The sequence below is a fragment of the Massilia terrae genome (assembly GCF_024753145.1).
GTDB lineage: Bacteria > Pseudomonadota > Gammaproteobacteria > Burkholderiales > Burkholderiaceae_D > Telluria > Telluria terrae.
Window position 1 is genome coordinate 1 of sequence record NZ_JANUGU010000011.1, and the last position, 113,936, is coordinate 113,936.

The following is a 113,936-nucleotide window of genomic DNA, read 5'->3' on the forward strand; positions in this document are numbered from 1 at the left end:
TCTCTCCAGCCCACACGCTAATCGTCAGCCGACTCCTACGACGAAATGGCGGGGAGTCTGATACTGCCTCACCGCTACCACGGCCATGATCCCCTCTGGGGCGCCGATCGGCGCCAGGTCATGGGAGGACGACATGGGTTCGAAACTGAAAGGCCGGGCAGCCGGCTTCGGGAAAGAAAAAATTGTGCCGGTCGCGGAGGGTAGCCTGCAGTCGCGCGCGCCAGGGAGCGGCCCGGGACAGAATCAACAGCGCCAGACCGGGTGGCTTGGCAATCGCCAGGTGGCCAATATGGGACAGAATGGTAGCCAGTATGCTGGCAATGGCTCGGTGCAATCAGGTTGGAGCGCCCGCCAGCAGGCGCAGCGCATGCAGGCGCGCGCCGAGAATGACCGCCAGGGCCTGAATCGCCAGTCAGGTTACGGCGGCCTGGAGCAGAGGCACAAGATGGGGAATCGCTAGCCCTGCCATTGCGCAGGGATACTTCTCGACCGAAATTTTCTAGTTTCGGCATCTTTCCCACGCACGCGGGGAACCCATTTTGTTTGTGCAGCCGAGCACGCGAAACGGGGCCCCGCCTCTCCGCGGGGGCGACGGAAACTTAATGTTCATGTAGCCAGATGATTGCGCGGTGAGTTGTTGAGCTGGAATCTTGCTTGTTTGGACGACCTGACCCCAGCAAAAAGAAGCGGATTTGGCGCGGTAACTTGAATAGAAAGGTCAACGAGCGCGTCGCCGGCAAGCTCACTGCGCTGCCGACGTCGACTCTTCCTCCACGCGCGGCCCCGGCCCTTTGCTGATGCTCTCGCCATCATTACGCCGCAGGCCCCAGAACATGGCCGACGACAGGATCGTCATCACCGACAGCGCCAGGAAAGCGTGGTGCAGCGCGCTCGTCACCAGCGGTTGGTTTGATTGCGGCACATTGCCCAGGAACCAGGCCGTGATCAGCGAGCCCGCCGCCAGGCCAAAGCTCATCGACAACTGCTGCAGCGAGCTCGAGATCGTGCTGGCCATGCTCGTGTCCTTGCCCTCGACATCCGCATACGCCAAGGTATTCATGCTCGAAAACTGCAGCGAATTGAAGAAACCCTGCAGCAGGCCGATGCCGATGATCACATAGCTTGGCGTGCTAGGCCCCACCAGCGAAAACAGGCCGATGGTCAGCCCAATGCACACGGTGTTCACCACCAGCACTTGCCGGTAACCCAGCTTGCTCAACACGCGCGGCGCGATCAGCTTCATGCCCATCGCCGCCGCCGCGGTCGGCATCATCAGCAGGCCCGAATGCCAGGCCGGCAAGCCCAGGCCGACCTGGTACAGCAAGGGCAGCAGGAAGGGCATGCCGCCGACGCCGAGCCGCGTCAGGAAGCCGCCCAGCACTGAGATGCGGAAGGTGCGAACCTTGAACAGCGCCAGCCGCAGCAAGGGATACTTGCGATTCGCGGCATGCCAGGCATAACCGCCCAGCAGCGCCACCGACATCGCCAGCATCAGGATCTCGGTGACCGGCTCGACCGTGTGCTCGCCGAAGATTTCGAGCAGCCACGACAGGATCGCAGTGCCCGTGCTGAACAGGATCATACCGACCACATCCAGTGGCCGCTTGTCCTGTCCGTGATAGTCCGGCATGAAACGGTGCACCAGGTACAGCGCGACCAGCCCCACCGGCACATTGATGAAGAAGATCACGCGCCAGCTGACGAGGTGGACGATGACGCCGCCCACCGTCGGCCCCAGCAAGGGCCCGATCAGCGCCGGGATGATGACGAAGTTCATCGCCCCCAGCAGCTCGGACTTGGGGAAGGTGCGCACGATAGCGAGGCGTCCGACCGGCATCATCAGCGCGCCGCCGATGCCCTGCAACAGGCGCGCGACCACCATCATCGGCGCGTTCAGCGACAAGCCGCACAGCACGGAAGCGAAGGTGAAAATGGCGATCGCGCTGCCGAACACGCGGCGCGTGCCGAAGCGGTCCGCGATCCAGCCGCTGACCGGGATGCCCACGGCCAGGCTGAGGATGTAGCTGGTGACAACGGACTTCAGGCTCAGCGGCGTGACATGCAGGCTGGCCGCGATGCTGGGAACGGCGGTATTGACGATCGTTGCGTCCAGCTGCTCCATGAACAGGGCAGTGGCGACGATCCACGGGAGATACTTCTTGACTGTGCTGCTATCCAAACTATCCCCTTCGCATGAAGGGCGCACGGGTGGCGCGCCCTCCACGATTTTCACACAAAGGCGAAGAAGACGATGTCAAGACGCCTCTATCAGAACGGACGCGCGACGCGCAGGACCGCCCAGTTCACGCCGCTGTTCGGATGCTTGATGCCACCGTTCGAATAGTGCTGGATGCGGACGCTGACGTCCCATTTGTTTTGCAGCACATAACCGACGCCGATGTGGTCCGCGAATTCGTACGCGGTCGACAGGCGGTTGCTCGCGTTGTCATACAGCTGGGAGAACACGCTGGCGCCGATGCCGGCCTCGCCATACAAGCCCAGCTTGTCGTCGGCCTGGTAGCGGAACACCGGCGTGATGCCGACCACCCACAGGTTCTGGTGATGGTCGTGCATCGACTTGTAATCGGTGCCGTGCCAGAACGCCAGGTTGGCGTCCCAGTAGCCGCCCAGGTGGTAGCCATTGGACGGCAGCCAGCGCACATTCCAGTCCTTCTGCACGGCGGCGCGCACCATGTAGACCTGGTCACCAAACCCGCCTTCGACCGAGGCCGAATCCAGCCAATTCTGGGCCATGCCGGCCTGCGACACCATCAGTGCGGCCACCGCAGCCGCGAATTTTGCGATTTGAGTTTTGGAGATCATGGTTCTTTCTTTTTGGATTGCGCCGACGGCGTCGGCTTGCGCGGCTTATTGTACTGTTCATGGCCGATCCGCGCTGCGGGCGCCTGGTTGTTAGAATCGTACAGGTGAACAAAGGAGACCACGATGACGCTGCCAACCCTCGCATTCCTCGGCATTGGTTTGATGGGCAGGCCCATGGCGGCGCGGCTCGCGCATGCCGGATTTCCCCTGCGCGCCTGGAACCGCAGCGCGGACAAGGCCGATGGGCTGCGCGCGCTTGGCGCCCAACCCTGTGCGGACCTGCATGAGGCCGTTTCAGGCGCGGCGATCGTCATTTCGATGCTACAGGCCGGTCCCGCCGTCGCGGAAGTGATCGAGCATGCCTTGCCGGCCCTGCAGCCGGGCGCGTTGTGGATCGACATGAGCTCCACGCGGCAGGACGAGGCCGTCGCTTTCCAGCAGCGCCTGGCTGAACGGCAGGTGCGCTTCATCGACGCACCCGTGTCGGGCGGCGTCGGCGGCGCGGAATCGGGCAAGCTCGCGATCATGGCAGGCTCGGCCGAGGCGGATTTCCAGCAGGCCGAGCCGGTGCTGCTGGCGATGGGCAATCCGGTGCGCGTGGGGCCGGTCGGCAGCGGCCAGGTGTCGAAGCTGTGCAACCAGCTGATCGTCGGCGCGACCATCAATGTCGTGGCCGAAGCCTTGCTGCTCGCCGAGGCTGCGGGTGCCGACCCGGCGGCGGTGCGCGAAGCCATCGGTGGCGGATTCGCCGGCAGCAAAATTCTTGAGGTCCATGGCGCGCGGATGCTGGCGCGCGATTTCATGCCGGGAGCGCAGGTGACGATCCAGCTGAAGGACCTGCACAACATCCTGGCCGCAGCGAGGGGCGCACATTTGACGCTGCCGTTTGCGGAGCTGGCGGAGAAGCGCTATGAGTCGCTGGCCAAGGATCTGGGCATGGCAGACCACAGCGCCGCGCTGATTGCGCTGGAGCGCGATAACCCGGGCAAGCGGCTGGGGGACCTGCCGGACAGGCTGCCCTGACTCCAACGTCGTCCCGGCGTAGGCCGGGACCCATGCTGAGTATGCAGGCCTGCGGCGTTCTACTGCGGCCGTGCACGCGGTCTATGGGGCCCGGCCTGCGCCGGGACGACGGTTTGAAATTAACTAAGCGGCAGGCAAACTCATCTCCGCCAGCTTCACCCAATAACTCGCGCCGATCGGCAGCAGCTGGTCGTTGAAGTCATAGCTGGCATTGTGCAGCTGGCACGGCCCGAGGCCATGCCCGGCCATCCGATGATCGCCCTCGCCGTTGCCGAGGAAAACATAGCACCCCGGCTTATCCTGCAGCATGAACGCAAAGTCCTCCGCCCCCATCGAAGGCTCGACGTTTGCATCCACATTCGCCGCTCCCACCACCGCCTTCATCGCTTCCACCGCGAACGCCGTTTCCTTCGCGTGATTGACCAGCGGCGGATAATTGCGCTCGAAGCGGAAGTCGACGCTGGCATTGAACGCCGCCGCCACACCTTCGGCCAGTCCCTTCATGCGATCCTCGATCAGGTCCAGCACCTTGGTCGTGAAGGTGCGCACCGTGCCGATCATCACCGCCTCGTCCGGAATCACATTGGTCGCGCTGCCCGAATGGATCTGCGTGATCGACAGCACCGCCGTATCCAGCGGATTCTTTTCGCGTGAGATGATGGTCTGCCAGGCCTGCGCGATCTGCACCGCCACCATGATCGGATCGACGCCACGGTTCGGCTGCGCCGCATGCGCGCCCTTGCCTTTGACGACCACGCGGAACTCGTTCGACGACGCCATCATCGGCCCCGCCACCACGCCGAACTGGCCCACCGGCAGGCCCGGCCAGTTGTGCATGCCGTACACCGCCTCCATCGGATACTTCTCGAACAGGCCATCTTCCATCATGCGCCGCGCGCCGCCGCCGCCTTCCTCGGCCGGCTGGAAGATCACGTACACCGTGCCGTCGAAGTTGCGATGCCGCGACAGGTAATGCGCCGCGCCCAGCAGCATGGCGGTGTGGCCATCGTGGCCACACGCATGCATCTTGCCCGTGTGGCGCGATGCGTGCTCGAAAGTGTTCAGCTCCTGCATCGGCAGCGCGTCCATGTCGGCGCGCAGGCCGATCGCACGCGGCGAGCTGCCGTTCTTGATGATGCCGACCACGCCCGTCACGCCCAGCCCGCGCACGACCGGGATACCCCATTCGGTCAGGCGGGCGGCGACCACGTCGGCGGTACGTTGTTCTTCATAGCACAGTTCGGGATGCGCGTGGATGTCGCGCCGGATCTGCTGCAGCTCGCTTTGAAACGCGACGATAGGTTCGACCAGGTTCATGTACGTCTCCAATTCATTACGGCTCTGTCATGCCATTTGAAAAACTATTGTAAGCCCTCTCATCCGGTCTGATCCAGCGGACTCACAATCGCGTCCGGAATCGTATAAAGTATTGGTTTCTCGAAGCTTTTTCCCTTGGAACTGCTCCCATGTCCATCACACAAGTCCGGGCCGCCTGCCCACACGATTGTCCCGATACCTGCGCCCTCCTGGTGACTGTCGAGGACGGCGTGGCGACGGAGGTGAAGGGCGACCCGGAGCATCCCACCACGCAGGGCGTGCTGTGCACCAAGGTGTCGCGTTACATCGAGCGCACCTACCATCCGGACCGCATCCTGCATCCGCTGCGCCGGGTCGGCAAAAAAGGCGAGGGCAAGTTCGAACGCATCAGCTGGGACGAGGCGCTGAACGAGATCGCGGCGCGCCTGCACAACATCGCGGCGCGCGACCCGCAAGGTATCTTGCCTTACAGCTATTGCGGCACGATGGGCCTGGTGCAGGGCGAGACCATGTCTTCCCGTTTCTTCAACAAACTGGGCGCGTCCTTGCTGGAACGTACCATTTGCGCGACAGCCGGCGCGACGGGTTACAAGTACACCGTTGGCGGCTCGATGGGCACCGACCTCGAGCATTTCCAGGATGCCAAGCTGATCCTGATCTGGGGCGGCAACCCGATCGCATCCAACTTGCATTTCTGGACTCGAGCGCAGGAAGCCAAGCGCCGGGGCGCCAAGCTGGTCGCGATCGATCCCTACCGTTCACTGACCGCAGAAAAGTGCCACCAGCACATCGCCCTGCTACCCGGCACGGATGCCGCGCTGGCGCTGGGCATGATGCACGTGCTGATCGCCGAAGACCTGCTCGACCACGACTACATCGCCCGCCACACGCTCGGCTTCGAGCAGCTCAAGGAGCGCGCGGCCGAGTGGACGCCCGAGCGCACCGCCGCCACCTGCGGCATCACGGTCGACGAAGTGCTCAACCTGGCGCGCGAATACGGCGAGACGGCGCGCCGCCATGAACCGGTGGCGATCCGCATGAACTACGGCTTGCAGCGCGTGCGCGGCGGCGGTATGGCGGTGCGCAGTATCGCCTGCCTGCCGGCACTGATCGGCGCCTGGCGCCACGCGGCCGGCGGCGTGCAGCTGTCCACCTCCGGTTCCTTCCCGTCCAACAAGGTCAAGCTCTACCGCGCCGACCTGCTGGCCGGCCGCACGCCGCGCACCATCAATATGGTCACCATCGGCGACGACCTGCTGCGCGAGGCCGCGCCCGATTTCGGCCCGAAGGTCGAAGCCGTCATCGTCTACAACTCGAACCCGGTCGCGGTCGCGCCGGATTCGTCGAAAGTGCAGCAGGGCTTTGCGCGCGAGGACCTGTTCACCGTGGTGCTGGAGCACTTTGCGACCGACACCGTCGACTACGCCGACATCGTGCTGCCCGCCACCACCCAGCTGGAACACGTGGACGCGCACTGGGCCTACGGCCACCTGTACATGATGGCCAATAACGCCGCCATCGCGCCGATGGGCGAAGCCAAGTCCAACGCCGAGATTTTCCGCCTGCTCGCGCAGCGCATGGGCTACGACGATCCGTGCTTCCACGAAAGCGACGAAGAGCTGGCCGCACAAGCCTTCGACAAGACCCACCCGCGCGCGGTTCATTTTGATTGGGAATCGCTGAAGCGCCGCGGCTGGCAAAAACTGAACATGCCGGACGCGCCCTTCGCCGAGGGCGGTTTCCCGACCCCGTCCGGCAAGTGCGAGTTCTATTCGAGCCAGATGGCGGCCGACGGCCTCGATCCGCTGCCAACCTGGATTCCGCCTTATGAATCGGCCGCGTCCAATCCCGCGCTGGCCGAAAAATACCCGCTGGCGATGATTTCGCCACCGGCCCGCAATTTCCTCAACTCGACCTTCGTCAACGTGCAGAGCCTGCGCGCCACCGAAGGCGAACCGCACCTGGATATTCATCCCGGTGATGCTGCTGCTCGCGGAATTGACCACGGTGATATGGTCCGGATCTTCAACGATCGCGGCTCCTTCACCGCCAAGGCCCGCGTGACGGACAAGGCGCGTGCCGGCCTCGTGGTCGGCCTGTCGATCTGGTGGAAGAAGCTCGCCAGCGACGGCAAGAACGCCAACGAAGTGACCAGCCAGCGCCTGACCGACATGGGCCGCGCGCCAACCTTCTATGACTTACTGGTGCAGGTCGAAAAAGCCTCACCCTGACGCAACATGAAACGCTCCAGCTTTACCCGGACGATCCGCAGCCTGCTGGCTGCGGGCGTGGCCGCAGGCATGCTCGCCGGCTGCTCCACCCTCGGCTACTACAGCCAGGCCGCGCAGGGCCAGTTCGAACTCCTGACCGACGCCAAGCCGATCGACGACTGGCTGGCCGATCCCAACACCAATCCCAAGCTGCGCCACCGGCTCGAAGTGGCGCGCCAGATCCGCACCTATGCCGTCAAGGAGATGGCGCTGCCGGACAACAAGAGCTACAAGAACTACGCTGCCCTGCATCGGCCCTTCGTGCTGTGGAACGTGGTCGCCACGCCCGAGCTGTCGCTCAAGCCGCTCGAGTGGTGCTTCCCGATCGCCGGCTGCGTCAACTACCGCGGCTACTACAACAAGGACGCCGCCGAGGACTATGCGAAGCAGCTGCGCGCCCAGGGTGACGACGTCGAGGTCGGCGGTGTGCCGGCCTATTCGACGCTGGGCTGGTTCAGCGACCCGCTGGTGTCCACCTTCATCAACTACCCGGACGGCGAACTGGCGCGCCTGATCTTCCACGAGCTGGCGCACCAGATCGTGTACGTGCCGGGCGATTCGCAGTTCAACGAATCCTTCGCCAGCACGGTCGAACAGGCCGGCGTGGAGCGCTGGCTGGCCGCCTTCGGCAACCCGGCCATGCGCGAGGCTTACGCCAAGTACAGCGAACGCAAGAAGGACTTCCTCGCGCTGCTGCTCAAGTATCGCCAGGAGCTAGACGAGACCTACAAGTCGTCGATCCCGGACGAGGCCAAGCGCCAAGCCAAGGCCGCGCTGTTCGCGCGCCTGAAGGACGACTACCAGGGCCTGAAGGCGAGCTGGGGCGGCTATGCCGGCTACGACCGCTTCTTCGCCTCGCCGCTGTCGAACGCCCACTTGGCCTCGATCGCGACCTACAACGACTTCGTGCCGGCCTTCCGGACCCTGCTGGCGCGCGAACAGGGCTTCCCGGCCTTCTACCGCGCGGTCAAGCGCATTGCCGCCCTCGACCGCGACGAGCGCCACCGCGTCCTCAAGAAGCTTGGCGCCGCCGACCTGCCGGCCCTCCCCGCGCTGCAGCGCACCATCGACGCCTCCCGGTAGAGGATCCTCTCCAAACCCGGCAAAAGCGCTTGCGCGGGCGCGCCCGGCCCGATAGCATCACAGCAGACATAGCAAAGCTGCAAAGGCATCCGCACGTCGTGCCGGTGCCTTTTTTGCCGGGCCCTGCGCTTGCGGCCCGCGACGATAACTACATTCGAGACAGAGGCGCCCGATGGACAAACTGTGGCTCAAGTCGTACCCGCCCGGAGTACCCGCCGAGATCAATCCCGACCAGTACGGATCGCTGGTGCAGCTGCTGGACGAAGCGTTCCAGAAGCACGCCGGCCGCGATGCCTTCGTCTGCATGGACAAGCGCATGAGCTTCGCCGAGCTCGATGCGCATTCGAAGCGCATGGCCGCCTGGCTGCAAAGCCGCGGCATGGCCAAGGGCGCGCGCGTGGCGGTGATGATGCCGAACGTGCTGCAGTACCCGATCGCGATCGCGGCCATCCTGCGCGCCGGCTACGTGGTGGTCAATGTCAATCCGCTGTACACCGCGCGCGAACTCGAACACCAGATCAAGGACTCTGGCGCCGAAGCCATCATCGTGCTGGAGAACTTCGCGCACACCGTGCAGCAGGTGCTCGGCAAGACGCCGCTGCGCCACGTGGTGGTGGCCAGCATGGGCGAGATGCTGGGCGGCCTGAAAGGCATGCTGGTCGACTTCGTGGTGCGCAACGTGAAGAAGCTGGTGCCCGATTTCGCGATCCCGAACATGGTGCGCTTCAAGGACGCGCTCAGCCAGGCCGGCAAGATGCCGTTCACCGCGCCGCAGATCGCCTCCGGCGACATCGCCTTCCTGCAGTACACCGGCGGCACCACCGGCGTCTCGAAAGGCGCCACGCTCACCCACCGCAACGTGGTCGCCAACGTGCTGCAGATGGAGGCCTGGGCCGCGCCCTCGATGACGCGCGAGCCGGTGCTGGAGCAGCCGGTCATCGTGTGCGCGCTGCCGCTGTACCACATCTTTGCGCTGACGGTTTGCGCGCTGTGGGGCATGCGTTCCGGCTCGCTCAACCTGCTGATTCCGAATCCGCGCGACATCCCCGGTTTCGTCAAGGAGCTGCGCAAATACCAGGTCAACCTGTTCCCGGCCGTGAACACACTGTACAACGCGCTGCTCGGCCATCCTGATTTCCAGCAGGTCGATTTCTCGGGCCTGCGCATGTGCATGGGCGGCGGCATGGCGGTGCAGCGCGCCGTCAACGACAAGTGGCAGCAAGTCACCGGCACCCACATCACCGAAGGCTACGGCCTGTCCGAGACCGCGCCGGTGGCCACTGCCAACCGCTGCGACCTGCCGGTCTTCACCGGCACCATCGGCCTGCCGGTGTCGTCGACCGACATCGCGATCCTCGACGACGATGACAAGGAAGTCGCGCTCGGCCAGCCGGGCGAGATCGCGATCCGCGGCCCGCAGGTCATGGCCGGCTACTGGAACCGGCCGGACGAAACCGCGAAGGTGATGACCGCGGACGGCTACTTCAAATCCGGCGACGTCGGCGTGATGGACGAGAACGGGTACGTCAAGATCGTCGACCGCAAGAAGGACATGATCCTGGTCTCCGGCTTCAACGTGTACCCGAACGAGCTGGAAGGCGTGATCGCCGCGCACCCGGGCGTGCTCGAATGCGCCGTGGTCGGCGTGCCGGACCAGCACTCGGGCGAAGCGGTCAAGGTGTTCGTGGTGCGGCGCGATCCGCACCTGACGGCGGAGCAGCTGATGGAGTACTGCAAGCAGCAGCTCACCGGCTACAAGAAGCCCAAGTACATCGAGTTTCGCGACGAGCTGCCGAAGACCAACGTCGGCAAAATCCTGCGCCGCGCGCTGCGCGAAGAGGCCCAGCCGGCCTGATTTGGAAGACTGACGAGAAGGGACGAGGATGGAAAAGATTTGGCTGAAGGGCTACCAGGAGGGCGTGCCGGCGGAGATCGACTGGACGCAGTACCGGTCCCTGACCCACCTGCTGGAGGAATCCTTCCGCAAGTATGCCGACCGTCCGGCCTACGCCTGCATGGGCAAGACCATCACCTATGCGGACCTGGACCGCATGTCGCAGCAGATGGCGGCCTGGCTGCAAAGCCGCGGCCTGTCGCAGGGCGCGCGCGTGGCGCTGATGATGCCGAACGTGCTGCAGTATCCGGTCGCGATGGCTGCGGTGCTGCGCGCCGGCTGCACCATCGTCAACGTCAATCCGCTGTACACCCCGCGCGAACTGCTGCACCAGTTGGTGGACTCCGGCGCCGAAGCCATCGTCGTGCTGGAGAACTTCGCGCACACGCTGGAAGAGGTGATCGCGCAGACGCCCACCGTCCAGCACGTGGTGGTGGCCACGATGGGCGACCTGCTCGGCACGCTCAAGGGGCCGGTCGTCAACTTCGTGGTGCGCAATGTGAAGAAGCTGGTGCCGCGCTTCGAGCTGCCGGGCGCGGTCAGCTTCAACAAGGTGCTGGCCGACGGCGCGCGCATGAAGCACACGGCCGTCAAGCTGGGGCACGACGACATCGCCTTCCTGCAGTACACCGGCGGCACCACCGGCGTCTCGAAGGGCGCCGTGCTGCTGCACCGGAACGTGATCGCCAACGTGCTGCAGAACGAGGCCTGGCTCAAGCCGACCATGGAGAAGGCCGGCGGCCAGCTGCAGTTCGTGTGCGCGCTGCCGCTGTACCACATCTACGCGCTCACCATCTGCGCGCTGATGGGGCCGCGCACCGGCGGCATGAACCTCCTGATCCCGAACCCGCGCGACATCCCGGGTTTCGTCAAGGAGCTGTCGAAGTACCGCATCAACATCTTCCCGGCCGTGAACACGCTGTACAACGGGCTGCTCAACAACGCCGAATTCGCGAAGCTCGACTTCTCCAGCTTCCTGGTCTGTAACGGCGGCGGCATGGCGGTGCAGAAGGCGGTGGCGGACAAGTGGCTGGCGCTGACCGGCACGCCGATCGTCGAAGGCTACGGCCTGTCGGAGACCTCGCCGGTGGTGACGGCGAACCGCTGCGACATCAAGGAATTCACCGGCACCATCGGCCTGCCGCTGCCGTCGACCGAGGTGGAGATCATCGACGACAACGGCAACGTGGTCCCGTTCGGCCAGCCGGGCGAGATCGCCGTGCGCGGCCCGCAGGTGATGGCGGGCTACTGGAAGCGCGATGACGAGACCGCGAAGGCGATGACGGCCGACGGCTTCTTCAAGACCGGCGACATCGGCATCATGGACGAGCGGGGCTACACCCGCATCGTCGACCGCAAGAAGGACATGATCATCGTGTCGGGCTTTAACGTGTATCCGAACGAGGTGGAAGAAGTGGTGGCGGCGCATCCGGGTGTGTTCGAGGTGGCTTGCGTGGGCGTGCCGGACGAGCACTCGGGGGAGGCGGTGAAGCTGTTCGTGGTGCGCAAGGACCCGAACCTGACGGCGGAGGCGCTGATGGCGTGGTGCCGCACGGAGCTGACCGGATACAAGCGCCCCAAGTTCATCGAGTTCAGGGATTCGCTGCCGAAGACGAATGTGGGCAAGATCCTGCGGCGCGAGCTGCGGGACGAGAAGCCCGCGGCGCCTGCGCCCGCCCACTAGCCGCTAAACCGTCGTCCCCGCCTGCGCGAGGACGACGTGTTACGCGGGCTATAAAAGGCCAGGACGACCGTCGGCGACGTGGAAGGACGTCAAGGCCGCGATCTTTGACTGCGGATCGCGCACATCATCCAGCCCCATGAACCGCGTCTCGGCCGCCCCCGGAGTCAGCTCCACCAGCATATACCCCCGCTTGTCGCTGCGGCCATATTTGATGTGCGGATTACGCTGCAAGTACTCCAGCGTCCTCGCCTGCGGCCGCGAGCCCGATGTGACCGAAGTACCGCAAAACTCCGTCGCCAGCACCGGGTTCTGCGCCGACACCGGCTTGTAGAAATCCGCCCTCAGCTCGGTCGCGAAGAACGAGTGCACGTCCCCGCCCAGCACCAGCGGATTGGCCGCGCCGCTCGATGCCAGCGCATCCATCAGCCGCCGCCGCGCCACCGGATAGCCATCCCAGCCATCGGTCCAGAACCGCCCGTCTTCGGGGGTGACGATCGGCGCATAGGTGTTCTGCGCCATCAGCGTCTGCTGCGTCAGGATGTTCCAGCGCGCCCGCGAGGTATTGAGGCCCTGCGCCAGCCAGTCTTCCTGCTCCTGCCCGAGCATCGAACGCGACGGATCGCGCAGCTCCGCGCAGGAGCGCAGGTTGACCACGTTCGATCCGCCATGCCCCGGCTTCGGGCAGGCCTCGGTCGCGCGGTACTGGCGGTCGTCCAGCACGTGAAAGCGCGCCAGCCTGCCCCAGTCGTAGCGCTGGTACAGCCGCACGTCGAAGAACTGGCGCACGTCGGCCAGCCGCACCGGCATGTGTTCGTAGAAGGCCTGGTAGGCCGCGGCGCGGCGCGCGGCGAAGGTCGGCGACAGCGTCCAGTCGCGCAGGCCGGCGTAGTCGTTGCTGACCTCATGGTCGTCCCAGGTCACGATCCACGGCGCCGCCAGGTGCGCGGCCTGCAAGTCGGGGTCGCTCTTGTACTGCGCATAGCGGGCGCGGTAGTCGGCCAGCGTTAAACACTCGTTGACGCGCTGCGCCTTGTCCGGATGGCGCAGCTGGTACGGACCCCATTCGTAGATGTAGTCGCCGACGAAGGCCACCAGGTCCGGCGCCTCGGCCACGATGTGGCGGTGCGCCGCGTACGCGCCGAATTCCCAGTGCTGGCACGATGCGACCGCGAGCCTGAGCGTGTCCGGCATCGTGTCGGGCGCCGGCGCGGTGCGGGTGCGCCCGACCGGGCTCACCGCGTCGCCCAGCATGAAGCGATACCAGTACCAGCGGTTCGGCTGCAGTCCGCGCGCATCCACGTGCACGCTGTGCGCCAGCTCCGGGGTGGCGACGGCCGTGCCCTTGGCGGCGATGCGGCGGAACGCTTCGTCCTCCGCCACTTCCCAGCGCACGGTGAGGGCGACCGGCGGCACCGAGGTGGCGTCGAGCGGATTGACGAGCAGGCGAGTCCACAGGATCACCGCATCGGGCAGCGGCGAACCGGAGGCGACGCCGAGGCTGAACGGATAATCCTTGCCCGCCGCTGCTGGCGCCGCTCGTCCGGCCAGCGGCACGGCCAGCGCGGCCGACAGCCGTGCGGCCTGCAGGAGGAAGAGCCGGCGCTGCGCCTGCATCGTGTCAGTGCGAGATCAGCGATTCGAGCGGCGGCAGCTGGCGTGGCTTGCGGTCCGGCCCGGTGGCGACGTAGGTGAGGGTGGCCTCGGTGACCTTGACCACATTGGTCTGCAGGCGATTGCGCTCGGCGTACACTTCCACATAGACGGTGACCGAGGTGTTGCCCACCTTGACGATGTCGGCGTAGAAAGACAGCAGGTCGCCCACGAACACCGGGTTTTTGAACAGGAAGGAATTGACCGCGATGGTGGCGACGCGGCCGTTGGCGCGGCGGGTGGCCGGCAGCGAGCCGGCGATGTCGACCTGGGCCATGATCCAGCCGCCGAACACGTCGCCGTAGACGTTCGCGTCGGACGGCGCCGGCATCACGCGCAGGACCGGCATTTTGCCTTCAGGCAGCGCGTTGACGGGGGATTGGGTATTTTCTGGCGTGGTCATCGTGAATTTCTCTGAAAAGCTACAATCGTCCCGAATTGAACCATAAATCACCGACCCCTGCCATGCGACGCCAATCCGCCAGTACCGCCCCCCTCCCTCCGCCGCCCGGCGGCCCCCGCAACGACTGGGCCACGCTGCGCACCCTGTTCCCCTATCTGTGGGTGTACAAGTGGCGCGTGCTGGCCGCGCTCAGCTGCCTGGTCGGCGCCAAGCTGGCCAACCTGGGCGTGCCGCTGGTGCTCAAGAAGCTGATCGACTCGCTGACCATCTCGCCCACGCATCCGCAGGCGCTGCTGGTGCTGCCGGTGGCCGCGCTGGTGGCCTACGGCGCGCTGCGCTTTGCGACCACCTTGTTCACCGAGCTGCGCGAATTTTTGTTCGCGCGCGTCACGCAGCGGGCCGTGCGCACCATCGCGCTGCAGGTGTTCCGGCACCTGCACTCGCTGTCGCTGCGCTTCCACTTGAACCGACAGACCGGCGGCATGTCGCGCGATATCGAACGCGGCACGCGCGGCGTCAATTCGCTGGTCTCGTATTCGCTGTTCTCGATCCTGCCGACGCTGGTCGAAATCGCGCTGGTGCTGGGCTACCTGGCGCTGCACTACGATCCCGCCTTCGCCCTCATCACCGGCGGCGCGCTGGTCATCTATATCGCGTTCACGATCATCGTCACGGAGTGGCGCACCCACTTCCGGCGCACGATGAACGAGCTCGATTCCAAGGCCAACACGCGCGCCATCGACTCGTTGCTCAACTACGAGACCGTCAAATACTTCGGCAACGAGAACTACGAGGCCGAGCGTTACGACCACGGCCTGCAGAAATACGAGAGCGCGGCGGTGCGCTCGCAGACGTCGCTCTCGCTGCTCAACAGCGGGCAGTCGCTCATCATCGCGATTGCGGTGACGCTGATCCTGTGGCGCTCGACCCAGGGCGTGATCGACCACAAAATGACGCTGGGCGACCTGGTGCTGGTGAACTCCTTCATGCTGCAGCTGTACATCCCGCTCAATTTCCTGGGCGTGATCTACCGCGAGATCAAGCAGAGCCTGGCCGACATGGAGCGCCTGTTCTCGCTGCTCGACCAGCACCGCGAAGTGGCGGATTCGCCGGATGCGCAGCCGCTGGTCACGCACGGCGGGCGCGTCGCGTTCTCGCATGTCGATTTCAGCTACGAGAGCAAGCGCCAGATCCTGTTCGACGTCGACTTCACCATCCCGGCCGGAACCACGACGGCGGTGGTGGGCCACAGCGGTTCAGGCAAGTCGACGCTGTCGCGGCTGCTGTTCCGCTTCTATGACGTGAACGCCGGCGCGATCAGCATCGACGGCCAGGACATCCGCAGCATCACGCAGGAGTCGTTGCGCGCCCACATCGGCATCGTGCCGCAGGATACGGTGCTGTTCAACGACACCATCGAATACAACATCGCCTACGGCCGGCCGGGCGCGCGCCGCGAGGACATCGTGGCGGCTGCGCGCGCGGCGTCGATCCACGACTTCATCGAAACCCTGCCGGATGGATATGCGACAATGGTGGGCGAACGCGGCCTGAAGCTGTCCGGCGGCGAGAAGCAGCGGGTGGCGATCGCGCGCACGCTGCTGAAGAATCCGGCGATCCTGATCTTCGACGAAGCCACCTCGGCGCTCGATTCGAAGGCCGAGCAGGCGATCCAGGCGCAGCTGAAGGAAATCGCGAAGAACCGCACCACGCTGGTGATCGCGCACCGCCTGTCGACCATCGCGGACGCGCAGCAGATCCTGGTGCTGGACCACGGGCGCATCGTCGAACGCGGCACGCACCAGTCGCTGCTGGCCGCGGACGGCCTGTACAAGCAGATGTGGGAGCGCCAGCAGGCGCGCAAGGACGAAGAGCTGGCCTCGCCGCCGGTCGAGGTCGAACAAGAATAAGCAGGCAATCCGCTCATGGAAAATCAGATCGTAGAAGTGAACGAAGTCCCGCGCGAGGGCGACCGCACGCTGGTCACGGCGCTCGAGGCGGGCAAGGTGCTGTACTTCCCGGCGCTGCCGTTCGAGCCGACCGCGCAGGAGCTGCAGCAGCTGTTCAAGCCGGAGATCCGTGACCCCAAGAGCCGCAACATCAGCCTCGACGCCAATGGCCGGCTGAAGGGCGCGGCGGGGGACGAGGCGACGCAGCAGATGCTGTCGGCGATGATGCTGCGCTTTCGCGCGCAGGCCGAGAACCTGCTGTCGGCGATGGCGCCGCGCTACATGGAGCACGTGCGGCGCGGGCCGGTGAGCTTCCGGCCGTCGGTGGTGGAGACGCGCGAGCAGTCGTGGCGCGCGGACGACCGCAGGCTCCACGTCGACGCGTTTCCGTCGCGGCCGAATCGTGGCGAGCGCCTGCTGCGCGTGTTCGCCAATGTGAATCCGGAAGGCGTGCCGCGCGTGTGGCGTGTCGGCGAACCCTTCGAGACCGTGGCGCGGCACTTCCTGCCGCGGGTGAAGCCGTATTCGCGCTGGCAGGCGAAGGCGCTCGAGGCGCTGAAGGTCACCAAGTCGCTGCGCAGCGAGTACGACCACCTGATGCTGCAGCTGCATGACGCGATGAAGTCGGACCTGGAGTACCAGAAGAATGCGCCGCAGGTGACCATGCCGTTCCCGGCCGGGTCGACCTGGGTGGTGTTTTCGGACCAGGCGTCGCATGCGGCGATGTCGGGGCAGTACATGATGGAGCTGACCGCGCAGCTACCGCCGGATGAACAGTACGATCCTGAGGCGAGCCCGCTGGCGATCCTGACACGCTTGCAGGGCCACGCACTGGTTTAATACCACCAAATGAAAACCGTCGTTCCCGGCACTGCCGGAAACGACTCCCCGCGCAGGCGGGGACCCATGCTGAGTGTGAGTAGAGTTGGCACCGCCTCTGCTCACACGTTCTATGGGTCCCCGCCTGCGCGGGAACGACGGTTTGCTGCTAACTAATCAATCGTTCAGTAGGTGTAGAACATCCGCTGAATCTCTTTGGTGTCATGCGTCCTGGTCAGCGCCAGCATCAACAGGATGCGCGCCTTCTGCGGGCTCAAGGTATCGGACACCACGAAATCCAGCTCGTCGTCATTCGCCTCGCCATTGCGCGCCACGATGCCCTGTCCCACGCGGCTGGAACGCACGATGATGACGCCCTTCTTGCGCGCCGCGACCAGCGCCGGCTTGGTGCGGGCCGGCAGGCTGCCGTCGCCGGTGCCGGCGTGGACGATGCCCACGTCGCCCTGCGCCACGAAGGCATCCACCGCCGCCGTCCCGACGTTCGCGTACGAGTAAGCGACATCCACCGCCGGCAGCGCATTCAGGCCGCTCACGTCGAATTCGGTTTCGGCGGTGTGCTTGCGCAGCGAGGCGCGGTAGAAACGCGGCTTACCATCCAGCATATAGCCGAGGAAGCCCAGCTCCGTGGTCTTGAAGGTGTCGGTGCTCACGGTGTTGGTCTTGGTGACTTCGCGCGCTGCGTTGATCTGGTCGTTCAGCGCGACCAGCACGCCCTTGCCGACCGCTTCCTTGCTGCCGGCCAGCGCGACCGCGTTGTACAGGTTGATCGGACCGTCGGCCGAGATCGCGGTCGACGGGCGCATCGAGCCAACCAGCACTACCGGCTTGTTGCTCTTCACGACCAGGTCGAGGAAGTACGCGGTCTCTTCCAGTGTGTCGGTGCCATGGGTGATGACGATGCCGTCCACGTCGGCCTGCGCCAGCAGCGTGTTGACGCGCTTGGCCAGCGCCAGCCAGTGCTCGTTGGTCATGCTCTCGCTGGCGATCTGGAATACCTGCTCGCCGGTGACATTGGCCACGTTCGACAGCTCCGGCACGGCTTTGATCAGCGATTCGACGCCGACCTTGGCGGCGGTGTAGCCGACCGTCGTGGTGCTGGTGGCGCCGGTGCCGGCGATGGTGCCGCCGGTCGCGAGGATCACGACGTGCGGCAGCTTGGCGTCCTGCGCCTGCGCGCTGAGCGTGATCAGGAACAGGCAGGCGAACAGCGCCCACAAGGAGCGCACGGATTTCTGGTACAGCATTGGTTTTTCTCCTTCGATTTGATGGCTGGCCTTGTGGGCTGGCCCGTTACTGCTGCTTCTGGTTCTACAAATCCGTCGTTCCCGCGAAAGCGGGTACCCCATTTCGCTCCGTAGCCGTTCACGCAAAAAATGGGATTCCCGCTTTCGCGGGAATGACGGCTCTCGGCTAAGGGCTAAAAAAATGGCCTTCCACAGCGGAAGGCCATCCTTATTTTTCGCGCCCCTTTTATGCCAGCGGCGCGGTGGCGACTTCCTTGTTGACGTTCCCCTCGGTCAGCTCGCCCTCCCACTTCGCGACCACGGCGGTGGCGATGCCGTTGCCGATAACGTTGGTGGCCGAACGTGCCATGTCGAGGAAGTGGTCGATGCCGATCAGGAGCAGCAGGCCTGCCTCGGGAATGTGGAACTGGCCTAGGGTCGCGGCGATTACCACCAGCGAGGCGCGCGGCACGCCGGCCATGCCTTTCGAGGTCAGCATCAGCACCAGCATCATCATCAGCTGGGTCGCGATCGGGATCTGGATACCGTAGGCCTGTGCGATGAACACGGTCGCGAAGGTGCAGTACATCATCGAGCCGTCCAGGTTGAACGAGTAGCCGATCGGGAGCACGAAGGCGGCCAGGCGGTTGCGCACGCCGAAGCGCTCCAGGCCTTCCAGCGTCTTCGGATACGCCGCTTCAGACGATGCGCAGGAGAACGCGATCAGGGCCGGTTCCTTCAGGATGCCGAGCAGCTTGAGGATGCGCGGGCCGACGAAGATGATGCCGGCCACGGTCAGGATCACCCACAGCAGCGCGATGCCGAGGTAGAACTCGCCCATGAACACGCCGTAGGTCGAGATGACGCCGACGCCACTTTTGGCGATGGTGCCCGCGACCGCCGCGAACACCGCGACCGGCGCGAAGTTCATCACGTAGCCGGTCACTTTCAGCATCACGTGGGCGACGCCGTCGATGGCTTCGATCATCGCGTTGGCCTTGGCGCCGATGGCGGCGGCCGCGGTGCCGAAGAAGATCGAGAAGATCACGATCTGCAGGATTTCGTTCTTGGCCATGCCGTCCACGATCGAGCTCGGGACCAGGTGGGTCACGAACTCGTTCAGCGTCAGGCCCTTGGCCGTGATGTCCGAGGTGGCGGTCGCCGCCGGCACCGCGTGCGACAGCGCCAGCGCGTCGCCCGGACGGAAGATGTTCACCAGGACCAGGCCGAGCGTGAGCGACATGATCGAGGCGATGATGAACCAGCCCAGCGCCTTGACGCCGATGCGGCCCACTTCCTTGGCGTCGCCCATCTTGGCGATGCCGACCACCAGCGTCGCGAACACCAGCGGCGAGATGATCATCTTGATCAGGCGGAGGAACAGCGTCGTCAGCAGCCCCATCTTGTCAGCGAAACCGCTGGCGCCGGCGGCGTCGGTGTTGGTGTTGACCAGGTAGCCAACGGCGATGCCCAGCACCAGGCCCACGAGGATGTAGGTAGTCAGGCGGCTTCGGTTATTCATAGACTGCTCTCTCCAGTGACCGGCGTGGTGTCTCCACCGCCGAGATTTCGTCCTGTGCCGCACGGGTTTCGGGCACAATAGCGACTCTTTTTTATGAGCGAACTGCCAGGGTTCGTATTGGCGTTATTGGCAAGTTCCGCAGTATCCTTGGCACTGATGGTGCTGTCAAGCATGCCCGCCGGGCGCGCCACACGGCCTCACTCGGGGCTTCCGAAAGACGATGAAACATGATCGAAATTGACGGTGTCAGCAAGTGGTATGGCCAGTTCCAGGTGCTCAGCGACTGCAGCACCCGGGTCGCGCGCGGCGACGTGGTGGTGGTGTGCGGGCCGTCCGGCTCGGGCAAGTCGACCCTGATCAAGACCGTCAACGGGCTGGAGCCGTTCCAGCGCGGCGCGGTGCGCGTCGATGGCGTCGAGGTGGGCGATCCGAAGACCGACCTGCCGAAGCTGCGCTCGAAGATCGGCATGGTGTTCCAGAATTTCGAGCTGTTCCCGCACCTGACGGTACGCGACAACCTGACCTTGGCGCAGGTGAAGGTGCTGGGGCGCAGCCTGGAGGAGGCGACGGCGAATGGCCTGAAGTACCTGGACCGGGTCGGCCTGCTGGCGCACCAGGACAAGTACCCGAGCCGTCTTTCGGGCGGCCAGCAGCAGCGCGTGGCGATCGCGCGGGCGCTGGCCATGGATCCGATCGCGATGCTGTTCGACGAGCCGACGTCGGCGCTGGATCCGGAGATGATCAACGAGGTGCTGGATGTGATGGTCGGGCTGGCGCAGGAAGGCATGACCATGATGGTGGTGACCCACGAGATGGGCTTCGCGCGCAAGGTCGCGGACCGGATCGTGTTCATGGATCACGGCAGGATTGTGGAGGATACGTCGAAGGACGAATTCTTCAGTGCGCCGAAGTCGGAGCGGGCGCGGGACTTTTTGGCGCGGATCATCCACTAAAGCGGGATATATACAGAACGTCGTTCCCGCTTCCGCGGGAACGACGGTAACTCTTGGCTCCGTACTATCAGTTGGCGGACGTTAAACCGTCTCGTCGCCGCTGAAGTACTCGTGATCCGTGGTCACCACCCACGAGTGCCGCAGTTCGACCACTTCGTCGCGGAAGGAGAAAGCGCGGCGCACGATGTGCAGCACCGGCGTGCCCGGCGCGATCGCCAGCAGTTCGGCCACTTCGGCGCTGGCGCCTTCGGCATCGAGCCGTTCCTCGGTGCGCAGCACGGCCACGCCGAAGCTGTCCTGGTACAGCTGGTAGAGCGTGGTGCGGCGCTCGCGCACCTGCTGTTCGGTCAGGCCCGGGAAGAAGCGGTCCGGCAGCAGGATGTGGTCGACGATCACCGCGCGCCCGGACAGGCTGAGGCGGTTGACGATGCGGTGCAGCTTGCTGCCCTTGCCGACGCCCAGCCGGCGCGCGCTGTCGAGGTCGGCCTTGTCCTTGTCCAGGCTGATGAACTCGACTTTCGGGTATTCCTTCTGGCCGGTCTTCGGGCAGATGTGGAAGAAGCCGAACATATAGCGGTCCTGGCTGTGCGAGGCGACGAAGGTGCCGCGGCCCTGGTGGCGGATCAGGATGTTCTCGGCGGTGAGCTCGTCGACGGCCTTGCGCAGGGTGCCGACCGAGACGCCGTAGCGCTCGCACAGGCGTTTTTCGGCCGGGATCATGTCGCCGGCTTTCCATTCGCCGTCGCGCAGCGATTCCATCAGCTTGTGCTTGACCTCGCGGTAGAGCGGTAGGCCGAGGGCGACGTCGGAGCGGAAGACTTGTTGCATGGGCGGCCTGCGCGGATAGTGACTATTGATCGCATGATAGCAAATACAAGGGCGCTTGGGTGGGGATTCATGCAGATCACCTAGTTGAATTTTCAAGCGCCGTCGTTCCCGCGCAGGCGGGAACCCATAGACCGCGTAACAGGATGCTCAGCATGGGGTGAACAATCCCGGGGGGATTGTTCACCCTGCGCGGGAACGACTGCAACTTTGCTATTTTATTTACGCTGCTTGGCAGAACGCCAGCAGGCTCTCCAGCCCTTCCGTCCTGTGCTTCTGCTTGTGCAGCAGGATATGAAACGACCGCGTCAGCTTGAGGAAAGGTGTATCGAGCATCACCAGGTTGCCGCGCTCGATGGCGCCGGCCAGGGCTATCCTGGGCAGGCAGGAGATGCCGATCCCGCTTTCCACCGCGCGCTTGATCGCCTCGGTGCCGCCCAGCTCCATCGCCAGCCGGATGTCGCCCAGCTGGCTGGTGAGCAGCTGTTCCACCACCTCGCGCGTGCCCGAGCCGCGCTCGCGCAGGATCCACTCGGCCTCCCGCAGCGCCTCCACCGTCGCCGCGCCCGGCTGGGCCAGCGGGCTGTCCGGCCGGACGCAGATCGCCAGCTCGTCGGTGCGCCAGAACAGGGCGTCGATGTCGGCGTCCATGCACGGCCCTTCGACGAAGCCGACGTCCACTTCGAAATGCAGCACGCGCTGCATCACCAGCCGCGTGTTTCCTACCTCCAGCTCGAAACGGCTGCCGGGCCGCTGCTGCCGAAAGCGCCCGATCAGCTGCGGCAGCAGGTAGTTGCCGATGGTGGAGCTGGCCGCCAGCCGCAGGTCGACCGGGCGCCCGGCCTTGCTGAACACGCCCTCCAGGTCGTGCGCGCGGCCGATCATCTCGACCGCCTGCGGGTACATCGTGCGGCCATCCTCGTTCAGCACCAGGCGCTTGCCGATGCGGTCGAACAGGCGGGTGCCGAGCTGGTTCTCGAACTCTGCCAAGGCCATGCTGGCGGCCGACTGGGTCATGCCGAGCGCGTTGGCGGCCTGGGTCACGTTGCCTTTCTGGGCGGTCGCGACGAAGACTTCGATCTGGCGGAGCGTGGTTCGCAGCATCGGTATATCAATTCTATTGATTAGTTATATCAATATAACTCGTTTTTCTTATAAGCGCGCGGGGCGTACTGTGGCGGCAAAGAATCAATGGAGCCGCACACATGAACAATTCGTCCAAGCGCAGCAGCCTCGCCGCCGGACTGGCACTGGCCGGCGCGATCGCCGCCGCCGGCATCTGGGGCGCAGACCTGGCGCCGGTCAAGCACCTGGGCATCAGCGCGCTGACGCTGGCCATCGTGCTCGGCATCGCGCTGGGCAATACGGTGTTCCCGCGCATCGCGCCGTTTTCGGGCGAAGGGGTGGAATTCGCCAAGGCCAAGCTGCTGCGGCTGGGCATCATCCTGTTCGGTTTCCGTATCACCTTCCAGGACATTTTCCAGATCGGCTGGGCCGGCATCCTGATCGACGTGCTGGTGATCGCCGCCACCTTCACGCTGGCGGTGCAATTGGGCACCCGCGTGTTCGGCCTCGACCGCCAGACCGCGATGCTGATCGGCGCCGGCAGCTCGATCTGCGGCGCGGCCGCCGTGCTGGCTACCGAGCCGGTGGTGCGCGGCCAAGCCCACAAGGTGTCGGTGGCGGTGGCCACTGTCGTCATCTTCGGTACGCTGGGCATGTTCATCTACCCGCTGCTGTATCCGCACCTGGGCCTGTCCGAGACCGCCTACGGCCTGTACGCCGGCTCCACCATTCATGAGGTGGCCCAGGTGGTGGTGGCGGGTCGTTCGGTGAGCGAGCACGCTGCCGCGTCCGCGGTGATCGAGAAGATGCTGCGCGTGATGATGCTGGCGCCTTTCCTCGTGATCCTGTCGAGCCGCGTGGGCGACGAGGCTGGCGCCGGCAAGAAGGGCAAGATCACCATCCCCTGGTTCGCGCTGCTGTTCATCGTCGCCGCTGGCGTCAACTCGCTGCACCTGCTGCCGGCCGGCGTAGTCGACGCCATCCTGGCGGTGGACACCGTGCTGCTGGCGATGGCGATGGCGGCGCTGGGCCTGCGCACCCACGCCGGCGCGATCCAGCAAGCCGGCGCCAAGCCGATCCTGCTGGCGAGCATCCTGTTCCTGTTCCTGATGACCGGCGGCTACCTCATCAACCGCGTCGTCACCGCCTTCGTGTGAGGCCGGAACAGTTTGCGAAGTGATTTAGATGATATGTTTGACTTGGGCGCGTTCGCCCGATAGCATGAAGTCGACAGAACAGATGGAGGCAAGGATTATCGATTAGAAGTGCGGCCAGGCGCCCGACGACGCAAACAAGCATTCAGCATCAGAGTTCACGTGCCCGCCGCAGAGCGGATCAGCAGATGGCCCAAGCCGCGCGGAACCCATTCCATTCTGGAGCGGTAGGAGGAGTAAATGAGGAGCTCGCTTTTTCGCAGTTTGTATTTCCAAGTGGTGGTGGCGCTCATCGCGGGTATCGCGACGGGTTATTTTTATCCGAAGATTGCCACCGACATGAAGCCGCTGGGGGATGCCTTCATCAACGGCATCAAGATGGTCATCACCCCGGTCGTGTTCTGTACCATCGTGTCCGGCATCGCCGGCATGGAAAGCCTGAAGAAGGTCGGCCGCGTGGGCGGCAAGGCCGTGCTGTATTTCGAAATCGTGACCACGCTGGCGCTGGTGATCGGCATGGTGGTGGCCAATGTGGTGCAGCCGGGCCATGGCATCAATGCCGACCTGGCCTCGCTCGACAAGGGCGCGGTGGCGGCGATTGCCGACAAGGCCCATCCGGAAACCGTGCTCGGCTACGTGACCTCGATCATCCCCACCTCCATCGTCGATGCCTTCGCCAAGGGCAACCTGCTGCAGGTGCTGCTGTTCTCGGTGCTGTTCGGCGTGTCGCTGTCGATCATGGGCGAGCGCAGCCGCAAGGCGCGCGAAATCGTCGATGAATTCGGCAAGGCCCTGCTGGGCGTGGTCGGGCTGGTGATGAAGCTGGCGCCGATCGGCGCCTTCGGGGCGATGGCTTTCACCGTCGGCAAATTCGGCATCGGCACCCTGCAGCAGCTGGCCACGCTGATCGGCGCCTACTACCTGACTACCGCGCTGTTCGTGATGGTGGTGCTGGGCTCGGTGGCGAAGATCGGCGGCGTGTCGCTGTGGAAGCTGCTCAAATACATCAAGGAAGAGCTGTTCATCGTGCTGGGCACGGCGACCACCGAGTCGGTGCTGCCGCAGCTGATGCAGAAGCTGGAGAACCTGGGCATCAAGCGTTCGGTGGTGGGCATGGTGGTGCCGACCGGCTATTCCTTCAACCTGGACGGCGCGGCGATCTACCTGACCATGACCTCGCTGTTCATTGCGCAGGCGCTCAATATCGACCTGTCGCTGTGGCAGCAGGTGGGCTTGCTGGCGATCCTGCTGCTCACGTCCAAGGGCGGCGCTGGCGTGGCCGGCGCGGCGCTGGTGGCGCTGGCGGCCACGCTCGGCTCGACCCATATCCTGCCGGTGGCGGGGATCGCGCTGGTGATCGGCATCGACCGGCTGATGAACGAGATCCGCGCGCTGACCAACCTGGTGGGCAATGCGGTGGCGACCATCGTGGTGGCGCGCTGGGAAGGCGAGATCGACCTGGTGCGGGCGCGGGCCGTGCTCAATGGCGAGGTGGTGCCGGTGCTGGAGGTGGATGCCGAGCCGCAGCTGGACCAGGACCTGCAGCCGGCGCCGGTGCCCGTCAGGGCGGCGAAGCCGGCGATGGCTTGAGCATTGACCGTCGTTCCCGCGCAGGCGGGAACCCATAGACCGCTTGACCGGATGCTCAGTATGGGTTCCCGCCTCCGCGGGAACGACGGTGGTCTATTTTTGAGCTAGTTCATGCACGTCGTCCCGGCGCAGGGACCCATGCCGAGCAGGCAGGCCTGCTGCGCCCCGCTCAATGCCGCACCGGCGGCCGCGGCGGCGCCGGCTCCATCGACAGCAGCACATCCAGCTCCGTGTGATTGACCGGCTTGGTCAGATGGAAATCGAAGCCGGCATCGCGCGTCAGCTTGCGGTCGCTCTCCTGCCCCCAGCCGGTCACCGCGATGATGCGCGGCCGCCGCAGCCCCACCCGGCGGCGCAGCTCGCGCGCCACGTCCAGCCCCGACATTTCCGGCATCCCGATGTCGAGCAGGATCACCTCCGGCTCGAACTCGAAGGCGGCGCGCAGCGCCTCCCTTCCGTCATGCGCCTCGCGCACTTCGTGCCCGGCCTCGTGCAGCAGCGCCACCATGCTCGCCGCCGCGTCGAGATTGTCGTCCACCACCAGCACGCGGCGCGGATGCAGGCGCGCTTCCTGCGAGACCAGCGGCACGTCCGGCTCCTCCTGCACGCGCGCCTCGCACAGCGGCAGGTCCACCGTGAAGGTGCTGCCCTGGCCCAAACCCCGGCTCGACGCGCTGACGCTGCCCTCGTGCAGTTCGACGAAGCCCTTCACCAGCGCCAGGCCGATCCCGAGCCCGCCGTGGCTGCGTTCCAGCGCCGGCGTGACCTGGGCGAACAGGCCGAAGATGTCCTTGATGTGTTCCGGCGCGATGCCCACCCCGCTGTCCGTGATCGAGACCTGAGCCCGCCCGCGCGAACGGCCCGCGTACACCTCGATGGTGCCGGCGTGCGGCGTGAACTTGATCGCATTGTTCAGCAGGTTGACGAAGCACTGCACGATGCGCGTGGCGTCGGCGTCGGCATACAGCGGGTCGTCGCCGAGGTGGACCGAGACCTCGTGCCCGGCCTGCTTGAGCGCGGCCTCCACCGCGTGCAGCGCATCGGTCAGGCAGTCGACCAGCGACACCCGCTTCTTCGACAGCCGCACCTTGCCCTGGGTGATGCGCGACACCTCCAGCAGGTCGTCGACCAGGCGCGCCAGGTGGCGTGACTGGCGGTCGATGATGGTCAGCGCGCGCTCGACATTGTGCGGCAGGCCGGACAGGCGCGACAGCAGCTCACTGGCGTTGCGGATCGGCGCCAGCGGGTTGCGCAGCTCGTGCGCCAGCGTCGCGAGGAATTCGTCCTTGCGCTGGTCGGCCTTCTTCAGCGCCTGCTCGGCCTCGCTCTGGGCCGTGATGTCGGTGTTGCTGCCGAACCAGTGGATGATGTTGCCGTCGGCATTGCGCAGCGGCACCGCGCGGCACAGGAACTGGCGGTACTTGCCGTCCGCGCCCTTGATCGGCAGCACCAGCTCGAACGGGGCGCCGGTGGCGATCGAGAAGCGCCACCGTTCCAGCGCCAGCGGCCGCAGGGCCGGGTCGTACGCGCTTTGCCAGCTCCAGCCCTCGGATTCTTCCGGCGCGAGCCCGGTGTATTCGTACCAGCGGCGGTTGAACCACGCCACCCAGCCGTCCGGCCGCGCCATCCAGGCGATCTGCGGGATCTCGTTGGCCAGCGTGTGGAAGCGTTCCTCCAGTTCGGCGGTGGCATCCTCGCCCAGCTTCTTGTCGGTGATGTCGGCGATGACGCCGAACACCTGGTGCGGCTTGCCTTGTTCGTCATATTGGGCGACCCCGCGCGCCGATGCCCACAGCAAATCGCCGCGCGCATTGCGCATTCGAAAGTCGACGCTGCATTCGACGCCGTTGCGGAAGCAATCGTCGATCTTCTCGCGCAGGGCGTCGCGGTCTTCCGGCAGGACATAGTTCAGCAGCGCATCGGGTTCGGGTGCGAGCGTGCCGGGCGCCATGCCGACCATGTGTTCCAGTTCCGGGCTCCACCATGCGCGCCGTTCCCGCAGATCCCAGCTGAACACGCCCATGCGTCCCGCTTGCAGGGCCAGTCGCAATACTTCGCGCGATTCGCGCAAGCCTGCCGCCGTCCGCGCGCCGGCCTGCGCGGAGGCGAGGTCGCGGTACATCCGGTTGTGCTCGTTCAACAGCATGATCAGCACGAAGCTCGATGCCAGCAGGCTGTAGAAGCGGCCGGCGTAGAAGCCGACATCCCAGCGGCCCGCATTGAAAATGGCCACCAGCCCGATTTCGAAGAACCAGGCGGACAGCACCACGGCCAGCCACAGGTCGAGTGCCGAGGTCGAGCGGCGGGTCAGCAGGACGGCCAGCGCGACGCCGGTCACGAACCACTGGCCGTAGCGGCCGATATTGAAGGCGGACGAGTACTTGTTATCCCTGAGCATTTGCGGCAGCAGGTCGGTGGCGTACACCGCCAGCAAGCTCAGCAGCGCGGCGCAGCCCAGCGTCACCAGCAAGGCCCAGGCCATCGGAGGACCGCGGCGGATCACGCGGCGGTGCTTATCCTTCAGGAAGGAATAGGCAATGATTGCGATGGGAAAGCCGAGGTGCCAGAAGACGTGCAGGTAGCCGGTCGTCTGCGATCCCGCGCCGAGCAGGCCGGCGGCCGCGAACACGCCTGGAAAGCTCAGCAGGTGGACGGTCGCCATCACGGCCGAATACAGGTAGCCGCAACCCAGCACGAGGATTTCGGAGCGGCGTGTCAGGCGAAAGTAGCCGAACAGAAGCGTCATCGTGATGAGGTCGTTCATCACGATGACGGGCTCGTAGAGCGGGATGAACCAGTTGGCCGGCGGCAGCGCCTGGCGCGCAAAGGGGACGAGCGCCAGGAACATGCCGAGCGACAGCGCGACCATGACCAGCGCCAGCCTCAGCGACGCCGGGCTCGCTTCATAATCGGACAGTGTGCGTTCGACATTGCTTTCGGAGAACACCGGAGTCTTCCCGGCATCGCCTGGCGCTCGGAACTCGTAGTTCATGGGGCATCATAGATTTGATGCGGAAAAGAGGGAGCACCGTACACGACAGGAAAGCTTGCGCGCGGCGGTATGGTGTGGGCGACGTTTCGCCAGGGTGCTGGCACCAATGGATCTCATTTTGCTATCTCATTGCGTCTCTTTTCGACCTCATCGGACCTCGGCTGCGCAAGCGCGATCAAATGAAGATCAAATGAGACCTTTCGAGACGAAGAAAAGGAGCGCATGGTGACAGGACCTTGGAAAACACAAGCGCGGAGGGAGCTTCTCGACATCGACAGCCGTCACCAGCAGGGCTACCATCGCAGGCAATGTGAGCCAATATTGCCATTATGAATCCTGTTCAAGTTGAAACGGAGCCGCGCGCCCAGCTCGATGCAGGCGATTTCCTGCTGCGGCGCTTCGTCGAATCCGATGCGCCCGCCTTCGCCGCCGCCGCGCGCGAATCGGCGGCCAGCCTCGTCCGATGGATGCCCTGGGCCGATGCCGACTTCAGCGAAAGCCAGGCGCTCGACTGGTTTGCGATCTGCAACGACGGCTGGGCCAGCGGGACGTCTTACCAGTTCGGCATCTTCCTGGCTGATGCCGTGAGCTTCATCGGCGGCGCCGGCCTGAACCAGTTCAACCAGGTCAACGGCTTCTGCAATCTCGGCTACTGGGTGCGCGACTCCGCCAGGCGCCAGGGCGCGGCGAGTGCGGCCACGAAAGCGCTGGCGAAATTCGCGTTCGAGACGCTGCAGTTGTCGCGCGTCGAAATCGTCATCGCCGAGGGCAACGAGGCCAGCCTCGGTGCGGCCCGCAAGGCAGGCGCGAGCTACGAATGCCTGGCGCGAAACCGGCTCAGGCTGCACGGCCAGGCCGTCGCCGCGCACATGCTGGTGCTGCTGCCGGAGCGCTAGGTCTACAGGTTGCGGGCGACGAGGCTGACGCCGCCGGCGATCAGGATCACCCAGATCGCCTGCACCACGCGCTGCGCCGGCAGCCGGCTGTGCAGGCGGTTGCCGAGGTAGAGGCCGAGCAGCGAGCAGGGCAGCAGCATGGCAGCAAGTGAGAACAGGGAGTTCTGCTGCAGCAGCCCGACCGAGGAGAAGAACACCAGCCGCGAAATGCTGGTCGTGAAAATCAGCGCGCTGATGGTGGCGCGCAGCACGGCCTTGTCGTCGAGGCGGCGCGTGAGGTAAATCGTATAAATCGGTCCGCCGGTGCCGAACAGCGCGGTGAACATCCCGCCCGCCATGCCGAGCGGCGCCGACCAGCCGGAGGCCAGCGGCTGCGGCTCGCGCTTGAGCAGCAGGCTCCATGCCGAGTAGGCCAGGATGAAGGTGCCGAGGATCAGCAGCAGCCAGCGCTCCGGCACTTTGACCAGCGCGAACACGCCAATCGCCATCCCGACCAGCATGTAGGGAATCAGCCGCAGCAACTCCTTGCGGTCGATCACGCGGCGGTTGCGCATGCCCATCAGGAGGCCGGAGCACAGGTCGAACATCAGCATCAGCGGCACCGCCAGCTTCAGCGGGATCACCTGCACCAGCAGCGGCATCGCCGTGATCGACGAGCCGAAGCCGGTGAGGCCGAATACCGTGTACGCCATCAGGACGATGAGGGCGAGGAGAACAATCGTTTCGGTGCCGAAGGCCATTGGTGGTGGCTTTGCTGATTCATTGAATTCACCGTCGCTCCCGCGAAAGCGGGAATGACGAAGCTAATTGTTGAGCGAGGATGAAGCACTACGCCTGCGCCAGCTCCTCAAGCTGTTTGATGAGCGCATCGGGCACCTCGATCCCTTCCGCCTCCGCCTTGCGCGCCAGCGCTTCCCTGCGCTGCCCCGGCAGCCGCACATCTGGATCCACCAGCATCGCCGCAACCAGCGTCTCCACGCGCTCGCTGAACACATCCGTCCCCGCCAGCGCCGCCGGATCGATCACCATGAACGCCTGCCCGATGCGTGGCCGGTTGCCCTGCTCGACAAAGAATGAATCCGCCTCGAACCCGAACGCCGCACCGGTCAGCGCGCAGCACAACAGCTCGACGACCAGCGCAAGCATCGCACCCTTCACGCCGCCGGCCGGCACCATCATGCCTTCCAGCCCTGCCTTGGGATCGGTGGTCGGATTGCCGTCCTTGTCCAGTGCCCAGCCCAGCGGAATCGACTCGCCCTTCTTGGCGGCGACCATCAGCTTGCCGCGCGCGACCTCCGACAGCGACAGGTCGATCACCAGCGGCGGCGCGCCGCGCCTTGGGAACACGGCGGCAATCGGATTGGTGCCGAACAGCGCGCGCTTGCCGCCCCATGCCGGCATGCCGCCCGGCGAATTGCCGAACGCAAGGCCAACCATGCCGGCGCGAGCGACCGGCTCGAGGTGATAAGCAGCCGCGCCGAAGTGATGGCTGCGCGTGACGCAGGCGAACGCAGCGCCGCATTCGCGTGCCGAGCGGATCGCTTCGCGCACCGCGACCGCGCAGGCGGGGAAGGCCAGCCCTTCCTCCGCATCGACCAGCAGCGCCGCCGGCTTGGTCTGCTGGACCTGCGGCACGGCGTGCCCGTTGACGCGCCCATTGCGCAGATGCCCCGCGTACTGCGGGATGCGCGACAGGCCGTGCGAGGCCAGCCCCTGCGCCTCCGCCGCGACCAGGGCGGCAGCGGTGGCCGCGGCCATCTCGTCGCTCGCGCCCGCGCGCCGCAGCGCATTGGTGGCAAGGGTGGTCAGGTCGGTAATGCTAGGTGTTGGCATGAATGCTCCGTGGTGGTGGTACCGAGCAGCCGCCCGGCGACCAGCTCGGCGATCATCGCGCTGACGCGCTCATTCGATTCTCGCGTGACGCCCGCGATATGCGGCGTCAGGATCAGGTTGGGTACGTCGGCCAACACCGACCCCGCCGCCAGCGGCTCGTGCTCGAACACGTCGAGCGCAGCGCCGCCCAGCCGGCCCTCGCGCAGCGCCTCGGCCAATGCCGCTTCGTCGACGATGCCGCCGCGCGCCGTATTGATCAGCACCGCGCCCGGCTTCATCATGCCGATGCGTGCCGCGTCCAGCAGCTTGTGGGTGGCATCCGTCAGCGGCACATGCAGCGTCACCACGTCCGCTTCGCGCAGCAGGCCATCCAGGCTGCAGCAGGTGGCGCCGCTCTCGCGCCACGCCGGCGCATCGGCATCGAGCATCGGATCATAGCCGATCACGCGCATGCCCAGCGAGCGCGCCAGCTTCGCCGCCAGCCGCCCGATGCCGCCGAAGCCGACGATGCCCAGCGTCTTGCCCGCGCTCTCGCGTCCTTCCGACAGCAGCGCGCGCGGCCACTTGCCGGCGCCGACCGCGCCGCTCGACAGGTAGGCGCCGCGCAGCAGCACCATGGCGGTGCTGATGACGTATTCGGCCACCGCCAGCGCATTGGCGCCGGTGGCCGGGATCACGGCGACGCCGCGCGCCTCGCAGGCCGCGACGTCGATGTTGTCCAGCCCGACGCCGAGCCGTCCGACTACCTTCAGCTGCGGCCCTGCCGCCAGCAGTTCGCCGCGTACCTGGGTGCGGTTGCGCACGATCAGCGCCATCGCATCGGCCAGCTCGCGCATCAGTTCCTGCGGCTTGTCCACCAGCTGCGGGTCGTACACCACATCGAAGCGGCGTTGCAGGTCCTTCACGGACGCTTCGTCCATGAATTCGCAAATCACGATTTTCATGAAGTTCTCCGGTCAGGCCTGCATGCCCCACTTGCGCACGGTATGGGTCTCGATGGTGCGGAACACCAGGTTCTCGACGATCAGGCCGATCAGGATCACGGTGAGCAGGCCGGCGAACACGCTCGGGATCTCCAGCTGGTTCTTGTTCTCGTAGATGAACCAGCCAAGGCCGCCGGAACCGGAGCTCACGCCGAACACCAGCTCGGACGCGATCAGGGTCCGCCAGGCGAACGCCCAGCCGATCTTCAGGCCGGTCAGGATGCTGGGGAAGGCCGCCGGGATCAGGATCTTGGTCACATAGCTGAGGCCACCGAGCCCGTAATTGCGGCCCACCATGCGCAGCGTGTTCGACACCGCCAGGAAGCCCGAGTGCGTGTTGAGCGCGACCGCCCACACCACCGAATGCACCAGCACGAAGATCAGGCTGCCATTGCCGAGGCCGAACCAGATCAGCGCGATCGGCAGCAGCGCAATCGCCGGCAGCGGATTGAACATCGAGGTCAGCGTCTCCAGGAAGTCGGTGCCGATGCGCGACGAGATGCCGAACGCGGTCAGCAGCGCCGCCAGCGCGATGCCGATCCCGTACCCCATCAGCAGCACCTTGAGCGAGGCCCAGATCTTGACCAGCAGGTCGCCCTCGACCAGGTGCGTGGCCAGCGACTGCACGGTGGCGCTGAAGGTCGGGAACAGCAGCTCGTTGTTCAGCATGCGTGCGCCGCCTTCCCACGCCACCATCAGCACGATCAGGATGAAGGCCTTGCGCAGCGCGCTGACGTTGTACAGCTTCTCGAAAGTGGACAGCGGCTTCTGCACGACGCCGAACTGCGAGGAATCGAGCGGCTCGCGGTGGATCGGCGGCCGCGACCACAGGATGGCGTCCTTAGACATGCTGCACCTCCTTCTCTTCGATATCGTCGGCGAACAGCATCTTGTGGATCTCGTGTTCGAGCTCCTTGGCTATCCGCGGGTCCTCGCAGTCGCGCGGCGCGCTGGCCAGCTCCGCCTTCACCTGGCCCGGGTGCGGCGACAGCAGCAGGATGCGGCTGCCGCACTTGATCGCTTCAGGGATCGAGTGCGTCACGAACAGCACCGTGAAGTGGGTGTCGTCCCACAGGTGCAGCAGCTCGTCCTGCATCTTGCGCCGCGTGAGCGCGTCCAGCGCCGCGTAGGGCTCGTCCATCAGCAGCACGTCCGGCTCCATCGCCATGCCGCGCGCGATCGCCACCCGCTGCTTCATGCCGCCCGAAAGCATGTGCGGATGGTGGTTCGCGAACTTGGCCAGGTTGACCTTCTCGATGTACTGCATCGCCTTCTCTTCCGCCGACTTCGCGGTGTGCTTGCCGGAGGCGCACAGCGGGAACATCACGTTCTCCTTCACTGTCTTCCAGGGCAGCAGCTGGTCGAACTCCTGGAACACCATCATGCGGTCCGGTCCCGGCCGCGTGACCAGCTTGTCCTTGAGGCGGATCTCTCCTTCGGTCGGCGTCAGGTAGCCGCCGACCGCCTTCAGCAGCGTCGACTTGCCGCAGCCGGAAGGCCCCAGCAGCACGTAGCGGTCCGATTTGAACACCTGGAAGTTGACGCGGTAGGTCGCGGTCACCAGGTGGGCCTTGGTCTTGTATTGCAGCGTGACGTCACGCACGTCCAAAAGCGGGCTGGGCCCTTGCTGCGGGGTGCTCATGTCCATGACTCTCCATCCTTTTGCTTGTCTGCGGTGGGCCGATGTCCTGTGTCGGCTCAGCTGCCCGGCAGCTTGTGCACGTTATCGAAGAACATGTCCTTCCAGGATGCCGGCTTGACCTTGATGGAGCCGATCTTGTGCATGAAGTCCACGTACTTCATGACGTTCTGCGGGGTGGTCGTGAATTTGATCTGCGGGTCGTCCAGCATCTTCATGATGTCCTCGACGCTGCTCTTGTCCTTCGACATGCGCAGGTAGATCTCGGCCGCTGCCCGCTTGTCCTTGTTGATCATCTCGATCGCGTCCTCGAGCGCCATCACGAAGGAGGCATAGACGCGCGGGTTCTCCTTGCGGAACTTGGTGGTGGTCCAGATCAGGTTGAAGGTGGCGGGGCCGCCCAGCACCTGGTAGGAATTGAGCACCGTGTGGATGCCCGGCTTTTCAAGCTGCTGGTACTGGAACGGCGGCGAGCTGAATTGGGCGTCCACCTCGCTGGTGCCCGACAGCAGGGCGGCCTGGCCGTCCGGGTGGCTCATCGACACGGTCAGGCGATCGAGCTTGTTCTGCTGGCCGGGGCCGAAGGCCTGCTCGGCCGCCATCTGCAGCGTCACGGCCTGGATCGAGACCTTCACGGCCGGCAGCGCGATCTTGTCCTTGTCGGTGAAGTCCTTGATGGTCTTGACGGCGGGATTGCGGGTGTTCAGGTACAGCGGCATCGAGTTCAGCGCCGCCACGGCCTTGACGTCGTAGTTGCCGCGGGTCTTGGCCCACAGCGTGACCAGGGGCGCCACGCCGCCCGCCGCGATGTGCAGGCTGTCCGACAGCAGCGCGTCGTTCATCACGTTCCCGCCCGCGAACTTGGCCCAGGTGACCTTCAGCCCGCCGGCGCCGGCTTCCTTCGAATACTTCTCGACCAGGTGCTGGTCTTCCATGATCATCAGGGGAAGGTAGCTGATGCCGTACTGCTCGGCGATTTTCAGGTCGGTGATCTCGGCGCCCGCGGCGAACGAGGTGGAGAACAGGGCGGCGGCCCCGGCGCACAACAGAATGGATCTGACTTGCATTGGATGTCTCCTCCAATATCGGTTGGTGTAAGGGGTGGCGCTTGTGCGCCTGTTGTGTGGTCTCTCCCCCTGTCCGGATGATGCTAGATCGATCGCTGACTACTTTTCACTGCACGACCACCTGATAGTAGACCAGTGTCGCAATAAATTCAACTAGATGACTTAAATGAGTTCACCTTTTATTTTGCAGGGGCCGCTTCCGGCTCCAGGATTGTGTGCCCCGGACGCACGCGTTCGAAGCGCACCGCTTCCCGGCCGAGCTCCAGCTTGGACGCGCCCATGCGCGCCACCGTGAAGCTCGACGTTTCAAGATCGCCGCTCTGCGGAAAGTCCTCGCGGTAGTGGGCGCCGCGCGAATCCTCGCGCAGCAGCGCGGCGGCGGCGATCACCCGGCTCACTGCGATCAGGCTGCGCAGATTCATCCAGTCGTGCCATGACAGGTTGTAGGCCCGGTCGCCGTCCGGGATGCCGGTGCGCGCCAGCTGCGCGTCCAGCTCTTCCAGCCGGCGCTGGGCGCGGCGGATGCCGTCGGCGGTGCGCAGGATGCCCACGTCCAGCCACATGCACTCGAACAGGGCCTCGCGGATCGCTTCGAGGTCGCCGGGCTCCTGCGTGAACGGCAGCGTATGTTCCATCATGCTGCGCGTGATCGCCGCCTCGTCCGGCGCGCGCAAGCCCGGGTTGCGCCCGACCCACGCGGCCATCGATTCGCCCGAGATCCCGCCGAACACCGTGGAGTTGGCCACGCCGTTGCCGCCGAGCCGGTTGGCGCCGTGCACGCCGCCGGTGTCCTCGCCGGCCGCGAACAGTCCGGTCAGTTCGGTGGTGGTGTCAGGCTTGAACACCACGCCGCCCATCATGTAGTGCGCCGTCGGCACCACTTCCACGCGGCCGCCGGCGAGGTCGAAGCCGCAGTCGCCGCAGCGTTCGACCATGCCCTTGAACTGCTGGCGCACCTTGTCCGGCCCGAGGTGCGACATCTGGATGTAGACCCCGCCGTTGGGCGTGCTGCGCCCGGCGCGGATCTCGGCGTAGATGCCGCGCGAGACGATGTCGCGGGTGGCGCGCTCGCCGCGCGGGTCGTAGTTGCTCATGAAGCGCTCGCCCTCGCCGTTGAGCAGGTAGCCGCCGGCGCCGCGCAGTCCTTCCTCCAGCACCGTCCCGGTCATGCGCGTGTGCGTGCCCGCCAGCAGGCCGGTGGGGTGGAACTGCACCATCTCCATGTCGCGCAGCGGCAGGCCGGCGCGCAGCGCCATCGCCAGGCCGTCGCAGCTCTTGTCGCCGGACGGTGTGTGAAACTTGTACATGGTCGGCCCGCCGCCGGTCGCCAGCAGCACGGCCTTGGCTTGCACGAACACGAATTCGCCGGTGCGCATATCGATCATCAGCACGCCGGACAGCGCCTTGCCGTCCTCGGTCTTGATCAGCTCGACCGCGCGGTGCTCTTCCAGCCGGTGGATACCGCGTGCCCAGACCTGCTCGGACAGCCGGTTGATGATCTCGATGCCGGTCAGGTCGCCCTTGTGCACGGTGCGATCAAAAGTCTGGCCCGCGAACGCCTTCTGGTGCACGGTGCCGTCCGGGTTGCGGTCGAAGAAGCAGCCCAGTTCATTTTCCAGCTCGTGGATGCGCTCGACCGCCTTGGTCACCAGCGTCCACGCCAGCTCCTGGTTGGCCAGCCACTTGCTGCCCTCGATCGTGTCCATGAAATGGCGCTCGACCGAGTCGCCCTCGGCCAGCGCGACGTTGTAGCCGCCCTGCACCATGCGCGTGCAGCCGCATTTGCCGAGCAGTCCCTTCACCGCCACCGTGATCGACAGCGATGGGTCGGCCTGGTGCGCGTGGAGCGCCGCGAACAGGCCGGCGCCGCCGGAGCCGAGGATCAGAATGTCGGTCTGCACGCGCTTGATCGGCTTCATTTCGTCACTCCCAGGCTGGCCAGCACCTTGGCGCGGCGCGCTTCGACGTCGGCTTTCACATCGGTGTACAGGCTGCCGCCGTGGCTGTCCATCGCCACCAGCAGCGGGCCGAAATCGCGGATCCTGAACTTCCACAGCGATTCCGGATTCAGGTCGTCGAGGTCGACGTCCTCGATCTGCTCGATCCAGGTGGTTTCCAGCGCCGCGGTGCCGCCGACAATCGCGAGATAGGCGCCGCCCAGGTCGCGGAAGGCATCCTGCGAACCCTGGCGCAGTCCGCCCTTGCCGACAATGAAGCGCACGCCGTATTGCGCCATCAGCGGCCGCGTGAAGCGCTCCATGCGGTCGGAGGTGGTGGTGCCGATGCAGACCTGCTGGTAGCCGGTCGGGTAGTCGGCGCTCTTTTCCACCCTGCGCACATTGGGCGCGGTGTGGATGACGGCCTGGCCGTTGAGGTCGAAGCGGGTCTTGCGGCCGCGGTCGAACATGTGGATCTGGGTGGCGTCGCGAATCCCGAACAGGGTCCGCTGCAGCGTAACCGTATCGTTGACGCGCAGCTTGCGCACCTGTTCCTCGGTCACGGGCATGGTGAGGTCGTAGTGGGCCATGATCAGAATCCGTAGGTGAGACCGTCTGGCGTGAAGGTCGCGGAAGCGCGGCGCGCCGAATGGCACTGCATGTTGACGGCAATCGGGTTCATCGTGATGTGGGTGGCGGCCAGCTCGATGTGCACCGCGAACGCGGTCGAGTCGCCGCCCAGCCCCTGCGGGCCGACGCCGAGCTGGTTCACGGCCTCGGTCAGCTCGACTTCAAGCTTCGCGCCCTCGGGATCTGCGCAGTGGCTGCCCAGCGCGCGCGTGGCGGCGCGCTTGGCCAGCGCCACGCACAGGTCCGAGGTGCCGCCCAGCCCGACCCCGACGATGGTGGGCGGGCAGGTTTTTCCGCCGGCATTGACCACGCAGTCGATCACGAACTCCTTGATCGCTCCAATGCCTTCGGCGGGAATCGCCATCTTCAGGAAGGAGTTGTTCTCGGAGCCGCTGCCTTTCGGGATCATCTGGATCGTCAGCGTGTCCGGCTGGTCGCTGAAGTCGATGTGCAGCACCGGGACCTCGATGCCGCACGAGGTGTGCTCGTTCTGGCGCGTCAGTGGATGCACCACCGACGAGCGCAGCGGATGCTCGCGCGTGGCGCGTTCGCAGCCCTTGCGGATCGCCTGCTTGAGCGCATGGCCGTCGACTTCCACGCCGCGCCCGATCGTCACGTTATAGATCGGCACCCCGGTGTCCTGGCACAGCAGGTTGTTGTTGTCTTCGGCCACGCGGATATTCTTCACCATGGTCGCGAGGATGTCCTGCGCGCGCGGCGCGGTCTCGGTTTCCGTCAAGCGCGCGAAGCCGCCCTTGATATCGGGCGGCAGCACCTTCAGCGCGCGGATGTACAGTTCTTTCGCGGCTTCTTCCACCGCCGCCAAGTCGACTTTCATTGTTCGTCTCCTTTAAAACACTAGCGCCAGGGCGAAGGCCATGCCGGTCATTGCGGCAAAGCCGGCGGTCAGCGCGATCAGGTTTTTGCGCAGGCCGTTCCAGCGGCCGAATTCGATCAGCAGCAGGCGGATGCCGCCAGCCATGTGCGCCGCCAGCAGCATCACCAGTCCCCATTCGCCGAACTTGAACAGCGGTTGGTTGGTGACCGCGATGAAGCTGTTCAGCGATGCCTCACCGGTGATCGCATGGCCCAACGCCCAGAAGTGCACCGGCAGGAACAGCGCCAGGCCCAGGCCCGAGAAGCGGTGCACGAGGAAGGCCCAGTAGGCCGGGTGGTTGCGCGCGCGGAAATCGTTCAGTCGCTTCATGCCAGCACCACTCCATAAACGGCGCGCAGGCCCATCACGAGCAGCAGCAGCGCGAACAGCATCGAGACCAGCCCGGCGGCGCGTTCTCCCATGACGCTCTCGCGCAGGATGCGCGCGAGGCCGTACGGCACGTGCACCGCGCAGGCCAGCACGAACAGGCCGTAGAACACGCCGAAGGCCAGGTTGCCGTGGGTCCGCCCGAGGATCTGTGTGCCGGTCAGCCCGCCGTGCACCGCGTAGACGATGATCGCAAGGTGCACCAGCACGAAGAACGACAGCGCCATCGCGCTGATGCGGCTCCAGTACCAGAGCCGGACTTCGGTGACGATATCGCTCATGCTTTCCTCCGCAGCGCTTTGACGGTGACGTGCTTCAGGCCCGCGATCGACGCGGTCGGCTCCAGGTGTTTGGGGCAGCGTTCGGTGCACGAGCCCTGCGTGTGGCAGGAATGGCAGCCGGCGTCGCCCGCCACCGCCAGAAGGCGCTCGGCATTGCCGATGTCGCGGACGTCGTTCACCAGCGTCCATGCGCGGTTCAGCGCGGCCGGGCCGAGGTAATCCGGGCGCCAGCTGACCACGTCGCACGAGGCGTAGCACACGCCGCAGCCGATGCATTCGATGCCGGCGTTGGCCGCCATCCGCATTTCGGATTTCGGCTCGACCAGCGCGAATTCGTCGTGCCGGGTCTGGTCGCCCTTGAAGCTGCCCTTGGCGCGCGCCCACTTGTCGAAGAACTCGGTCATGTCGGTGACCAGGTCCTTGATCACGGGGAGATTGGACAGCGGCGCCAGTTCCAGCTTGCCGTCCTGGGCGACGTTGGCCACGTGGGTGCGGCAGGTCCAGCGCGCCTTGCCGTTGACCGTCATCGCGCACGAGCCGCACATGCCGACCCGGCAGGCGTAGCGATAGGATAGTCCCGGGTCGATGCGGCGCTGGATGTGGGTCACCACGTCCAGCACGGTCTGGCTTTCCAGGCGCGGGACTTCGTAAGTGACGAAGCCGCCTTCTTCCTTGCCGCGCCAAACCTTCACTTGCAGATTGTTCGTCATGTCGAACCTGTTTTGTAGTGAGCTGCCAAGTCCATTGTCATGCAATGCATTTGCCAAAGAAAGCTAATCTTTATTTGTACGAGATAAAGAAATTCTTTATCATCATCCCATGGCATCCATTCGCATGTTCAAGACCTTCCTCGCCGTCGCGAAGTACGGCACCTTCGCCGCGGCCGGCAAGGAAATCGGGCTGACGCCGGCCGCGGTCGGGCTGCAGATTCGCGCGCTGGAGGAAGAACTCAACCAGGCGCTGTTCGACCGCGGACCGCGTTCGGTCGTGCTCAACACGGCAGGGCGCAAGGCGGTGCCGCAGGTGGAGGAGCTGCTGGTGCGCTTCGAGGCGCTGGCGAACGCGGACGACAGCGGCGAGCTGTCGGGCAGGGTGATGATGGGCGCGCTGGTGTCGACCCTGATGGGCTCATTCGCCGACGCGCTGTGGTCGCTCAAGCGCGAGCATCCGCGGCTCAAGGTGCAACTGTTCGTCGGACTGTCGAGCGACTTCGCGTACAAGGTCGAGCATGGCGAGCTGGATGCGGCGATCGTCACCAAGCCGCCAAGGCCGCTGGCCTCGAACCTGTTGTGGACGCCGCTCTACCACGAGCCGATGGTGATGATCGTGCCGCGCCGCCCGCACTTCGAGCTGCCGGCCGAGCCGCTGGACGCGCTGCGCGAGGCGCCCTTCATCCGCTTCGACCGCGACACGTGGACGGGGATGCTGGTGAAGGAGGTGCTGGCGCAGGCGGGCGTGACGGCGACGCATGATGAGCTGGAGCTCAACTCGGTGGAAGCGATGATCGAGATCGTGCGGCAGGGCTTCGGGGTGTCGATCGTGCCGCAGCTGGCGAACGTCCAGTGGGACAAGGACGGGGCGCTAAGGGTGATTCATGTGCCGGGAGTGACCACGGCGCGTAATGTCGGTCTGCTGGAGCGCACCAGCCACAGCCGCATGGCGTTCACCGAGGCGCTGAAGAAGTACTTCTCGATAACCGTATAAATAGTTACCTCAGACGCAGCGGTAACCTCAAGAAAAATAGTTACCCCCAAAACCGTCGTCCCGGCGGAGGCCGGGACCCATGCTGAGCGAGCAGGCTCGCGGCTACAGTGCCACCTGCACGCGTTCTATGGGTCCCGGCCTTCGCCGGGACGACGGTTTTTTTGAGGTTGCGGTGCTTTATGCGGACTCGTACAGGCGGGTCAGCACAAACTCACGGTGGCCCAGCGCTTCCGCAGCAGTCAGGCGGCCATTCGCGGTGCGCAGCATGCACTCCAGCAGCTTGTCGCCGGCGCCATCCATATTCAGCTCACGCTGCAGCAGTCCCGAGGTATCCACGTCCACGTGCTCGGCCATCGTCTTCACGGTCTTGGGATTCGCGCAAATCTTGATCACCGGGAGGATCGGGTTGCCGATCACATTGCCCTGGCCGGTCGGGAAGAAGTGCACCGCATAGCCGGCTGCCGCGCACAGGGTCACCATCTCGGCCGCGGCCGACGACGAATCCATGAACCACAGGCCCGGACCGGTCGGCGTCTCGGCCTTGTCCAGCACCCCGTCCACCTTGCACTTCTTGCCGATCTTCTGGATGTTACCCAGCGCCTTCTCCTCGATCGTGGTCAGGCCGCCTGCGATATTGCCCTTGGTCGGCTGCGAGTCGGACAGGTCGGAGGTCTTGTGGCGGTTGACGACTTCCTGATAACGGTCGAAGAAGGCCATGAACTTCTCCTTCACCTCCGGCGTCGCGCAGCGCGCAGCCACCAGGTGCTCGCCGCCGGTCAGCTCGGTGGTCTCGCCGAACACCAGGGTCGAACCGACTTCGTACAGCTTGTCGAAGGCATTGCCCACCGTCGGGTTGGCGCCGCAGCCGGAAGTGGTGTCCGATTCGCCGCACTTGGTCGACACCCACAGCTCGCTGATATTGCACACCTCGCGCTGCTTCTCCGACGCGTTCTGCACCATCTCGCGCGCAGCCTTGGAAGCGCGGTAGATGGTGTCGTGGTCGCCGTGGTGCTCGATCGCGAAGCCCTGCACCGGCTTGCCGGTCTTGGCGATGCCGTCTACGATCAGCTGGGTCCACTGCGGCTCGATGCCGATCACGATCACCGCGGCCACGTTCGGGTTCGAGCCGGTGCCGATCAGGGTGCGGAAATGCAGCTCCAGGTCGGCGCCGAACTGCAGGCGGCCGTACGGGTGCGGCAGCGCCATGGTGCCCTTGATGTTGTTGGCGACCGCCTCGGCGGCGGCGTTCGAGATGTCGTCCACCGGCAGGACGATGACGTGGTTGCGTACGCCGACGCGGCCGTTTTCGCGGCGGTAGCCGAGGAAGGTGGTGTCCTTGTTAATCATTTCTAATCTCCGATTCCTGAATTCGATTCGCTTGTCTTGGGCCCGCGCGGCGGCTTACCAGCGCTTGGTCTTGACGTTGTGGACGTGCAGGTGCTGGCCCGCCTTGATCGGCTGGACCACCTTGCCGATGTCGACGCCGTACTTGATCACGGTGTCGCCCACGTTCAGGTCCTTCAGCGCGATCTTGTGGCCGACCGGGATGTCGCTGCCGGAACGCGTCTCGATCAGGTGGTCCTGCTCCATCACCCAGCCCGTCAGCGCATCGCCGGTCTTGACGCCGTCGACCACCACCACCGTACCCACCGAATCACCATCTTCGTGCACCACAAAATGAATCATTTCTGTCTCCTTGTCCGGGTGGTTCTCGTTGAACCGTGAAGCCATCCTACTCCCGGGATTCATGCGTGTCAACTGGATCATCTAGATGAATATTAAAATTTTGTGGATGAGTCGCCGGGCCGCCGCAAGCGGTCGCGGAGCGCCCCGGCCGCCGCTGCGGGTAAAATAACGGGCACTCCGCTCTTCCAGAACCTGCCATGCCTGCCATCGATACCCAGCAAACCATCACCCTCATCCGTCCCGACGACTGGCACCTGCACCTGCGCGACGGCGCCCACCTGTCCAGCGTCGTGGCCCACAGCGCGCACCAGTTCGCACGCGCCATCGTGATGCCGAACCTTAAGCCGCCGGTCACCACCGTGGCCGCCGCCGCCGCCTACCGCGAGCGCATCCTGGCCGCGCTGCCGGCCGGTGTGAAGTTCGAGCCGCTGATGACGCTGTACCTGACCGATAACACGGATCCGGACGAGATCCGCCGCGCCCGCGACACCGACTTCGTCCACGCCGTGAAGCTGTACCCGGCTGGCGCCACCACCAATTCGGATGCCGGCGTGACTGACCTGAAGAAGTGCTACAAGACGCTGGAAGTGATGCAGGAAGTCGGCATGCCGCTGTGCGTGCACGGCGAAGTGACCAACCACGAGATCGACCTGTTCGACCGCGAAGCCGTGTTCATCGAGCGCGTGATGCGCCCGCTGCGCCGCGACATGCCCGAACTGCCGATCGTGTTCGAGCACATCACCACCAAGGACGCGGCCGAATACGTGGCCGAAGCCGAGGGCCCGATCGGCGCCACCATCACCGCGCACCATCTGCTGTACAACCGCAACGAGATCTTCCGCGGCGGGATCCGGCCGCACTACTACTGCCTGCCCGTGCTCAAGCGCGAGGAGCACCGGCTGGCGCTGGTCACCGCCGCCACCAGTGGCGACGAGCGCTTCTTCCTCGGCACCGACTCGGCCCCGCATGCGGTCGGCGCGAAGGAAGCCTCGTGCGGCTGCGCCGGCTGCTACACCGCCCTGCACGCGATGGAGCTGTACGCCACCGCCTTCGAACAGGCCGGTGCGCTCGACAAGCTGGAAGCCTTCGCGAGCCTGAATGGCCCGGCCTTCTACGGCCTGCCGGTCAACGAAGGCAGCATCACGCTCAAGCGCGAACCGTGGACGCTGCCGGCCACCGTGCCCTTCGGCGAAACGGCGCTGGTGCCGCTCAACGCCGGCGAACAGATCAACTGGAAGATGCTGTAAGCCGCATGCTGGCGCAGATCGACTGGTCGCGGCCGTGGCTCGATTCGGTGCGGCCTGCGTTCCAGCGCCTGCAGGGCGGCAGCGTCATCGACGCCTTCAACGCCAGCGCGGCCACGCTGGGCATCAGCAACCATCGCGGGCTGCCGCTGCGCTTCGTGCCGCAGGCCGCGCTGCCGGAAGGGACGGCCTACGAGGAATTCATCGGCGCCACCGGCTGCGTGCCTACGCGCGACAACCTGCACGACTTCTTCAACGGCCTGGTGTGGCAGACCTTCCCGCTCATCAAGCGCGAACTGAATGCGCTGCAGGCTGCGCAGATCGCGCAGGCCGGCGTCGGCAAGTCGCGTGGGCCGGCGCGCGATGCCGCCACCATCTTCGACGAGAACGCCGCGCTGCTGGTGGTGCGCGATGATGCCGAGGGCAGCGGTCTGGTCGAGGCCTTGCGCGGCCACCGCTGGCGCGAAGCGCTGTACGAACGGCGCGCCATGTTCGGCCGCGATGCCGCGCTCTGGCTGTTCGGCCACGCACTGATGGAAAAGCTGGTTGCCCCGCGCAAGGCGATCACGGCGCACGTGCGCGTGGTGCAGGCGCCGGCCGCATTCTTTGCGCTGGCGTGGGACGAGCAGCGCGCCTGGCTCGACCAGTATGTCGCCTCGCAGCTGCGCGAGCAGGGCCTGGCCGGCGGCGGTTTCACGCCGCTGCCGGTGCTCGGCGTGCCCGGCTGGTGGCCCGGCCAGGACGAAGCTTTCTATTCCGACGACAGCGTCTTCCGTCCCAAGCGGACGCAATGATCAGGAGATATCCATGACAACAACGGTTCGGTGGGGAATCCTCAGCACCGGCAGGATCGCGCGCGCTTTCGCCAACGCGCTGAAAGACACGCCGGGCGCCGTGCTGCACGCCGTCGCCTCGCGCGACCTCGCCAGCGCGCAGGCGTTTGCGCAGGAGTTCGGCGCGGCGAAAGCCTACGGCTCGTACCAGGAACTGGCCGATGATACGGATGTGGAGCTGGTCTACATCGGCACGCCGCACACGCTGCATGCGCGCGACGCGCTAATGGCGCTTAAGGCCGGCAAGGGTGTGCTGTGCGAGAAGGCGTTCACCGTCAACCGCCGCGAGGCCGAGGAAGTGGTCGCGCTGGCGCGCTCGAAAAAGCTGTTCCTGATGGAGGCGATGTGGAGCCGCTTCCTGCCGGCCCTGGCCGAAGTCCGCCGCATCATCGACTCCGGTGAGATCGGCCCGGCGCGCACCATCACCGCCGATTTCGGCTTTTACTCGGAAGCCGGTCCGGAGCACCGCCTGTTCAACCCGGCGCTGGGCGGCGGCGCGCTGCTCGACCTTGGCATTTATCCGCTGTCGTTGTCGGCCGCCTTGCTTGGGCCGGTCGAATCGGTGCGCGCACAGGCGGAGCTGGGACCGACCGGCGTCGACCTGCAGACCGCCTTCACGCTCAAGCACCGCGGAGGCGGCATCTCGGCCTGCAGCTGCTCGGTTGCCGCGCGCACGCCGTGCGAACTGACGGTGTCTGGCACGCGCGGCCAGGTGCGCATGAACACGCGCTTCCACCAGGCCACCTCGATCACGGTCACTCTCGATGACGGCAGTTCGCGCACCATCCCCACACCCTTCACCGGCAATGGCTATTCGTACGAAGCGATCGAAGCGCAGCGCTGCTATCTCGCGGGCCTGCTCGAAAGCCCGCACATGACGCACGGCGAGACGCTGGAGCAGATGGGCGTGATGGACGAAGTGCGGCGCCAGGTCGGCGTGTCGTACAGTGCCGACGCCGCGTAATGACGAGTTGTAAGCAATTGTCTGGTTCGTAAGCGATTGTAAAGGACGTCAACAGACACATGGGGTGGTCCGTTTTTGGCTCAGTAGCACACGATATGTGCTCTACCTGATAAACCACTAAGGATCATCATCATGAAAAAAGTCATCGCTACCCTGATCGCCGGCCTGTTCGCAACCGCTGCATTCGCGCAGACCCCTGCGGCCACCACCCCGGCCGCACCGGCTGCGAAGACCGAGCAGGCTGCTCCGGCCGCCGACGCCAAGGCAACGACCGACACCAAGGTCGCCAAGGCTGCGACCAAGCACAAGAAAGCCAAGGCTCACAAGAAGGCCGCCAAGAAAGCCGAAGCAACCGCGGCCGACACCAAGGGCGAGCAAACCGCCGAAGCCAAGTAATACCTGGCGCTTCAACGAAAACAGCCCGCACATGCGGGCTTTTTCGTATGCGGATCGCATCGCGCCGGACGCCCATCCGCGAGTTGACATTGGGTCGTGTCAGGCACGATACTCGGCGTAAATATCTTACCTTTTGCTTTCCCCAATTCACAAGGAGTGCCCATGATGCGTCGTGCATTACTGCTGGCCATAGGCCTTCTTCTGTCGCAGCCGAGCTTCGCCGATCCGGTGCCGGTGCCGGATTCGAAATCCTCTTACGTGGGCGAATGGAAGGGCGAAGGATTCCTGCTGACGATCCAGCAGAACGGCAAGATCCACTACAAGCGCAATCGCCGCGACTTCAACGCGGACGTCAACATCGAGCTGCAAAGCTTCAACGGCGATAACTTCGAGGCCGGGGTGCCTTACGTACACACTACCTTCGTGGTCAGCAAGCCTCCGCACCTGGACAAGGGCAAGTGGAAGATGACGGTGGACGGCGTGGAGCTGACCAAAGAAAAGCAGTAATTCCGCTTTCGGCCAAAAGCGGCCTTCGCGTAATGACGCGATTGGCCGCCCTTCTGGGCAGGTTGATAGTCAGATCACATTGAACCATCCTGGGGTTGCATCGATGACGGCCCATAGCTTGTGGGGGATCCTGGCCGGTACGACATCGCCAGCGGAAACGGACAGGTGAATATCACCCTCGCGACCTGAGCGCGCGTCCGCGAGCCAGTTCGGATTGACGACGAGACCCTGACCCACGACCACTAGTGACAGTCCCATGTCTATCGCGCTTTCAGCCTGGCTTGGCGTCCTAATGCGGCCCGCAGCCAACAGCGGCACGCGGCCATCGATGTGGTCGCGCAGGATGCTGACGATGGTGGCATCCGACCTCTCGGTGGTAGGTTTCTGGTCCAGTGCGCTGCCGAGCGATGCGTGGATGTAGCTCGCACCAGCAGCGATCAGTCGCGTGATCAGCTTAAGTGAATCGCTCATCTCCAAACCGCCATCGATGTTTTCCTCGACCGAAATGCGATAGCCGAGTGCGAATGGCCGGTTGGCGTGCTCTGCAATCGTGCGCTTGACGGCCGCTACCACCGCGAGAGGAAAGCGCATGCGGTTTTCCAATGAGCCGCCCCATTGGTCGCTGCGGCGGTTGGAATGTGGGGAAAAGAAGTTTTGGAGCAGGAAGCCATGGGCGCCATGGAGTTCGACGCCATCAAAGCCGGCAGCAATGGCGCGTCGCGTCGCATGCGCAAATGCGCTGACGACATCCAGGATCTCTTCTTCGTCCAGTGCCCGAGGCAGGATGGCTGACGCAAACGGCCCGCCATCGCCGACGACTGCGCTTGCGGCCACCACGTCGGAAACCAGCTCTGGCAGAGTTTTCACACCTGCATGAAAGATTTGCAGGATCGCGGGCGCGCCGCCGCTTTTGGCCGCCAAAGCCAGTTTGCGCAGGCTCGGAATAAAGCGGTCATCGTGCGCGGCGAATTCGCCCGTAAAACCAATGCCGTTGGCCTGCACGTGCGTGCAGCCGGTAATGACCAGGCCGACGTCCTTCGCCCGTCGGCGATAGTACGCATCTTCCTCATCGGAAACGGTGCCATCGTCGTTGCTGGCCCAAGTGGTCATCGGCGCCATCACGACGCGATTGCGCAAGAGCAGGCCAGGCACAAGCTCCATTGGCGCGAATAATTTTCTGTGTTTCAAGGGACTTCACCTTCAAGATAGCGTTTGAATCAAGCCGGGATCAGACTGTGTAGTCGATCTGGCTCATGTGTGCTTCGCCCATGCGGTCGCCGAAAACCGGATATTTGCCGAGCATGGTGTCGATCTCTAAAACATCAGCGGTCGTCAATTGCAGGCGCTGGGCACCGATGTTTTCGAGCAGGTGCGCCTCGGTTCGCGTGCCCGGGATCGGTACGATGTTGGGTCCCTTCGCCAGCAACCACGCCAGCGATACCTGCGCCGGTGTCGCCCCCTTCTTCGCGGCATATGCCTTAAGCCATTCGACGATCGGCATATTCAGCGCGAGAAATTCTTTCGTGAACCTCGGAAATCCGGCGCGGAAATCAGTCTTTGCATCGAACTTCGTGCTCGTATCGATCACGCCCGTCAGGAAGCCAGCGCCGACCGGCGACCATGGCACGAAGCCAATGCCCAGTTCATTGCAGGTCGCGAGAACGCCATTCAATTCAACATTGCGGGTCCATAGCGAGTACTCCGACTGCACCGCGGAAACTGGTTGCACGGCATGCGCTCGACGAATCGTTTTGGCGCTTGCTTCAGATAGGCCCCAATGCAGTACTTTGCCCTGTTTGATCAGGTCCTTGAGCGTGCCGGCAACTTCTTCGATTGGCACTGCCGGGTCGACGCGATGCTGGTAACACAGGTCGATGCGGTCGGTCCGCAGGCGTTTAAGCGATTCCTCAACCACTTTACGGATATGTTCCGGACGGCTGTTCAGTGCGATCGTGCCGTCGATCGCGAAACCGAACTTCGTCGCGATCCGTACCTTGTCCCGAACCGGTGCGAGAGCTTCACCGACGAACTCTTCACTGATGTAAGGGCCGTAGACCTCGGCGGTATCGAAGAAGGTCACGCCATTCTCGACGGCCGTGCGGATCGTCCCGATTGCCTGTTCCTTCTGGACAGGCACATTGTAATTTCCGGCGAACGTCATGCAGCCCAAGCCGATTTCCGACACCTTCATGGTTCCTAATATGCGTTGTTTCATCGTTTTCCCTTGTGTGCGTTGAATGGCTTTTCTCCCCTGCGCGTGCGCTGCACCGACTATCGGTCCGACTGCTGCGACCGTACCGAGCAGGACCGAGTGCTTCATAAATGTGCGCCGCCCCCGGTTTCCGAACGCTGGGTGATCGGGTGATGGCGGCGCCAGTCCAGCGTGTTTGTCATCCGTTGCCATGGTGCTGCCCTTGCTGAGTGTTAAAAGTGAATGTCGAAGTCGCTGCGGCGCAGTGCATGCATCGAATGTAACAGCGCTCGTTGCATATGATTAGGTGCCATAATCATCTTGTGCTTATAGGCAGAGGTTATGAATGGTAAAAGAGAGCATGGATGATCTGGTCGCGTTCACCACGGTCGCGACGCAGCAGAGCTTTACGCGCGCGGCAGCGCAGCTCGGAATTTCGCAACCCGCGCTGAGTGCGAAGATCACGGCGCTCGAAGCAAGACTCGGTGTGCGCCTGTTGACGCGCTCGACACGCAGCGTTTCCACCACCGAGGCAGGTGAAAGGCTGTTCAAGTCCATCGGGCCGCACTTTGACGGCATCGCGTCCGGACTGGCTGAGTTAAGCGAGCTGCGGGACAAGCCGGCGGGAAGCCTGCGCATTACCTCGGTTGAACATGCCTCGCAGACGATCCTGCTGCCGGCACTGGCCGCGCTGCTTCCTGACTATCCCGATATTACGGTCGAAATCATCAATGACTACGGTCTCGCCGACATCGTGGCGGACCGGTTCGATGCGGGGGTGCGCCTTGGTGAACAGGTCGCGCAGGACATGATTGCCCTGCGCATCGGGCCGGACTTCAAGCAATACGTGGTCAGTGCGCCGGCTTATTTCAAGAGGTACGGAAAGCCCAAGACGCCGCATGACTTGAACGCGCATCGTTGCATCGGATTGCGTCTTCCGACTTCTGGAGGGGTATGGTCATGGCCATTTCAAAAAGACGGGCGCGAATTGAAGGTACGGCCCGGCGCCCAACTGGCGTTCAACACGATGACTCTGCAACTCGACAGCGCCCTGGCCGGACTCGGACTCGGTTACCTCCCTGAGGATGTCGTAAAGGAACACCTGGCAGCCGGACGGCTGGTCCGCGTGTTGGCAGACTGGTCGGCACCAATGTCCGGCTACCACCTTTACTATCCAAGCAGGCGTCAGCCGACACCTGCATTTTCCTTACTGGTCAAGGCCCTGAGTCTTCAACGAGGCGAATTCCGAAGGAACTAGTCCTCTTCCAGATCACAAAATGACCGCTTCGGGTCGGATCCTGCCGATCGTGACAGTCTGAGATTTTTCCAGCTTGGCAAGATGCTATGCTGAGCCCAACGGCCGGGTTCGGCCACATGCGGACATTCGACAATTTGAAAAATTGGTCAATGTGGTGTCGCAGACCGATACATTGCACTTAACCTGATCGGAGAAGTGTCATGGCAACGAAACGCTATTGGTTCCCTGTACGACCTGCTAGAGGTGGCTGGGGATGGGGCCTCCCTGTAGTGTGGCAAGGGTGGGTGGTCTACTTGATTTTCTTCGTGCTGCTCATCGGGGGCTCGATTGTTCTGTCGCCTTACGGGACACTTGCAGTGGTGGCAAACGGTTTCGTTTCCGGAGGCTTTTTGCTTGCCATGGCGTTCTGGAAAGGGGAGCCACAGAGTATGCGCGACGACTCCTCGCCATGATGCGATCAGTCGACTGGCAGAACATAAAGGCCTTCTCTTTGTCAGTCCGCTTCGGGTCGGTTACAGACGTCCAGGTAGGTCTGCAACCGGCCAGAAGCGGACGTTGATGTCCTTCGAGATTAGCGTGCCAGAGAACAACGATGTTCCCCGCTAGGTCATTGCTAAACCCTCGCACGCGGCTTCAAACGGAAGCTGATTCCCATGCGATTGATCGCATTCATGGCGGCGATCACGATCGTTAGTTCGACCAGGTCTTTTTCTCCGAACGCGGCCAATGCTGCCGAATACGCCTCGTCTGAAGCATGGGTTTCGCTCACGCGTGTCACCTCCTCTGTCCACGCGAGTGCCGCCTGTTCCTTGTCCGAAAACAGATATGCGGCCTCTTCCCATACCGGCACAAGTACAATCTTATCCACCGACATCCCGTGTTTGATGAGATCGCGGGTGTGGACGTCGATACAGTGCGCGCAACCATTCAATTGAGAAGTCCTGAGGAAAACAAGGTGAATGAGTTCCGGTGCCAAAGCCGTGCCCGTCGTTGCATAATGGTGGAGTGCCCCCAGCGCCTTGGCGCCTTGTTGCGAAACTTGAAACCAGTTTGCGCGATTCATCATTCTGCTTCCTTTCATGCGTTATTGGTCATACGGCTGGCAACACCTGCCCGCCGCTGCACACAAGACGCGTGGCCTCGTGCTGCTGTGACACACCGAATGAATCTGTCACAACGGTCAGTGCCGGATCGTCTAGGAAGCTTTATTAATGCCCAGGGTAGCCATGGAGTCCGCCGATCTGCTTGTGTTCGAAGCCTTGCGCCCACGTCTTTTCTTGATCGCCTATCGTATGCTCGGCATGCGCGCTGATGCGGAGGACATCGTCCAGGATGCATGGCTGCGCTTTTGCACGAGCGCGCATGATGAAGTCAGGTCGGTTGAAGCCTGGCTAGTGACCATCACAACGCGGCTGTCGATCGATCGCTTGCGGAGCCGGAAAAACGAGCGCGAAGCCTACACCGGGTGGTGGATTCCGGAGCCTGTGGTCGAGCTGGTCGAACACACACCTGAGGCCGCTGCCGAATTGGCAAGCGACGTATCTGTCGCAATGCTCTGGGTGCTGGAACGACTGACGCCGGAGGAGCGCGCTGCGTTCCTGATGCGAAAAGTATTCGATCAGGAGTATGGCGATGTTGCAATCATGCTTGGCAAAAGCGAAGTCGCCTGCAGACAACTCGTCCACCGGGCGCAAGAACGGATACGCCAGGATAGTCCGCGTTTCACGGTATCGAAGAGTATGCATCGCGTCGTCCTCGAAAATTTCATGCAGGCGGCCGCTCAGGCTGATCGTGATGCAATGAAGACACTACTGTCCGTAGATGTCGAATACAGGGCAGACGGTGGTGGAAAAGTACCTTCCCTGGACAAGGTTCTGATCGGGACGGGACGCGTAGCAGGACTTTATTGGGCAGTTGAAAATGCTTTCCGTAAACGGGTCGCATATAGAATGGTGCGCGTGAATGGTGAGCCTGGGCTAATTCGCTACATTGATGGGAAAGTTGAATCAGTGCAATCGTTCTGCATCGATGCCGGTACAATTTCATCTATATACGTGGTAAGGAACCCAGATAAATTGCAAGCTATTCCTTCATTGCAGTAACTTTTCGTTTATTTGAGTTTTGTACCTGATGAGGGCAAGACTTCTGTTGCCACGATCAAAGAGGTGACCAAGTGAAGGTAGTCTGAACGTCTGCAATGGGTCGATAGCAGTCCTATCCAAAGCTGAAATCAGACCTTCAGGAACTCCTCACGCCCGCCGAGCCATCGCTCGAGGTGGGCGTCGACCGTGAAGCGGTACGGTCCGTGCTCTTCCTGCAGCAGGTGCTGCGCTACGTCGCGCGCCTGCTCGACGATCCACTGGTCGGTCTCCAGGTTCGCAAAGCGCAGCATCGCCTGGCCCGATTGGCGCGCGCCGAGGAATTCGCCGGGGCCGCGGATCTCCAGGTCGCGCCGCGCTATCTCGAAGCCGTCGGTGGTCTCGCGCATCGTCATCAGGCGCTGCTTGGCGACCGGGCCGAGCGGGCTTTGGTACAGCAGCAGGCAGGCGCTGGCCGCCGAACCGCGGCCCACGCGCCCGCGCAGCTGGTGCAGCTGCGACAGGCCGAAGCGCTCGGCGTGCTCGATCACCATCAGCGAGGCATTCGGCACGTCCACGCCCACCTCGATGACGGTGGTCGCGACCAGCACGTGCACCTCGCCCGCTGCGAAGGCGTCCATCACTTCCTGCTTCTCGGCCGGCTTCAGGCGGCCATGCACCAGGCCGACGCGCAGATCGGGCAGGGCCTCCGCCAGCGTTTCGTAGGTTTCGGTCGCGGTCTGCAGCTGCAGCGCTTCGGATTCCTCGATCAGCGGGCAGACCCAGTAGACCTGACGCCCTTCGAGCGCCGCCGCATGCACGCGCTCGATCACTTCGTCGCGCCGGTTGTCGTCGATGGTGCGCGTGACGATCGGGCTGCGGCCGGGCGGCAGTTCGTCGATCACCGACACTTCGAGGTCGGCATAGTAGGTCATCGCCAGCGTGCGCGGGATCGGCGTGGCCGACATCATCAGCTGGTGCGGCACTTCCCCGCCGGCGCCCTTGTTGCGCAGCGTGAGGCGCTGGCCGACGCCGAAGCGGTGCTGTTCGTCGACGATCGCCAGGCCCAGTTTCGCAAAGTTGACCGTGTCCTGGATCAGCGCGTGCGTGCCGATGACCAGCTGCGCTTCGCCCGATTCGACCAGTTCCATGGCGCTCGACTTGTCTTTTTTCTTCAGGCTGCCGGTGAGCCAGGCGACTTTCACGCCCAGCGGCTCCATCCACGCGGCGATCTTGCGGAAGTGCTGCTCGGCGAGGATCTCGGTGGGCGCCATCAGCGCGGCCTGGTAGCCGCTGTCGATTGCCTGCGCCGCCGCCAGCGCCGCCACCACGGTCTTGCCGCTGCCGACGTCGCCCTGCAGCAGGCGCTGCATCGGAAAGCCCTCGCGCAGGTCGGCGCGGATCTCGCGCACCACGCGCTGCTGGGCGCCGGTAAGCTTGAAGGGCAGGGCGGCGAGGAAGGATTCGGACAAGGTGCCGATGGCCCTGAGCTGCGGCGCGCCCTTGTCGCGGCGGGCGCGCTGGGCGCGTTTCAGTGACAGCTGCTGGGCCAGCAGCTCGTCGAACTTCATGCGGGTCCATGCCGGGTGGGTGCGCTCGGTCAGCGCGTATTCGTCGACGTCGGTGGGCGGGTAGTGCAGCAGCTTGATCGACGGTTCAAAGTCTTCCAGCTTGAGCTGCGCGCGCAGCGCCTGCGGCAGGGTGTCGCGCCAGTCCACGCGCTTCATCGCGTCGCCGATCGCGCGCCGCAGGATGGTCTGCGACAGGCCTTCGCCGGATGGGTAGACCGGCGTCAGCGAAGTGGGAAGCGGGGCGCCTTCGTTGACGATCTTGTACGCCGGGTGGACCATCTCGGCGCCGAAGAAGCCGTGTTTCAGGTCGCCGCGCGCCCGCACCCGCACGCCCTCGGCCAGCTGCTTGACCTGGCTGCCGTAGAAGTTCATGAAGCGCAGCAGCAGCTCGCCGCTGTCATCGGTGATCGTCACCAGCAGCTGGCGGCGCGGCTTGAACGCGATCTCGTTCTTGGTGACGATGCCTTCCACCTGCCAGGTCTGGCCGCCGCGCATGCAAGCCTCGCGGATCGTGACGACCTGGGTCTCGTCCTCGTAGCGCATTGGCAGGTGCAGCACCAGGTCCATGTCCGAGCGCAGGCCCAGCTTGGCGAGCTTGGCTTCGATCTGGGCGGCCGATGCTTTGGGTTTCGGTGCTGGCATAAACGCGGCGAATCAGCGTAAATCACGTAAAATAGAGGGTTCGCCCGCGAGGGCGCGGCCTGTATTGTAAGGCTGCCAGCACCGATTGTTCCAGAGATGACCAGAATGTACACGCTCTCCGATTTCGATTTCGACTTGCCGCCCGAGCGCATCGCGCAGTTTCCGCTGCCCGACCGCAGTGCTTCGCGCCTGCTGCAGCTCGATGGCGAGCGGATCACCGACCGCCACTTCGCCGACATTGTCGACCAGCTCCAGCCGGGCGACCTGCTGGTGATGAACAACACGCGCGTGCTCAAGGCGCGCTTTTTCGGCGTGAAGGAAACCGGCGGCCAGGTCGAAGTGCTGGTCGAGCGCGTGCTGAACGAGCGCAGCGTACTGGCCCAGGTGCGCGCATCGAAGTCGCCCAAGCCGGGCTCGAAGATCCGCCTGTCCGACGCCTTTGACGTGACCGTGGGCGAGCGCGCCGGCGAATTCTTCACGCTGATCTTCGAGGGCGATGTGTTCGACCTGATCGAGGCGCACGGCAGCCTGCCGCTGCCGCCCTATATCGAGCACACTGCCGGCGAATTCGACGAGCAGCGTTACCAGACCGTCTATTCGAAGGAGCCGGGCGCGGTCGCTGCGCCCACCGCCGGCCTGCACTTCGACCAGCCGCTGCTCGACAAGCTGGCCGCCAAGGGCGTCAAGCTGGCCTACGTGACCCTGCACGTGGGCGCCGGCACCTTCCAGCCGGTGCGGGTCGAGAACCTGGACGAGCACAAGATGCACAGCGAGTGGTACACGATCCCGCAGGAGACGGTGGACGCGGTGCGCGCGGCAAAAGCGGCCGGCCGCGACGTGGTCGCCGTCGGCACCACCAGCCTGCGCGCGCTGGAGGCGGCCTCGCAGTCGGGCGAGATCAAGGCCGGCAGCGACGACACCTCGATCTTCATCACGCCCGGCTACAAGTTCCGCACCGTGACGCGCCTGATCACCAACTTCCACCTGCCGAAGTCGACCCTGATGATGCTGGTGTCGGCCTTCGCCGGCTACGACGCGATCCGCAAGGCCTACGCCCATGCCATCGCCAATGAATACCGGTTCTTCAGCTATGGCGACGCCATGCTGCTGACCACCCAATCACGCCAATAAAGCATGCTCGAATTCACCCTCCTCAAGAAAGACACCAGCGGCCTGTCGCACGCGCGCCGCGGCCGCCTGAAGCTCAACCACGGCACGATCGAGACGCCGATCTTCATGCCGGTCGGGACCTATGGTTCGGTCAAGGCCATGGATCCGGACGAGCTGAAACAGGTCGGTTCGCAGATCATCCTCGGGAATACTTTCCACCTGTGGCTGCGCCCGGGCACCGAGGTGCTCGACAAGTTCGGCGGCCTGCACGGCTTCATGGGCTGGGACGGCCCGATCCTGACCGACTCCGGCGGCTTCCAGGTGTTCTCGCTGGGCGCGATGCGCAAGATCACGGAGGAGGGCGTGAAGTTCGCCTCGCCGATCGACGGTTCGCGCCAGTTCCTGTCGCCGGAAGTGTCGATGCAGATCCAGCGCTCGCTGAACTCGGACATCGTGATGCAGTTCGACGAGTGCACGCCGTACGAGATCGACGGCCGCCCGGCCACCGCCGAGGAAGCGGCCAAGTCGATGCGCATGTCGCTGCGCTGGGCCCAGCGCTCGATGAACGAGTTCAATCGCGGCGAGAACCCGAACGCGCTGTTCGGCATCGTCCAGGGCGGCATGTACGAGCGCCTGCGCGACGAGTCGCTGGCCGGGCTGGAGGACATCAATTTCCCGGGCCTGGCGATCGGCGGCCTGTCGGTGGGCGAACCAAAGGAAGACATGCAGCGCATCCTGGCCCACGTCGGCCCGCGCCTGCCGGAGAACAAGCCGCACTACCTGATGGGTGTGGGCACGCCGGAAGACCTGGTCGATGGCGTGGCCAATGGCGTGGACATGTTCGACTGCGTGATGCCGACCCGGAACGCGCGCAACGGCTGGCTGTTCACCCGCTTCGGCGACCTGAAGATCAAGAATGCGCGCTACAAGGACGACACGGCGCCGCTGGATGAATCGTGCGATTGCTACACCTGCAAGAACTTCTCGCGGGCTTACCTGCATCACCTGCACCGTTCGAAGGAAATCCTGGGCGCGCGGCTGAATACGATCCACAACCTGCACTACTACCTGAAGCTGATGCAGGAGATTCGCGATGCGATCGATGCGGATGGTTTCCACGCGTTCCGCCTGAAGTTCAATGCTGACCGGGCGCGCGGCGTTTAATTGTTTAGATACCGTCGTTCAAGCCTTCGCGGGAACGACGGTCTGTTTTTGCATAATGCCCTGTGGTAAACTCCCCGCATTCATTGGGGAGTAGCCTCCTTCCCGCAACGGGAAGGGCTGACGTCAACATACTTGGCCCGCAGGCCATGGCGTCAGCGGTTGAAACGCTTGGCAAGACCTTTGATCATGTCGCCTTCCGTGGCCGGACGGGCGTATGGTCATTGGTACGTGTCCGGCCTTGGAACCTTCGATGCTCCTGACAATTTTCTTCCTGATTCTTTCCGCCGCGGTCATCTACCTGTCCTGCGAATACTTCGTCAACGGCGTTGAATGGATCGGCCACCGCTTCGGCCTGACCCAGAACGCCACCGGCACCGTGCTCGCCGCCTTCGGCACCGCCTTGCCTGAAAGCGTCGTGACCTTTGTCGCGGTCGCCTTCGGCAAGGACAGCGCCGCCAAGGACATCGGCGTCGGCGCCGCGCTCGGCGGCCCGCTGGTGCTGGCGACCATCTCCTACGCCGTGGTCGGCCTGACCTACCTGACCGTCAAGGACAAGCTGAAGTGGTCGTCCGTCATGCAATCCACCGGCCGGCTGCTGGCGCGCGACCAGGGCTGGTTCCTGTGCATCTTCGTGTTCAAGCTGGCGCTGGGCCTGGTGGTGTTCGCCTGGAAGCCCTGGCTGGGCGCGGTGTTCCTGCTGGCCTATGGCGTGTATGTATGGAAGTCGATGTCGGCCGAGGGCGACCTGGCGCTGGCCGAAGACCTCGAACCGCTCAAGCTGCGCCCGCGCGAAGAATCGCCGCATGCCGGCTGGGCGATCGCGCAGACGCTGCTGGCGCTGGTCGTCATCTTCTTCGCCTCGCAGCTGTTCGTGCACCGGCTGGAAGACATCGGCCCGATGCTGGGCATCCCGCCGCAGCTGGTGGCGCTGCTCCTGAGCCCGATCGCGACCGAGCTGCCGGAGACCCTTAACGCGGTGATCTGGGTGCGCCAGCGCAAGCCGGAACTGGCGCTGGCAAACATCAGTGGGGCGATGATGATCCAGGCCACCGTGCCCAGCGCCCTTGGCATGTTCTTCACGCCCTGGCTGCTGGACACTTCCCTGTTGTGGGCCGGCATCGTGACCATGGTGTCGATTTCCGGCCTGCTGTTGTTAATCCGCCAGAAACAGCTGACCGCCCAGCGTTTCGCCATGTTCGGACTGCTGTACGGGGTGTTCGGAATCGGCCTGGTCTGGGCCATGCATCACTAATTTCACAATATATCTTGCAAAAGGGCATCTCAGCCGCATATGGTCCAGAATGGCCCGCGCGCGGCGCCCGGTGCTAGAATACAGCGCTATTTTTTAATCCAACTATTACAAAACGGAGTCCTTGTGTTCTTCATTTCCAATGCCTACGCGCAAACCACGGCGGCAGCCGAGCCCGGCCTGCTGGGTAACCTCGGTACCTTCGCCCCGCTGATCCTGATGTTCGTGGTCATGTATTTCATCATGATCCGTCCCCAGCAGAAGCGCCAGAAAGAACTCAAGTCGATGATGGAAGCGCTCGCCAAGGGTGACGAAGTGATCACCGTCGGCGGCGTGCTCGGCAAGGTCAGCAAGGTGACCGAAGCCTATGTGACGATCGAAGTGGCGCCGAACACCGAAATCGTGGTGCAAAAGAACGCGGTCACGACCCTGCTGCCGAAAGGCACCATCAAGTCCCTGTAAGCGTCCCCGGCGGCCCGCGCGGCCGTCCGGCAGTCCAACACAGAACGCTGGAACACTATGAATCGCTATCCCCTCTGGAAATACATCATGATCACCGTCGCGGTGGTTCTGGGCCTGCTGTACACGGCGCCGAACTACTTCGGCGAATCGCCGGCCTTGCAGGTCACCGCCGGCAAGTCCACGACCAAGGTCACCAGCGACCTGGCCACGCGCGTGCGGGACTCGCTCACGCGTGACGGCATCGCGGCCACCACGGTCGATCTGGAAGGGGCTGGCGACATGTCGTCGGTGCGGGCGCGCTTCGCCACCACCGACGCCCAGTTCAAGGCCAAGTCGGCGCTGGAGCGCGACCTGAACCGCGACCCGGCCGACCCCGACTACATCGTCACCGTCAACCTGGTCAAGAACACGCCCAAGTGGATGGAAGTGATCGGCGCGAAGCCGATGAACCTCGGCCTGGACCTGCGCGGCGGCGTGCACTTCCTGCTGCAGGTGGATGCCAAGGCGACGCTGGAAACCCGCATCAAGGGCATCCAGGCCAGCGCCCGCAGCCTGCTGCGCGACAAGGACATCCGTCACGCCGGCATCGAGCGCAACGGCAACCAGCTGCTGATCCACTTCCGCGACGCCGCGACCCGCGACGCCGCCCGCAATGCGCTGGCCAATTCGAACGCCGACCTGGCGCTGGCCGACGCGGCCGACGGCAACGACCTGCAGCTGCTGGTCAGCCTGAAGAAAGAGGCGCTCACGCGCGTGGTGGAAGAGGGCGTCAAGCAGAACATCGCGACCCTGTCCAAGCGCATCAACGAACTGGGCGTGTCCGAGCCGGTGATCCAGCAGCAGGGCGGCGACCGCATCGTGGTCGAGCTGCCGGGCGTGCAGGACGTGGCGCGCGCCAAGGACATCATCGGCCGCACCGCGACCCTCGAATTCCGCATGGTCGATTCGTCGATCACCCCGGGCACCGAAACCACCGCCCAGATCCCGCTCAACGACGAACTGTTCACCGAAGGCCGCGGCGCCCCGGTGGTCGTTTTCAAAGACGTGATCCTGACCGGCGACTACATCTCCAGCGCACAGGCGAGCTTCGACTCGAACCACCAGCCGGCCGTGAGCCTGGACCTGAACGGCGACGGCGGCCGCAAGATGCGCGAAGCGACCCGTGAGAACGTCGGCAAGAAAATGGCCGTGCTGCTGAAGGAAAAAGGCAAGTACAACGTGCTGACCGCCCCGGTGATCCAGAGCGAGCTGGGTTCCGGCTTCCAGATCACCAATATGGGCACCAGCACCGAAGCGGCCGAGCTGGCCCTGCTGCTGCGCTCCGGCGCGCTGTCGGCGCCGATGGAATTCATCGAGGAGCGCGTGGTCGGCCCGCAGCTGGGCGTGGAGAACATCGCCAAGGGCCTGCACTCGACCCTGTGGGGCTTCGTCGCCATCGCGATCTTCATGATCATCTACTACCAGCTGTTCGGCGCCTTCAGCGTGATCGCGCTGGGCACCAACCTGCTGTTCCTGCTGGCCCTGCTGTCGATGCTGGGCGTGACGCTGACCCTGCCGGGTATCGCGGCAATCGCGCTGGCGCTGGGTATGGCAATTGACGCCAACGTCCTGATCAACGAGCGCATCCGCGAGGAACTGCGTGCCGGGAACACGCCGCAGGCGGCGATCTCGGCCGGCTTCGAGCGCGCCTGGGCCACCATTCTCGACTCCAACGTGACCACCCTGATCGTCGGCCTGTCGCTGCTGATCTTCGGTTCGGGCGCGGTGCGCGGCTTCGCCGTGGTGCACTGCCTGGGCATCCTGACCTCGATGTTCTCGGCGGTCGTGGTGTCGCGCGGCGTGGTCAACCTCTGGTACGGCCGCAAGAAGAAACTGGGCAAGATCGCCATCGGTACGGTCTGGACGCCGGGCATCACCGGCGCCGGCGCCAAGACCTCCGCAGCGAAGAAATAAACTCAACCGGGAACGAAGATGGAATTTTTCAAGATCAAACGGGACATCCCGTTCATGCGCCACGCGTTGATTTTCAACGTGATCTCGGCGCTGACCTTTGTCGCCGCCGTATTCTTCCTGTGGCACAAGGGCCTGCATTTCTCGGTCGAGTTCACCGGCGGCACCGTGATGGAGCTGCGCTATCCGCAAGCGGCCGACCAGGAGAAGATCCGCCACAACCTGGTCAAGCTCGGCTTCGAGTCGCCCGAGGTGGCCAGCTTCGGCACGGCGCAGGACATCATGCTGCGCCTGCCGACGGTCAAGGGCCCGGCCGGCGCGAACCTGTCGGCCAATGTGTTCAACTCCCTGTGCGCGGCTGAAAACGGCGCGCCCAAGCAAATGCAGGCGACCACCGAGAAGGGCGAAAACGTCACCCGCACCGGCTGCTTCGACGCCGCCGGCAAGGAAGTGGTGAGCCTGCAGCGCGTGGACTTCGTCGGCCCGTCGGTCGGCGACGAACTGGCCCAGAACGGCCTGAACGCGCTGATCATGGTGGTGATCGGCGTGATGATCTACCTGGCCGTGCGCTTCGAGTGGAAGTTCGCGGTGGCGGCGATCGTGGCGAACCTGCACGACGTGGTCATCATCCTCGGCTTCTTCGCCTTCTTCCAGTGGGAATTCTCGCTGACGGTGCTGGCGGCGGTGCTGGCGGTGCTGGGCTACTCGGTCAACGAGTCGGTGGTGATCTTCGACCGTATCCGCGAGACCTTCCGCAAGCAGCGCAAGATGGACGTGACCGAGGTCATCGACCACGCGATCACCAGCACCATCTCGCGTACCATCATTACCCACGGCTGTACCCAGATGATGGTGCTGTCGATGCTGTTCTTCGGCGGCCAGACCCTGCACTACTTCGCGGTGGCGCTGACCATCGGTATCTGCTTCGGTATCTACTCGTCGGTGTTCGTGGCTGCCGCCATCGCCAAGTGGCTGGGCGTGAAGCGCGAAGACCTGGTCAAGCCGCAGAAGCAGCGTGACGAAACGGACGGCGCGGTGGTCTGAACGCCAGCTGGCAAAAGGTCACACGCAAATGTGACCTTTTTTACTTTTGTGTGAGTTACCGCACAGAATACAAATAGTCCAAACCGTAAGATGGACTCGTCTCTTTCAGGACATCCCTAGTTTTGGACTTCACCCGCTCCCCGTGAGCGGGTTTTTTTTGCCCAATGGTTCCTGAATAGAAGTTCTGTTTTGTGTGAACCATCGCACGGTGGATTCACATTCCATGGACTATTCTAGAACTGTCTCTTTCAGGACATCCCTAGTTTTGGACTTTGCCCGCTCTTGCAGCGGGCATTTTTTTTGGTCCGCGGGATGTCAGCTGAGGGCGGCGGCGAGGCTGCGCACTTCGTCGGCCGATTCTTCCAGCACCTTGGCCAGGGTGCCGTCGCCGATGGCGAAATCGACGGTGGCGGCGGCCGAGGCGCTGCTCGCGCCGGGACGCTCGTGCAGGGGCGAGCGCACGCTGGCCAGGTCATTGGCCAGCAGCAGGGTGTCGCCCAGGGTTTCCGGCGGCAGGGCGCGCAGGCCGTTCCACAGGGCTTCGATGGCGCCGGTGACGGGCGCCGGCACGTCCAGCTTGCGCAGCACGGCGCGGCCGATGGCCACTTCGCCGTGGGTGATCCATTCATCGGCGCAATCGTCGAGCAGGCCGGGGAATTCGGCGGCGCGCGACAGCATGTAGAAGCCGCCCACCTCGTGCACGATGCCGGCGAACATCGCGGTATCGGCATCCACGTGCGACACGCGGCGCGCAATCACTTGCGACAGGGCGGCCACGCTGGCGCTGTGCTGCCACAGCTGGTCGGCCTTGGCGCGCAGGCTGGGCTCGCGGATCTGGCCGGCCAGCTGGCGCGCGACCACGGAGGCGGTGAGGGCGCCCAGGGCGCGGAAACCGATGCGCTGGACTGCGGTGGCGACATTGGTCACCTCGCGTCCGGCCGGATTGTAGGCCACCGAGTTGGCGATGGCGACGGTGCGCGCGGCCAGCAGGGGCTCGGCCTGCACCAGGCGCGCGGCGGCATCCAGGTGGCAATCCGGGTTGGCGAGCGCGCGCTGCAGCCCGAGCGTGGCCTCGACATTGGTCGGGAACGCGAGTTCGCCGCGCTGGGCTTCGGCGGCGATCGTCTTCAGGGCGTGGAGTCTGTCCATTGGGAAATTATACTCCCGGTCACGGACGGGCTTCCAAAAAAGTTTCCGTAAGGAATTGTTACGGATCAGGACTCGCTGAAGATCGCGTCGTAGCCGTCGCGGCTGTCCTCGGTGTCCTTCAATTCATCGACCAGGCCGAGGTCGAGCAGTTCCTCGACCGCGTTGATGAAGCTGTTGACCTTGGCCGCGCCGATCAGGCGGTAGATCTCGCCGGCCTCGTTGCGCACCCCGATCAGCATTTTTTCCTGGCGTACTTCGTCGACCGGGGCCACGTCCAGCAGCAGGTTGCCGATGATGTGCTTGTCGAAGTGGGCGGGCTTTTTTCCCTCGAGCAGCGTGGTTTTCAAAATTACTCCTTTGCTTGCGGTGCTGCGGAAGCGTCGTGCATGCGTTGCCGCAGGGTGCCGAGCGCCTCATCCAGCTTGTCGAAATCCGCCGCGCCGTACGCGGCAAACAGTGTCTTGCCGTGCTCGACGACTTTGGGGAACACCTCGCGGAACATGGCGTCGCCGGCCGGCGTCAGGCGCACGTAGAACGAACGCTTGTCGCCGCTGTTGCGGCAACGCTCGACCACGCCCTTCTGCTCCAGCCGCTCGATCACCCCGGTCAGCGTACCCTTGGTGATGAGTGTGCGCTCGCCCAGTTCCTTGTAGCTCATGCCCGCGGTGTTGCCGAGCGTGGCGACGATGTCGAACTGCGCGTGCGTCAGCCCGCACGAGCGGACGAATTCGCCCGCATGCCGCTCGAAACCCTGCATGCATTCCGCCAGAAGCCGGACACTGCGTAAGTAACGTTCCCCCATTCACAGATTATACCGCGCGCTGTTGCAGCCCATCCGTGCCTGCGGCCGCCCGGGGCCGGTGTTACCATAGATTCTTTGCCAACAGCATTTTTCCAATGCCGCTACAGAACCGCCGCTTGTCCGGCATTTTCGCCCTGCTGGTCGTCACCCTGGTGTGGGGCACGACCTTTCCCGCCATGAAGGCGCTGACCGCCAACTTTACGCCGGTCTGGATCATCTTCGTGCGCTTCGCGATGGCCGCCGTGCTGCTGTCACCCTTCCTGTTGCGCGCCGGGCGCGGCGACCTGCGCTCGGGGATGCTGCTTGGCCTGCTGTTGTTTTTCTGCTTCGTGGCCCAGGTCGAGGGGCTGGCGCTGACCAGTTCCAACCGCAATGCCTTCATCTGCGGCCTGAACGTACTGGTGGTGCCGCTGCTTGGCGTGCTGGGCGGGCGCCTGCCGGAAAAGCGCATCGTGCTGGCGCTGGTGCTCGCGATCGCCGGGCTGACCGCCCTGTGCTGGGATAGCGGGTCGTGGGGCCGCGGCGACACGCTGGCGCTGTTTTCGGCGCTGTCCTTCGGCGTCTACGTGAAGGTGATGGAGGTGCGCACCCAGGCCGCCACCAGCCTGCTGTCGGTGACCGCCGCGCAGATCGGCACCGTGGCCCTGTGCTCCGCGCTGTGGCTGCTGCTGCGCGAGGCGCCGCGCGGCCCCGAGGACATCGCCAACTACTGGACCTACCTCGGCCAGCACACCGCACGCTACTGGATCAATTTCGCTTACCTGGGCGTGGTCGCGACCGCGGCCATCATCTCGCTGCAGACCTGGGGCCAGTCGCGCACCACCGCCAACGAGGCGGCCGTGATGTATTCCTTCGAGCCGGGCGCGGCGGCGGTGTTCGGCTTTTTCTGGCTGGGCGAAGCCCTGACCGGCCGGGGCTGGCTCGGCGCGGTACTGTTGATCTCCGGTATGATAGTCAGTCAATGGAATTCCGAGAGCCGTCCGGCCGGCGCGCTCGCCCCCGAGTAAATGATCGTTGTCCCTTGCCCAGATGCCGCAAGCTGACCTGTCCGTCCTGGCGCAGGAACGGCCGCTGCGCATCCTGCTGCTGGACGCCGGCGCGCCGGACACGCTGACCTGGTCCGGGCTGTACCAGCCGCTGCGCATGGCCGCCAAGATCGTGGGGCCGGAGCGCCTGCACGTGGACGTGCGCAGCCCCGACAAATTCGGCGCCGACGGCGCCCGGCCCTGGCACCTGGTGTTGCTGGTGGCGGACGAATCCGAGAGCGGCCTGAAGCCGGCCAATATGCGGGCCCTGGTGGCGCGCTGCCGCGCCACGCCGTTCTGGGGCGGGGTGGGCGCGGGCGTGCTGTGGCTGGCCGATGCGGGCGCGCTGGGCGGGGTCCGCGCGGCGCTGCCGTGGTCGCTGTACGTGGAAGCGGGCGACAGCGCGGATTCGGCAGTGTTCACGCCCCATCTCTACGAAATCGACGACAACCGGCTGACCTGCAGCGGCGGCGCGGCCAGCATCGACTTCGCGCTGACCCTGGTCGAGCAGCTGTTCGGCGCGACGGTGCAGGCGCAGGTGAAGGAAGTGCTGTGCGTGGACCGCGTGCGCGGGCCGGACGAGCGCCAGCGGGTGGCGCTGCAGGCCCGCTTCGGCGCCCTGCAGCCCAAGCTGACCGAGGCGGTGACCCTGATGGAGGCGAATATCGAGGAGCCGCTGTCGACCGACGAAATCGCGCAGCTGGCGGGGATTTCGCGGCGGCAGCTGGAGCGGTTGTTCAAGCAATACCTGGGAACGCTGCCGTCGCGCTACTACCTCGAACTGCGCCTGAAGCGGGCGCGGCAGCTGCTGCTGGATACCAATCACTCGATCGTGCAGGTGGGGCTGATGTGCGGGTTTTCGTCCGGTTCCCACTTCTCCACGGCCTTTGGCGCCCTGTTCGGCAAGACGCCGCGCGAGGAGCGCCAGCGCAAACTCGGCCAATAAACGTTGAACCGTCGTCCCGGCGGAGGCCGGGATCCATGCTGAGCCAACTGGCCTGCGGCGTAACTTTTCGACTACTCAGATTGTCTTTGGGTCCCGGCCTGCGCCGGGACGACGGTCTTGAGGGTAGTTGCCCTAACTAAAAATGAAAATGCCTGTCGCAGATTGAAAAGAACTTGCCAATTTGCGTTCCTATAATTGCTTGACTGCGCGGCAGAGATGTCCGCGCATCCCCTATTGATTCGATTGGATGAGGAAGAAGCCATGAACGCAAAGCTTGATTCGGGTGTCACTACGCGGCCTGTCACTCGGCAGACCTTCGACGAGGTCCTCGTCCCGACCTACGCCCCCGCCAATTTCGTGCCGGTGCGTGCTTCGGGCCTGGACGTGTGGGACCAGGAAGGCAAGCATTACCTCGACTTCACCTCCGGCATCGCCGTGTGCTCGCTGGGCCACTCGAACCCGGTGCTGAACGCGGCCGTCATCAAGCAGATGCAGACCGCCTGGCACTTCTCCAACGCCTACACCAACGAGCCGGTGCTGCGCCTGGGCCTGGCCCTGACCGAAGCCACCTTCGCCGACCGCGCCTTCTTCTGCAACTCGGGCGCCGAAGCCAATGAGGCCGCGCTCAAGCTGGCGCGCAAGTACGCGCACGCCAAGTTCGGCCCGCACAAGTCGCGCATCGTGTCCTGCCTGTCGTCGTTCCACGGCCGCACCCTGTTCACGGTGTCGGTCGGCGGCCAGTCGAAGTACACCGAAGGCTTCGAGCCGCTGCCGCAGGACATCAACCACATCAACTACAACGACATCGAGTCCGCACGCGCCGCGATCACCGATGACGTCTGCGCGGTCATCGTCGAGCCGATCCAGGGCGAAGGCGGCGTGATCCCGGGCGACCTGGCCTTCCTCAAGGAGCTGCGCGAGCTGTGCAACAAGACCGGCGCCCTGTTGATCTTCGACGAAGTGCAGTCCGGCGTGGGCCGCACCGGCGCCCTGTTCGAGTACATGAACATCGGTATCACCCCGGACATCCTGACCTCGGCCAAGGCGCTGGGCAACGGCTTCCCGATCGGCGCCATGCTGACCACCAACGAGATCGCCCAGCAGTTCAACGTCGGCGCCCACGGCACCACCTACGGCGGCAACCCGCTGGCCGCGACCGCCGCGCTGACCGTGCTGGACGAGATGTCCAAGCCGGGCTTCTTCGACCGCGTCAAGGAAGCCTCCGCCAGGATCTTCGCCAACCTCGAACAGCTGGCGGTCGACTACCCGCAGCTGTTCGGCAAGGTGCGCGGCAAGGGCCTGCTGATCGGCCTGCCGATGGCCGAAGGCTACAAGGGCAAGGCCAAGGACTACACCAAGACCGCCGAAAAGCTCGGCCTGATGCTGCTGGTGGCCGGCCCCGACGTGGTGCGCCTGGCGCCGCCGCTGGTGGTGTCGGACGCGCAGATCGCGGAAGCCGACCGCATCATGCGCCAGGCCGCGGACGAGTTCCTGAAGGCGGCGTAACGGCCTTCCACCAGGGCCGGCCCGCATGCGGCCGGCCTGTCGCCCGCACTCTAGTAGGGAGTTCACATGTTTGTTGTCCGTCCGGTCGAACGCGCGGATGTCGGCGCCCTTGAGACCCTGGCCGCGCTGCCGATGCCCGGCGTGCACACGCTGCCGCGCACGCGCGACAAGCTGGCCGCCTCGGTCGAACGCTCGATCGCCTCGTTCGCCGCCCATGTCGACATCCCGAGCGAAGAGTCGTACATGTTCGTGCTCGAAGACCTCGCTACCGGCGAAATCGCCGGCACCGCCGCGATCCACGCGTCGGCCGGCTCCAACGGCACCTACTTCGCCTTCCGCAACGACGTGATCCAGCAGGTCTCGCGCGACCTGAACATCAGCCACAGCGTGCACGCGCTGACGCTGTGCTCCGAACTGACCGCCTACTCGCAGCTGTCCGGCTTCTACGCCAAGGACGTGGGCGGCGACGGCGCCGAAGCCGCGCTGCTGTCGCGCGCGCGCCTGCTGTTCGCGGTGCTGGCGCCGCACCGCTTCGGCGACCGCTTCTTCGTGCCGCTGGCCGGCCGTAGCGACAGCAAGGGCCAGTCGCCGTTCTGGAATGCGCTGGGCCGCAAATTCTTCAAGATGGACTTCCTCGACGCCGAGCGCATCATCGGCGGCTCGCGCAACCGCACGCTGATCCTGGAGCTGATGCCGCACTACCCGGTGTACGTGCCGCTGCTGCCGGGCGATGCCCAGGCCGCGATGGGCCAGATCCATCCCAGCGGCCAGCTCGCGTTCAACCTGCTGGCCGAGGAAGGCTTCGAGGCCGACGAATACATCGACATCTTCGACGGCGGCCCGATCCTGCTGGCGCACAAGGGCGCGCTGCGCTCCTTCGCCGGCTCGATGATGCGGCGCGTCGCCACCACCGAACGGCTGGCCGCCGCGCGCGAATCGCTGGTCAGCTACGCGGTGGCGCGCAGCGAGCAGCAGTTCCGCGCCATCACGGTGGCCGCGCCGCCGGTCGAAACCGGCGAGGCGATCCACCTGCCGCGCGAAGCCCAGCAGGCGCTGCGCGTGGAGCCGGGCGAGAACGTCATCTGCGTCAGAATCTGAGAGGGAACACGATGCTCGTTATCCGTGCCATCCAAGCGCAAGACCTGGACGCCCTGATCGACATGGCGCGCCAGGTCGGCAGCGGCATGACCACCCTCAAGCCCGACCGCGAGATGCTGGGCGCGCGCGTCGACTGCGCGGTCGCCTCGTTCGCGCAGGCGATCCCGCCGGAAGAGCGCGACTACATGTTCGTGCTGGAGGACACCGAGGCCGGCGGCATCGTCGGCGTGTGCGCGATCAAGGGCGCGGTCGGCCTCACCGAGCCGTTCTACAACTACCGCATCGGCACCCTGGTGCACTCCAGCCGCGAACTGGGCGTGTTCACCCGCATGGAGACGCTGTACCTGTCGAACGACCTGACCGGCTCCACCGAACTGTGCTCGCTGTTCCTGCTGCCCGAGTATCGCAGCGGCTACAACGGCAAATGGTTGTCCAAGAGCCGCTTCCTGTTCATCGCGCAGTTCCAGCAGATGTTCACCGAGAAGATCATCGCGGAGATGCGCGGCTTCCAGGCCGACGACGGCACCAGCCCCTTCTACGAGGGCCTCGGCCGGCACTTCTTCAAGATGGACTTCAACCACGTCGACGGCCTGACCGCGCTCGGCAAGAAGTCCTTCATCGCCGAGCTGATGCCGCGCCAGCCGCTGTACGTGGCCTACCTGCCGCAAGATGCGCAGGACGTGATCGGCCAGGTGCATCGCTCGACCCTCCCGGCGCGCAAGCTGCTGGAGGCCGAAGGCATGCACTACGAAGGCTATATCGACATCTTCGACGCCGGCCCGGTGTTGCAGGGTCGCGTGGCCGAATTGCGCGCGGTGCGCGACAGCGTGCTGGCCATCGCCGAGGAAGGGCGCAGCGACGAGGACACCGACCACATGCTGGTCTCGAACACCAAGCTGGACGACTTCAGGATGGTGCTGGCGCGCGGCGTGCCCGGCGAGGCGCGCGTCACGCTCACCGCCCAGGAGCTGTCGCTGCTGCATTGCCAGGCGGGCGATCAGGTGCGCACGCTGGCGCTCAACGTTAGGAAGAACACGAATGGCTAATCTGTCGAACTACATCAAGGGCGAATGGCAGGCCGGCAGCGGCGCGCTGCTGGCGACGGTCGACCCGTCCACCGGCCGCCAGACCTGGACCAGCAATGAATCGACCGCGGACGACGTGGCGCGCGCCGCGCAGGCCGCGCACGACAAGTTCGAGGACTGGGCGCTCACGCCGCTGGAACAGCGCATCGCCATCTGCCAGCGCTTCCGCGACCTGCTGAAGGAGCACGCCGAGGAACTGGCCGCCATCATCGCGGAGGAAGTCGGCAAACCCCTGTGGGAAGCGCGCACCGAAGTGGCCACCATGGCCAACAAGATCGATATCTCGGTCGCTTCCTACAATGCGCGCACCGGCGAGAGCGCGGCCAAGGTTGCCGACGGCACCGCCGTGCTGCGCCACCGTCCGCACGGCGTGTTCGCCGTGTTCGGGCCGTACAACTTCCCGGGCCACCTCCCGAACGGGCACATCGTCCCGGCCCTCATTGCCGGCAACACGCTGGTGTTCAAGCCCAGTGAATACGCGCCGCGCACCGCCGTGAAGACCGTGCAGCTGTGGCAGCAGGCCGGCCTGCCCGCGGGTGTGCTCAACCTCGTCAACGGCGGCCGCGAAACCGGCGTGGCGCTGGGCCAGAATCCGCTGGTCGACGGCGTGCTGTTCACCGGCAGCAGCCAGACCGGCGCCGCGCTGCACCGCCAGTTCGCGGGCCAGACCGGCAAGCTGCTGGCGCTGGAGATGGGCGGGAACAATCCGCTGGTGGTGTGGGACGTGCAGGACATCGACGCCGCCGTGCACCATGCCGTCATGTCGGCCTTCATCTCGGCCGGCCAGCGCTGCACCTGCGCGCGCCGCCTGATCGTGCAGGACACGCCGCAGGGCCAGGCTTTCATCGAGCGCCTGGTCGAGGTGGCGGGCAAGCTGCAGGTCGGGCCGTCGAACGCCGAGCCGCAGCCGTTCATGGGCCCCGTGGTCTCGAGCGCCGTCGCCGCCAAGCTGGTCAAGGCGCAGGAAGCGATGGAAGAGAAGGGCGGCAAGGTGCTGCTGCGCATGCGCCAGCTGGACCCGGACACCGGCTTCGTCAGCGCCGGCATCGTCGACGTGACCGATGCGCAGGCGATTCCCGACGAGGAGTGGTTCGGCCCGCTGCTGCAGGTGATCCACGTGAAGGATTTCGACGCCGCGATCAAGGCGGCCAATGCTACCGAATTCGGCCTCGCCGCCGCGCTGCTGTCGCCGTCGGAAGAGCTGTGGAAGCGCTTCGCGGTGCGCGCCCGTGCCGGCATCGTCAACTGGAACCGCCCGACCACCGGCGCGGCCAGCTCGGCGCCCTTCGGCGGTGTCGGCAAGTCCGGCAACCATCGCCCGAGCGCCTATTACGCGGCCGACTACTGCGCCTATCCGGTCGCATCGATCGAGGCCGCCACCATCGAAATGCCGGCCAAGCTGTCGCCGGGACTGGTGTTCTGATGCTGGGCGCGCGCGAATTCAATTTCGACGGCCTGGTCGGCCCGTCGCACAACTACGCCGGGCTCTCGTTCGGCAACGTGGCCTCGTTCAGCAATGTGAGGAGCGCGTCGAATCCGCGCCAGGCCGCGTTGCAGGGCCTGGCCAAGATGCGCGCGCTGGCGGCGCGCGGCTTCGCGCAGGCGGTGCTGCCGCCGCAGGCGCGCCCCAACTTCCGGCTGCTGCGTCGCCTCGGCTTTTCCGGCACCGATGCCGACGTGCTGGCCCAGGCCTGGCGCGAGGCGCCCGTGATCCTGGCTTGCGCATATTCGGCGGCGCCGATGTGGACCGCCAACGCGGCCACCGTCAGCCCGTCCGCCGACACCCGCGACGGCCGCGTGCACTTCACCGCCGCCAACCTGAACAACAAGCTGCACCGCTCGGAAGAATATGCGCAGGCGACCCGCTCGCTGCGCGCGATCTTCGCCGATGCCAACCGCTTCGTGGTGCACGAGGCGCTGCCGCCGACGCCGGCTTTCGGCGACGAGGGCGCGGCCAACCACACCCGCCTGGCCAGCGCGCACGGCGCGGCGGGCGTCGAGTTCTTCGTCTACGGCCGCGCCGAGTTCGACCCGGCGGCGCCGAGTCCGAAGCGCTACCCGGCGCGCCAGACGCTGGAAGCGTCGCAGGCGATCGCGCGCCTGCACGGCCTTTCCCCGGCGCGCACCGTGTTCGCGCAGCAGAACCCGGAGGTGATCGACCAGGGCGTGTTCCACAACGACGTCATCGCGGTCGGTAACGGCAACGTGCTGTTCTATCACGAGCAGGCTTTCGCCGACGAGGCGGGCACGCTGGCCAGCCTGCGCACCGCGCTGGAAGACGTGGGCGCCGAGCTCGCGCCGATCCGCGTGGCCAGCGGCGAGGTGCCGGTTGCAGATGCCGTCGCCAGCTATCTGTTCAACAGCCAGCTGCTGTCCAAGCCGGACGGGAAGATGGCGCTGGTGGTGCCGCACGAATGCCGCGAGAACGCGGCCGTCTCCGCCTACCTCGGCCAGCTGGTGGCGAGCGGCGGTCCGGTCGACGAGCTGGTCGAATTCGACCTGCGCCAGAGCATGCGCAACGGCGGCGGACCGGCCTGCCTGCGCCTGCGCGTCGCGCTCACCGATGAAGAAGCGGCCGCCATGCACCAGGGCGTGGTGATGACCGAGACGCTGTACGCAAGCCTGGTGGCCTGGGTCGAGAAGCACTACCGCGACCGGATCGAGCCGAAGGACCTGGCCGACCCGCAGCTGGCGCTGGAATGCGCGGCCGCGCTGGAGGAACTGGAAGCGCTGCTTGGCCTGCCCGGCCTGTACGCGCCGGACTGAAAAGGATTCAACCCGTCCGTGCAAGGGGTGACCTGCCGCGCACGGCATGATCTAATAACGAACGAGGACGCTTCCGGGACAAGGAAGCCAGGGATTCGGACGGGCCAACCCCGTTCGCCGCACAGCCGAGGAGAGCAGGGCCACAAGCCCCAGCCCGCCCGGCGAATTACTTACGCTTTGGAGAAGCACATGAAAGACATGCCCCAAGACCTGCGCACCCAGACGCTCGCTCTGGTCAACGCAAACCAGCCTGCCGGCGCCGCCCAGGAAGTGCGCGCGCTGATCAGCGCCTGGATCGAATCGCTCGACGAAGAAGACCTGGCCGGCACCGCGCCGCAAAGCCTGGTCCCCGTGCTGTGGGAAGGCTTCACGCAGGCCGCCCAGCGCAAGGGCCACGGCTGCCAGATCGCGCAGATGCGCTATTCGGACGGGCGCGGGGGCATGGCCAGCGCGCTGCTGATCCTGAACGACGACATGCCCTACCTGGTCGACTCCTTCGTGATGGCGATGCGCCGCGAGCGCATCAGCGCCGCCGGCGTGATGAACGCCGTGCTGGCCGTGCGGCGCGACGCCAATGGCGTGGTGCAGGCGGTGGGCGAAGCCGGCGCGCCGCTCGAATCCTATGTCCTGTGCCTGCTGGCCGAAGACCTGCCGGCCGACGAGATGGACAAGCTGTCCGCGCGCATCCGCATGGTCGCCGGCGACGCGGCCACCGTGCACCGCGACGCGGTCGCCATGTCCGACCGCATGACCACCGTGGCCGCCGCGGCCGCCGCCAGCCCGGCGGGCCAGGAAGTGGCCGCCTTCCTCGAATGGGCCAAGAACGAAGGCTTCGAGCCCTTCGGCTACGCCTACTACACCGTGCCGCCGGGCGCGACCCAGCTCGAGCGCGACATCCCGAGCCGCATCGGCGTGCTGCAGGATACCGCGCACCCGGTGTACGGCAACTGCATCGCCAATATCCCGGGCGATGTCGAGACCCTGTCGAAATTCGCCGAGTCGCTGTCGGTGGTGAAGGCCGATACCGCCGGCACCCTGCACCGTGACCAGCCGCTCGACTTCGTCGGCGTGCGCAGCACCGACGCCCAGGGCAAGGTGCAGGGCCTGCACTGCTTCGTCGGCCTGTTCACGCGCGCCGTCACCGCCACCCCGCTGGCGCGCCTGCCGTTCGCGCGCGGCCGCGTGGCCAAGGTGCTGTCGATCGCCGGCGTGCGCCAGGAAGGCTTCCGCGCCGAGAAGTTCGTCGAGATCCTCGAATCGCTGCCGCGCACCGAGGCGCTGGAAGCCGATCCGGAATGGCTGGCGCAGGTGTGCAGCGCCGTGGTCTCGCTGTACAAGCAGCCGCGCCCGAAAGTGTTCGCGCGCCGCGACGTCTACGGCCGCCACCTGAACGTGCTGGTCTACCTGCCGCGCGAGCGCTTCTCCAACGCGGTCGCCGCGGCGCTGGCCCAGGCCCTGAAGGAAAGCTCCGGCGCGACCGAAGTGCGCTCGCAGAACCTGGTGGCCGACGGCCCGCTGGCGCGCGTCTACCTGACCGCGCACGCCGCCCGCTACCCGCTCGACCTCGAGACCGACATCCAGAAGCCGCTGCTGGCGGTGCTGGACGGCTGGCATGACCGTTTCGCCAGCCTGGTCAACACGCTGGACGACGCCGCCACCCGCAACGCGCTGCGCAAGCTGGTGCCGACCCTGCCGGTCGGCTACGTCACCTCCACCGCGCCGGACGTCGCCTTCCGCGACCTGCAGGCGGTGCTGAAGAACGGCCAGCCGAACCACGTCTCGGTGCGCATCGAGACCGACGCCCGCGAAGCTTCCGTGCGCCTGTACTCGGGCGCCACCGTGCCCTCGCTGTCGCGCATCATGCCGGCGCTGCACAATGCCGGCGTTGCCATCGACCGCGAGCAGACCTACGCCATCTTCACCGCCGACGGCGCCTGCCACTACGTGACCGCGCTGTTCGTTGATGCCGAGAGCGCGACCAACCTGGCCAAGCCGGGCATCGTGCCCGTGGCCGAGGAACTGTTCGGCGCCCTGTTCAACGGCGAAGCCGAGGACGGCCGCCTGAACGGCCTGACGGTGCTCGGCGGCCTGTCGATCCGCGAAGTGCAGCTGGTGCGCGCCTACATCAGCTACTGGCGCCAGGCCGGCAGCAAGTTCACCGTGCGCTACATGGCCGAGACCCTGCGCACCCATCCGCTGCTGGCGCGCCAGCTGGTCGACGGCGTCCTGCAGCGCTTTAACCCGGCCCTCACCGAGGCGCAGCGCATCGAGGGCACCGGCAAGCTGGAAGGCCTGAAGGCCGGCCTGGCTTCGGTCAACCACGCCGACACCGAGGAGATCTTTGCCTCGCTGGTCGACCTGGCGCTGGCCACCGTGCGCACCAACTACTTCCAGGCTGAAGCCGCGAACAGCGACAAGATCATCTTCAAGTTCGACACCAGCCACCTGTCGCTGGTGCCGGAACCGCGCCCGTACCGCGAGATCTACGTGTTCTCGCGCCGCTTCGAAGGCGTGCACCTGCGCGGCGGCCCGGTCGCCCGCGGCGGCCTGCGCTGGTCGGACCGCATGGAAGACTACCGCACCGAGGTGCTGGGCCTGGTGAAGGCGCAGATGGTGAAGAACGCGGTCATCGTGCCGGCCGGTTCCAAGGGCGGCTTCATCTGCAAGATGATGCCGAAGGATGCAGCGCGCGACGTGGTCGCGGCCGAAGGCGAGGCAGTCTACCGCCTGTTCATCTCCAGCCTGCTGGAAGTGACCGACAACCGCGTGCGCGGCGCCATCGTCCCGCCGGGCGACACCGTGCGCTACGACCAGGACGATCCGTACCTGGTGGTGGCCGCCGACAAGGGCACCGCGACCTTCTCCGACATCGCCAACGGCATCGCCGTCAAGCGCGGCTTCTGGCTAGGCGACGCCTTCGCGTCGGGCGGCTCGAACGGCTACGACCACAAGAAGATGGGCATCACCGCCAAGGGCGCGTTCGAAGCCGTCAAGCGCCACTTCTTCGAGATGGGCCACGATATGAACACCACTCCGCTGACCATGGTCGGCGTGGGCGACATGTCGGGCGACGTGTTCGGCAACGGCGTGCTGCTGTCGCGCAAACTGAAGCTGGTGGCAGCCTTCGACCACCGCCACATCTTCCTCGATCCGAACCCGGACTGCGAAGTCTCGTTCAAGGAACGCCAGCGCATGTTCGCGCTGCCGCGTTCGTCGTGGGAAGACTACGACAAGTCGCTGATCTCGCAGGGCGGCGGCGTGTTCCCGCGCTCGGCGCGCCACATCGAGCTGTCGCCGCAGGTGCGCGAGGTGCTGGACATCGCCGAGACCTCGCTCACGCCTGAAGAGCTGATGCACCGCATCCTGCTGGCGCCGGTCGACCTGTTCTACAACGGCGGCATCGGCACTTACATCAAGGCCTCGACCGAGACCCACGCACAGGTCAAGGACCGCGCCAACGACAATATCCGCGTGAGCGGCAATGAGCTGCGCTGCAAGGTCGTGGCCGAAGGCGGCAACCTGGGCGCGACCCAGGCCGGCCGTATCGAATTCGCGCTGGCGGGCGGCCGCATCTTCACCGATGCGATCGACAACTCGGCCGGCGTGGACTGCTCGGACCACGAGGTCAACGTCAAGATCTGGCTCGACACCGAAGTCAACGCCGGCGAACTGCCGGAAGGCGACCGCAACAACCTGCTGTTCGCGATGACCGACGACGTCGAGGAGCTGGTCCTGCGCGACAACAAGCTGCAGACCCACCTGCTGGTGCGCGAGGCGCAAGCGCAATCGAACGCCTCGGTGGTCGAAGCCTACGCGGCGCTGATCGCCAGCCTGGAAGCCGAGGGCGCGGTCTCGCGCGAGCTTGAGCAGCTGCCGAGCGAATCCGAGCTGGCGCGCCGCAAGGCGCTGGGCCAGGGCCTGACCACGCCGGAGCTGGCGGTGGTGGTCGCCAACGTCAAGAACCGCTTCAAGCGCATCCTCGGCACCCTGCCGCTGACCGCCGAGCCGTGGGCCCGCACCGTGCTGCGTCCGTACTTCCCGGCGCAGCTGGTCGCCACCCGCGATCCGCTGGCGCACCCGCTGGCCAACGCGATCCTGGCCACCGTGCTGGCCAACGAGGCGGTCAACCGCTGCGGTCCGCTGATGCTGCGCGACCTCGCCGCCGAGCACCGCGTCGACGAGCCGGAAGTCATCAAGGCCTTCGGCCGCGCCTGGGCCGCGCTGCAGCTGGCGCCGGTATTCGACGCGCTCGACGCCGACGCCCTGCACGTGCCGCGCGACGTCTCGGTGACGGTCGACGGCCGCACCCGTGCCATGCTGCGCGCGGTGATCGAAGGCGTGCTGTCGCTGCCGGCCGATGCCGACGGCATGCAGGAACTGGCGCAGCTGTTCGCGAACCCCAGCCAGGTGCGCGAGATGATGCCGTCCAAGCAGGAAGCCGACAGCCACGCCGGCCTGGCGCCGTCCTTCGCCCAGGCATGGAAGGCGGTCGACGCGATCGACTCGCTGGCCACCTTCCTGTTCGCAGCGGTCTCGGTGCAGCGTCCGGCGGGCATGTCGCTGCCGCAGTTCCTGCAGGTCGGCATGGCGCTGCGTTCGGCCGCCGGCATCGACAACCTGGAGCGCGGCCTGAAGCTGCCGGCCGTGAACAAGGCCCAGGAGCAGCTGCGCAACTACGCGGTGCAGGCCCTGCGCCGCACCCAGCAACGCCTGCTGATGCAGGTGCTGGAGCGCGCGAAAGGCGGCGATGCGCTGGCTGCCGTGAAGGCCGTCACGCAGGAGCGCGGCTTGACCGGCTATCCGCAGCAGACCGACATCGAGCAAGCCATGCTGCTGGTGTGGGCGCTGTCGGAAGGCACCAGCCCCGAGCGCATCGCGGCGTAAGGGCATGGGCATGCAGCCATCCAGCGCGCTGCCGGAAGCGGTGCGCGCCCTGGCCGAAGCGGACTTCGGCACGGTCGCGCAGCGTTTCCGTGACGCCGGCCTCGCGGTCGGGCTGCCCGCCAAGGGCATCCTGACCGTCAGGGCGGCCACGCCCGATCCGGCGCGGCCGGCGGTGCTGGTGTCGGTGGGCGTGCACGGCGACGAGACCGGGCCGATCGAAATGGTCGCGTACGCGGTCGAGGCGTTGTCGCGCGAGCCGCGGCTGCTGGCGGCGGACCTCATGCTGTGTGTCGGGAACATCGATGCGATCGCGGCCGGCAAGCGCTTTATCGACGCCGACCTCAATCGCATGTTCCGTTCCGAGCGCGGCGCCCTGGCGGGCACGGCGGAAGCGGTGCGGGCCGACGAGATGATCGCGGCAACGGCCGCCTTCTTCAATGCGGCGGGACCGGTGCGCTGGCACCTGGACCTGCACACCGCGATCCGCGCCTCGCACTACCCGACCTTCGCGGTAGTGCCGGAGCTGATTGCGGACGAGCGCAGGCAGGCCTTGATCGGCTGGCTGGGCGAGGCGGCGATCGGCGCGGTGATCATGAATCCCAAGTCGGCGGGCACCTACAGCTATCACACGGCGGAGCATCATGGCGCTGCCGGCAGCACGGTGGAGCTGGGGCGCATCGGGACGCTGGGGCAGAACGACCTGTCGCAGTTTGCCGATGTGTCGGCGGCGCTGGGCAGGCTGCTGCGCGGCGAGCCGGCCGCTGGCGGCAAGCAGCCGCATGTGTTCAAGGTGGCGCAGGAGATCATCAAGCTGTCGGATGGTTTCACGATGGCGTTCGGGCGCGAGACCCCGAACTTCGCCGCGCTCAAGCATGGCGATGTGATCGCGCGAGATGGTGATACTGTTTATACCGTTTTCCACGACGAAGAGCTGGTCGTGTTTCCAAACCCCGATGTGCGCGTCGGCCTGCGCGCCGGCCTGATGGTCGTCCGCGTCGCTTAAACGCACCCCCCTACATCTGAAACCGTCGTCCCCGCGCAGGCGGGGACCCATAGACCGCGTGTCGGGATGCTCAGCATGGGTTCCCGCCTGCGCGGGAACGACGGTTTCACTTTTGGTGGTTATTCATTGACGACACGTGCCGCTCCCGGCAAGGAATCTGGCTGCGCAGTAGACTAGCCGTTTTGTCACGGGAGTCTTCATGAGCAAGCTTTTCTCGCCAATCGCGCTGGGCCCACTGCAGCTGGCAAACCGCATCGCCATCGCGCCGATGTGCCAGTACTCGGCCGATCATGGCCTGGCGACCGACTGGCACATGATCCACCTCGGTCACCTGGCGCTGTCCGGCGCCGGCCTGCTCATCCTTGAAGCCACCGCCGTCACGCCTGAAGCGCGCATCTCGCCCGAGGACCTGGGCCTGTGGTCGGACGCCCACCAGGCCGCGCTCAAGCCCGTCATCGATGCGATCCGCCGCTACTCGCCGATCAAGATCGGCGTCCAGCTCGGCCACGCCGGCCGCAAGGCGTCGAGCGAGCTGCCGTGGAAGGGCGGCGCCAACCTGCCGCTGACCGATCCGCGCGGCTGGCAGACCGAGTCCGCCTCCGCGATCCCGCATGCGCCAGGCGAGACGGTGCCCACTGCGCTCGACAAGGAAGGCATCGAACGCATCAAGGCCAGCTTCGCGCAGGCCGCCCGCCGCGCGCATGCGCTGGGCCTGGACGCGATCGAACTGCACGGCGCCCACGGCTACCTGATCCACCAGTTCCTCTCGCCGCTGTCCAATCAGCGCACCGACGAATACGGCGGCTCGCTGGAAAACCGCATGCGCTTCGCCCTGGAGGTGTTCCAGGCGGTGCGCGCCGCGGCGCCGGCCGAGATGGCGGTGGGCATGCGCATCTCCGCCACCGACTGGGTCGAAGGCGGCTGGGAGCTGGAGCAGAGCAAGGTGCTGGCGCGCGAACTGGAAAAGCTGGGCTGCCAGTTCATCCACGTGTCCAGCGGCGGCCTGTCGCCTAAGCAGAAGATCCCGGTGGGGCCGGGCTACCAGATCGAGTTCGCGGCCGCGATCAAGGCCGCCTGCGGCATGCCGGTCATCGGCGTCGGCCTGATCACCGAGCCGACCCAGGCCGAGACCATCATCAGCTCGGGCCAGGCGGACATGGTGGCGCTGGCGCGCCAGATGCTGTACGACCCGCGCTGGCCGTGGCACGCCGCCGCCGAGCTGGCCGCCGAGGTAAGCGCGCCGCCGCAATACTGGCGCTCGCAGCCACGCCAGTTCAAGACCCTGTTCGGACCGACCACGCTCGGCCAGCGCTGACATGCATATTGCGTCGGGATGGCGGCAACCGGTCGCCGCCCGGCGCAGTTCATCATGCATTTTCTGCAGCTCGTCGCATCCGGCGCGCGGCAGCGGGGACGCCTTGCTAGAGTGCCATCATCGGCGCTCGACGCCAGCTCACAACAAGAAAAGGCTCCCCATGCGCACACTGGTTTCCATCGCCTGCCTCGCCATGCTCGGCGGGTGCGTCATGATCGTCGGTCCCGACGGTGATGGCGACGTTCACGTCCGTTCCGCCTTCAGCAGCGCCCCCGTTGTCGAAGGCAACGGCAATTACACGCGCGAAGTGCGCACCATCGGCAGCTTGCCGCAGCTGGCCGTCAACGGCTCGATGCAGGTCGACGTGCGCGTCGGCCCGGCGCCGTCGCTGGTGGTCGAAGCCGACTCCAACCTGCTGCCGCTGATCCGCACCGAGACCAGCGGCGACACGCTGCGCATTTCGGCTGACCGCATCCGAACCCGCAATCCGGTGCATATCGTTTATACGGTTCCGCGCCTGACCGGCGTGCAGGCCAACGGATCCGGACGCATCAATGTCGAAGGATTGAATGGCGCGCCGCTGCAGGCGCGCCTGAACGGATCGGGCGTGCTGGAACTGGCCGGCGACGTGGCACAGCTGGATGCGCAACTGAATGGCTCCGGGCGGCTGGAAGCGAACCGCCTGCGCGCCAGTGGCGCGGAGCTGAATTCGAACGGGTCTGGATATTTGTATGCCGGCGACCTGCGCGGCGAGCATGCCACCATCGGCGTGCATGGCTCGGGCAAGGTGCAGGCGCGCGGCGCGGTGCGTTACTTGACGGTGCACGTGACCGGTTCCGGCAGCGCCGACCTGGATGGCCTGGCCAGCGAGCGCGGCGACCTGTCGAGCACCGGCTCGGGCAGCCTGATGGCCAATGTGCGCCAGGACCTGATCGCATCGACCAGCGGCTCCGGCTCGGTGCGCGTGCGTGGCAATCCTCCGCAGCGCAGCATCAGCGGCCGGCATGTCGTGATGGTCGACTAAGCAGAATCGACAGCAGTTGGCCGGGCGTCCGCAATGTGCGTGCGCCCGGTTTTTTTGGTGCGCTGGATAAAAGCTACCGTCGTTCCCCCGTCCGCGGGAATGACGGTAACACTACATTTACAGCAAGTTGTCGAGCAGGTCCGGCCCGAACACTTCGCGGTGCAGGCGCGCGGCCGGGGCGCCGGCGGCGAGCAGGGCATCCCACTGCGCCTGCATGAAGCCCAGCGGGCCGCACATGTAGACATTGGTCTCCGACAGCGGCCACTTGGGCAGGCGCGCGAGGTCCATGCGCCCCGGCAGCACGCCCGCAGCATCACCCGGCTGCTCGTGGAAGGTCACCACATTCAGGTAGGGCATGCGCGCCTTGGCGGCGGCGATGTCGGCCTGGTGTGCATGGTGATCCGCATCGATCGCGGCGTGCGCGAAGATCACGCGGCGCTCCGGATTGATGGCGGCGATGCGGTTCAGCGCGGCGATCATCGGCGTGATGCCGACGCCGGCCGACAGCAGCACCACCGGGTCGATCGACTCGGTGTCCGGCGTGAATTCGCCGAACGGGTGGGTCAGCTGCAGCACGCTGCCGGCCTTCACATTCGCATGCAGCCAGTTCGACACTTCGCCGGCCGGCGCGTTGTCGTCGGCATCCTCGCGCTTGACCGAGATGCGCAGGCTGTCCTTGCCCGGCGCGTCCGACAGGCTGTATTGGCGCAGCTGGCGCCGGCCCGCGCCCAGGTCCACGGCCACGCTCACGTACTGGCCGGCCGCGAACGGCGGCAGCGCACCGCCATCTTCCGGCACCAGGCGGATCGACAGCACATTGGCGCTCTGGCGCTCCACTTCGGTCACGCGCATCGGACGCGTCTCGCCGGCGGCCACGCCGGCCACGCCGTACATCTCGGTTTCGGCGGCGATCAGGGCGTCCGCCAGCGCGCCATAGGCTTCGGCCCAGGCGGCGATCAGTTCCGGCGTCGCGGCCTCACCCAGCACTTCCTTGATCGCGCCCAGCAGGTGATGGCCGACGATGGGGTAGTGTGCCGGCGTGATGCCGACCGAGACGTGCTTGTGCACGATGCGCTTGACCACCGGCGCCAGCGCGCCGGCGTTGTCGATATTGGCGGCGTAGGCGAACACGGCGGAAGCGAGCGAGTGCTGCTGCTTGCCTGAAGCCTGGTTGCCCATGTTGAACAGATTGGTCAGTTCGGGGTGAGCCGCGAACATATTGCGGTAGAAAACGGTGGTGACGGCCAGGCCGTGTTCGCGCAGGACCGGCACGCTGGCGTCAATGTAAGGGCGGGATGCAGCAGAAATCATGAATGCGAATACCTCATATACATGCAAAATATTTGCATGTTTTAAAGCTGAAAAAAGCCCACTGGGTCATTGACAAGCGGGGCCGGGGAGCATTCTACCAAAATATGCCAAGCGCATGGATGTTTAAGGAAAGTTTTTTCTTCGCCGCACCCAATGCACCTATAATCCCGGCTTGGGTTTGTACCGCAAACCCGCACCGGATCCGCCTGACAGAGGACACGCCTTGACTACAACACTGAGCCAAAAGCTAATTCGGACCAAACCGGCCGAGCGCCACGTGGACGACGCGCACGCGCACGAAGGACACCGGCTGGGCCGCACGCTCGGGTTGTTCCCGCTGACCATGATCGGCGTCGGCGCCACCATCGGCACCGGCATCTTCTTCACCATGGTCGAGGCGGTGCCGAAGGCCGGGCCGTCGGTGGTCCTGTCCTTCCTGTTGGCGGCGGTGACGGCGGGCCTGACCGCGCTGTGCTACGCCGAGCTGGCCGACCGCGTGCCGGCCTCCGGCTCCTCGTATTCCTTCGCCTACGCTACCGTCGGCGAGTTCGGCGCCTTCGTGGTGGCGGCCTGCCTGCTGCTCGAATATGGACTGGCGGCCTCGGCCACCGCGATCGGCTGGTCCGATTACCTGAACAACTTCCTGCAGAACGCCTTCGGCTGGCATATCCCGGAGATGCTGCGCTCGCCGATGATCGTGTCCGGCAAGCTGGGCACCGAGTTCCACCCCGGCCACTTCAACCTGCCGCCGGTGCTGCTGGTGATCCTGTGCTGCGTGCTGCTGATCCGCGGCACGCGCGAGTCGGCCACCACCAACGCCGTCATGGTGCTGATCAAGCTGGCGATCCTGGTGTTCTTCTCGGTGATCGCGTTCAGCGGCTTCGACATCAATAATTTCCACCCCTTCTATGCCGGCACCAAGGGCCTGGGCCAGATGGCGGGGGTGACGGCGGCGGCCGGCACCGTGTTCTTCTCCTTCATCGGCCTGGACACCATCGCCACCGCGGGCGAGGAAACCAAGGACCCGACTCGCCACGTGCCGATCGGCATCCTGCTGGCGCTGGGCATCGTCACCGTGTTCTACATGCTGGTCGCGATCGCGGCGCTGGGCGCGCAGCCGGCCGCGCTGTTCGAGGGCCAGGAAGCGGGCCTGGCGGTGATCCTGCAGAACGTCACCGGCAAGGTGTGGCCGGCGCTGGTGCTGTCGGCCGGCGCGGTGATCTCGGTGTTTTCGGTGACCCTGGTGACGATCTACGGCCAGACCCGGATCCTGTACGCGATCGCGCGCGACGGCCTGATTCCGAAGACTTTCCACAAGGTGCATCCGCGCACGCTGACGCCGGTGTCGAATACCATGATCGTGTGCCTGGTGGTGGGCGTCGTGGCTGGGCTGGTCGATTCGACCTTCCTGTGGGATATGGTCAGCATGGGCACGCTGACGGCCTTCATCGTGGTGTCGATCGCGGTGCCGGTGATCCGCAAGAAGCAGGGCGAGGGCGTGCGCAAGGGCTTCCGCGTGCCGTTCGGGCCTTACTTCGTGCCGGGGCTGTCGATCCTGGCTTGCCTGTACATCATGAAGGATCTGTCGCCGGCGACCTTCCGCGTGTTCACGATCTGGATGTCGGTCGCGATCGTGACTTACTTTGTGTATGGAGTGCGCAATAGCCGCTTGAACCATCACGCCGGCTGAGCCGCGCGCACCCAATAAACGGGTTCTTCCCCGACAAAATCCGCCAATGCCCGCATCGCGCGGGCATGACGGCCAAGCCAGGCCCCGGGTTCTATCCGGGGCCCGCATGTTTCGCATCGAACCAAAAAAAACGCCCCCAGCCGGACCGCAGTCCGTCATGGGGGCGTTGGTGCGAGCCAGCAGCGGCGGCTGCCGCTGCTGGTCGCGCCATCAGAACGCGTAGTTCAAGCCGACGCTGAAGAAGCGGCCGATCGCGCCTGCCTGGTGCAGCGAGGCGTTGTACGAGGTCTGCGCACCGGAGTTGCCGTAGGTGGCTACGTCAAACGGCGGCTGCTTGTCGAACAGGTTCAGGATCGAACCGCGCAGGGTCAGGTTGTCGCTGACATGGTACTGCACGCTCAGGTTGGTGGCGGTGAACGACGCAACGCGGCAATACTGCGAAGGCTGGGTCAGGCCCTGGAAGTAGGTACGGCCGCCCACGGCAAACGCAGTCTTCGAGCAGTCGTTCACGCCCAGCGACGGATCGATGGTCGAGAACGAGCTGGTGTAGTTGGTCGTGGTGGTCACGTCCAGCGGACCGCGGCTCCAGTTCAGGGTCAGCTGGGCACGATCCTTCGGATTGCCAGTGGCGCCGGAAACGCCCGACGGGCCCTGGGTGCCGGCCAGCTGGACGCCATCAATCGAGTAGCCAAACATGTGGGTGGCGGACAGGTTCGCCTTGAACTTACCCATGTTGCCCAGGTTCCAGCGGTAGCCGATGTCCGCTTCGATGCCGCTGGTCTTGGTCCTGGCGGCATTGATGAACGCGGACGGGGCATACGCGATCGCGCCGACCGCCGGGGTGCCGACGTGGGTGGTGCCGTCGCCGTTGGCGATGTCGACCGGGGTAGCCGGCAAACGAACCCAGTTAGCCACGAAGCCCGGGAACTCCGCCGCCGTGACGATCTGGTTGGTGATCTCGATATTGTAGTAATCCAGGGTCGCGTTCAGGCCCTTGACCGGCTCGGCGATCACGCCCAGGGTGAAGGACTTCGACTTCTCCGGAGACAGGTTCTTGTTGGTGGTCTGCACGTAGGTCGGGCTGATGCCGCATGCGCCCACCACATTGCCCGCGGTCTTTTTGTTGCCGTCAGCGCAGAGGACCGGATCGTTGATCGCGTTGAACGTGAAGAACTTGCCTGCAGTACCCACCTCGGCCGGACCCGGAGCGCGGAAGCCGGCGGCGAAGGTGCCGCGGAAGCCCAGTTCCTTCATCGGCGTCCACTTGAAGCTGGAAGCCGGCGTGAACGAACGGCCGTAAGTGTCGTAGTGGTCGAGACGGCTGGACAGGTGCAGTTCCAGATCCTTGACCGGCGTTGCCTGCAATTCGGCGAAGGCGGCGGTGTTGGTCTCGTCACCCATGGTGAACGCGATGGTGCTGGCAACCGTGCCGTTCACGGTCAGCGCCGGCGGCGGCGAGTTCTGCTCGCGCTTGTGCCAGTGCAGGCCGGTTGCCAGTGCCAGCGGGCCGGCGCCAAGCTGCATCAGTTCGCGCGAGGCGACGACGTCGGCGTAGCTCAGCTTCGAGCTCAGCTTGTTGGTGAAGGTCGGGGAAATCGCCGCGATCACGTCCGGCGAGTTACCGCCCAGCACGTTGAAGGAGCCATTGTTGATCGCGCTATACAGCGCCTGGCGATAGATATAGCCGCTGTAGTCCAGCGTGCTTTTCACTTCGCTCGTGCCGACGCCGCCATTGATATCCCAGCCGTATGCGCTGCCCTTCAGGTCAGCGGCAATGCGGGTAGTCCTGGCGGTGTTGTTGACGGTATTGGTCGGCGCCACGTCCGGGATGAAGCCGTACAGGCGAGCCGGAACGCCGAACGGGTTGATCTTGTTGCTTGCCGGGATCAGGGTGCTGGGGACGGCGTTCACGCCTGCGGTCAGCACGCCGTTCACCAGCGTGGTGTTGCCGCCGAAGGTGGTCGGCGAAAACGCCTGCGGCGAGGCATTGCGGTTGTTGATGCTGTTACGCTGGAACAGCGACGCTTTCACGCCCAGTTCCCAGTTGTCAGGCAGCAGCTTGGTGAAGCCGGCCACCACGTTGACGTTTTCCGTTGCCGGCTGAATGTTCGACTGGGTGTCCTTGACCGCGCAGCCGCCCGCGCGGTACAGCGCGAAGTTGCAGGCCGAGCTCAGGAACTGGTAGTTGGCCGGGTTGTCGACGTTGGCCACGCCTGCCGGGTTGTTGCCTGCCGGGTTGTACAGGAACGGGACGCTGGCCGCGGTCAGGTTGCTGTTCAGCGAAGTGGGCACACCCAGGGTCAGGTTATTGCCGCCGCGCGCACGCCAGTCGCGGTTATCCCAGTCGAACTGATCGCGCTGCGAGACCTTGATCGCGTCCTGGCGGCGCCATTCGGCGCTGACCCAGGCATTGTAGCCGTCGGCGTCGAGGTTGCCGAAGCCGGTGGTCAGCGAGGCCTTGTTGGTCTTGCCGCCGCCATGCTGCGAATTGCCGGTTTCCGCGTTGAAGCGGGTGCCGTTGAAGTTGCGCTTCAGCTTGATGTTGACCACGCCGGCAATCGCGTCCGAGCCGTACAGCGACGAGGCCCCGCTCTTGAGGACTTCGATGCTCTCGACCGCGTCGAACGGGATCGACGACACGTCGACGAAGGAGCGCTGCAGGTCGTCGCCCAGCGGGTACGGGGCCATGCGGTGGCCATCGATCAGCACCAGGGTCGCGCCGACCGTCAGGCCGCGCAGCGACACGCCGGAAGCGCCGTTGGCGAAGGCGCCGGCAAAACCGGTGCCCAGCGTGCCCTGGCCGTTGGCGGCCAGGTCGTTCAGCAGTTCGGCGATCGAGGTCTTGCCGCTCTTCTGGATGTCAGCGGCGGTCAGCACTTGCACCGGGCTCGGCGTTTCGGTATCGGTACGGCTGATCAGCGAGCCGGTCACGACGACCCGCTGCACCTGCTGCCCGTTGGCGGCCGCGTCCTGGGCCATGGCCGGAGCCATCGACAGCGCGGTGAGCGCGCTGACAACCGCCAGCGACATCGACTTCATCTTGAAACTCATTAAAACTTTCTCCCAAATTTTTATTGCATGTTCCCGGGCGCTTGCCCGGCTTTACACCCGTGTGGTGCGGACCGGCCCTGGACGTTTGCTGACGGCCAAACCGGGGTCGCAATAGAAACATGGAGAATGAGCATTGGTCAAGGTATGCATTGACTGAAAACAACATCACCAAATTGCTCTTGACGAGGGAACAAATTTGTCGATATGCGCATACATCTAAGTTAATTGTTTTTTTCGAAAGAGATCGGGCTGGAGGGGCGGACCAGTGCGAAAAAAAAGCCGGGATGTCCCGGCTTTTACTCCTTTGCGAACCGATCAGCTCGACTTGGCGACCATGAAGTCGATCGCGGCTTCCACTTCGTTGTCCTTCAACGCGGCGTTGCCGCCCTTGGCCGGCATCATGCGGATGCCTTCCAGGCCGTGCTTGTACAGGGTCGGCTTGCCTTGCTTGATGCGCGGCGCCCAGCCGGCCTTGTCGCCCAGCTTCGGTGCGTTCAGCACGCCGCTGCCGTGGCAGGCGACGCAGGTGGCGGTGTAGGTCTTTTCGCCGAGAACCAGGTCAGGCTTGGCGGCGGCGCTGGCGCCGATTGCGGTCAGGCTGGCCAGCGCCAGGACCACCAGTTTCAGTGCTTTCATGCTGTTTCCTTTGTTGCGGTTGAAATATCCTTCAACTGTACATTGTTTCTCTAAGTCACTTAAAAAAAAATAAACCAGGTCACGAAAACTACTCGCCGGCGCCGAAGGGATCCTGGCGGTCCAGCCGCGCCTGCATCGCCGGCGTCATGACGACCTTGTGGGCGGCATCGACCAGCAGCACTTCCTTCAGGCCGAGGCGCGCGGCCATCTCGCGCCAGTGCAGCGGGCCGGCCACGAACAGGGGCTTGGTATTGCCGTCCGAGCGCAGGCCGGGGTCGGCGCCGCCGCTGGCGATGATGGTGACCGAGGCCACGGTGTCGGTGGTCTCGCCGGTGCGCGGGTCGATGATGTGCGGGTGGCGCTTGCCGTCCTTCATGAAGTAACGCTGGTCGTCGCCGCTGGTGCCGATGGCTTCGTTGTCATGCAGTTCGACGCTGGCCACGGTGCCGGCCCCGCGCGGGTCGCGGATCCCGATGCGCCACGGCCGGTCGCCCGGCTGGCCGATCGCGATCATGTTGCCGCCGGTGTTGACCAGCGCCGCCTTCACGTGCGCCGCGCGCAGGATCGATGCGGCGCGGTCCAGCGCATAGCCCTTGGCATAGCCGCCGAGGTCGATCATCACCGCGCGGTTCACGCTGCTGATGCGGTCGCGGTCGTAGCGCAGGTCGGACAGGCGCGGGTTGGCGCGCACCCATTTGTCGATCTCGGCCTGCGGCGGCCCCTGCGCGTGGATGTCGCTGCTCTGGAAGCCCCACAGGCGGATCAGGTGGCCGATGGCGGGGTTGAACAGGTTGTCCGATTGCGCGGACAGGCGCGCCGCCGACTGCAGCAGGCTGACCATCTCGGGGTCGGCCTGGTAGCTTTCGCCGCGCGCGATGGCGTCGTTCAGCGCCGTCAGCTGGCTGGGCTGCCAGGCGTGGAACTTGTGGTGCAGGCGGTCGAATTCGCGCAGCACGGCGTCGCCCAGCTGCTGCGAGCGGCGGTCCGATTCGCCGTAGATGCTCACTTCGACCTGGGTGCCGAACACATGGCCCTGCACGTGGTAGACCCGGTCGTTGCGGGCGCAGCCGGCCAGCAGCAGGAGCAGCCAGCCCAGTAAAAGGATCTTCTTCATCTGGCCTCCAGGTCAGCGGAAACGCCAGGCCGACAGCGCCAGCGGCGCGGCGATCCAGGCCAGCATCACGCCGCCCAGCAGCAGCGGAGAGGTCATGAGGCCGGGGGTGGCGGTGGCCAGGCCGTACATGTCCTGCACGTCGCCGGCGCCGAAGATGTTCAGCATGCGGAACACGTCGGCCGGGTTCAGCATCAGCAGCGCGCCGAACACGCCGCTGCCGATGGCGCCGTGGCTGGCGACCAGGGCGCCGGTCAGGGCCAGGTCGAAGGCCAGCACGAACACGAACCACAGGCCGATGGCGGCGCCGCTGGCGCGGATGCGGTCGCGCGCCAGCACCGACACCAGGAGCGCCATGCTGAGGAAGGCCATCCCCATCAGCACCGCGCTGGCGGCAAAGCCGGCGTAATGCCAGGCGTCGCGTGCGCCCAGCTGGGGCGCCAGCGGCAGCGCCGCCAGCAGCAGGCCGCCGCCGGTGGCGCAGGCCAGCGCCGCCGCCAGTCCGGCGAACTTCCCGAGCAGGATCTCGGTGCGCGTGATCGGCAGCGACACCAGCAGGTCGAGCGCGCCGCGTTCGCGTTCGCCGACGATGCTGTCGTAGCCGAGCATCAGCGCGATCAGCGGCACCAGGTAGACCGCGAGGCTGGCCAGGCTGGCAATGGTCACTTCCACGCCGCGAAAGCCGAGCTGGCCCTGCTGCGCGCTGCCGGCGTAGGCGATCGCCAGCGCCAATAGCGCCAGCACCAGCGCGACCGCCAGCACCCAGCGGTTGCGCAGGCGGTCGCGCCATTCCTGGCAGGCGATCACGCGCACCTGGCCCCAGTCAATGCGTGCCATGCTTGCCTCCGAATCCGAGAAAAAGTTGTTCCAGCGAGGCGTCCTGCACGGTCAGGTCGAGCACCGCGTCGCCCAGCGCCGCGATGCGCGCCAGCAGCGGCATCTTGTGGCGCGGCGCGCAGGCGATGCGCACGCTGTCGGCGCGCAGCTCGATGGCGGCATCGTCGCCGGCGGCCAGCGCATTGGCGACATCGGCCGCCGCGCCGGTGCGCACGCGCAGCGCGATGTGCGCGTGCTCGGTGGCGGCCGCGCGCAGCTCGGCCAGCGTGCCCTGCGCCGCCACGCGCCCGCCGCGCAGGATCACCAGCTGGTCGACGCGGTCCTGGATGTCGGCCAGGATGTGCGAGGTGATCACCACCGTGGTGCCGCCGGCCTGCAGTTCGCGCAGGATCCGGTAGAAGTCGTGGATGCCTTCGGGATCGAGGCCGTTGGTCGGCTCGTCGAGGAACACCAACTCGGGCGCGCCCAGCAGCACCTGGGCGAAGCCGAGGCGCTGGCGCATGCCCTTCGAGTAGCCGCCGACGCGGCGCCCGGCGGCGTGCGCCAGCCCGACCCGCATCAGCACGTCCATCACCTGCGCGCGCGGCACGCCTTTCAGGTCCGCGAACAGGCCGAGCACCTCGCTGCCGGTCAGGTTGTCCCAGGTGGCGAAGGATTCGGGCAGGTAGCCGATGCGGCGGCGCGCCTGGCGAAAGCGCTCGCCGCTGGCGGGCGCGCCGTCGACCAGCACTTCGCCGCTGTCGGGCCGCGCCAGGCCGAGCATCAGCTTGAACAGGGTGCTCTTGCCGGCGCCGTTGTGACCGATCAGGCCCACCATCTGGCCGCCGCCGATGGCCAGGCTCACGTCGTCGAGCGCCTGCACGTCGCCGAAGCGGCAGCTCGCCTTGCGTACTTCAATGCGGTAGTCCGCCATTCCATTTGCTCCAGTTGCTGTTCCATGGCTTCATGCGCGGGTGCTGCTCGGTCACGCTGGGTGCGCGCAGCACCGGAAACTGGCGCGCGGCGAAGCGCAGCGCCTGCAGCGCGGGACTGGACAGCATCAGCTTGGCCAGCGGGTACTGCCAGCTGATGCGGTCGACGATGTCGTTGGCCTCGTAGCGCAGGTCGCCGCGGCCGTCGCCGTCCTGGTCCCAGCCGCGGTAATTGCTCCAGTAGTTGGGCAGCTTGCGGCCCCATTCCACATCCTTCGATGCGACGAATTCGACCTGCTCGCGGTTGTCGATGAAGTCGTTGCCGTCGACTTCGTTGTTGCTCGATCCGGCGGTCAGCTGCACGCCGTTGCGGTTGCCCACCACGAGGTTGCCGCGGATGGTGTTGAACTCGGCGTCGTAGATGAAGAAGCCGCGGTCGTTCCCGGCCACGATGTTGTTCTCGATGAGCGAGTCCTGGATCGTGCGCAGCATGATGCCGTGCTCCTCGTTGCCCCAGGCGCGGTTGCGGCGCACGGTGAGGTGGCGCACCTCCATCAGCGCCAGGCCGCCGCGGTTGTGCCAGGTCTCGTTGTCTTCCCAGGTGCTGTCGTTGGTGTTCATGTAATGGGTCCCGTAGCGCACGTCGTGCAGGCGGTTCCCGCGAAACAGCGCGTGGCGCGAGTAGTCGACGTAGATGCCGTCGCGCGTGAAGCTCACCGTGTTGCCGATCACCCGCGAGTTGACGGTGTTGTAGACCTGGATGCCGTTGCCGCGGTCGGCCGAATACAGGTCGGCGCGGCCGACGATGGTGTTGTTTTCGATGAGCGCATCGGCCGACTCCTCCAGCCAGATGCCGAACAGGTTGGCCAGCAGCGCGCAGTTCCTGACCACCGCGCGGTCGGCGTGGGGCTGGATGTAGATGCCGGCGTTCTGGGCGTCGAGGTCGGTGCCGCTGTCGCGCACCACCAGGCCGCGGATAGTGACATCGCTGGCCTGCACGCGGATCACGTCGCCCTTGCCCCCGGCGCTGAGCACCACCTTGCCGGCCCCTTGCAGCGTCAGCGGCTTGTCTATCACCAGGCTCTCGCGGTAGCTGCCGGCGGCCACCCGCACGGTGTCGCCCGCGCGCGCGGCGCGCAGCGCGGCCGCGATCGACTGGCCGGCTTCCACGCGCAGCACGGCGGCGCCGGCGCTGCTTGCCAGCGCCAGAAGCAGTGCGGCCAACAGCGTGCGCTTCATTTGTCGCCTCGCTCGCGCACCAGCGTGATCGGGATGAAGTAGCCGTGCTTGTCGATCGGCGTCAGCGGCTGGCCGGCCTTCTCGCGCGCCTTGCGTTCCCTGGTGAGCGGCGGGCAGGCGTGGTCGTCGTAGTACATCACCATGCAGTCCAGGCACAGCAGGCATTCGCGCTGGTCGATGCGGCCCTGCGCATCGATGGCCTGCGAGCCGCAGCCGGCGGCGCAGGCGTGGCAGCTGGTGCATTCCTGCTTGCGCTTCAGGCCCGACAGGCGGAAGGTGGACGGCACCGCCAGCGCCGCGCCCAACGGGCATAGATATTTGCAGTAGGGCCGCTCGGACAGGATCGCGATGCCGAGGATGGCCGCGACGAACAGCGTGTAGGGCCAGGGCCGGTTCCACGGGCCGACCAGGAAGGTGGTCTTGAACGGTTCGATCTCGGCCAGCGTTTCGGCCGCTTCCATCGACCACAACGATACCGCCAGCAGCACGGCGAAAGCGATGTACTTCACCCACTTCAGCTTGTCGTGCACGCGCTTGGGCAGGAGGCGCTGGTATCTTCCCAGGCCGATCACCTGGCCGAGCCGGTATGCCAAATGCTGCAGTGAACCCATCGGGCACAGCCATCCGCAAAACAGGCCGCGTCCCCACAGCAGCACGGTGACGGCCAGGAAGATCCAGAACAGGAAGATGAACGGGTCCGACAGGAACAGTTCCCACTTCCACTGGTGGATCATGGAATGGAACCAGGTCAGGACCTGGGTCACGCTGGGCTGGGCCTTGAGCATCCAGCCGAACCAGACCACGCTCACGATCCACAACAGGTGCCGCGGCACCGAAATCCATGGCTTGTGCTTGCGGTTCGACGCGCGTACCAGCTTGTCGCGTCGCGCGTACAGCACGCCGGTGGCGGCCAGCAGCAGCACGAACACGGCGATCGCGCCGGCGCGCGCGCGCCAGGCCTTGCGCCACGCGGGCTCCGGGCGCTCGACGCGCGGCCGGCCCCCATCGAGGTAGCGCGCCGCCACCCAGTATTCCTCGTCGAAGTGGGCGAACACCTTGGCGCCGGTCTGCTTGTCGCTGCGGTTCGCCAAAAAGCTCAGCTGCCATGGCCAGGCCGGGTTGAACCCGCCGGAGCGGACGATGAAGATGCCCGACTCGCGGTAGGCCGGCGCGCCGGCCGCGGCGACGCCGTACAGGTTCTGGTAGTCGGTGTCGCGGAAGGTGAAGCTGGCGCTGTCCTGGCGCACCTGGATGCGGTCGTAGATCCCGCCGCGCACGAAGCCGGAGCCCTTGAACGAGACCTGGCCGTTGGCGACGACGAACAGCGCGTGCTCGTCGGGCTTCAGGTCGCGCATCAGGCGCCGGTAGCCCGGCTCGCCCAGCACCGAGATGCCGATGCTGGGCACATTGAGGTAACCGAAGTACAGGTCCATGTAGGGACCCTTGGCCGGATCGGCGCCGACGTCGGCGGCCGGCACCAGCAGGTGGCCGATGCTGCCTTCCTTCTCCAGCGCGGCCCACGACAGCTGTTCGGTGAGCGGCGTGAAGTGGGCCTTGGGCCGCTCCTTGCGATTGAAGATGCCGACCTGGCTGCCGATGATGTACGCGCTCTGCGCGATCACCTGGTTCTCGGCGATCGCGGTGACGGTGGCGCCGCTGATGCCGTCGAAGCCGAGCGTGCCGTCGTCGCGGCCGGCGCCGATCTCCATGCGGGCGTCGCCGCGCTTGCCGTGGTACTGCTCGACGAAGCGGGTCAGCACCGACTCGGGCAGGCCGGCCAGCAGGATCGGTTCCGAGTGCTTGAGGATGCGCACGCCGGTGATGATGCCGCCCGTGTCCATGCCGATCAGGGTGACCACCGGCTTGCCGGAATAGGCCGGGATGTCGACCACGTCGGTCGACAGGAACACGTAGCCCACCACATGGCGCGCGGCGTCATAGCCCTCGACGTAGAAGGGCGCGCCCCTGCGCTGCGAGAAGGCCACGGCGGAAGGAAGCACGTCGCGGCAGGGAGCCGCGGCGCACAGGTTGGGGCCGCTCACGACTTGCGGCGGCAGCTCGGTGCTGTACAGCGATGCGCGGGCCAGGCCCGGCAGCAGCAGGCACAGCGCGAACCACATGGCCTGCGCCATGCGGCCCGCGATGAGGCGATTGAACATTGCCAGTCCCGCTTATGCCTCCACCAGGAAGCGGCTGCGCATTTCCAGGTGCAGCGCGTGGCAGAAGTGGGTGCAGTAGATCCAGGACAGGCCCGGCTTGTCGGCCTTGAAGGTCACTGACTTGGTCTCCTGCGGGTTGACGATGAAGTTGATGTTGTAGCGCGGGATCGCGAAGCCGTGGGTCAGGTCTTCCACCTTGTCGTGGTTGGTCAGGGTGATGGTGACCTCGTCGCCCTTCTTCACCTTAATCACCGGCATCGAGAATTGCGGCGCCTGCGACATCAGGCGCACGTGCACCTTGTTGCCCTTGCGTTCGACGCCCGCGTTCTCGGCAGTGACCTTGTTCGGGAAGTCGTCCAGGTTGTAGATCTGGCGCGTCTTCACGATGTCGCGGCGCACGATGATGGCGTCGTGCGGTTCCGGATAGGCCGTGTGGTCGGACACGATGCGCATCTTGTCGCCCGAGATGTCGATCAGCTGTTCGGTCTCGCAGTGCAGCGGGCCGACCGGCAGGAAGCGGTCCTTCGAGAACTTGTTCCCCGAGTTGAAGTACTTGCCGTCGGCTTCTTTGGTTTCGCCCATCGAGATGTAGCCGTGGCCCGGCTGGTAGTGCACGTCGACGCGGTCGCGCACCGGCTTGACCGCCTTGTCGCCCTTGTACTGCTTGATGGCGTCGTCGATATTCCACTTGACGATCTGGCTGTCGAGGAACAGGGTGGTGAAGGCATTGCCCTTGCCGTCGAAGGCGGTGTGCAGCGGGCCCAGGCCGATTTCCGGCTCGGCCACCACGGCATCGCGCTCGGTCTTGAGCTCGCCGTTGAACCACTTGGTGACCAGCGCCAGGTCAATCACGGTGGCGGTCGGCGACAGCTTGCCGGAGCAGACGAAGTACTTGCCGTCCGGGCTGGCATTGACGCCGTGCGGGTTCTTGCCGACCGGGACGTAGCAGGTGAGGGCGGTCTTCGGATCGCCGTTGGACACCTTGCGGCCGTCGACCACCGGCACCTTGGAGCTGCCGATGGTGGCGAACTTGCCGGCCTTGACGGCGGCTTCGATGCGGGCCACGTTGAAGAACACGCAGGCATCGCGCTCGGCCGCCATCATGCCGGCCTGGTCGGCCGCGTTCTCGGTGTTGTACTGGTTGGAGGCGGCCAGGGCGCCGTCGTACGAGGTGGCCACCAAGTCCATATTGCCGTCCACGCGGCACTGCCAGCGCACTGCCATCGTCTCGGCGTCGAGGCAGCTGAACAGCGCATACCATTTCGACGGATCGTCGAGGTCGCGGCCGTCGTTCGGCTGCGGCAGGTGGAATTCGGAGCCGCAGAACACGCGGGTGGTGTGGTTGATCTTCTTGTCGAGCGGGTCGCACTTGTCCGGGAACAGGCCGTGCATGCCCATCACATTGGGCACTTCGGTGATCTTGTCGGTCTCCATGGTGTCCATGCGGATGCGGGCCATGCGCGAGTTGATCTTGTCGTTGACCCACAGGTATTTGCCGTCGTAGGTGCCGTCGGTGTAGCTGCCGTGCACGTGGTGGGTGTCGCCGGTCATGAATTTCAAGGAACCGTCCGGGTGAGTGCCGAGGATCGCTTTCGATTCGTTGGTGATGCCCCAGCCGACCATCGGGTCGACGTTGAACACGGGGATGCGGCGCAGGGTGCGGCCGGACGGGATGCCGATGATGCGGGCCTCGCCGGAGTGGCCGCCGCTGGAGAACAGGTAGTAATCGTCGAGCTGGCCGGGCGCCACTTCGTGGAAGGCGCCGCCGGTGTTGGCGGCGGTGGCCGGGGTGGCGGCGGCCTTGGCCGGGGCTTCGCCTTCCTTGCAGCCGCTCAGGGCGGCCACGCCGGCGCCCGCCAGGCCCAGCATGGCGCCCCGGCCGAGGAAGCGGCGGCGGCTGTCTTGCGGGGTGTCGTTGTTTTCTTTGGTGTCGCGAGCCATCGAGATCTCTCCATTAAGAAGTGCGTTTGTGCAGGTGCACATTTTTCTCGATGTATGCCAAATGGAAACATGACCGGAGTTATGCTTTTTCGGGGAAAAAGTTGGGGCGGTTGACGTGCATCAAGCGCGGCTCAAAAACGTCTAAAAACGCAATAAAAAAAGCCACGCGGCCTGGCGGGGGCGCGTGGCTTGCGGGGAAGGGCGAAGTGTTACTCGACCTTCATTTCCTTGAGCAGGTTGTCGGCATGGTCGACCTGTTTCATATTCCACAGGATGTAGCGGATGTCGACCTGGATGTCGCGCGTCATCGCCTTGTTGAAGTCCCAGTCGGAGATGATCGAGTCCAGCGTGCCGTCGAAGGCCAGGCCGATCAGCTCGCCCTTGGCGTTCAGCGCGGCCGAACCGGAGTTGCCGCCGGTGATGTCCAGCGTGGCCAGGTAGTTGACCGGCACCGTCTTCAGCTTCGGATCCACGTACTTGCCGAACTGCTTGGCGCGGATCGCGGCCAGCTGGTTCTGCGGCGCGTTGAACTCGCCTTCGCCGGTGGCTTTCGCCAGCACGCCGTTGACGGTGGTGAACGCGGTCCAGCCGGTGGTGCCGTCGGCGCCGCGCTCACGGCCGGCGATCTTGCCGAAGGTGACGCGCAGGGTGCTGTTGGCGTCCGGGTAAACGGCCTGGCCCTTGCTGTTCATGTAGGCGATCTTGGCCTTCATGTAGGTGGCGTAGGCTTGCTGGATCTTGCCGGACAGTTCCTCGTCGGCGTGCTCTTCCTTCATGGCCGGCTCGTACATCGCGACCGCGGCCTTGATGAAGCTGTCGTCGCTGGCCTTGAATTCGGCCGGCGTTTTCTTCATCCATGCCAGGCGCTCGTTCTTGTCGGCCAGCCTGGAACCGGCGTACAGCTTGTCCAGCTGCGCCTTCAGGTCGGCTTCGCTCATGCCGCTGTGCAGGCCGAGCGCCGCGTTGATCGAGGCGTTCTGCGTGTCCTGCGGCTGGGCCAGGTATTGCTTGAGGAAGTGCAGCACCAGCGCCTTGTCGACCTTCTCGTCGTAGGTGCGGTCCTGGCCGGCGATGGCGGCGGTCAGGCGCGGCAGGTCGCGGTCCTGGGTGCCGCTCTTGCGCTCGGCGTCCGGCTTGGTGCGCTCGTTGGCCAGGCGGTACAGGGTGCGCGCGGTGCCGAGGAAGCGCGGCGAGGCGTAGCCGAGGAAGAAGTTGTCCTGCACCTGCTTGTCACGCTGGGCGATCAGCTTCTCGACGTCGTCCATGCCCTGGCCGAACTCGGCCTTGCGCGCCGGGCTGGCGTTGACCCAGGCCTTCAGCGCGTTGAACTCGGCCGTCTTGCGCGCCAGGATGTCGCTGCCCTGGTAGCTCTCGATCATGCCCTTGCGGTTCTTGTAGTAGTTGTTGACGCCGGCGATCTGGCCGGCGTACTTCAGGCGCGCCGCCTTGTCGTCCTTGGTCTGCTCGTCGATGATGGCCAGGACCTCGCCCGATGCCTTCACGAAGGCCGGGTAGTTCCAGTCGAAGGTCCAGGCCACTTCCGACGGCAGGCGGTGACGGTTGGTGCGGCCCGGGTAGCCCACCACCATGATGAAGTCGCCTTCCTTCACGCCTTGCTGGGCGATCGAAAGAATGTGTTTCGGCACGTAGGGCACGTTGTCCTTGGCGTAGTCGGCGGCTTTGCCGTCCTTGCTCACGTAGGCGCGGTAGAAACCGTAGTCGCCGGTGTGGCGCGGCCACATCCAGTTGTCGGTGTCGCCGCCGAATTTGCCGGTGCCGGACGGCGGCGCGTGCACCAGGCGCACGTCGCGGATTTCCAGCTGCTTGATCAGGTAGAACTCCAGGCCGCCGTAGTAGCTGGCCACGGTGCAGCGGTGGCCGGGGTCTTGTTCGCAGGCCGCGACCATCTGCTTCTCGTTCTTCTCGATGGCGTCGATGCGGGCCTTGCCGGCCAGCTTATTGGTGGCCGGGTCGATGATCTTGTCGGAGACCTTGCTCACTTCCTCGGTGACGAACACGCGGCTGCCCGGCGCGGCCGGCAGTTCCTCGGCCATGGTCCTGGCCAGGAAACCGTTGGCCAGCAGGTCGTTCTGCGGGGTCGAGTTGACCGCCACGCTGTTGTACACGCAGTGGTGGTTGGTGATGATCAGCCCTTCCGGCGACACGAAGGACGCCGAGCAGCCGCCCAGGCTGACCACCGCGCCCATCGGGAACTCGGTCAGCTTGGTGAGGGTGTTGGGGTCGAGCTTGAGGCCGTCGGCTTTCAGTTGCTTGGCTACTTGTGGCAGCTGCTGCGGCATCCACATGCCTTCGTCCGCCTGTGCGGCGCCGAAGCTGGTCAGGATGGCGAGCGAGAGAAGGGTCTTTTTCATCGCGTCTCTTTGTGGTGAGGGGTTGTCAACCCGCCGTCTGTCGGGCGGGTGTCCACCAGTATGAAAAACGAGATGCATATAGTCAACCCATATCTGCATGCCCGCCACGAGCGGCCTCAGGCGGCTTTCAGTGTATGCATGTCGAGGTCGGCTTCGAGCTTGCGCCGGGCGGCGGCAGGCAGGGTGGCGGCGGCCAGTTCCATGGTCGCGGCGAACACCGGGGCCGGGGCGTGCGCGCGGATCTCGGCCAGCTTTTCCGCCCTTTCCTCGCGCGACATCGCGGACAGCATCCAGCGCATGATCAGCATCTTGTCCTGCGGCGGGATGGCGGCGACGATGGCCTGCTCCAGCGCGGCCAGTTCGGCGTCGCTGTAGGCCGACCACAGCACCGCGTTGTGCTCGGTCTCCTCGTGGTCCATGTGCAGCAGGTTGTCGCCGGCGAACAGGGCCAGGTGGCGGTACAGGGTGCGCAGGGCGGCCTGGCGCGCCGCGCCGCTGCCGGTCACGACGGCCTCGGCCAGCGCGTACAGGTCGACGATCGCGTGTTCGTGTTCGGCGTGGTCGGCGGCCACCTGCGCGGTCGAGGCCGGGCAGCGCGCTTCCATTGCCGGGTGGACGAAATGGTTTTCCTTGTCGAGGTGCATGCGGCACAGGTAGGCCAGGTCGCGCACCTGGGCCATGGCGGCGCCGACGTCGGCGTCGTCGTCGCGGTCCAGGCTGCCGACCCGGGTCACGGTGTCGAACATGAAGCTGCGCAGCGCCTTGTGGATGATGGCGTAGATGTTGTAGCGGTTTGCGGAAGAGGTTGCGGGTTGCATGTCAGGCTCCTTGAAAAGAGCCTCAAGGCTAAAGGAGCGGCGCGCGGCGCGTTCTTAAAAACTGGTTCAGCAAATCGTAAAAGAATCTTAATGCGCGCATGCATATGCGCCAGCTCAGAGCTGCGCGCCGATGGCCGAGGCGAGGAAGTCGCTGAGCTTTTCCAGCATGGGCCGGTCTTCCCAGCCGGTCAGCGTGACCGGGCGCGCGTGGCGCCAGTCGTCGTCGAAGATGGCGCTTTGCGCGCGCGCGAAATCGGGGTCGAGGATGTTGAGGTTGGCTTCGTCGTTGATCGAGAACGAGCGGTTGTCGAAGTTGGTGGAACCGACCGAGACGAGGCGCTGGTCGACGATCAGCGCTTTCACGTGGTACATGGTGGGCTGGTACTCGGCGATGCGGATGCCGGAGGCCAGCAGATTGCCCCAGCGCCGGCGCGAGGCGGCGCGCACGAGGTCGGCGTCGATCTTCTTGCCAGGCACGATGATGCGGATGCGCACGCCGCGCCGGGCCGCCGCCACCAGGGCGTCGACGGCCAGCTCGTCCGGCACGAAGTAGGAGGCCGACAGGTCGATCGTGCGCGCGGCGGCGGTGATCGCCATCAGGTACATCAGGTGCATGCTTTCGCTGCCGCCGGTGGGCGAGCTGGCGAACACCTGGGCCGGCGCATCCCCCACTTTGTCGAGCGCGGGGAAGTAGTCGTCGCCGTCGAGCACGATGCCGGTGGCCTTGGTCCAGTTGTCCATGAACACGGCCTGCATCTGGCCGACGGCCGGGCCTTCGATGCGGAAGTGGGTGTCGCGCCAGTGGTCCTCGTCCTGCGCGTGGCCGCGCCATTTGTCGGCGATGCCGACGCCGCCTGTGAAGCCGATCTTGCCGTCGATCACCAACAGCTTGCGGTGGGTGCGGTTGTTCAGGCGCGCCAGCTTCCACCACACCGGCTTGTGGTAGCGCTGCACGCGCACGCCGGCCTGGCGCATGGCCTCGAGCTGCCTGGTGTCGAGCTTCATGCTGCCGATGTAGTCGAGCATCAGGTGGACCTTGACGCCGGCCCGCGCCCTTTCCGACAGGGCCTCGGTGAATTCCTGGCCAATGGTGCCGGACCAGTAGATGTAGGTTTCGAAGCTGATGGTTTTCTGCGCGTGGCGGATGGCGTCCAGCATGGCGGGGAAGATCTGTTCGCCGTTGACCAGCACCTGGACCTTGTTGCCTTCCACGATGGGCGGCCCCAGCAGCACGCCGAGCGAGCGGCGGAACTGGGGATCGGCGGTGTCGTACTTGCGGACCAGCTGGGCCTCGATCTTCTTCTCGCTCGGCATGAAGTTGAGTGCGAGAAATCCGACGAACAGCGACAGGATGCTGCTCGTGATGCCAATGACCCAGCGCCGGGTGCGCATGATGAGCTCGGGGCAAAAAAAACCAACGCGGGACAGCGTTGGTTATTGGAACGAAGCCCGCTTAGCGGATCCGGCCACGGCGCAGCAGATTCACGATGGCCAGCAGGATCACGGCGCCCAGGAACGACACCAGCAGCGAGGACACGGTGAAGTCATTGGAGTTGATCGTGCCGGTGCCGAACAGTGGCGACAGCAGCCAGCCGCCCAGGAAGGCGCCGACGATGCCGACCACGATGTTGAGGATCATGCCTTGCTCGGCGTCGGTTTTCATGACCATGCTGGCGAGCCAGCCCAGGACGCCACCGATGATAATCCAGATGATGAATAACATATTGATTCCTCCTCTGTTGATTGAACATACCCTAAGGCCCTGCATGCCGCGGCCATGGGAACCAGTCTAGTCGCAGAGCTCGGCACGGGTCGGTGCGGCATCGAACGTTAGATGCCGAATCGGCGCTCGCGTTCGTTACGGACGGGCATTGCCGGAACAGGGTGCGTCATCGAACAGAACAGTGGCGGGCGCGGTCTTATCGTGACTGACGAACCGGCTGGCGAGCCGCACCTTTGAAAGGAAGAGTCGACATGAGCAATCACGACACACAGCAGAAACACCTGGTCACCGGGCTGTTCCCGGACCGTGCGAGCGCCGAGCGCGCCTACGGCATCATCACCACCCGCGGCTATGGCAGCGACGACCTCAACCTGATGATGTCGGACGCGACGCGCAAGACCCATTTCGCGGACCAGGAGACCGAGCTCGGCAACAAGGCGGCGGAGGGCGCGGCCGCCGGCGCCGGCATCGGCGGCACGCTGGGCGCGGTGCTGGCGGGCATCGCGGCGGTGGGCACGACCCTGGTCCTGCCGGGACTGGGCGTGGTGGTGGCCGGGCCGCTGGCAGCGGCGCTGGCCGGTGCGGGCGCGGGCGGTATCGCCGGCGGCATCATCGGCGCGCTGATCGGGGCCGGCATTCCGGAAGAACGCGTCAAGCATTACGAGGAAGGCATCCGCAAGGGCGGCATCGTGATGGGCGTGCACGCCCGTTCGGCGGAGGACGCGGCGCACATCCAGCAGGCCTGGACCGACACCGGCGGCAGCCATGTGATCGGCACCGCGCTGGGCGCCGGCGCGGGCGCGCTGGCGGGCGCGGGCATCGGCGCGGTGGCCGGCCCGGCGGGCGCGGCGGCGGGCGCGGTGGTCGGCGGCATCAGCGGCGGCCTGGCCGGCAAGGGGGCGGGCGAGGTGGTCAATCCGAAGCCGGAAGATCACCTGTCGCACCACCACCTGGCGCAGGGCGTCGGCGCCGGCAGCGGCGCGGCGGCGGGCGCGGCGCTGGGCGCGGTGGGCGGACCGGTCGGCATGGCGGCCGGGGCCGCGGTCGGTGCGGTGGCGGGCGGCGCGATCGGGAAGGCGGCCGGGCGCGCGGTCAATCCGGTGGCCGAAGACAACTACTGGCGCGGGGCTTACCTGACGGAACCATATTTCACGCCGGGCTATACCTATGACGATTACGGGCCGGCCTACGAGCTGGGTTACAACAGCGCGGCGCGCTATCCGAGCTATGACCTTGCCGAGCAGCACATGGCGGATGAGTGGGAACACGTGCGCGGGCCGTCGCGGCTGAGCTGGGAGCAGGCGAAGGCGGCGAGCAGGGCGGCGTGGGATCGGGTGGAGACGGCGCCGGGGGACAGGGATAGGGCGGCGCGCTGAAAACGGTTCTCTCTGTCCGTAAAAAATGGGGTTCCCGCGCACGCGGGAACCCCATCTTGCGGGCAGGCGCGCGGCCGAATTACTGCTTGACCGCTTCGACCTGGATCTGCAGCTTCACCAGCGGCGAGAACTTCGGCGTGCCGTAAGCAACGCCGAAATCGCTGCGCTTGAATTCGCCGATCGCGTCGGCGCCGCACACTTCGCGCTTGAGCATCGGGTTGACGATGCACTTGAAGCTGTTGATGGTCAGCTTGACCGGGTGGGTCTGGCCGTGCAGGGTCAGCTGGCCGTCGACGGCCGCCGGCTGGTCGCCGTTGAACACGATCGCGCCCTTGTAGTTGGCGGTCGGGAACTGGGTCACGTCCAGCATGTCGGCGCCCTTGACGTGCTCGTCCAGTGCCGGCAGGCCGAACTGGATGCTGGCCGGGTCGATCGCGATGTCCACCGAGCCCGACTTGGCCGAGCGGTCCAGCACGACGTTGCCGCTGGTCTTGGTGAACTTGCCGCGCCAGACCGAGATGCCCATGTGGTCGGCTTCGAAGCTCGGGTAGGTGTGCTTCGGCTCGATCGTGTAGGTGTCGGCGGCCATGGCGGCGCTGACGACAGCGTAGGCGGCCAGAGCGATCAGGGGTTTGTTGACTTTCATATTGGACTGCCCTCTTCGGTTGAGATTATTTCGCCGCGCTGACGCGGAACTTGATTACCACTTCATCGGCAACGATGCCGGTGTCCTTCCACTCGCCTTCGCCGACATTGAAGGCGCTGCGCCGGATCGGCAGCTGGCCTTCGAACACCGGCTTGCCGCCCTCGGCCTTGCTGGTGACCGGGAAGCTGACGTCGGCGGTCTTGCCCTTGATGGTCAGCTTGCCGCTGACGGCCAGCTTGCCGGCGCCGGCCGGCTTGATGCTGGTCGAGACGAACGTCGCTTTCGGGAACTGGGCCGCATTGAACCATTCTTTCTTGGCCACTTCGCCGTTGTATTCCGGATCGCCGAGGTCGAGGCTCCTGGTGTCGACCTCGACCTGGGCCTTGGCCGCCTCCGGGTGCGCCGCGTCGTAGTCGAGGCTGGCGCTGAAGGTCTTGAAGCGGGCTTCGACCGGCACGTTCATCTGCTTGAACACGGCGGTGACATTGCTGTGCGCGACGTCGGCCTTGTACGGCGCGGCGGCGGCCAGCGTGGCCGCGCACAGCGGCGCGAGCAAGAGCAGGCGGAACGGTTTCATGCTTTCTCCTTGGTGGATCCGAATGGCGACATGCGGGCCAGCAGGCCGTCGCGGTCGATGAACTGGTGCTTCAGGGCGGCGGCCACGTGCAGCAGCACCAGGGCCGCCAGCGACATGTCGAGCCAGTAATGTACCTCGCGCAGCACCGGTTTGAGCACCGGATCCGGGCCGAAGAACACCGGCAGCGGAAGCACGCCGAAATAGACCACCGGCACGCCGGCGGCGAGGGTGAAGGCATAGCCGGACACCGGCACCGCCACGATCAGCACGTAGAGCAGGATGTGCATCCAGTGCGCGGCCTGCTGCTGCCAGCCCGGCGTGCCGGCGGGCAGGGGCGGCGGGCGCTTGGCCAGGCGCCACAGCAGGCGCAGCGCGGCCAGGCCGAGCACGGTGACGCCGAGCCATTTGTGCCACGAGAAATAGCGCAGCTTGGTGGGCGACAGGCCCGGGATGTCGGTCATCACCAGGCCGAGGATGAAAGTGCCGATGATGAACAGGGCGATGAGCCAGTGCAGGACGATGGCGGGAAGCGAATAGCGTGGCATGCGTAAAAATTAGTACGTGTTAGGACTAAATATAGCAGCAAACCAAATCGCTTGCTGGCGGGCTTACAAAAATCTTCGCGCTTGGGAATTTGGTTAAAAAACGTCCCGACGACTGTAAAATTCTGATTTAGCGGTTTGTCAATGATGGCAAAAAGCACTACACACCCCGGATGCAGATGAGCATTATGCACGACGTCCGCCTGCCGCAGCGGCCCTTGCTGGCCGCGATGCTGGCGCTCGGGCTCGCGCAATCGGCCGCGGCCGGCCCGGCGCCCGCCAACAACGGCGGCGCCGCCGCGCTGCGGCTGGGCGACAGCAGCGCCACGGTCAGCTGGCGCCTACGCCAAGCCCCTGGACTGCGCCCACGACCAGCTGGCCTCGGGCGGCCGGGTGGACGACAACTGGCGCCAGCAGCAGGCCGGCTTCCGGGCCGGCAGGGAACGCGACCTCGACAGCGCCAGCATCACCGGCAATCTCTACCGCGGCCACGCGGAGCAGGCGGCGCCGGGCGTGGTCAACATCGCCGGCTCGAAGCAGGAGCTGGGCGCGGTGCGCACCGGGGGCGCCAATCTGACCGGGCGCTGGCTGCACACGCTGGCCGATGGCGGCAGCCTCAGCCTGCAGGCCTATGCCGACTTCAGCCGGCGCCAGGTGCCGCCGACCTTCACCGAATCGCTCGACATCATGGACCTGCAGTTCCAGCACTCGCTGCCGCAGCGGGGGCGGCACGGCGTGGTGTGGGGCGTCGCGCCTGTCGGCCGGGTTCACGGCGCTGCGTGAGCGGCTGCATGAGATGGCCGGCAGCAACGACCTCGGCGGGCCGCGCCTGGCGGGGGAGGCCGTAAAAAAACCGGGACGGGTCCCGGTTTTTTTACCTTGGATTTGCCAAGGTCATTCCCGCGTTCGCGGGAACGACGGCAAGCTATCGTCAGATTGCTGCGGCCAGCTGCGCGGCCAGGCCGGTGTAGTTGGCCGGCGTCATTTGCAGCAGCAGGTCCTTGGCGTCCTGCGGGATCGCCAGGGTGCCGATGAACTCGCGCAGGGCTTCGCGGGTGATGCCCTTGCCGCGCGTGAGTTCCTTCAACTGCTCGTAAGGGTTGGCGATGCCGTAGCGGCGCATCACGGTCTGCACCGGCTCGGCCAGCACTTCCCAGTTCGCGTCCAGGTCCTGCTCGAGGCGCGCCGGGTTCACTTCCAGCTTGTTCAGGCCGCGCAGGCAGCTGTCCCAGGCCAGCAGCGCGTAGCCGAAGCCGACGCCGATATTGCGCAGCACGGTGGAATCGGTCAGGTCGCGCTGCATGCGCGAGACCGGCAGCTTGTCGGCCATGTGGCGCAGGGTGGCGTTGGCCAGGCCGAGGTTGCCTTCCGAGTTCTCGAAGTCGATCGGGTTGACCTTGTGCGGCATGGTCGACGAGCCGATTTCGCCGGCCTTCAGTTTCTGCTTGAAGTAGCCGAGCGAGACGTAGGTCCAGATGTCGCGGTTCAGGTCGAGCAGGATGGTGTTGGCGCGCGCGACGGCGTCGAACAGCTCGGCCATGTAGTCGTGCGGCTCGATCTGGATGGTGTAGGGGTTGAAGACCAGGCCGAGGCGCTGCTCGATCACGTTCTTGCTGAAAGCCGGCCAGTCGAAGCCCGGGTAGGCCGACAGGTGGGCGTTGTAGTTGCCGACCGCGCCGTTCATCTTGCCGAGGATCTCGACGCCGGCGATGCGCTGGGCGGCGCGCTGCAGGCGCGCGACCACGTTGGCGAATTCCTTGCCCAGGGTGGTCGGGCTGGCGGTCTGGCCGTGGGTGCGCGACAGCATCGGCAGCGCGGCGTTGGTGTGGGCGATCTCGGTCAGCTTCGCGATGATCGCTTGCAGGGCAGGCAGCAGCACGTTGTCGCGCGCATTCTTCAGCATCATGCCGTGCGAGGTGTTGTTGATGTCCTCGGAGGTGCAGGCGAAGTGGATGAACTCGGAAGCGGCGACCAGTTCCGGCACGTCCTTGACCTTTTCCTTGAGCCAGTACTCGACCGCCTTGACGTCGTGGTTGGTGACCGCTTCGATTTCCTTGATGCGGGCAGCGTCGGCGTCGCTGAAGCCGGCGGCCAGCTGGTCGAGGAAGGCGGACGCTTGCGGCGAGAACGGCTTGATCTCGGCGAAGCCGGCTTGCGACAGGGCCTGCAGCCAGGCGATCTCGACCTTCACGCGGTGGTGCATGAAGCCGGCTTCCGACAGGATCGGGCGCAGCTTGTCGGTCTTGGCGGCGTAGCGGCCATCCAGCGGCGACAGGGCCGACAGGGTGGAAAGGGTATTGGCGGTCATGGCGGGCGGTCCGTGCAAAAACGTCGATTTTACCATCGGCGGCGGCGGCGGGCTTGGCCGGGCCCGCACCGCTGGGCTGCCGGGACGCCTTGGCGGCGCGGGGCGCGATGTTATACTGTCATCCAATCTTTTCACCCGGCCTTCTATGAAAATCATCGGTTCCGTCACCAGCCCTTATGTGCGCAAGGTTCGCGTCGTCATGGCGGAAAAAAAGCTCGATTATTCGTTCGAGCTGGACAATGTCTGGGGCGCCGATACCAGGGTCCAGGAGACCAATCCGCTTGGCAAGGTGCCGTGCCTGATGATGGAGGACGGCAGCGCCATGTACGACTCGCGCGTGATCGCCGAATACCTCGACACGCTGACGCCGGTGTGCAAGCTGCTGCCGCCGAACGGGCGCGAGCGCGCCGACGTCAAGGTATGGGAGGCGCTGGCCGACGGCGTGCTGGATGCGGCGGTGCTGGTGCGGCTGGAGCGGACCCTGCGCCCGCGCGAGCAGCAGAGCGAGAAGTGGATCGAGCGCCAGATGGGCAAGGTGCATGCCGGCCTGCACGTGATGGCCAAGGACCTGGGCGAGGCGCCGTTCTGCATGGGGAACCATTACACGCTGGCGGATGTCGCGGTGGGGTGCTGCCTGGGGTGGCTGCTGTTCCGGTTTCCGGAGATCGAGTGGCGCGGGGAGTATCCGAACCTGGCGCGCTTGTTTGACAAGCTGTCGGAGCGGCAGTCGTTCAAGGATACGGTGCCGTTCGAGCCCTAGGCTGCGCGCGCGAAATGGGGTTCCCGCTTGCGCGGGAACGACGGTCGGTATATTGGACGCGTTGGCGTCCTTTTTATTCTTCGATCATCTGGCGCTGCAGGTAGTTTTGCAGGCCGACCTTGATGATCAGGTCGAGCTGGGTTTCGAGCCAGTCGATGTGTTCTTCGGTGTCTTCGAGGATGAGCAGCAGCAGGTCGCGCGAGACGTAGTCGGCGCCGGCTTCGCAGGCGGCAATGCCTTCCTTGACCGTGAGCTGGGCCGCGCGTTCGAGCTTGAGGTCGCATTCCAGCATTTCCGGCGTGGATTCGCCGACCAGCAGCTTGTGCAGGGCTTGCAGGTTGGGCAGGCCATCCAGCGTCAGGATCCGTTCGATCAGGCGGTCGGCGTGCTTCATCTCGCCGATCGATTCGTCGTATTCCTTCTTGGCCAGCTTGGGCAGGCCCCAATGCCGGTACATCCGCGCGTGCAGGAAGTACTGGTTGACGGCCGTGAGTTCATTGGTCAGCTGCGCGTTCAGCAGCCGGATGATGTTGGGGTCGCCCTTCATTGGAATCCCTCTTCTTGTCAGAGTGTTTATGGCCACTCTACCAGAAGTGCTCGCATCCGGGCGCGCCGGAAGGTCGCGGCGCTGAACCTAAAGAGAAGGTTTTTCAGTTGAGGCCGATCAGGCGGAGGTTTTCGACGCGCGCCGCAGCTCGGTGATGCGCGACTCGGCCTTGCTGTCGAGGTGGGCGTGCAGGACTTCGCGCGCATAGCTGACGCATTTGCCGCAGCAGGTGCCCACCCCCAGTTCGCGGTGCAGCTCGGCCATGGAGTCGATCCCCAGGTCGATGGCCGCGCGGATTTCACGGTCGGAGATGTTGTTGCAGATGCAGACGATCATGGGGCTTCCTGAACTGTTGTCATCAAATAAATGAGAATCGTTCTCATTCGCAGTCTATTTTGCGCCGGTCGGGGCCGCGATGCAAGCCTTTTGTTGCGCAATTGAGGCAGCGCGGCGCCGCGTGTACAAATCGCAAATAGAAATTATTCGCATTTAGGTTTATGATGTTCTCATCTGTCCTGAAAGTGGCACCCATCATGACCCTGGCACCGACCCTCACCACGCTCGACACCCTCAAGGCAGGGGAGAGCGCCACCGTGATCCACCTCGCCCCTTCCGCCAACGCGGACGGGCTGGACGTGCCGCGCCGGCTGATGGAACTGGGCTTCGTCCCGGGCGAGCGCATCCGCATGCTGAAGCGCGGCCTGCCGGGCGGGCCGCTGGCGGTCAAGGTCGGCCAGTCGACCTTCGCGCTGCGCCGCTTCGAGGCGGCGCTGGTGTCGATCCGCGCGGAATAAGCGATGGGTGCAGTCGAACAGCAAGTGGCGGCCAGGGCGCCGCTGATTGCGTTGCTGGGCAATCCGAACTGCGGCAAGACGGCCCTGTTCAACCGCCTGACCGGCGCGCGCCAGAAGGTCGCCAACTACGCCGGCGTCACCATCGAGCGCAAGGAAGGCAGCTTCACCTCGCCCGCCGGGCGCGCCTTCCGCGTGCTCGACCTGCCGGGCGCCTACAGCCTGTCGGCCCACACTCCCGATGAAGCGATCACGCGCGACGTGGTGGCCGGCCTGCGCCCGGGCGAGGCGGCGCCGGATGCGGTGGTGTGCGTGGTCAACGCCACCAACCTGCGCCTGAACCTGCGCCTGGTGCTGGAGATCCGCCGCCTCGGCCTGCCGATGGTGCTGGCCCTGAACATGGTGGACGTGGCGAAGAAGCGCGGCATCGTGGTCGACACCGCCAAGCTGGAAGCGGAACTGGGCATGCCGGTGGTGGAGACGGTGGCGATCCACAGCGGCGGCGAGAAGGCGCTGCTGGCGCTGCTCGACCGCCTGCCCTTCGAGCAGGCGCCGCCGCCGCAGCCGCTGTCGGCGATCGACGCGGTGTCGGTCGAGGACACCCAGCGCGAAGTGCGCCGCATCCTCGACCTCGCCACCAGCCACGCCAACGACACCGGCAACCTCAGCGAGCAGATCGATGCGGTGGTGCTGCATCCGGTGGCCGGCCCGATCCTGCTGGCGGCGATCATGTTCCTGGTGTTCCAGGCCGTGTTCAGCTGGGCCCAGTTCCCGATGGACCTGATCAAGAGCGGCGTGGAGGCGGCCGGCACCTGGGCCGGGCAGCTGCTGCCGGACGGCCCGTTGCGCGGCCTGCTGGTGGACGGCATCTTCGGCGGCGTCGGCACGGTGCTGCAGTTCCTGCCGCAGATCCTGATCCTGTTCTTCTTCATCCTGGTGCTGGAGGATTGCGGCTACCTGCCGCGCGCCGCCTTCCTGCTCGACCGCATGATGGGCGGGGTCGGGCTGTCCGGCCGCGCCTTCATTCCGCTGTTGTCCTCGTTCGCCTGCGCGATCCCGGGGATCATGGCGGCGCGCACCATCCAGAATCCGCGCGACCGGCTGGTGACGATCATGATCGCGCCGCTGATGACGTGCTCGGCGCGCCTGCCGGTGTATGCCCTGATCATTGCCGCCTTCATCCCGAGCAAGGTGGTGGGCGGCGTGATGAACCTGCAGGGGCTGGTGCTGTTCCTGCTGTACGTGGCGGGCGTTGCCAGCGCGATGGCGGTGGCCTGGTTCATCAAGCGCACGCTGGGCGCGAACCGCCAGCAGCCGCTGATGCTGGAGCTGCCGGCCTACCACTGGCCGCACCTGCACAACCTGGCGCTCGGCTTGTGGGAGCGGGCGCGCATCTTCCTGACCCGCGTCGGCACCGTGATCCTGACGCTGATGGTGCTGGTGTGGTTCCTGTCCAGCTTCCCCGGCGCGCCGGCGGGGGCGACCGAACCGCCGATCTATTACAGCATCGCGGGCATGCTGGGGCGGGCGCTGTCGGTGGTGTTCGCGCCGATCGGCTTCGGCTGGCAAATCTGCATCGCGCTGGTGCCGGGCATGGCGGCGCGCGAAGTGGCCGTGGGCGCGCTCGGCACCGTGTACGCGCTGTCCGGCGGCGGCGAGGATATCGCCAATGCGCTGGCGCCGGTGCTGGCGCATTCGTGGTCGCTGGCCACCGCGCTGTCGCTGCTGGCGTGGTATGTGTTCGCGCCGCAGTGCATGTCGACCTTGTCGGTGGTGCGGCGCGAGACGGGCAGCGTGCGCTGGTCCTTCATCATGACGGGGTATATGTTCGCGCTGGCCTACACGGCGTCGTTCATCACCTACCGCGTGGCGCTGGCACTGGGAGGCTGAGGATCATGGTCCAGTACCTGATTGTCGGACTGATCGTGCTGGTGGCGGCGCTGCAGGTGGCGCGCAAGTCCATGCCGGCCGCGTGGCGGCGCAAGCTGGTGTATCTGCTCAGCGGGCGCAAGGCGGGGGCGCAGTCGAAGATGGTGAAGTGGCTGGATACGGATGCCAGCTGCGGCAGCGGGTGTGACACGTGCAAGGCGTGCGAGACCGAGCCGCAGCCGCCGGCCGAGGGCAAGCACCGCGTGATCAAGCTGCGGGTCGAGCGCTAGGCCGCGTGACTGCACGCTCAGCATGGGTCCTCGCCTGCGCGAGGACGACGTGGCTGGTGCTCGGGGTCAGTTCGTGACCACGTGCCACGCGCCCTGCATCAGCTTGTCGCCGGTCTTGTCGCCCGGGTTCTTGTCCTTGATGAAGGTGTACAGCGGCTTGCCCTTGTAGGTGATCTGCAGGCTGCCGTCCGGCCGCTTGATGGTGTTGAAGGGCGGCGACAGCACCGCCGTGCTGGCCTGCACAGGCGGCCAGTTGTCGGCGCATTTGTCGAGGCACGCGCTTTTGCGGCGCTTGTCCTTGTCGAAGGTGTAGACGGTCATGCCCCGGGCGTCGACCAGCACGCCGTTCTGCTTGTGCAAGGGGACGTCGTCCTGCGCCAGCACGGGCCCCGCGACGAGGGCGGCGGCGATGACTGCGGTATATAGGCTGAGGGATTTCATTTGCACGCTCCAAAGAAACACAACTCTACCGGGACCACTGCCATCTTATTTTAGCGCATGCCGAGCTTTTGCATGAGTTTGTTTGCATCGAAAGGCGCGTGCACCTTGATGTCGTTGTCGAAGTAGCAGAACAGGTCGCGCCTGGCGCGTTGCGGCGGCGCCTTGCCGGACACCCTTTGCGCATCGTCCGGCTGGCCGCCGCCGGTCCAGGCGCGAATCCGCGCGGCCCAGCGCTCCAGCGCCTCGTCGCTGTAGCCGCTGGCGTACAGCTCCTTGTCGCCGTGCAGGCGCAGGTACATGAAGTCGGCGGTCACGTCTTCCATATAGGGCCATTTGCCGGCGGTATCGGCCACCACCAGCGCGATCTTGTATTGACGCAGCAGGGCGATGAAGGCCTCGTCGCGAAAGCTCTCGTGGCGGACCTCGATGGCGTGGCGCAGCGGGCGTTTCGGGCCGGCGTCGAGCGAGGTGCGGCCTTCCATGCGGGGCTCGTATTGGCGGGCCCTGGCCAGCGCTGCGTCGGTGTCGTGCGGCAGGCAGCGGAAGAAGCGCTCCATGCGGTCCGGTTCGAACTTGAAGTTGGGCGGAAACTGCCACAGGAAGGGGCCGAGCTTTTCGCGCAGTTCGAACACGCCGGAGGCGAGCACGTTGGCGACCGGGCCTTCCGGTTCGGACAGGCGCAGGATGTGGGTCAGGTAGCGGTTGCCCTTCACCGAGAACATGAAGCCGGGCGGGGTGGCGGCGTACCAGGCGGCGTAGCTTTCCGGACGCTGCAGGGAGTAGAAGGAGCCGTTGATCTCGATGGTGGGCAGCTGGCGCGAGGCGTATTCGAGCTCGCGGTGTTGCGCCAGGCCTTCCGGGTAGAACACGCCGCGCCAGGGCGCGTAGCGCCAGCCGGAGATGCCGATGTAGATGGAGCCGCTCATGATCGGCTCAAGATAGCGCGGCGGCCGGGAAGGCTCTGTGTGGTGGCGAACACTGCTTCCCCCAAAACCGTCGTCCCGGCGCAGGCCGGGACCCATGCTGCGCTGGCGTTTCGACAACGCAAGCTGTCTATGGGTCCCGGCCTGCGCCGGGACGACGGTTGGAGGGTTATTTCACGACCGGCAGCTCGATCCGGCTTTCCTGGCCCGGCGCGTGGTAGATCCGCTGGGTCGCCTTCTGGTAGTCCGCCGGGGTGGCGTAGAAGATGTTGGGAACGAAGGTCTGCGGGTTGCGGTCATACAGCGGGTACCAGCTCGACTGCACCTGCACCATGATCCGGTGACCCGGCAGGAACACGTGGTCGACGTTCGGCAGCGCGAACTGGAAGTTGGTCGGCTTGTTCGCCACCAGCGCGTGCGGCTTGTCGAAGCCGTCCACGTAGCGCCCGCGCAGGATGTCCATCGCGATCGCCAGCTGGTAGCCGCCCAGCTCCGGCTGGCGCGCGACTTCGTCCGGGTAGACGTCGATCAGCTTGACCACCCAGTCCGAGTCCGTGCCGCTGGTCGAGGCCACCAGCTTCACCTGCGGCTGGCCGGCCAGCTGCAGCGGCGCCTTCAGCGGTTCGCTCACCCAGCTGAGCACGTCCGGGCGGTCGACCACGGCGCGCTGGTCGGTCACCAGCCACGGGCGCCAGACGTTGCCGTCGCCCATGCGCACCGGGCGCGGCACGAAGGGCACCGGCTTGGCCGGGTCCGACACGTACTCGTCATAGGCGCTGCCGGCGGCCGGCTTGTCGAAGCCGAGCTTGCCCGAAGCCTGCAGGTAGAGCGGGGTGGCGGCCGGCGCCAGCGGCCATTTGTCGAGGCGGTGCCAGCGGTTGGGGCCGGTCTGGTAGGACCACACCGGCGGGGTGTCGGCCTTCGGCGCGCCGTCCATCAGGTACTGGTCGAAGAAGGGCAGCATGATGTCGTGGCGGAACTGGGCGGCGGTGTCGCCGCTCCACTTGAACGGGCCCAGGCTGGAGCCGTCGCCATTCACCTGGCTGTGGCGCCACGGACCCACCACGAGGAAGTTCCTGTCGTTGTTCTTGTCCTTCGGCTCGAGCGCGGCGTACACCGCGTAGGCGCCGTAGATGTCTTCCTGGTCCCAGCGCGACACCAGGTTCATGGTCGGCACCGTCAACGGGCGCGCGCCCAGGATCTTGTCCAGCGCCTGGTGCTGCCAGTAGCCGTCGTAGGCCGGGTGTTCGAAGACCTTCTTCGTGAAGTTCAGCTGGTCGATGCCGTACCGGTGGGCGAAGTCGCCGGCCGAGCCGGCGCGCAGGAAGGCGTCGTAGTCGTCGTGGATGCCGGTGACAATCTCCGCGCCCTTGCCGGGCGCCGCGTTCTGGCCGGTGATGTAGGCGAAGTTCGATTCGCGGAAGGCGCCGTTGTGGAACCAGTCGTCGCCGCGCCAGCCATCCACCATCGGGCTTTCCGGCACCGCCGCCTTCAGCGCCGGGTGCGGGTCGACCAGTGCCATCAGCACGGTGAAGCCTTCGTAGGAGGAGCCGACCATGCCCACCTTGCCGTTCGACTGCTTGACGTTCTTCACCAGCCAGTCGATGGTGTCGTACGCATCGGTCGAGTGGTCGACCTGGGTGTTGTTCAGGGGGCCGCGCAGCGGGCGCGTCATCACGTAGTCGCCTTCGCTGCCGTACTTGCCGCGCACGTCCTGGTAGACCCGGATGTAGCCGTGCTCGATGAAGGCGTCGTCGGCGTCGCCCAGCGCGGAATCGATGTGCGGGCTTTCCATCCGCTCGGCGCGCTTGGAAGCGTTGTACGGGGTGCGGGTCAGCATGATCGGCGCGTGGCTGGCGCCGTTCGGGATCACGATCACGGTGTGCAGCTTGACGCCGTCGCGCATCGGGATCATCACGTCCTGCCTGGTGTAGTCGGCGCCGGGCGCCAGCACTTCGAATTTCTTGGCCGGGATGTCGGGCGCCATCGCCGGGGTCTGGGTCTGGGCGAGGGCCGGCGCGCAGGCGGCGGCGAGCAGGAGCGGAAGCAGGCGCGGATGCAGGCGCGGATGCAACTTGCGGGAACGGTACATCGGGATCTCCAAGAATCGTTGTTGTGTGAGCGGGCCGGTAGGCCAAGTTGCCGCCGAGAATGTTACACCGAACTGTGGCGGCGCGTGCGTCCGGTGCGCATCAATACCGATGCGGTTCCCGGCCGCGCCGAAGCAGGCGATAATGCGCAACTCAGCGGGTCATCCGCGCGGACTTCGATAATCAAACATGGGCAAGCTGCTTGCGATCGATGGCCTGAACATCGTCAGGCGCGTGTACGAGGCCAGCCCCGAGCCGGACTCGGAGCTGAAGGCCGGCATCGCGCTGCGCCACGCCTTCGCCTCCTTCGGGCGGCTGCTGGAAGCGCACGCGCCGACCCACGTGCTGGCCGCCTTCGACCATGGCGGCGCGACCTGGCGCCACGCGCTGTACCCGCGCTACCGCGAGCACCGCGCGCCGATGCCGTCCTTCCTGCGCGATGCGCTGCCGGAATTCCACGCCTCGCTCAAGCGGGTCGGGGTGCATGCGCTCAGCGTGCCGGAGGTCGAGGCCGACGACGTGATCGGCACCGGCGTGCTGCGCTGGCTGGCGGAGGGCCGCGGCGAGGCGGTGGTGGCCACCACCGACAAGGACCTGCATGCGCTGATCGCCGACGGTGCACTGGTGTGGGACCACTTCAAGGGCGAATGGCACGACGATGCCTGGGTGCGCCAGCGCTTCGGGGTCGGGTCCGAGCGCCTGCACGACCTGCTGGCGCTGATGGGCGACGCCACCGATGGCGTGCCCGGCGTGTCCAAGGTCGGCATGAAGACGGCCGCGCGCCTGCTCAATGCCTACGGCGACCTGGACGCGGTGATGGCCGGCGCCGGCATCCTCAAGACGCCGCTGGGCGAACGGCTGCGCGCCGAGCGCGAGATCCTGTACCTGTCGCGCCGGCTGGTGGCGCTCAAGACCGATGTGCGGCTGGGCGTGACGTGGAAGATGCTGGCTTACGAGGCGTGAGGATATGAAGGACGGGAACCAGGAATGCTCAAGGCGCTGATCGTCGACGCGAATGCGATTTCGCGCGGCTTGCTCAATACCGTGCTGAGCGAGGGCGGCCACGACGTCGTCGCCCAGACCCACACCGGCGCGCAGGGGCTGGCGCTGGCGCTCAAGCACCAGCCGCAGCTGGTCTGCGTCGCGCGCGAGCAGGCCGAGGATGACGGCCAGTTTGTCGAGCAGTTGCGGGCGCAGCTGCCCAAGGCCATCGTGTTCATGGTGTCGGGCTCGCTGGATGCGCCGGCCATTCAGGCGGCCATGGCGCGCGGGGTCCACGGCTTCATCGTCAAGCCATTCAAGGCCGATGCCGTGCTGCGCACGATCCGTAATACCGTCCTCGCCATCGTCAGGAAACAGCGCCCGCAACCAGGCTGAGAGCGAGGCTGAGAACGAGGCTGAGAGCGAGGCTGAGAACGAGGCTGAGAACGAGACTGAGAACGAGGCTGAGAACGAGACTGAGAACGAGGCTGAGAACGAGACTGAGAACGAGGGGCCCGCACCAGTGCGCAGTTTGAGCGACGCGCCGGAC

The 113,936-nt window shown here is 65.5% G+C and carries 99 protein-coding genes and 1 riboswitch; of the genes, 46 read left to right on the plus strand and 53 right to left on the minus strand.

Going from position 1 to position 113,936, the window contains the following annotated elements:
- Positions 1–133: 133 nt before the first annotated feature.
- Positions 134–460, plus strand: a complete 327-nt coding sequence (locus NX778_RS22670; protein ID WP_258814076.1) for a hypothetical protein — start codon at positions 134–136, stop codon at positions 458–460.
- 282 nt (positions 461–742) lie between these two features.
- On the opposite strand, the gene NX778_RS22675 is transcribed toward NX778_RS22670, so the two are convergent.
- Both NX778_RS22675 and NX778_RS22680 read right to left on the minus strand, forming a co-directional pair.
- Complete coding sequence (locus NX778_RS22675) at positions 743–2,179, minus strand: DHA2 family efflux MFS transporter permease subunit (RefSeq protein ID WP_258814077.1); 1,437 nt, start codon at positions 2,177–2,179, stop codon at positions 743–745.
- Positions 2,180–2,268: 89 nt separating this feature from the next.
- Positions 2,269–2,823, minus strand: coding sequence for an acyloxyacyl hydrolase (locus NX778_RS22680; RefSeq protein WP_258814078.1), 555 nt, complete (start codon positions 2,821–2,823; stop codon positions 2,269–2,271).
- A 123-nt stretch (positions 2,824–2,946) separates the two neighbouring features.
- Here NX778_RS22680 and NX778_RS22685 point away from each other — a divergent pair, with 123 nt between their 5' ends.
- On the plus strand, positions 2,947–3,846 hold the full coding sequence (locus tag NX778_RS22685; RefSeq protein WP_258814079.1) for an NAD(P)-dependent oxidoreductase: 900 nt from the start codon (positions 2,947–2,949) through the stop codon (positions 3,844–3,846).
- 123 nt (positions 3,847–3,969) lie between these two features.
- Here NX778_RS22685 and NX778_RS22690 read toward each other — a convergent pair whose 3' ends face one another.
- Positions 3,970–5,163: a M20 aminoacylase family protein gene (locus NX778_RS22690; RefSeq protein ID WP_258814080.1), complete on the minus strand. Its 1,194-nt coding sequence runs from the start codon at positions 5,161–5,163 to the stop codon at positions 3,970–3,972.
- A 149-nt stretch (positions 5,164–5,312) separates the two neighbouring features.
- Here NX778_RS22690 and NX778_RS22695 point away from each other — a divergent pair, with 149 nt between their 5' ends.
- The 4 genes from NX778_RS22695 (at position 5,313) to NX778_RS22710 (ending at position 12,094) form a co-directional block, all read left to right on the plus strand.
- On the plus strand, positions 5,313–7,394 hold the full coding sequence (locus NX778_RS22695; protein WP_258814081.1) for a molybdopterin-containing oxidoreductase family protein: 2,082 nt from the start codon (positions 5,313–5,315) through the stop codon (positions 7,392–7,394).
- A 6-nt stretch (positions 7,395–7,400) separates the two neighbouring features.
- Positions 7,401–8,516: an aminopeptidase gene (locus NX778_RS22700; protein ID WP_258814082.1), complete on the plus strand. Its 1,116-nt coding sequence runs from the start codon at positions 7,401–7,403 to the stop codon at positions 8,514–8,516.
- A gap of 172 nt (positions 8,517–8,688) precedes the next feature.
- Entirely contained in the window at positions 8,689–10,371 is a 1,683-nt protein-coding gene (locus tag NX778_RS22705) for a long-chain-fatty-acid--CoA ligase (RefSeq protein ID WP_258814083.1), read from the plus strand.
- A 28-nt stretch (positions 10,372–10,399) separates the two neighbouring features.
- On the plus strand, positions 10,400–12,094 hold the full coding sequence (locus tag NX778_RS22710) for a long-chain-fatty-acid--CoA ligase (RefSeq protein WP_258814084.1): 1,695 nt from the start codon (positions 10,400–10,402) through the stop codon (positions 12,092–12,094).
- A gap of 48 nt (positions 12,095–12,142) precedes the next feature.
- Here the strand turns inward: NX778_RS22710 and NX778_RS22715 are convergent, their stop codons facing one another.
- Positions 12,143–13,708: an alkaline phosphatase D family protein gene (locus NX778_RS22715; RefSeq protein WP_258814085.1), complete on the minus strand. Its 1,566-nt coding sequence runs from the start codon at positions 13,706–13,708 to the stop codon at positions 12,143–12,145.
- Positions 13,709–13,712: 4 nt separating this feature from the next.
- Entirely contained in the window at positions 13,713–14,147 is a 435-nt protein-coding gene (locus tag NX778_RS22720) for an acyl-CoA thioesterase (protein ID WP_258814086.1), read from the minus strand.
- A 62-nt stretch (positions 14,148–14,209) separates the two neighbouring features.
- On the opposite strand from NX778_RS22720, the gene NX778_RS22725 reads away from it, so the two are divergent.
- Together NX778_RS22725 and kdoO are read left to right on the plus strand one after the other, a co-directional pair.
- Entirely contained in the window at positions 14,210–16,057 is a 1,848-nt protein-coding gene (locus NX778_RS22725; RefSeq protein WP_258814087.1) for an ABCB family ABC transporter ATP-binding protein/permease, read from the plus strand.
- Between the two features lie 15 nt (positions 16,058–16,072).
- On the plus strand, positions 16,073–16,936 hold the full coding sequence (kdoO, locus tag NX778_RS22730; protein ID WP_258814088.1) for a Kdo hydroxylase KdoO: 864 nt from the start codon (positions 16,073–16,075) through the stop codon (positions 16,934–16,936).
- 164 nt (positions 16,937–17,100) lie between these two features.
- Here kdoO and NX778_RS22735 read toward each other — a convergent pair whose 3' ends face one another.
- Both NX778_RS22735 and NX778_RS22740 read right to left on the minus strand, forming a co-directional pair.
- Positions 17,101–18,180 carry a type II asparaginase gene (locus NX778_RS22735; protein ID WP_258814089.1) on the minus strand — a complete coding sequence of 360 codons (1,080 nt, stop codon included), beginning with the start codon at positions 18,178–18,180 and terminating at the stop codon, positions 17,101–17,103.
- Positions 18,181–18,406: 226 nt separating this feature from the next.
- On the minus strand, positions 18,407–19,681 hold the full coding sequence (locus tag NX778_RS22740) for a dicarboxylate/amino acid:cation symporter (RefSeq protein WP_258814090.1): 1,275 nt from the start codon (positions 19,679–19,681) through the stop codon (positions 18,407–18,409).
- Positions 19,682–19,908: 227 nt separating this feature from the next.
- Between NX778_RS22740 and NX778_RS22745 the strand changes: the two genes are divergently transcribed.
- Positions 19,909–20,634, plus strand: a complete 726-nt coding sequence (locus tag NX778_RS22745) for an amino acid ABC transporter ATP-binding protein (RefSeq protein WP_258814091.1) — start codon at positions 19,909–19,911, stop codon at positions 20,632–20,634.
- 81 nt (positions 20,635–20,715) lie between these two features.
- Here NX778_RS22745 and NX778_RS22750 read toward each other — a convergent pair whose 3' ends face one another.
- Complete coding sequence (locus NX778_RS22750; protein ID WP_258814092.1) at positions 20,716–21,462, minus strand: GntR family transcriptional regulator; 747 nt, start codon at positions 21,460–21,462, stop codon at positions 20,716–20,718.
- A gap of 219 nt (positions 21,463–21,681) precedes the next feature.
- Positions 21,682–22,563, minus strand: coding sequence for a LysR family transcriptional regulator (locus NX778_RS22755; protein ID WP_258814093.1), 882 nt, complete (start codon positions 22,561–22,563; stop codon positions 21,682–21,684).
- Positions 22,564–22,664: 101 nt separating this feature from the next.
- Here NX778_RS22755 and NX778_RS22760 point away from each other — a divergent pair, with 101 nt between their 5' ends.
- Entirely contained in the window at positions 22,665–23,681 is a 1,017-nt protein-coding gene (locus NX778_RS22760; RefSeq protein ID WP_258814094.1) for a YeiH family protein, read from the plus strand.
- 237 nt (positions 23,682–23,918) lie between these two features.
- The gene (gene dctA, locus NX778_RS22765) at positions 23,919–25,268 is read left to right on the plus strand and encodes a C4-dicarboxylate transporter DctA (protein WP_258814095.1); all 1,350 of its coding nucleotides are present in this window, start codon (positions 23,919–23,921) and stop codon (positions 25,266–25,268) included.
- 169 nt (positions 25,269–25,437) lie between these two features.
- Here the strand turns inward: dctA and NX778_RS22770 are convergent, their stop codons facing one another.
- Positions 25,438–28,260 carry an MASE4 domain-containing protein gene (locus tag NX778_RS22770; RefSeq protein WP_258814096.1) on the minus strand — a complete coding sequence of 941 codons (2,823 nt, stop codon included), beginning with the start codon at positions 28,258–28,260 and terminating at the stop codon, positions 25,438–25,440.
- A 329-nt stretch (positions 28,261–28,589) separates the two neighbouring features.
- Between NX778_RS22770 and NX778_RS22775 the strand changes: the two genes are divergently transcribed.
- Positions 28,590–29,156, plus strand: coding sequence for a GNAT family N-acetyltransferase (locus NX778_RS22775; RefSeq protein WP_258814097.1), 567 nt, complete (start codon positions 28,590–28,592; stop codon positions 29,154–29,156).
- 2 nt (positions 29,157–29,158) lie between these two features.
- Here the strand turns inward: NX778_RS22775 and NX778_RS22780 are convergent, their stop codons facing one another.
- The 12 genes from NX778_RS22780 to NX778_RS22835 all read right to left on the minus strand — a co-directional run bounded on the left by NX778_RS22780 (position 29,159) and on the right by NX778_RS22835 (position 39,500).
- The gene (locus NX778_RS22780) at positions 29,159–29,896 is read right to left on the minus strand and encodes a sulfite exporter TauE/SafE family protein (protein WP_258814098.1); all 738 of its coding nucleotides are present in this window, start codon (positions 29,894–29,896) and stop codon (positions 29,159–29,161) included.
- 88 nt (positions 29,897–29,984) lie between these two features.
- On the minus strand, positions 29,985–30,989 hold the full coding sequence (locus NX778_RS22785; protein WP_258814099.1) for an Ldh family oxidoreductase: 1,005 nt from the start codon (positions 30,987–30,989) through the stop codon (positions 29,985–29,987).
- Positions 30,962–31,933, minus strand: a complete 972-nt coding sequence (locus tag NX778_RS22790) for a hydroxyacid dehydrogenase (RefSeq protein ID WP_258814100.1) — start codon at positions 31,931–31,933, stop codon at positions 30,962–30,964. The genes NX778_RS22785 and NX778_RS22790 overlap by 28 nt, the downstream gene beginning before the upstream one ends.
- A 12-nt stretch (positions 31,934–31,945) precedes the next feature.
- The gene (locus NX778_RS22795; protein ID WP_258814101.1) at positions 31,946–32,821 is read right to left on the minus strand and encodes an ABC transporter permease; all 876 of its coding nucleotides are present in this window, start codon (positions 32,819–32,821) and stop codon (positions 31,946–31,948) included.
- Positions 32,814–33,614 carry an ABC transporter ATP-binding protein gene (locus NX778_RS22800; protein WP_258814190.1) on the minus strand — a complete coding sequence of 267 codons (801 nt, stop codon included), beginning with the start codon at positions 33,612–33,614 and terminating at the stop codon, positions 32,814–32,816. Before NX778_RS22800 ends, NX778_RS22795 begins: the two co-directional genes overlap by 8 nt.
- Positions 33,615–33,670: 56 nt before the next feature.
- The gene (locus NX778_RS22805) at positions 33,671–34,678 is read right to left on the minus strand and encodes an ABC transporter substrate-binding protein (protein WP_258814102.1); all 1,008 of its coding nucleotides are present in this window, start codon (positions 34,676–34,678) and stop codon (positions 33,671–33,673) included.
- Positions 34,679–34,857: 179 nt separating this feature from the next.
- Positions 34,858–36,597 carry an L-aspartate oxidase gene (locus tag NX778_RS22810; RefSeq protein WP_258814103.1) on the minus strand — a complete coding sequence of 580 codons (1,740 nt, stop codon included), beginning with the start codon at positions 36,595–36,597 and terminating at the stop codon, positions 34,858–34,860.
- Positions 36,594–37,205, minus strand: coding sequence for a fumarate hydratase C-terminal domain-containing protein (locus NX778_RS22815; RefSeq protein WP_258814104.1), 612 nt, complete (start codon positions 37,203–37,205; stop codon positions 36,594–36,596). The genes NX778_RS22810 and NX778_RS22815 overlap by 4 nt, the downstream gene beginning before the upstream one ends.
- A gap of 2 nt (positions 37,206–37,207) precedes the next feature.
- Positions 37,208–38,083 carry a fumarate hydratase gene (locus NX778_RS22820; protein WP_258814105.1) on the minus strand — a complete coding sequence of 292 codons (876 nt, stop codon included), beginning with the start codon at positions 38,081–38,083 and terminating at the stop codon, positions 37,208–37,210.
- Between the two features lie 12 nt (positions 38,084–38,095).
- Positions 38,096–38,452, minus strand: a complete 357-nt coding sequence (sdhC, locus tag NX778_RS22825; protein WP_258814106.1) for a succinate dehydrogenase, cytochrome b556 subunit — start codon at positions 38,450–38,452, stop codon at positions 38,096–38,098.
- The gene (locus NX778_RS22830) at positions 38,449–38,790 is read right to left on the minus strand and encodes a succinate dehydrogenase (RefSeq protein WP_258814107.1); all 342 of its coding nucleotides are present in this window, start codon (positions 38,788–38,790) and stop codon (positions 38,449–38,451) included. The genes sdhC and NX778_RS22830 overlap by 4 nt, the downstream gene beginning before the upstream one ends.
- Positions 38,787–39,500, minus strand: coding sequence for a succinate dehydrogenase/fumarate reductase iron-sulfur subunit (locus NX778_RS22835; RefSeq protein ID WP_258814108.1), 714 nt, complete (start codon positions 39,498–39,500; stop codon positions 38,787–38,789). Before NX778_RS22835 ends, NX778_RS22830 begins: the two co-directional genes overlap by 4 nt.
- Before the next feature lie 109 nt (positions 39,501–39,609).
- Here NX778_RS22835 and NX778_RS22840 point away from each other — a divergent pair, with 109 nt between their 5' ends.
- Entirely contained in the window at positions 39,610–40,494 is an 885-nt protein-coding gene (locus NX778_RS22840) for a LysR family transcriptional regulator (protein ID WP_258814109.1), read from the plus strand.
- 177 nt (positions 40,495–40,671) lie between these two features.
- On the opposite strand, the gene NX778_RS22845 is transcribed toward NX778_RS22840, so the two are convergent.
- Both NX778_RS22845 and NX778_RS22850 read right to left on the minus strand, forming a co-directional pair.
- Positions 40,672–41,841 (minus strand): UxaA family hydrolase, encoded by a 1,170-nt coding sequence (locus NX778_RS22845; protein WP_258814110.1) that lies wholly within the window; start codon positions 41,839–41,841, stop codon positions 40,672–40,674.
- A 54-nt stretch (positions 41,842–41,895) separates the two neighbouring features.
- Positions 41,896–42,180, minus strand: a complete 285-nt coding sequence (locus NX778_RS22850) for a UxaA family hydrolase (RefSeq protein WP_258814111.1) — start codon at positions 42,178–42,180, stop codon at positions 41,896–41,898.
- Between the two features lie 197 nt (positions 42,181–42,377).
- Here NX778_RS22850 and pyrC point away from each other — a divergent pair, with 197 nt between their 5' ends.
- From pyrC to NX778_RS22875, 5 genes are all read left to right on the plus strand, one after another.
- Positions 42,378–43,427 (plus strand): dihydroorotase, encoded by a 1,050-nt coding sequence (gene pyrC, locus NX778_RS22855; RefSeq protein ID WP_258814112.1) that lies wholly within the window; start codon positions 42,378–42,380, stop codon positions 43,425–43,427.
- Between the two features lie 5 nt (positions 43,428–43,432).
- Positions 43,433–44,218 carry a DUF3025 domain-containing protein gene (locus tag NX778_RS22860; protein ID WP_258814113.1) on the plus strand — a complete coding sequence of 262 codons (786 nt, stop codon included), beginning with the start codon at positions 43,433–43,435 and terminating at the stop codon, positions 44,216–44,218.
- A 13-nt stretch (positions 44,219–44,231) separates the two neighbouring features.
- Entirely contained in the window at positions 44,232–45,221 is a 990-nt protein-coding gene (locus NX778_RS22865) for a Gfo/Idh/MocA family protein (protein ID WP_258814114.1), read from the plus strand.
- A 132-nt stretch (positions 45,222–45,353) separates the two neighbouring features.
- Positions 45,354–45,617: a hypothetical protein gene (locus tag NX778_RS22870; protein WP_258814115.1), complete on the plus strand. Its 264-nt coding sequence runs from the start codon at positions 45,354–45,356 to the stop codon at positions 45,615–45,617.
- 162 nt (positions 45,618–45,779) lie between these two features.
- Positions 45,780–46,124 carry a hypothetical protein gene (locus tag NX778_RS22875; RefSeq protein ID WP_258814116.1) on the plus strand — a complete coding sequence of 115 codons (345 nt, stop codon included), beginning with the start codon at positions 45,780–45,782 and terminating at the stop codon, positions 46,122–46,124.
- Between the two features lie 69 nt (positions 46,125–46,193).
- On the opposite strand, the gene NX778_RS22880 is transcribed toward NX778_RS22875, so the two are convergent.
- Both NX778_RS22880 and NX778_RS22885 read right to left on the minus strand, forming a co-directional pair.
- Complete coding sequence (locus NX778_RS22880) at positions 46,194–47,312, minus strand: NADH-dependent flavin oxidoreductase (RefSeq protein ID WP_258814117.1); 1,119 nt, start codon at positions 47,310–47,312, stop codon at positions 46,194–46,196.
- Positions 47,313–47,352: 40 nt separating this feature from the next.
- Positions 47,353–48,339 (minus strand): aldo/keto reductase, encoded by a 987-nt coding sequence (locus NX778_RS22885; protein WP_258814191.1) that lies wholly within the window; start codon positions 48,337–48,339, stop codon positions 47,353–47,355.
- Positions 48,340–48,661: 322 nt separating this feature from the next.
- On the opposite strand from NX778_RS22885, the gene NX778_RS22890 reads away from it, so the two are divergent.
- Entirely contained in the window at positions 48,662–49,573 is a 912-nt protein-coding gene (locus NX778_RS22890) for a LysR family transcriptional regulator (RefSeq protein WP_258814118.1), read from the plus strand.
- Between the two features lie 613 nt (positions 49,574–50,186).
- Here NX778_RS22890 and NX778_RS22895 read toward each other — a convergent pair.
- Entirely contained in the window at positions 50,187–50,636 is a 450-nt protein-coding gene (locus NX778_RS22895) for a carboxymuconolactone decarboxylase family protein (RefSeq protein ID WP_258814192.1), read from the minus strand.
- A gap of 163 nt (positions 50,637–50,799) precedes the next feature.
- On the opposite strand from NX778_RS22895, the gene sigJ reads away from it, so the two are divergent.
- Complete coding sequence (gene sigJ, locus NX778_RS22900; protein ID WP_258814119.1) at positions 50,800–51,675, plus strand: RNA polymerase sigma factor SigJ; 876 nt, start codon at positions 50,800–50,802, stop codon at positions 51,673–51,675.
- A 128-nt stretch (positions 51,676–51,803) separates the two neighbouring features.
- Here the strand turns inward: sigJ and recG are convergent, their stop codons facing one another.
- Entirely contained in the window at positions 51,804–53,864 is a 2,061-nt protein-coding gene (gene recG / locus NX778_RS22905; RefSeq protein WP_258814120.1) for an ATP-dependent DNA helicase RecG, read from the minus strand.
- A 105-nt stretch (positions 53,865–53,969) separates the two neighbouring features.
- Here recG and queA point away from each other — a divergent pair, with 105 nt between their 5' ends.
- The 6 genes from queA (at position 53,970) to secF (ending at position 60,843) form a co-directional block, all read left to right on the plus strand.
- Entirely contained in the window at positions 53,970–54,995 is a 1,026-nt protein-coding gene (queA, locus tag NX778_RS22910; protein ID WP_258814121.1) for a tRNA preQ1(34) S-adenosylmethionine ribosyltransferase-isomerase QueA, read from the plus strand.
- Between the two features lie 3 nt (positions 54,996–54,998).
- Positions 54,999–56,138 (plus strand): tRNA guanosine(34) transglycosylase Tgt, encoded by a 1,140-nt coding sequence (tgt, locus tag NX778_RS22915; RefSeq protein WP_258814122.1) that lies wholly within the window; start codon positions 54,999–55,001, stop codon positions 56,136–56,138.
- A 73-nt stretch (positions 56,139–56,211) separates the two neighbouring features.
- A riboswitch (yybP-ykoY riboswitch) is annotated at positions 56,212–56,385 on the plus strand.
- Positions 56,386–56,388: 3 nt separating this feature from the next.
- A complete protein-coding gene (locus NX778_RS22920) occupies positions 56,389–57,390 on the plus strand; it encodes a sodium:calcium antiporter (RefSeq protein ID WP_258814123.1) in 1,002 nt (333 codons plus the stop codon).
- Between the two features lie 123 nt (positions 57,391–57,513).
- The gene (gene yajC / locus NX778_RS22925) at positions 57,514–57,849 is read left to right on the plus strand and encodes a preprotein translocase subunit YajC (protein ID WP_258814124.1); all 336 of its coding nucleotides are present in this window, start codon (positions 57,514–57,516) and stop codon (positions 57,847–57,849) included.
- Positions 57,850–57,906: 57 nt separating this feature from the next.
- Positions 57,907–59,802: a protein translocase subunit SecD gene (gene secD, locus NX778_RS22930; RefSeq protein ID WP_258814125.1), complete on the plus strand. Its 1,896-nt coding sequence runs from the start codon at positions 57,907–57,909 to the stop codon at positions 59,800–59,802.
- Positions 59,803–59,820: 18 nt separating this feature from the next.
- Complete coding sequence (gene secF, locus NX778_RS22935; protein ID WP_258814126.1) at positions 59,821–60,843, plus strand: protein translocase subunit SecF; 1,023 nt, start codon at positions 59,821–59,823, stop codon at positions 60,841–60,843.
- A gap of 315 nt (positions 60,844–61,158) precedes the next feature.
- Here the strand turns inward: secF and NX778_RS22940 are convergent, their stop codons facing one another.
- The 3 genes from NX778_RS22940 to NX778_RS22950 all read right to left on the minus strand — a co-directional run bounded on the left by NX778_RS22940 (position 61,159) and on the right by NX778_RS22950 (position 62,749).
- Positions 61,159–61,992, minus strand: coding sequence for an HDOD domain-containing protein (locus NX778_RS22940; RefSeq protein WP_258814127.1), 834 nt, complete (start codon positions 61,990–61,992; stop codon positions 61,159–61,161).
- A 65-nt stretch (positions 61,993–62,057) separates the two neighbouring features.
- Positions 62,058–62,339, minus strand: a complete 282-nt coding sequence (locus NX778_RS22945) for a hypothetical protein (protein WP_258814128.1) — start codon at positions 62,337–62,339, stop codon at positions 62,058–62,060.
- A gap of 2 nt (positions 62,340–62,341) precedes the next feature.
- Entirely contained in the window at positions 62,342–62,749 is a 408-nt protein-coding gene (locus NX778_RS22950; RefSeq protein ID WP_258814129.1) for a MarR family winged helix-turn-helix transcriptional regulator, read from the minus strand.
- Between the two features lie 140 nt (positions 62,750–62,889).
- Here NX778_RS22950 and NX778_RS22955 point away from each other — a divergent pair, with 140 nt between their 5' ends.
- The 11 genes from NX778_RS22955 (at position 62,890) to NX778_RS23005 (ending at position 79,446) form a co-directional block, all read left to right on the plus strand.
- Positions 62,890–63,801 carry a DMT family transporter gene (locus NX778_RS22955; protein ID WP_258814130.1) on the plus strand — a complete coding sequence of 304 codons (912 nt, stop codon included), beginning with the start codon at positions 62,890–62,892 and terminating at the stop codon, positions 63,799–63,801.
- A 22-nt stretch (positions 63,802–63,823) separates the two neighbouring features.
- Positions 63,824–64,765, plus strand: a complete 942-nt coding sequence (locus tag NX778_RS22960; protein ID WP_258814193.1) for a GlxA family transcriptional regulator — start codon at positions 63,824–63,826, stop codon at positions 64,763–64,765.
- A 261-nt stretch (positions 64,766–65,026) separates the two neighbouring features.
- Entirely contained in the window at positions 65,027–66,271 is a 1,245-nt protein-coding gene (locus tag NX778_RS22965; RefSeq protein ID WP_258814131.1) for an acetylornithine/succinyldiaminopimelate transaminase, read from the plus strand.
- Positions 66,272–66,337: 66 nt separating this feature from the next.
- Complete coding sequence (locus NX778_RS22970; RefSeq protein ID WP_258814132.1) at positions 66,338–67,369, plus strand: arginine N-succinyltransferase; 1,032 nt, start codon at positions 66,338–66,340, stop codon at positions 67,367–67,369.
- A gap of 11 nt (positions 67,370–67,380) precedes the next feature.
- Complete coding sequence (gene astA / locus NX778_RS22975; protein ID WP_258814133.1) at positions 67,381–68,415, plus strand: arginine N-succinyltransferase; 1,035 nt, start codon at positions 67,381–67,383, stop codon at positions 68,413–68,415.
- Positions 68,408–69,877: a succinylglutamate-semialdehyde dehydrogenase gene (astD, locus tag NX778_RS22980; RefSeq protein ID WP_258814134.1), complete on the plus strand. Its 1,470-nt coding sequence runs from the start codon at positions 68,408–68,410 to the stop codon at positions 69,875–69,877. The genes astA and astD overlap by 8 nt, the downstream gene beginning before the upstream one ends.
- Positions 69,878–69,879: 2 nt before the next feature.
- The gene (gene astB, locus NX778_RS22985) at positions 69,880–71,220 is read left to right on the plus strand and encodes an N-succinylarginine dihydrolase (RefSeq protein ID WP_258814194.1); all 1,341 of its coding nucleotides are present in this window, start codon (positions 69,880–69,882) and stop codon (positions 71,218–71,220) included.
- Positions 71,221–71,409: 189 nt separating this feature from the next.
- On the plus strand, positions 71,410–76,104 hold the full coding sequence (locus NX778_RS22990) for an NAD-glutamate dehydrogenase domain-containing protein (RefSeq protein ID WP_258814135.1): 4,695 nt from the start codon (positions 71,410–71,412) through the stop codon (positions 76,102–76,104).
- Positions 76,105–76,114: 10 nt separating this feature from the next.
- Positions 76,115–77,107, plus strand: coding sequence for a succinylglutamate desuccinylase (locus NX778_RS22995; protein WP_258814136.1), 993 nt, complete (start codon positions 76,115–76,117; stop codon positions 77,105–77,107).
- Between the two features lie 199 nt (positions 77,108–77,306).
- On the plus strand, positions 77,307–78,422 hold the full coding sequence (locus tag NX778_RS23000) for an NADH:flavin oxidoreductase/NADH oxidase (protein WP_258814137.1): 1,116 nt from the start codon (positions 77,307–77,309) through the stop codon (positions 78,420–78,422).
- 160 nt (positions 78,423–78,582) lie between these two features.
- The gene (locus NX778_RS23005) at positions 78,583–79,446 is read left to right on the plus strand and encodes a head GIN domain-containing protein (protein WP_258814138.1); all 864 of its coding nucleotides are present in this window, start codon (positions 78,583–78,585) and stop codon (positions 79,444–79,446) included.
- 117 nt (positions 79,447–79,563) lie between these two features.
- Here NX778_RS23005 and NX778_RS23010 read toward each other — a convergent pair whose 3' ends face one another.
- Positions 79,564–80,757: a globin domain-containing protein gene (locus NX778_RS23010; RefSeq protein WP_258814139.1), complete on the minus strand. Its 1,194-nt coding sequence runs from the start codon at positions 80,755–80,757 to the stop codon at positions 79,564–79,566.
- A gap of 223 nt (positions 80,758–80,980) precedes the next feature.
- On the opposite strand from NX778_RS23010, the gene NX778_RS23015 reads away from it, so the two are divergent.
- Entirely contained in the window at positions 80,981–82,447 is a 1,467-nt protein-coding gene (locus NX778_RS23015; RefSeq protein WP_258814140.1) for an amino acid permease, read from the plus strand.
- Positions 82,448–82,657: 210 nt separating this feature from the next.
- On the opposite strand, the gene NX778_RS23020 is transcribed toward NX778_RS23015, so the two are convergent.
- From NX778_RS23020 to NX778_RS23075, 12 genes are all read right to left on the minus strand, one after another.
- A complete protein-coding gene (locus tag NX778_RS23020; RefSeq protein WP_258814141.1) occupies positions 82,658–85,498 on the minus strand; it encodes a TonB-dependent receptor domain-containing protein in 2,841 nt (946 codons plus the stop codon).
- A gap of 315 nt (positions 85,499–85,813) precedes the next feature.
- On the minus strand, positions 85,814–86,134 hold the full coding sequence (locus tag NX778_RS23025; protein ID WP_258814142.1) for a c-type cytochrome: 321 nt from the start codon (positions 86,132–86,134) through the stop codon (positions 85,814–85,816).
- An 88-nt stretch (positions 86,135–86,222) separates the two neighbouring features.
- On the minus strand, positions 86,223–87,248 hold the full coding sequence (locus NX778_RS23030; RefSeq protein ID WP_258814143.1) for an FAD:protein FMN transferase: 1,026 nt from the start codon (positions 87,246–87,248) through the stop codon (positions 86,223–86,225).
- A gap of 12 nt (positions 87,249–87,260) precedes the next feature.
- Positions 87,261–88,073 carry an ABC transporter permease subunit gene (locus NX778_RS23035; protein ID WP_258814195.1) on the minus strand — a complete coding sequence of 271 codons (813 nt, stop codon included), beginning with the start codon at positions 88,071–88,073 and terminating at the stop codon, positions 87,261–87,263.
- Complete coding sequence (locus tag NX778_RS23040) at positions 88,069–88,995, minus strand: ABC transporter ATP-binding protein (protein WP_258814144.1); 927 nt, start codon at positions 88,993–88,995, stop codon at positions 88,069–88,071. The genes NX778_RS23035 and NX778_RS23040 overlap by 5 nt, the downstream gene beginning before the upstream one ends.
- Entirely contained in the window at positions 88,976–90,232 is a 1,257-nt protein-coding gene (locus NX778_RS23045; RefSeq protein ID WP_258814145.1) for a nitrous oxide reductase family maturation protein NosD, read from the minus strand. Before NX778_RS23045 ends, NX778_RS23040 begins: the two co-directional genes overlap by 20 nt.
- On the minus strand, positions 90,229–92,391 hold the full coding sequence (locus NX778_RS23050; RefSeq protein WP_258814146.1) for a 4Fe-4S binding protein: 2,163 nt from the start codon (positions 92,389–92,391) through the stop codon (positions 90,229–90,231). Before NX778_RS23050 ends, NX778_RS23045 begins: the two co-directional genes overlap by 4 nt.
- A 12-nt stretch (positions 92,392–92,403) precedes the next feature.
- The gene (gene nosZ, locus NX778_RS23055; protein WP_258814147.1) at positions 92,404–94,332 is read right to left on the minus strand and encodes a TAT-dependent nitrous-oxide reductase; all 1,929 of its coding nucleotides are present in this window, start codon (positions 94,330–94,332) and stop codon (positions 92,404–92,406) included.
- Between the two features lie 209 nt (positions 94,333–94,541).
- Positions 94,542–96,704, minus strand: coding sequence for a S46 family peptidase (locus NX778_RS23060; RefSeq protein WP_258814148.1), 2,163 nt, complete (start codon positions 96,702–96,704; stop codon positions 94,542–94,544).
- 116 nt (positions 96,705–96,820) lie between these two features.
- Entirely contained in the window at positions 96,821–97,522 is a 702-nt protein-coding gene (locus tag NX778_RS23065) for a hemerythrin domain-containing protein (protein WP_258814149.1), read from the minus strand.
- A gap of 114 nt (positions 97,523–97,636) precedes the next feature.
- Positions 97,637–98,914 carry a cardiolipin synthase gene (gene cls / locus NX778_RS23070; RefSeq protein WP_258814150.1) on the minus strand — a complete coding sequence of 426 codons (1,278 nt, stop codon included), beginning with the start codon at positions 98,912–98,914 and terminating at the stop codon, positions 97,637–97,639.
- Between the two features lie 61 nt (positions 98,915–98,975).
- Entirely contained in the window at positions 98,976–99,245 is a 270-nt protein-coding gene (locus tag NX778_RS23075; RefSeq protein WP_258814151.1) for a GlsB/YeaQ/YmgE family stress response membrane protein, read from the minus strand.
- A 251-nt stretch (positions 99,246–99,496) separates the two neighbouring features.
- Between NX778_RS23075 and NX778_RS23080 the strand changes: the two genes are divergently transcribed.
- Positions 99,497–100,621, plus strand: a complete 1,125-nt coding sequence (locus tag NX778_RS23080; protein ID WP_258814152.1) for a hypothetical protein — start codon at positions 99,497–99,499, stop codon at positions 100,619–100,621.
- Positions 100,622–100,700: 79 nt separating this feature from the next.
- Here NX778_RS23080 and NX778_RS23085 read toward each other — a convergent pair whose 3' ends face one another.
- From NX778_RS23085 to NX778_RS23095, 3 genes are read right to left on the minus strand one after another with little or no spacing between them, the layout of a single operon-like run.
- Positions 100,701–101,267, minus strand: coding sequence for a YceI family protein (locus NX778_RS23085; RefSeq protein WP_258814153.1), 567 nt, complete (start codon positions 101,265–101,267; stop codon positions 100,701–100,703).
- A 25-nt stretch (positions 101,268–101,292) separates the two neighbouring features.
- The gene (locus tag NX778_RS23090) at positions 101,293–101,844 is read right to left on the minus strand and encodes a YceI family protein (RefSeq protein WP_258814154.1); all 552 of its coding nucleotides are present in this window, start codon (positions 101,842–101,844) and stop codon (positions 101,293–101,295) included.
- Entirely contained in the window at positions 101,841–102,389 is a 549-nt protein-coding gene (locus tag NX778_RS23095) for a cytochrome b (RefSeq protein WP_258814155.1), read from the minus strand. The genes NX778_RS23090 and NX778_RS23095 overlap by 4 nt, the downstream gene beginning before the upstream one ends.
- 390 nt (positions 102,390–102,779) lie before the next feature.
- Here NX778_RS23095 and NX778_RS23100 point away from each other — a divergent pair, with 390 nt between their 5' ends.
- Complete coding sequence (locus NX778_RS23100; RefSeq protein WP_258814156.1) at positions 102,780–103,169, plus strand: hypothetical protein; 390 nt, start codon at positions 102,780–102,782, stop codon at positions 103,167–103,169.
- A 148-nt stretch (positions 103,170–103,317) separates the two neighbouring features.
- Here the strand turns inward: NX778_RS23100 and purB are convergent, their stop codons facing one another.
- Complete coding sequence (gene purB / locus NX778_RS23105; protein ID WP_258814158.1) at positions 103,318–104,694, minus strand: adenylosuccinate lyase; 1,377 nt, start codon at positions 104,692–104,694, stop codon at positions 103,318–103,320.
- A 145-nt stretch (positions 104,695–104,839) separates the two neighbouring features.
- On the opposite strand from purB, the gene NX778_RS23110 reads away from it, so the two are divergent.
- Positions 104,840–105,454 carry a glutathione S-transferase N-terminal domain-containing protein gene (locus tag NX778_RS23110; protein ID WP_258814159.1) on the plus strand — a complete coding sequence of 205 codons (615 nt, stop codon included), beginning with the start codon at positions 104,840–104,842 and terminating at the stop codon, positions 105,452–105,454.
- Positions 105,455–105,527: 73 nt separating this feature from the next.
- On the opposite strand, the gene bfr is transcribed toward NX778_RS23110, so the two are convergent.
- A complete protein-coding gene (gene bfr, locus NX778_RS23115; protein WP_258814160.1) occupies positions 105,528–106,001 on the minus strand; it encodes a bacterioferritin in 474 nt (157 codons plus the stop codon).
- Positions 106,002–106,118: 117 nt separating this feature from the next.
- Positions 106,119–106,337: a (2Fe-2S)-binding protein gene (locus NX778_RS23120; RefSeq protein ID WP_258814162.1), complete on the minus strand. Its 219-nt coding sequence runs from the start codon at positions 106,335–106,337 to the stop codon at positions 106,119–106,121.
- Between the two features lie 197 nt (positions 106,338–106,534).
- On the opposite strand from NX778_RS23120, the gene NX778_RS23125 reads away from it, so the two are divergent.
- Genes NX778_RS23125 through NX778_RS23135 form a run of 3 tightly spaced genes read left to right on the plus strand, consistent with a single transcriptional unit; the run spans position 106,535 to position 108,951 of the window.
- Entirely contained in the window at positions 106,535–106,795 is a 261-nt protein-coding gene (locus NX778_RS23125) for a FeoA family protein (RefSeq protein ID WP_258814163.1), read from the plus strand.
- Between the two features lie 3 nt (positions 106,796–106,798).
- Positions 106,799–108,682, plus strand: a complete 1,884-nt coding sequence (feoB, locus tag NX778_RS23130) for a ferrous iron transporter B (protein WP_258814165.1) — start codon at positions 106,799–106,801, stop codon at positions 108,680–108,682.
- Positions 108,683–108,687: 5 nt separating this feature from the next.
- Positions 108,688–108,951, plus strand: a complete 264-nt coding sequence (locus NX778_RS23135; RefSeq protein WP_258814166.1) for a DUF6587 family protein — start codon at positions 108,688–108,690, stop codon at positions 108,949–108,951.
- A gap of 66 nt (positions 108,952–109,017) precedes the next feature.
- Here the strand turns inward: NX778_RS23135 and NX778_RS23140 are convergent, their stop codons facing one another.
- From NX778_RS23140 to NX778_RS23150, 3 genes are all read right to left on the minus strand, one after another.
- Positions 109,018–109,392 carry a COG4315 family predicted lipoprotein gene (locus NX778_RS23140; RefSeq protein WP_258814167.1) on the minus strand — a complete coding sequence of 125 codons (375 nt, stop codon included), beginning with the start codon at positions 109,390–109,392 and terminating at the stop codon, positions 109,018–109,020.
- A gap of 50 nt (positions 109,393–109,442) precedes the next feature.
- Positions 109,443–110,318, minus strand: a complete 876-nt coding sequence (locus NX778_RS23145) for a DUF72 domain-containing protein (protein WP_258814168.1) — start codon at positions 110,316–110,318, stop codon at positions 109,443–109,445.
- A gap of 166 nt (positions 110,319–110,484) precedes the next feature.
- Positions 110,485–112,407: a CocE/NonD family hydrolase gene (locus tag NX778_RS23150; RefSeq protein ID WP_258814169.1), complete on the minus strand. Its 1,923-nt coding sequence runs from the start codon at positions 112,405–112,407 to the stop codon at positions 110,485–110,487.
- A gap of 187 nt (positions 112,408–112,594) precedes the next feature.
- On the opposite strand from NX778_RS23150, the gene NX778_RS23155 reads away from it, so the two are divergent.
- Positions 112,595–113,368, plus strand: coding sequence for a 5'-3' exonuclease (locus tag NX778_RS23155; protein ID WP_258814170.1), 774 nt, complete (start codon positions 112,595–112,597; stop codon positions 113,366–113,368).
- Positions 113,369–113,392: 24 nt separating this feature from the next.
- A complete protein-coding gene (locus tag NX778_RS23160) occupies positions 113,393–113,782 on the plus strand; it encodes a response regulator (RefSeq protein ID WP_258814171.1) in 390 nt (129 codons plus the stop codon).
- Positions 113,783–113,936: the final 154 nt, after the last annotated feature.

Excerpts from the sequence above, each read along its gene's own strand:
- NX778_RS22815 (WP_258814104.1), bottom strand. The coding sequence starts at position 37,205 with ATGGCCCACTACGACCTCACCATGCCCGTGACCGAGGAACAGGTGCGC.
- NX778_RS22845 (WP_258814110.1), bottom strand. The coding sequence starts at position 41,841 with ATGATTAACAAGGACACCACCTTCCTCGGCTACCGCCGCGAAAACGGC.
- NX778_RS23060 (WP_258814148.1), bottom strand. The coding sequence starts at position 96,704 with ATGAAAAAGACCCTTCTCTCGCTCGCCATCCTGACCAGCTTCGGCGCC.
- NX778_RS22745 (WP_258814091.1), top strand. The coding sequence starts at position 19,909 with ATGATCGAAATTGACGGTGTCAGCAAGTGGTATGGCCAGTTCCAGGTG.
- NX778_RS22955 (WP_258814130.1), top strand. The coding sequence starts at position 62,890 with ATGCCGCTACAGAACCGCCGCTTGTCCGGCATTTTCGCCCTGCTGGTC.
- NX778_RS23075 (WP_258814151.1), bottom strand. The coding sequence starts at position 99,245 with ATGTTATTCATCATCTGGATTATCATCGGTGGCGTCCTGGGCTGGCTC.
- NX778_RS22920 (WP_258814123.1), top strand. The coding sequence starts at position 56,389 with ATGCTCCTGACAATTTTCTTCCTGATTCTTTCCGCCGCGGTCATCTAC.
- NX778_RS22775 (WP_258814097.1), top strand. The coding sequence starts at position 28,590 with ATGAATCCTGTTCAAGTTGAAACGGAGCCGCGCGCCCAGCTCGATGCA.
- cls (WP_258814150.1), bottom strand. The coding sequence starts at position 98,914 with ATGCGCACCCGGCGCTGGGTCATTGGCATCACGAGCAGCATCCTGTCG.
- bfr (WP_258814160.1), bottom strand. The coding sequence starts at position 106,001 with ATGAAGGGCGACCCCAACATCATCCGGCTGCTGAACGCGCAGCTGACC.
- NX778_RS22755 (WP_258814093.1), bottom strand. The coding sequence starts at position 22,563 with ATGCTGCGAACCACGCTCCGCCAGATCGAAGTCTTCGTCGCGACCGCC.
- NX778_RS23020 (WP_258814141.1), bottom strand. The coding sequence starts at position 85,498 with ATGAGTTTCAAGATGAAGTCGATGTCGCTGGCGGTTGTCAGCGCGCTC.
- NX778_RS22820 (WP_258814105.1), bottom strand. The coding sequence starts at position 38,083 with ATGAAAGTCGACTTGGCGGCGGTGGAAGAAGCCGCGAAAGAACTGTAC.
- NX778_RS22795 (WP_258814101.1), bottom strand. The coding sequence starts at position 32,821 with ATGTCTAAGGACGCCATCCTGTGGTCGCGGCCGCCGATCCACCGCGAG.
- NX778_RS22940 (WP_258814127.1), bottom strand. The coding sequence starts at position 61,992 with ATGGACAGACTCCACGCCCTGAAGACGATCGCCGCCGAAGCCCAGCGC.
- NX778_RS22990 (WP_258814135.1), top strand. The coding sequence starts at position 71,410 with ATGAAAGACATGCCCCAAGACCTGCGCACCCAGACGCTCGCTCTGGTC.
- NX778_RS22680 (WP_258814078.1), bottom strand. The coding sequence starts at position 2,823 with ATGATCTCCAAAACTCAAATCGCAAAATTCGCGGCTGCGGTGGCCGCA.
- NX778_RS23085 (WP_258814153.1), bottom strand. The coding sequence starts at position 101,267 with ATGAAAGTCAACAAACCCCTGATCGCTCTGGCCGCCTACGCTGTCGTC.
- NX778_RS22735 (WP_258814089.1), bottom strand. The coding sequence starts at position 18,180 with ATGCTGTACCAGAAATCCGTGCGCTCCTTGTGGGCGCTGTTCGCCTGC.
- NX778_RS22885 (WP_258814191.1), bottom strand. The coding sequence starts at position 48,339 with ATGAAACAACGCATATTAGGAACCATGAAGGTGTCGGAAATCGGCTTG.
- NX778_RS23145 (WP_258814168.1), bottom strand. The coding sequence starts at position 110,318 with ATGAGCGGCTCCATCTACATCGGCATCTCCGGCTGGCGCTACGCGCCC.
- NX778_RS22875 (WP_258814116.1), top strand. The coding sequence starts at position 45,780 with ATGATGCGTCGTGCATTACTGCTGGCCATAGGCCTTCTTCTGTCGCAG.
- tgt (WP_258814122.1), top strand. The coding sequence starts at position 54,999 with ATGCTCGAATTCACCCTCCTCAAGAAAGACACCAGCGGCCTGTCGCAC.
- NX778_RS22960 (WP_258814193.1), top strand. The coding sequence starts at position 63,824 with ATGCCGCAAGCTGACCTGTCCGTCCTGGCGCAGGAACGGCCGCTGCGC.
- NX778_RS23005 (WP_258814138.1), top strand. The coding sequence starts at position 78,583 with ATGCGCACACTGGTTTCCATCGCCTGCCTCGCCATGCTCGGCGGGTGC.
- NX778_RS22770 (WP_258814096.1), bottom strand. The coding sequence starts at position 28,260 with ATGAACTACGAGTTCCGAGCGCCAGGCGATGCCGGGAAGACTCCGGTG.
- NX778_RS23160 (WP_258814171.1), top strand. The coding sequence starts at position 113,393 with ATGCTCAAGGCGCTGATCGTCGACGCGAATGCGATTTCGCGCGGCTTG.
- NX778_RS23065 (WP_258814149.1), bottom strand. The coding sequence starts at position 97,522 with ATGCAACCCGCAACCTCTTCCGCAAACCGCTACAACATCTACGCCATC.
- NX778_RS22785 (WP_258814099.1), bottom strand. The coding sequence starts at position 30,989 with ATGCCAACACCTAGCATTACCGACCTGACCACCCTTGCCACCAATGCG.
- NX778_RS22895 (WP_258814192.1), bottom strand. The coding sequence starts at position 50,636 with ATGAATCGCGCAAACTGGTTTCAAGTTTCGCAACAAGGCGCCAAGGCG.
- astA (WP_258814133.1), top strand. The coding sequence starts at position 67,381 with ATGCTCGTTATCCGTGCCATCCAAGCGCAAGACCTGGACGCCCTGATC.
- NX778_RS22865 (WP_258814114.1), top strand. The coding sequence starts at position 44,232 with ATGACAACAACGGTTCGGTGGGGAATCCTCAGCACCGGCAGGATCGCG.
- NX778_RS22850 (WP_258814111.1), bottom strand. The coding sequence starts at position 42,180 with ATGATTCATTTTGTGGTGCACGAAGATGGTGATTCGGTGGGTACGGTG.
- NX778_RS23000 (WP_258814137.1), top strand. The coding sequence starts at position 77,307 with ATGAGCAAGCTTTTCTCGCCAATCGCGCTGGGCCCACTGCAGCTGGCA.
- NX778_RS23030 (WP_258814143.1), bottom strand. The coding sequence starts at position 87,248 with ATGAAGAAGATCCTTTTACTGGGCTGGCTGCTCCTGCTGCTGGCCGGC.
- NX778_RS22830 (WP_258814107.1), bottom strand. The coding sequence starts at position 38,790 with ATGAGCGATATCGTCACCGAAGTCCGGCTCTGGTACTGGAGCCGCATC.
- NX778_RS23155 (WP_258814170.1), top strand. The coding sequence starts at position 112,595 with ATGGGCAAGCTGCTTGCGATCGATGGCCTGAACATCGTCAGGCGCGTG.
- NX778_RS22700 (WP_258814082.1), top strand. The coding sequence starts at position 7,401 with ATGAAACGCTCCAGCTTTACCCGGACGATCCGCAGCCTGCTGGCTGCG.
- secF (WP_258814126.1), top strand. The coding sequence starts at position 59,821 with ATGGAATTTTTCAAGATCAAACGGGACATCCCGTTCATGCGCCACGCG.
- NX778_RS22810 (WP_258814103.1), bottom strand. The coding sequence starts at position 36,597 with ATGAAGCCGATCAAGCGCGTGCAGACCGACATTCTGATCCTCGGCTCC.
- NX778_RS22840 (WP_258814109.1), top strand. The coding sequence starts at position 39,610 with ATGGCATCCATTCGCATGTTCAAGACCTTCCTCGCCGTCGCGAAGTAC.
- NX778_RS22800 (WP_258814190.1), bottom strand. The coding sequence starts at position 33,614 with ATGAGCACCCCGCAGCAAGGGCCCAGCCCGCTTTTGGACGTGCGTGAC.
- NX778_RS22950 (WP_258814129.1), bottom strand. The coding sequence starts at position 62,749 with ATGCAGGGTTTCGAGCGGCATGCGGGCGAATTCGTCCGCTCGTGCGGG.
- NX778_RS22720 (WP_258814086.1), bottom strand. The coding sequence starts at position 14,147 with ATGACCACGCCAGAAAATACCCAATCCCCCGTCAACGCGCTGCCTGAA.
- NX778_RS23025 (WP_258814142.1), bottom strand. The coding sequence starts at position 86,134 with ATGAAAGCACTGAAACTGGTGGTCCTGGCGCTGGCCAGCCTGACCGCA.
- NX778_RS22995 (WP_258814136.1), top strand. The coding sequence starts at position 76,115 with ATGCAGCCATCCAGCGCGCTGCCGGAAGCGGTGCGCGCCCTGGCCGAA.
- NX778_RS23040 (WP_258814144.1), bottom strand. The coding sequence starts at position 88,995 with ATGGCGGACTACCGCATTGAAGTACGCAAGGCGAGCTGCCGCTTCGGC.
- secD (WP_258814125.1), top strand. The coding sequence starts at position 57,907 with ATGAATCGCTATCCCCTCTGGAAATACATCATGATCACCGTCGCGGTG.
- queA (WP_258814121.1), top strand. The coding sequence starts at position 53,970 with ATGTACACGCTCTCCGATTTCGATTTCGACTTGCCGCCCGAGCGCATC.
- NX778_RS23090 (WP_258814154.1), bottom strand. The coding sequence starts at position 101,844 with ATGAAACCGTTCCGCCTGCTCTTGCTCGCGCCGCTGTGCGCGGCCACG.
- NX778_RS23150 (WP_258814169.1), bottom strand. The coding sequence starts at position 112,407 with ATGTACCGTTCCCGCAAGTTGCATCCGCGCCTGCATCCGCGCCTGCTT.
- NX778_RS22965 (WP_258814131.1), top strand. The coding sequence starts at position 65,027 with ATGAACGCAAAGCTTGATTCGGGTGTCACTACGCGGCCTGTCACTCGG.
- NX778_RS23110 (WP_258814159.1), top strand. The coding sequence starts at position 104,840 with ATGAAAATCATCGGTTCCGTCACCAGCCCTTATGTGCGCAAGGTTCGC.
- NX778_RS22670 (WP_258814076.1), top strand. The coding sequence starts at position 134 with ATGGGTTCGAAACTGAAAGGCCGGGCAGCCGGCTTCGGGAAAGAAAAA.
- NX778_RS23045 (WP_258814145.1), bottom strand. The coding sequence starts at position 90,232 with ATGAAGCGCACGCTGTTGGCCGCACTGCTTCTGGCGCTGGCAAGCAGC.
- NX778_RS23120 (WP_258814162.1), bottom strand. The coding sequence starts at position 106,337 with ATGATCGTCTGCATCTGCAACAACATCTCCGACCGTGAAATCCGCGCG.
- kdoO (WP_258814088.1), top strand. The coding sequence starts at position 16,073 with ATGGAAAATCAGATCGTAGAAGTGAACGAAGTCCCGCGCGAGGGCGAC.
- pyrC (WP_258814112.1), top strand. The coding sequence starts at position 42,378 with ATGCCTGCCATCGATACCCAGCAAACCATCACCCTCATCCGTCCCGAC.
- NX778_RS22835 (WP_258814108.1), bottom strand. The coding sequence starts at position 39,500 with ATGACGAACAATCTGCAAGTGAAGGTTTGGCGCGGCAAGGAAGAAGGC.
- purB (WP_258814158.1), bottom strand. The coding sequence starts at position 104,694 with ATGACCGCCAATACCCTTTCCACCCTGTCGGCCCTGTCGCCGCTGGAT.
- NX778_RS23080 (WP_258814152.1), top strand. The coding sequence starts at position 99,497 with ATGAGCAATCACGACACACAGCAGAAACACCTGGTCACCGGGCTGTTC.
- NX778_RS22705 (WP_258814083.1), top strand. The coding sequence starts at position 8,689 with ATGGACAAACTGTGGCTCAAGTCGTACCCGCCCGGAGTACCCGCCGAG.
- NX778_RS22740 (WP_258814090.1), bottom strand. The coding sequence starts at position 19,681 with ATGAATAACCGAAGCCGCCTGACTACCTACATCCTCGTGGGCCTGGTG.
- NX778_RS23125 (WP_258814163.1), top strand. The coding sequence starts at position 106,535 with ATGACCCTGGCACCGACCCTCACCACGCTCGACACCCTCAAGGCAGGG.
- NX778_RS22695 (WP_258814081.1), top strand. The coding sequence starts at position 5,313 with ATGTCCATCACACAAGTCCGGGCCGCCTGCCCACACGATTGTCCCGAT.
- NX778_RS22970 (WP_258814132.1), top strand. The coding sequence starts at position 66,338 with ATGTTTGTTGTCCGTCCGGTCGAACGCGCGGATGTCGGCGCCCTTGAG.
- NX778_RS22725 (WP_258814087.1), top strand. The coding sequence starts at position 14,210 with ATGCGACGCCAATCCGCCAGTACCGCCCCCCTCCCTCCGCCGCCCGGC.
- NX778_RS22870 (WP_258814115.1), top strand. The coding sequence starts at position 45,354 with ATGAAAAAAGTCATCGCTACCCTGATCGCCGGCCTGTTCGCAACCGCT.
- NX778_RS22690 (WP_258814080.1), bottom strand. The coding sequence starts at position 5,163 with ATGAACCTGGTCGAACCTATCGTCGCGTTTCAAAGCGAGCTGCAGCAG.
- astD (WP_258814134.1), top strand. The coding sequence starts at position 68,408 with ATGGCTAATCTGTCGAACTACATCAAGGGCGAATGGCAGGCCGGCAGC.
- NX778_RS22890 (WP_258814118.1), top strand. The coding sequence starts at position 48,662 with ATGGTAAAAGAGAGCATGGATGATCTGGTCGCGTTCACCACGGTCGCG.
- NX778_RS22860 (WP_258814113.1), top strand. The coding sequence starts at position 43,433 with ATGCTGGCGCAGATCGACTGGTCGCGGCCGTGGCTCGATTCGGTGCGG.
- NX778_RS22760 (WP_258814094.1), top strand. The coding sequence starts at position 22,665 with ATGAACAATTCGTCCAAGCGCAGCAGCCTCGCCGCCGGACTGGCACTG.
- NX778_RS23135 (WP_258814166.1), top strand. The coding sequence starts at position 108,688 with ATGGTCCAGTACCTGATTGTCGGACTGATCGTGCTGGTGGCGGCGCTG.
- NX778_RS23095 (WP_258814155.1), bottom strand. The coding sequence starts at position 102,389 with ATGCCACGCTATTCGCTTCCCGCCATCGTCCTGCACTGGCTCATCGCC.
- nosZ (WP_258814147.1), bottom strand. The coding sequence starts at position 94,332 with ATGGCTCGCGACACCAAAGAAAACAACGACACCCCGCAAGACAGCCGC.
- NX778_RS22710 (WP_258814084.1), top strand. The coding sequence starts at position 10,400 with ATGGAAAAGATTTGGCTGAAGGGCTACCAGGAGGGCGTGCCGGCGGAG.
- NX778_RS22790 (WP_258814100.1), bottom strand. The coding sequence starts at position 31,933 with ATGAAAATCGTGATTTGCGAATTCATGGACGAAGCGTCCGTGAAGGAC.
- NX778_RS23140 (WP_258814167.1), bottom strand. The coding sequence starts at position 109,392 with ATGAAATCCCTCAGCCTATATACCGCAGTCATCGCCGCCGCCCTCGTC.
- NX778_RS23050 (WP_258814146.1), bottom strand. The coding sequence starts at position 92,391 with ATGTTCAATCGCCTCATCGCGGGCCGCATGGCGCAGGCCATGTGGTTC.
- dctA (WP_258814095.1), top strand. The coding sequence starts at position 23,919 with ATGAGGAGCTCGCTTTTTCGCAGTTTGTATTTCCAAGTGGTGGTGGCG.
- sigJ (WP_258814119.1), top strand. The coding sequence starts at position 50,800 with ATGGAGTCCGCCGATCTGCTTGTGTTCGAAGCCTTGCGCCCACGTCTT.
- NX778_RS22805 (WP_258814102.1), bottom strand. The coding sequence starts at position 34,678 with ATGCAAGTCAGATCCATTCTGTTGTGCGCCGGGGCCGCCGCCCTGTTC.
- NX778_RS22715 (WP_258814085.1), bottom strand. The coding sequence starts at position 13,708 with ATGCAGGCGCAGCGCCGGCTCTTCCTCCTGCAGGCCGCACGGCTGTCG.
- NX778_RS22780 (WP_258814098.1), bottom strand. The coding sequence starts at position 29,896 with ATGGCCTTCGGCACCGAAACGATTGTTCTCCTCGCCCTCATCGTCCTG.
- sdhC (WP_258814106.1), bottom strand. The coding sequence starts at position 38,452 with ATGAAGCGACTGAACGATTTCCGCGCGCGCAACCACCCGGCCTACTGG.
- recG (WP_258814120.1), bottom strand. The coding sequence starts at position 53,864 with ATGCCAGCACCGAAACCCAAAGCATCGGCCGCCCAGATCGAAGCCAAG.
- NX778_RS23010 (WP_258814139.1), bottom strand. The coding sequence starts at position 80,757 with ATGATTTCTGCTGCATCCCGCCCTTACATTGACGCCAGCGTGCCGGTC.
- feoB (WP_258814165.1), top strand. The coding sequence starts at position 106,799 with ATGGGTGCAGTCGAACAGCAAGTGGCGGCCAGGGCGCCGCTGATTGCG.
- NX778_RS22750 (WP_258814092.1), bottom strand. The coding sequence starts at position 21,462 with ATGCAACAAGTCTTCCGCTCCGACGTCGCCCTCGGCCTACCGCTCTAC.
- NX778_RS22685 (WP_258814079.1), top strand. The coding sequence starts at position 2,947 with ATGACGCTGCCAACCCTCGCATTCCTCGGCATTGGTTTGATGGGCAGG.